At 69.3% G+C, this 115,343-nt stretch carries 102 protein-coding genes and 1 pseudogene (2 of these 103 running past the window's edge); 57 read left to right on the top strand and 46 right to left on the bottom strand.

The genetic code is table 11. The annotated features are described in order from the left end of the window. The 4 genes from NVU01S_RS00970 to NVU01S_RS00955 all read left to right on the top strand — a co-directional run. Positions 1-576 carry the end of a hypothetical protein gene (locus tag NVU01S_RS00970; RefSeq protein WP_043681697.1) on the top strand. Its footprint begins 948 nt before the window's first position, so the window shows 576 of its 1,524 coding nt (coding positions 949-1,524); its start codon lies beyond the left edge, outside the window; it ends in the stop codon at positions 574-576. Positions 577-621: 45 nt separating this feature from the next. Further along, positions 622-1,425 (top strand): hypothetical protein, encoded by an 804-nt coding sequence (locus tag NVU01S_RS00965; protein ID WP_052281381.1) that lies wholly within the window; start codon positions 622-624, stop codon positions 1,423-1,425. A gap of 97 nt (positions 1,426-1,522) precedes the next feature. Further along, positions 1,523-2,953 carry an SDR family NAD(P)-dependent oxidoreductase gene (locus tag NVU01S_RS00960; RefSeq protein WP_043681755.1) on the top strand — a complete coding sequence of 477 codons (1,431 nt, stop codon included), beginning with the start codon at positions 1,523-1,525 and terminating at the stop codon, positions 2,951-2,953. Between the two features lie 23 nt (positions 2,954-2,976). After that, complete coding sequence (locus tag NVU01S_RS00955) at positions 2,977-3,366, top strand: DUF2784 domain-containing protein (RefSeq protein ID WP_043681694.1); 390 nt, start codon at positions 2,977-2,979, stop codon at positions 3,364-3,366. Between the two features lie 42 nt (positions 3,367-3,408). Here NVU01S_RS00955 and NVU01S_RS00950 read toward each other — a convergent pair whose 3' ends face one another. Continuing rightward, positions 3,409-4,161 carry a thioesterase II family protein gene (locus NVU01S_RS00950; RefSeq protein ID WP_043681752.1) on the bottom strand — a complete coding sequence of 251 codons (753 nt, stop codon included), beginning with the start codon at positions 4,159-4,161 and terminating at the stop codon, positions 3,409-3,411. A gap of 46 nt (positions 4,162-4,207) precedes the next feature. Between NVU01S_RS00950 and NVU01S_RS00945 the strand changes: the two genes are divergently transcribed. Next, on the top strand, positions 4,208-5,554 hold the full coding sequence (locus NVU01S_RS00945) for a CoA transferase (RefSeq protein ID WP_082032447.1): 1,347 nt from the start codon (positions 4,208-4,210) through the stop codon (positions 5,552-5,554). Between the two features lie 148 nt (positions 5,555-5,702). Continuing rightward, positions 5,703-7,259, top strand: coding sequence for an MFS transporter (locus NVU01S_RS00940; RefSeq protein ID WP_043681691.1), 1,557 nt, complete (start codon positions 5,703-5,705; stop codon positions 7,257-7,259). Positions 7,260-7,279: 20 nt separating this feature from the next. Here the strand turns inward: NVU01S_RS00940 and NVU01S_RS00935 are convergent, their stop codons facing one another. Continuing rightward, complete coding sequence (locus NVU01S_RS00935) at positions 7,280-7,864, bottom strand: TetR/AcrR family transcriptional regulator (RefSeq protein ID WP_043681688.1); 585 nt, start codon at positions 7,862-7,864, stop codon at positions 7,280-7,282. Between the two features lie 99 nt (positions 7,865-7,963). Between NVU01S_RS00935 and NVU01S_RS00930 the strand changes: the two genes are divergently transcribed. The 4 genes from NVU01S_RS00930 (at position 7,964) to NVU01S_RS00915 (ending at position 10,819) form a co-directional block, all read left to right on the top strand. Then, on the top strand, positions 7,964-9,019 hold the full coding sequence (locus NVU01S_RS00930; RefSeq protein ID WP_280140893.1) for a nucleoside hydrolase: 1,056 nt from the start codon (positions 7,964-7,966) through the stop codon (positions 9,017-9,019). 2 nt (positions 9,020-9,021) lie between these two features. Beyond that, a complete protein-coding gene (locus NVU01S_RS00925) occupies positions 9,022-9,909 on the top strand; it encodes an amidohydrolase family protein (RefSeq protein WP_043681742.1) in 888 nt (295 codons plus the stop codon). 114 nt (positions 9,910-10,023) lie between these two features. Then, complete coding sequence (locus NVU01S_RS00920) at positions 10,024-10,359, top strand: type II toxin-antitoxin system Phd/YefM family antitoxin (RefSeq protein ID WP_244467540.1); 336 nt, start codon at positions 10,024-10,026, stop codon at positions 10,357-10,359. A gap of 16 nt (positions 10,360-10,375) precedes the next feature. Next, entirely contained in the window at positions 10,376-10,819 is a 444-nt protein-coding gene (locus tag NVU01S_RS00915) for a type II toxin-antitoxin system VapC family toxin (protein ID WP_209444899.1), read from the top strand. Here NVU01S_RS00915 and meaB read toward each other — a convergent pair. The 3 genes from meaB to NVU01S_RS00900 are packed head-to-tail and all read right to left on the bottom strand — an operon-like array spanning position 10,778 to position 15,989. Continuing rightward, the gene (gene meaB / locus NVU01S_RS00910; protein WP_244467539.1) at positions 10,778-11,857 is read right to left on the bottom strand and encodes a methylmalonyl Co-A mutase-associated GTPase MeaB; all 1,080 of its coding nucleotides are present in this window, start codon (positions 11,855-11,857) and stop codon (positions 10,778-10,780) included. The genes NVU01S_RS00915 and meaB overlap by 42 nt on opposite strands. Beyond that, complete coding sequence (gene scpA / locus NVU01S_RS00905; RefSeq protein ID WP_043681685.1) at positions 11,854-14,133, bottom strand: methylmalonyl-CoA mutase; 2,280 nt, start codon at positions 14,131-14,133, stop codon at positions 11,854-11,856. The genes meaB and scpA overlap by 4 nt, the downstream gene beginning before the upstream one ends. Further along, on the bottom strand, positions 14,133-15,989 hold the full coding sequence (locus tag NVU01S_RS00900) for a methylmalonyl-CoA mutase family protein (protein WP_043681682.1): 1,857 nt from the start codon (positions 15,987-15,989) through the stop codon (positions 14,133-14,135). Before NVU01S_RS00900 ends, scpA begins: the two co-directional genes overlap by 1 nt. 183 nt (positions 15,990-16,172) lie before the next feature. On the opposite strand from NVU01S_RS00900, the gene NVU01S_RS00895 reads away from it, so the two are divergent. Continuing rightward, the gene (locus NVU01S_RS00895) at positions 16,173-16,853 is read left to right on the top strand and encodes a TVP38/TMEM64 family protein (protein ID WP_175068856.1); all 681 of its coding nucleotides are present in this window, start codon (positions 16,173-16,175) and stop codon (positions 16,851-16,853) included. Positions 16,854-16,923: 70 nt separating this feature from the next. Here NVU01S_RS00895 and NVU01S_RS00890 read toward each other — a convergent pair whose 3' ends face one another. Both NVU01S_RS00890 and NVU01S_RS00885 read right to left on the bottom strand, forming a co-directional pair. Then, positions 16,924-17,826 (bottom strand): S1C family serine protease, encoded by a 903-nt coding sequence (locus NVU01S_RS00890; protein ID WP_043681730.1) that lies wholly within the window; start codon positions 17,824-17,826, stop codon positions 16,924-16,926. Between the two features lie 104 nt (positions 17,827-17,930). Next, complete coding sequence (locus NVU01S_RS00885) at positions 17,931-18,218, bottom strand: hypothetical protein (RefSeq protein WP_244467538.1); 288 nt, start codon at positions 18,216-18,218, stop codon at positions 17,931-17,933. Positions 18,219-18,508: 290 nt separating this feature from the next. On the opposite strand from NVU01S_RS00885, the gene NVU01S_RS00880 reads away from it, so the two are divergent. The 3 genes from NVU01S_RS00880 to NVU01S_RS00870 are packed head-to-tail and all read left to right on the top strand — an operon-like array spanning position 18,509 to position 21,863. Further along, complete coding sequence (locus NVU01S_RS00880) at positions 18,509-19,387, top strand: metal-dependent hydrolase (protein WP_052281379.1); 879 nt, start codon at positions 18,509-18,511, stop codon at positions 19,385-19,387. Then, on the top strand, positions 19,384-20,922 hold the full coding sequence (locus NVU01S_RS00875; RefSeq protein WP_043681676.1) for a flavin-containing monooxygenase: 1,539 nt from the start codon (positions 19,384-19,386) through the stop codon (positions 20,920-20,922). Before NVU01S_RS00880 ends, NVU01S_RS00875 begins: the two co-directional genes overlap by 4 nt. After that, entirely contained in the window at positions 20,919-21,863 is a 945-nt protein-coding gene (locus tag NVU01S_RS00870; RefSeq protein WP_043681673.1) for an SDR family NAD(P)-dependent oxidoreductase, read from the top strand. The genes NVU01S_RS00875 and NVU01S_RS00870 overlap by 4 nt, the downstream gene beginning before the upstream one ends. 1 nt (position 21,864) lies before the next feature. On the opposite strand, the gene NVU01S_RS00865 is transcribed toward NVU01S_RS00870, so the two are convergent. From NVU01S_RS00865 to NVU01S_RS00855, 3 genes are read right to left on the bottom strand one after another with little or no spacing between them, the layout of a single operon-like run. Continuing rightward, positions 21,865-22,584: a TetR/AcrR family transcriptional regulator gene (locus tag NVU01S_RS00865; RefSeq protein WP_043681670.1), complete on the bottom strand. Its 720-nt coding sequence runs from the start codon at positions 22,582-22,584 to the stop codon at positions 21,865-21,867. Between the two features lie 57 nt (positions 22,585-22,641). Then, positions 22,642-23,586 carry a CorA family divalent cation transporter gene (locus NVU01S_RS42180; RefSeq protein WP_082032444.1) on the bottom strand — a complete coding sequence of 315 codons (945 nt, stop codon included), beginning with the start codon at positions 23,584-23,586 and terminating at the stop codon, positions 22,642-22,644. 3 nt (positions 23,587-23,589) lie between these two features. Further along, a complete protein-coding gene (locus NVU01S_RS00855; protein ID WP_043681668.1) occupies positions 23,590-23,778 on the bottom strand; it encodes a hypothetical protein in 189 nt (62 codons plus the stop codon). A 449-nt stretch (positions 23,779-24,227) separates the two neighbouring features. Here NVU01S_RS00855 and NVU01S_RS00850 point away from each other — a divergent pair, with 449 nt between their 5' ends. Then, positions 24,228-24,572 carry an ArsR/SmtB family transcription factor gene (locus NVU01S_RS00850; RefSeq protein ID WP_244467537.1) on the top strand — a complete coding sequence of 115 codons (345 nt, stop codon included), beginning with the start codon at positions 24,228-24,230 and terminating at the stop codon, positions 24,570-24,572. Positions 24,573-24,676: 104 nt separating this feature from the next. Then, positions 24,677-25,198 (top strand): DUF3558 family protein, encoded by a 522-nt coding sequence (locus NVU01S_RS00845; protein WP_043681662.1) that lies wholly within the window; start codon positions 24,677-24,679, stop codon positions 25,196-25,198. A 15-nt stretch (positions 25,199-25,213) separates the two neighbouring features. Here NVU01S_RS00845 and NVU01S_RS00840 read toward each other — a convergent pair whose 3' ends face one another. The 7 genes from NVU01S_RS00840 to NVU01S_RS00810 all read right to left on the bottom strand — a co-directional run bounded on the left by NVU01S_RS00840 (position 25,214) and on the right by NVU01S_RS00810 (position 30,702). Further along, positions 25,214-25,807 carry a DUF4291 domain-containing protein gene (locus NVU01S_RS00840; protein ID WP_063048030.1) on the bottom strand — a complete coding sequence of 198 codons (594 nt, stop codon included), beginning with the start codon at positions 25,805-25,807 and terminating at the stop codon, positions 25,214-25,216. A 55-nt stretch (positions 25,808-25,862) separates the two neighbouring features. Beyond that, the gene (locus tag NVU01S_RS00835) at positions 25,863-27,584 is read right to left on the bottom strand and encodes an urease subunit alpha (protein WP_014984741.1); all 1,722 of its coding nucleotides are present in this window, start codon (positions 27,582-27,584) and stop codon (positions 25,863-25,865) included. Between the two features lie 73 nt (positions 27,585-27,657). Further along, positions 27,658-27,972 (bottom strand): urease subunit beta, encoded by a 315-nt coding sequence (locus tag NVU01S_RS00830; protein WP_043683394.1) that lies wholly within the window; start codon positions 27,970-27,972, stop codon positions 27,658-27,660. Positions 27,973-27,985: 13 nt separating this feature from the next. After that, positions 27,986-28,288: an urease subunit gamma gene (locus tag NVU01S_RS00825; RefSeq protein WP_014984739.1), complete on the bottom strand. Its 303-nt coding sequence runs from the start codon at positions 28,286-28,288 to the stop codon at positions 27,986-27,988. An 81-nt stretch (positions 28,289-28,369) separates the two neighbouring features. After that, positions 28,370-28,816: a PaaI family thioesterase gene (locus NVU01S_RS00820; protein ID WP_043683397.1), complete on the bottom strand. Its 447-nt coding sequence runs from the start codon at positions 28,814-28,816 to the stop codon at positions 28,370-28,372. 43 nt (positions 28,817-28,859) lie between these two features. Further along, positions 28,860-29,681, bottom strand: a complete 822-nt coding sequence (locus NVU01S_RS00815) for a carbonic anhydrase (RefSeq protein WP_052281471.1) — start codon at positions 29,679-29,681, stop codon at positions 28,860-28,862. Positions 29,682-29,991: 310 nt separating this feature from the next. After that, positions 29,992-30,702: a hypothetical protein gene (locus NVU01S_RS00810; RefSeq protein WP_043678577.1), complete on the bottom strand. Its 711-nt coding sequence runs from the start codon at positions 30,700-30,702 to the stop codon at positions 29,992-29,994. 109 nt (positions 30,703-30,811) lie between these two features. Here NVU01S_RS00810 and NVU01S_RS00805 point away from each other — a divergent pair, with 109 nt between their 5' ends. The 13 genes and pseudogenes from NVU01S_RS00805 (at position 30,812) to NVU01S_RS00745 (ending at position 45,699) form a co-directional block, all read left to right on the top strand. Further along, positions 30,812-31,858: a FecCD family ABC transporter permease gene (locus NVU01S_RS00805; protein ID WP_043678579.1), complete on the top strand. Its 1,047-nt coding sequence runs from the start codon at positions 30,812-30,814 to the stop codon at positions 31,856-31,858. Continuing rightward, the gene (locus NVU01S_RS00800; RefSeq protein WP_043678581.1) at positions 31,855-32,940 is read left to right on the top strand and encodes a FecCD family ABC transporter permease; all 1,086 of its coding nucleotides are present in this window, start codon (positions 31,855-31,857) and stop codon (positions 32,938-32,940) included. The genes NVU01S_RS00805 and NVU01S_RS00800 overlap by 4 nt, the downstream gene beginning before the upstream one ends. Continuing rightward, complete coding sequence (locus NVU01S_RS00795) at positions 32,937-33,812, top strand: ABC transporter ATP-binding protein (protein WP_043678583.1); 876 nt, start codon at positions 32,937-32,939, stop codon at positions 33,810-33,812. The genes NVU01S_RS00800 and NVU01S_RS00795 overlap by 4 nt, the downstream gene beginning before the upstream one ends. 71 nt (positions 33,813-33,883) lie before the next feature. Continuing rightward, on the top strand, positions 33,884-34,273 hold the full coding sequence (locus NVU01S_RS00790; protein ID WP_029899854.1) for a BlaI/MecI/CopY family transcriptional regulator: 390 nt from the start codon (positions 33,884-33,886) through the stop codon (positions 34,271-34,273). A gap of 40 nt (positions 34,274-34,313) precedes the next feature. Beyond that, on the top strand, positions 34,314-35,252 hold the full coding sequence (locus NVU01S_RS00785; protein ID WP_041562723.1) for a M56 family metallopeptidase: 939 nt from the start codon (positions 34,314-34,316) through the stop codon (positions 35,250-35,252). Between the two features lie 220 nt (positions 35,253-35,472). After that, positions 35,473-36,807 (top strand): annotated as a pseudogene (locus tag NVU01S_RS00780) (DEAD/DEAH box helicase); the annotation flags it as partial. 362 nt (positions 36,808-37,169) lie between these two features. After that, positions 37,170-38,015: a DMT family transporter gene (locus tag NVU01S_RS00775; RefSeq protein ID WP_043678587.1), complete on the top strand. Its 846-nt coding sequence runs from the start codon at positions 37,170-37,172 to the stop codon at positions 38,013-38,015. A 123-nt stretch (positions 38,016-38,138) separates the two neighbouring features. Next, the gene (locus NVU01S_RS00770; protein WP_043678590.1) at positions 38,139-39,575 is read left to right on the top strand and encodes a GuaB1 family IMP dehydrogenase-related protein; all 1,437 of its coding nucleotides are present in this window, start codon (positions 38,139-38,141) and stop codon (positions 39,573-39,575) included. 296 nt (positions 39,576-39,871) lie between these two features. Then, positions 39,872-41,314: a hemolysin family protein gene (locus NVU01S_RS00765; protein ID WP_043678649.1), complete on the top strand. Its 1,443-nt coding sequence runs from the start codon at positions 39,872-39,874 to the stop codon at positions 41,312-41,314. After that, positions 41,307-42,371: a hemolysin family protein gene (locus NVU01S_RS00760; RefSeq protein ID WP_043678592.1), complete on the top strand. Its 1,065-nt coding sequence runs from the start codon at positions 41,307-41,309 to the stop codon at positions 42,369-42,371. The genes NVU01S_RS00765 and NVU01S_RS00760 overlap by 8 nt, the downstream gene beginning before the upstream one ends. 31 nt (positions 42,372-42,402) lie before the next feature. Further along, positions 42,403-43,290, top strand: coding sequence for a hypothetical protein (locus NVU01S_RS00755; protein ID WP_043678594.1), 888 nt, complete (start codon positions 42,403-42,405; stop codon positions 43,288-43,290). Between the two features lie 172 nt (positions 43,291-43,462). After that, the gene (locus NVU01S_RS00750; protein ID WP_043678596.1) at positions 43,463-45,037 is read left to right on the top strand and encodes an LVIVD repeat-containing protein; all 1,575 of its coding nucleotides are present in this window, start codon (positions 43,463-43,465) and stop codon (positions 45,035-45,037) included. 2 nt (positions 45,038-45,039) lie between these two features. Continuing rightward, positions 45,040-45,699, top strand: a complete 660-nt coding sequence (locus NVU01S_RS00745; RefSeq protein ID WP_043678598.1) for a DUF305 domain-containing protein — start codon at positions 45,040-45,042, stop codon at positions 45,697-45,699. 53 nt (positions 45,700-45,752) lie between these two features. Here the strand turns inward: NVU01S_RS00745 and NVU01S_RS00740 are convergent, their stop codons facing one another. Beyond that, positions 45,753-46,511: an NAD(P)H-dependent oxidoreductase gene (locus NVU01S_RS00740; RefSeq protein WP_043678600.1), complete on the bottom strand. Its 759-nt coding sequence runs from the start codon at positions 46,509-46,511 to the stop codon at positions 45,753-45,755. 150 nt (positions 46,512-46,661) lie between these two features. Between NVU01S_RS00740 and NVU01S_RS00735 the strand changes: the two genes are divergently transcribed. Next, positions 46,662-47,396, top strand: coding sequence for a PaaI family thioesterase (locus NVU01S_RS00735; RefSeq protein ID WP_043678602.1), 735 nt, complete (start codon positions 46,662-46,664; stop codon positions 47,394-47,396). An 8-nt stretch (positions 47,397-47,404) separates the two neighbouring features. On the opposite strand, the gene NVU01S_RS00730 is transcribed toward NVU01S_RS00735, so the two are convergent. After that, positions 47,405-48,439, bottom strand: a complete 1,035-nt coding sequence (locus tag NVU01S_RS00730; RefSeq protein WP_244896301.1) for a chitinase — start codon at positions 48,437-48,439, stop codon at positions 47,405-47,407. Positions 48,440-48,807: 368 nt separating this feature from the next. On the opposite strand from NVU01S_RS00730, the gene NVU01S_RS00725 reads away from it, so the two are divergent. Continuing rightward, entirely contained in the window at positions 48,808-49,722 is a 915-nt protein-coding gene (locus tag NVU01S_RS00725; RefSeq protein ID WP_043678606.1) for an RpnC/YadD family protein, read from the top strand. Positions 49,723-49,784: 62 nt separating this feature from the next. On the opposite strand, the gene NVU01S_RS00720 is transcribed toward NVU01S_RS00725, so the two are convergent. Together NVU01S_RS00720 and sigJ are read right to left on the bottom strand one after the other, a co-directional pair. After that, positions 49,785-51,875 carry a phosphocholine-specific phospholipase C gene (locus NVU01S_RS00720; protein WP_209444869.1) on the bottom strand — a complete coding sequence of 697 codons (2,091 nt, stop codon included), beginning with the start codon at positions 51,873-51,875 and terminating at the stop codon, positions 49,785-49,787. A gap of 75 nt (positions 51,876-51,950) precedes the next feature. Further along, positions 51,951-52,838: an RNA polymerase sigma factor SigJ gene (gene sigJ, locus NVU01S_RS00715; protein WP_043678608.1), complete on the bottom strand. Its 888-nt coding sequence runs from the start codon at positions 52,836-52,838 to the stop codon at positions 51,951-51,953. A 106-nt stretch (positions 52,839-52,944) separates the two neighbouring features. Here sigJ and NVU01S_RS00710 point away from each other — a divergent pair, with 106 nt between their 5' ends. Both NVU01S_RS00710 and NVU01S_RS00705 read left to right on the top strand, forming a co-directional pair. Beyond that, on the top strand, positions 52,945-53,523 hold the full coding sequence (locus NVU01S_RS00710; RefSeq protein ID WP_043678610.1) for an NADPH-dependent FMN reductase: 579 nt from the start codon (positions 52,945-52,947) through the stop codon (positions 53,521-53,523). 10 nt (positions 53,524-53,533) lie between these two features. Continuing rightward, positions 53,534-54,025, top strand: coding sequence for a nuclear transport factor 2 family protein (locus NVU01S_RS00705; protein WP_043678611.1), 492 nt, complete (start codon positions 53,534-53,536; stop codon positions 54,023-54,025). A 129-nt stretch (positions 54,026-54,154) separates the two neighbouring features. Here NVU01S_RS00705 and hrpB read toward each other — a convergent pair whose 3' ends face one another. From hrpB to NVU01S_RS00690, 3 genes are all read right to left on the bottom strand, one after another. Continuing rightward, entirely contained in the window at positions 54,155-56,596 is a 2,442-nt protein-coding gene (hrpB, locus tag NVU01S_RS00700) for an ATP-dependent helicase HrpB (protein ID WP_175068855.1), read from the bottom strand. Between the two features lie 72 nt (positions 56,597-56,668). Then, entirely contained in the window at positions 56,669-57,328 is a 660-nt protein-coding gene (locus tag NVU01S_RS00695; RefSeq protein ID WP_014984713.1) for a response regulator, read from the bottom strand. Continuing rightward, positions 57,325-58,338, bottom strand: a complete 1,014-nt coding sequence (locus NVU01S_RS00690) for a sensor histidine kinase (RefSeq protein ID WP_052281163.1) — start codon at positions 58,336-58,338, stop codon at positions 57,325-57,327. Before NVU01S_RS00690 ends, NVU01S_RS00695 begins: the two co-directional genes overlap by 4 nt. A 177-nt stretch (positions 58,339-58,515) precedes the next feature. On the opposite strand from NVU01S_RS00690, the gene NVU01S_RS00685 reads away from it, so the two are divergent. From NVU01S_RS00685 to NVU01S_RS43065, 5 genes are all read left to right on the top strand, one after another. After that, the gene (locus NVU01S_RS00685; RefSeq protein WP_043678614.1) at positions 58,516-58,788 is read left to right on the top strand and encodes a cation:proton antiporter regulatory subunit; all 273 of its coding nucleotides are present in this window, start codon (positions 58,516-58,518) and stop codon (positions 58,786-58,788) included. Positions 58,789-58,826: 38 nt separating this feature from the next. After that, on the top strand, positions 58,827-59,285 hold the full coding sequence (locus NVU01S_RS00680) for a CBS domain-containing protein (protein WP_043678653.1): 459 nt from the start codon (positions 58,827-58,829) through the stop codon (positions 59,283-59,285). Between the two features lie 29 nt (positions 59,286-59,314). After that, positions 59,315-60,598: an ArsB/NhaD family transporter gene (locus NVU01S_RS00675; protein WP_043678654.1), complete on the top strand. Its 1,284-nt coding sequence runs from the start codon at positions 59,315-59,317 to the stop codon at positions 60,596-60,598. A gap of 290 nt (positions 60,599-60,888) precedes the next feature. After that, the gene (locus NVU01S_RS00670) at positions 60,889-62,037 is read left to right on the top strand and encodes a zinc metalloprotease (RefSeq protein ID WP_043678616.1); all 1,149 of its coding nucleotides are present in this window, start codon (positions 60,889-60,891) and stop codon (positions 62,035-62,037) included. A gap of 98 nt (positions 62,038-62,135) precedes the next feature. Beyond that, entirely contained in the window at positions 62,136-62,273 is a 138-nt protein-coding gene (locus NVU01S_RS43065) for a hypothetical protein (protein WP_156161863.1), read from the top strand. A gap of 18 nt (positions 62,274-62,291) precedes the next feature. Here NVU01S_RS43065 and NVU01S_RS00665 read toward each other — a convergent pair whose 3' ends face one another. Then, positions 62,292-63,884, bottom strand: coding sequence for a flavin-containing monooxygenase (locus tag NVU01S_RS00665; protein WP_244467454.1), 1,593 nt, complete (start codon positions 63,882-63,884; stop codon positions 62,292-62,294). Beyond that, positions 63,881-65,419, bottom strand: a complete 1,539-nt coding sequence (locus NVU01S_RS00660) for a flavin-containing monooxygenase (protein WP_043678618.1) — start codon at positions 65,417-65,419, stop codon at positions 63,881-63,883. Before NVU01S_RS00660 ends, NVU01S_RS00665 begins: the two co-directional genes overlap by 4 nt. Before the next feature lie 352 nt (positions 65,420-65,771). Here NVU01S_RS00660 and NVU01S_RS00655 point away from each other — a divergent pair, with 352 nt between their 5' ends. Further along, positions 65,772-66,062: a hypothetical protein gene (locus NVU01S_RS00655; protein WP_043678620.1), complete on the top strand. Its 291-nt coding sequence runs from the start codon at positions 65,772-65,774 to the stop codon at positions 66,060-66,062. Between the two features lie 218 nt (positions 66,063-66,280). Next, on the top strand, positions 66,281-66,814 hold the full coding sequence (locus NVU01S_RS00650; RefSeq protein WP_156161864.1) for a hypothetical protein: 534 nt from the start codon (positions 66,281-66,283) through the stop codon (positions 66,812-66,814). 17 nt (positions 66,815-66,831) lie between these two features. Here the strand turns inward: NVU01S_RS00650 and NVU01S_RS00645 are convergent, their stop codons facing one another. The 5 genes from NVU01S_RS00645 to NVU01S_RS00625 form a co-directional block, all read right to left on the bottom strand. Continuing rightward, entirely contained in the window at positions 66,832-68,316 is a 1,485-nt protein-coding gene (locus NVU01S_RS00645; RefSeq protein ID WP_043678624.1) for an amidase, read from the bottom strand. Between the two features lie 59 nt (positions 68,317-68,375). After that, on the bottom strand, positions 68,376-69,017 hold the full coding sequence (locus NVU01S_RS00640) for a TetR/AcrR family transcriptional regulator (RefSeq protein WP_043678626.1): 642 nt from the start codon (positions 69,015-69,017) through the stop codon (positions 68,376-68,378). Positions 69,018-69,153: 136 nt separating this feature from the next. After that, positions 69,154-70,137, bottom strand: coding sequence for an NADP-dependent oxidoreductase (locus NVU01S_RS00635; protein ID WP_052281164.1), 984 nt, complete (start codon positions 70,135-70,137; stop codon positions 69,154-69,156). A gap of 86 nt (positions 70,138-70,223) precedes the next feature. After that, entirely contained in the window at positions 70,224-70,586 is a 363-nt protein-coding gene (locus NVU01S_RS00630) for an STAS domain-containing protein (protein WP_043678657.1), read from the bottom strand. A 148-nt stretch (positions 70,587-70,734) separates the two neighbouring features. Then, positions 70,735-71,154 carry an Hsp20/alpha crystallin family protein gene (locus NVU01S_RS00625; RefSeq protein ID WP_063048038.1) on the bottom strand — a complete coding sequence of 140 codons (420 nt, stop codon included), beginning with the start codon at positions 71,152-71,154 and terminating at the stop codon, positions 70,735-70,737. Positions 71,155-71,300: 146 nt separating this feature from the next. Here NVU01S_RS00625 and NVU01S_RS00620 point away from each other — a divergent pair, with 146 nt between their 5' ends. Both NVU01S_RS00620 and NVU01S_RS00615 read left to right on the top strand, forming a co-directional pair. Further along, a complete protein-coding gene (locus tag NVU01S_RS00620; RefSeq protein ID WP_042258216.1) occupies positions 71,301-71,660 on the top strand; it encodes a MerR family transcriptional regulator in 360 nt (119 codons plus the stop codon). 118 nt (positions 71,661-71,778) lie between these two features. Then, entirely contained in the window at positions 71,779-72,555 is a 777-nt protein-coding gene (locus tag NVU01S_RS00615) for a TIGR03084 family metal-binding protein (RefSeq protein ID WP_244467455.1), read from the top strand. 1 nt (position 72,556) lies between these two features. Here NVU01S_RS00615 and NVU01S_RS00610 read toward each other — a convergent pair whose 3' ends face one another. The 4 genes from NVU01S_RS00610 to NVU01S_RS00595 all read right to left on the bottom strand — a co-directional run bounded on the left by NVU01S_RS00610 (position 72,557) and on the right by NVU01S_RS00595 (position 77,224). After that, on the bottom strand, positions 72,557-73,783 hold the full coding sequence (locus NVU01S_RS00610; RefSeq protein WP_043678631.1) for a vWA domain-containing protein: 1,227 nt from the start codon (positions 73,781-73,783) through the stop codon (positions 72,557-72,559). Continuing rightward, a complete protein-coding gene (locus NVU01S_RS00605; RefSeq protein WP_043678633.1) occupies positions 73,780-74,985 on the bottom strand; it encodes an AAA family ATPase in 1,206 nt (401 codons plus the stop codon). The genes NVU01S_RS00610 and NVU01S_RS00605 overlap by 4 nt, the downstream gene beginning before the upstream one ends. 48 nt (positions 74,986-75,033) lie before the next feature. Continuing rightward, on the bottom strand, positions 75,034-76,422 hold the full coding sequence (locus NVU01S_RS00600; protein ID WP_043678636.1) for a hypothetical protein: 1,389 nt from the start codon (positions 76,420-76,422) through the stop codon (positions 75,034-75,036). A 160-nt stretch (positions 76,423-76,582) separates the two neighbouring features. Next, positions 76,583-77,224, bottom strand: a complete 642-nt coding sequence (locus NVU01S_RS00595; protein ID WP_043678638.1) for a TetR/AcrR family transcriptional regulator — start codon at positions 77,222-77,224, stop codon at positions 76,583-76,585. Between the two features lie 108 nt (positions 77,225-77,332). On the opposite strand from NVU01S_RS00595, the gene NVU01S_RS00590 reads away from it, so the two are divergent. The 4 genes from NVU01S_RS00590 (at position 77,333) to NVU01S_RS00575 (ending at position 80,775) form a co-directional block, all read left to right on the top strand. Further along, complete coding sequence (locus NVU01S_RS00590; protein WP_043678640.1) at positions 77,333-78,379, top strand: medium chain dehydrogenase/reductase family protein; 1,047 nt, start codon at positions 77,333-77,335, stop codon at positions 78,377-78,379. Positions 78,380-78,433: 54 nt separating this feature from the next. Next, entirely contained in the window at positions 78,434-79,036 is a 603-nt protein-coding gene (locus tag NVU01S_RS00585) for a hypothetical protein (RefSeq protein WP_043678643.1), read from the top strand. Between the two features lie 240 nt (positions 79,037-79,276). Continuing rightward, entirely contained in the window at positions 79,277-80,173 is an 897-nt protein-coding gene (locus NVU01S_RS00580) for an NAD(P)H-binding protein (RefSeq protein WP_043678646.1), read from the top strand. Then, positions 80,170-80,775, top strand: a complete 606-nt coding sequence (locus NVU01S_RS00575; protein WP_052281165.1) for a CPBP family intramembrane glutamic endopeptidase — start codon at positions 80,170-80,172, stop codon at positions 80,773-80,775. The genes NVU01S_RS00580 and NVU01S_RS00575 overlap by 4 nt, the downstream gene beginning before the upstream one ends. 42 nt (positions 80,776-80,817) lie before the next feature. Here NVU01S_RS00575 and NVU01S_RS00570 read toward each other — a convergent pair whose 3' ends face one another. From NVU01S_RS00570 to NVU01S_RS00555, 4 genes are all read right to left on the bottom strand, one after another. Then, positions 80,818-82,197: a cytochrome P450 gene (locus NVU01S_RS00570; RefSeq protein ID WP_043678647.1), complete on the bottom strand. Its 1,380-nt coding sequence runs from the start codon at positions 82,195-82,197 to the stop codon at positions 80,818-80,820. Positions 82,198-82,313: 116 nt separating this feature from the next. Then, the gene (locus NVU01S_RS00565; RefSeq protein ID WP_052281166.1) at positions 82,314-83,711 is read right to left on the bottom strand and encodes a pyridoxal phosphate-dependent decarboxylase family protein; all 1,398 of its coding nucleotides are present in this window, start codon (positions 83,709-83,711) and stop codon (positions 82,314-82,316) included. Between the two features lie 23 nt (positions 83,712-83,734). After that, the gene (asnB, locus tag NVU01S_RS00560) at positions 83,735-85,723 is read right to left on the bottom strand and encodes an asparagine synthase (glutamine-hydrolyzing) (protein ID WP_043678648.1); all 1,989 of its coding nucleotides are present in this window, start codon (positions 85,721-85,723) and stop codon (positions 83,735-83,737) included. Between the two features lie 57 nt (positions 85,724-85,780). Then, positions 85,781-87,091: a glutamine synthetase family protein gene (locus NVU01S_RS00555; protein WP_063048028.1), complete on the bottom strand. Its 1,311-nt coding sequence runs from the start codon at positions 87,089-87,091 to the stop codon at positions 85,781-85,783. Positions 87,092-87,324: 233 nt separating this feature from the next. Between NVU01S_RS00555 and NVU01S_RS00550 the strand changes: the two genes are divergently transcribed. Next, entirely contained in the window at positions 87,325-88,812 is a 1,488-nt protein-coding gene (locus tag NVU01S_RS00550; protein ID WP_052281361.1) for a cytochrome P450, read from the top strand. Between the two features lie 5 nt (positions 88,813-88,817). Then, positions 88,818-90,158 (top strand): glutamate-1-semialdehyde 2,1-aminomutase, encoded by a 1,341-nt coding sequence (locus NVU01S_RS00545; protein ID WP_043681389.1) that lies wholly within the window; start codon positions 88,818-88,820, stop codon positions 90,156-90,158. A gap of 25 nt (positions 90,159-90,183) precedes the next feature. Here NVU01S_RS00545 and NVU01S_RS00540 read toward each other — a convergent pair whose 3' ends face one another. Beyond that, positions 90,184-91,182 carry a GlxA family transcriptional regulator gene (locus NVU01S_RS00540; RefSeq protein WP_043681386.1) on the bottom strand — a complete coding sequence of 333 codons (999 nt, stop codon included), beginning with the start codon at positions 91,180-91,182 and terminating at the stop codon, positions 90,184-90,186. Positions 91,183-91,254: 72 nt separating this feature from the next. On the opposite strand from NVU01S_RS00540, the gene NVU01S_RS00535 reads away from it, so the two are divergent. Next, positions 91,255-92,652 carry an MFS transporter gene (locus NVU01S_RS00535; RefSeq protein WP_043681383.1) on the top strand — a complete coding sequence of 466 codons (1,398 nt, stop codon included), beginning with the start codon at positions 91,255-91,257 and terminating at the stop codon, positions 92,650-92,652. A gap of 10 nt (positions 92,653-92,662) precedes the next feature. Here NVU01S_RS00535 and NVU01S_RS00530 read toward each other — a convergent pair whose 3' ends face one another. Then, positions 92,663-93,793, bottom strand: coding sequence for an epoxide hydrolase family protein (locus NVU01S_RS00530; RefSeq protein ID WP_209444897.1), 1,131 nt, complete (start codon positions 93,791-93,793; stop codon positions 92,663-92,665). 351 nt (positions 93,794-94,144) lie between these two features. On the opposite strand from NVU01S_RS00530, the gene NVU01S_RS00525 reads away from it, so the two are divergent. The 6 genes from NVU01S_RS00525 to NVU01S_RS00500 all read left to right on the top strand — a co-directional run bounded on the left by NVU01S_RS00525 (position 94,145) and on the right by NVU01S_RS00500 (position 107,140). Next, complete coding sequence (locus NVU01S_RS00525) at positions 94,145-95,101, top strand: zinc-dependent alcohol dehydrogenase (RefSeq protein WP_209444896.1); 957 nt, start codon at positions 94,145-94,147, stop codon at positions 95,099-95,101. A gap of 78 nt (positions 95,102-95,179) precedes the next feature. Beyond that, the gene (locus tag NVU01S_RS00520) at positions 95,180-98,266 is read left to right on the top strand and encodes a type I polyketide synthase (RefSeq protein WP_043681374.1); all 3,087 of its coding nucleotides are present in this window, start codon (positions 95,180-95,182) and stop codon (positions 98,264-98,266) included. Next, positions 98,263-104,718, top strand: a complete 6,456-nt coding sequence (locus NVU01S_RS00515; protein WP_052281360.1) for a type I polyketide synthase — start codon at positions 98,263-98,265, stop codon at positions 104,716-104,718. Before NVU01S_RS00520 ends, NVU01S_RS00515 begins: the two co-directional genes overlap by 4 nt. Next, the gene (locus NVU01S_RS00510) at positions 104,715-105,158 is read left to right on the top strand and encodes a DUF3291 domain-containing protein (protein WP_042258236.1); all 444 of its coding nucleotides are present in this window, start codon (positions 104,715-104,717) and stop codon (positions 105,156-105,158) included. The genes NVU01S_RS00515 and NVU01S_RS00510 overlap by 4 nt, the downstream gene beginning before the upstream one ends. A gap of 3 nt (positions 105,159-105,161) precedes the next feature. After that, entirely contained in the window at positions 105,162-106,349 is a 1,188-nt protein-coding gene (locus NVU01S_RS00505) for an acyl-CoA dehydrogenase family protein (RefSeq protein WP_052281359.1), read from the top strand. Positions 106,350-106,360: 11 nt separating this feature from the next. Further along, positions 106,361-107,140 carry a thioesterase II family protein gene (locus tag NVU01S_RS00500; protein WP_052281358.1) on the top strand — a complete coding sequence of 260 codons (780 nt, stop codon included), beginning with the start codon at positions 106,361-106,363 and terminating at the stop codon, positions 107,138-107,140. Positions 107,141-107,273: 133 nt separating this feature from the next. Here the strand turns inward: NVU01S_RS00500 and NVU01S_RS00495 are convergent, their stop codons facing one another. The 3 genes from NVU01S_RS00495 to NVU01S_RS00485 form a co-directional block, all read right to left on the bottom strand. After that, positions 107,274-108,515 carry an MFS transporter gene (locus tag NVU01S_RS00495; protein ID WP_043681371.1) on the bottom strand — a complete coding sequence of 414 codons (1,242 nt, stop codon included), beginning with the start codon at positions 108,513-108,515 and terminating at the stop codon, positions 107,274-107,276. Beyond that, entirely contained in the window at positions 108,512-109,102 is a 591-nt protein-coding gene (locus tag NVU01S_RS00490; RefSeq protein ID WP_043681368.1) for an ArsR/SmtB family transcription factor, read from the bottom strand. Before NVU01S_RS00490 ends, NVU01S_RS00495 begins: the two co-directional genes overlap by 4 nt. Positions 109,103-109,234: 132 nt before the next feature. Next, positions 109,235-110,164 carry a LysR family transcriptional regulator gene (locus NVU01S_RS00485; RefSeq protein WP_043681364.1) on the bottom strand — a complete coding sequence of 310 codons (930 nt, stop codon included), beginning with the start codon at positions 110,162-110,164 and terminating at the stop codon, positions 109,235-109,237. Between the two features lie 120 nt (positions 110,165-110,284). On the opposite strand from NVU01S_RS00485, the gene NVU01S_RS00480 reads away from it, so the two are divergent. Then, the gene (locus tag NVU01S_RS00480; protein ID WP_043681361.1) at positions 110,285-111,565 is read left to right on the top strand and encodes an MFS transporter; all 1,281 of its coding nucleotides are present in this window, start codon (positions 110,285-110,287) and stop codon (positions 111,563-111,565) included. On the opposite strand, the gene NVU01S_RS00475 is transcribed toward NVU01S_RS00480, so the two are convergent. Then, positions 111,481-113,088: a YfcC family protein gene (locus tag NVU01S_RS00475; protein WP_244467528.1), complete on the bottom strand. Its 1,608-nt coding sequence runs from the start codon at positions 113,086-113,088 to the stop codon at positions 111,481-111,483. The two genes, NVU01S_RS00480 and NVU01S_RS00475, sit on opposite strands and share 85 nt — an antisense overlap. Positions 113,089-113,237: 149 nt before the next feature. Here NVU01S_RS00475 and NVU01S_RS00470 point away from each other — a divergent pair, with 149 nt between their 5' ends. After that, positions 113,238-114,827 (top strand): ABC-F family ATP-binding cassette domain-containing protein, encoded by a 1,590-nt coding sequence (locus NVU01S_RS00470; RefSeq protein ID WP_043681356.1) that lies wholly within the window; start codon positions 113,238-113,240, stop codon positions 114,825-114,827. Between the two features lie 48 nt (positions 114,828-114,875). Here the strand turns inward: NVU01S_RS00470 and NVU01S_RS00465 are convergent, their stop codons facing one another. Then, positions 114,876-115,343, bottom strand: partial view of an alpha/beta fold hydrolase gene (locus NVU01S_RS00465; protein ID WP_043681353.1) — the final stretch only. 585 nt of this gene lie beyond the right edge of the window; the window shows 468 of its 1,053 coding nt (coding positions 586-1,053); its start codon lies off the right edge, out of view — the gene reads right to left on this strand; it ends in the stop codon at positions 114,876-114,878.

Below are 115,343 nucleotides of genomic sequence, written 5' to 3'. Positions count from 1 at the left end.
CTGGCCGACAAGCCGGACGACGAACTCGGCGAGCTGGTCACCCAGGCCGATGCGGCGGGTCTGTGGAGCGCGATGCTGCCCATCGCCCTGGCGATGACCGATACCGACCGCAGACGCATGGCGGGCCTGCCGATCATGCAGGACCCGGACGTGCTGCGCGCGGTGATCGGCACCACCGCCGAACACGAACTCTGGTCCCAGGCTTTGCCTTTGGTCGACGCGCTGCCGGCGACCGCGACCCCGATCCTGGCGTCCTGCATCGGCGATCTGAGCCGCGCACAGCTCTTGGCCGCCGTGCTCGTCGCGGCGCGCAGCGACAACATCGACACGCTCGTCCAGATCGCGCTCGCGCAGGAGGCCGACGGCCGGGCCAGGGTGCTCGAACTCATCGACGGTATGGACGATCTCGACGAGTTCCTCGCCGCGCTCACCGCGGATACCCCGAAAGTGGTGTGGGACGGGCTGATCGAGGTCCGTGCGGAGATCCCGGCACCGTTGCTCGCGCGCCTCGCCGAACGCGCGGACCAGCTCGGCCGCACCGCCGCTGCGGAAGAACTGCGCGCCGGCCGACCCTGATCGGAACCCCCGCGGGACGTCGGATGAGGTGATATTTTCGGGGCGATGACGGGATCGGGGGGTTCGGGGCCCTCGCGCCCCGACTACACGGGCTGGCTGGACCAGCCGCTGACTCCGGCGGCACCTCCGCGGCCCTATCCGGACGGCACGGTGCCGCCGCGACGCGCGCTGACCTGGAGCGGGTCCACGCACGGCAAGAGTTGGCCGTGGGCGCTGGGCGCAGCAGCCGCGGTGTCGGCGCTCTGGGTCGTCGGCTCGCTCACCACCTCCGCCACCGACCGAGCCGCCGCCGCGCCCGACCTGCGGGGCTATCACCACGTGGACAACCTCTGCGCGATCACCGACACCGCGCCCTATCTGCGCGCCGGGTTCGCCCTCGCGCCCACGAGTGCGGCGGGCCCGAAATACCCCCTGCACCAAAGCCTGCTGCACCCGGCCGTCGACACGATGACGTGCACGATTCGGCTCAGCACGCCCGGCGCGCTCGATCGTGGCGACGACAGCACCGTGAAGGTGCGGGCCGTGGTGCACAAGCAGACCGACCCCGGTCCCGAATTCACCGCCCGGTTCCAGACCTGGACCCAGGCCCCGCTGTCGGAGAACGACGAGATCACCGCGCTGCCCGGCCTCGGCGACGAGGCGTATCTCGTCCAACGCAAGAGCCCGGGCGGCACCCGGCCCACCAGCATCACCCTCGCCGTCCGCCACGGCTGGACCACCTACGAGATCAGCTGGCTGCGCCTGTCCTCGGTCACCGCCACCCCCACCAGCAGGCCGCCGACCACCGCCGAAGCGATCGAGCTGCTGCGCGGGACCGCGGACACGACGCTGCGGCTGCTGCGCGCGTAACCGCCCGAGCAGGCAACCGGGCGGCAACCCGGTTCGCGCGTTTGCGACAATGAGCGGGTCGATTTCCCAGCTCAGCAAAAGGATGCCTGTACCACCGATGGCCGAAAGCATGATTGATCCGGACGAGCTCGCGACCTGTCTGCGCGTACTGGACGAGGCCGGGCGACTGGAAAAGGACCATCCCGACTCGGTGGCGGTGCAGCGCGCGGTCGGCCACATGTTCAAGAAGCTCAAGCAGCGGCGGCGCACCGAGGCCAGGGCGGCGGTGTCGGCCGCCGATCGCGAGGTCGTCGCCGCGACCGCGACCGGCTCGCCGCAGCGGATCGACGACGAGACCGCGGGCATCCCGCTGGCCTCGAGCGCGGCGGGCGCCAGCGCGGGCACGCTGATCCGGCCGCGGCCCTGCTATATCTGCAAGCAGAAGTACACGCAGGTCGACGCGTTCTATCACCAGCTGTGCCCGGAATGCGCCGCGCGCAGCCACGGCAAGCGGGACGCGCGGGCCGATCTGACCGGTCGCCGCGCCCTGCTCACCGGCGGCCGGGCCAAGATCGGCATGTACATCGCGCTGCGGTTGCTGCGCGACGGCGCGCACACCACGATCACCACCCGGTTCCCCAACGACGCGGTCCGCCGCTTCGCCGCGATGGAGGACAGCGCCGACTGGCTGCACCGGTTGCGCGTGGTCGGCATCGACCTGCGTGATCCCGCCCAGGTCGTCGCGCTCGCCGACGACGTGGCGGCGCAAGGCCCGCTGGACATCCTGATCAACAACGCCGCCCAGACCGTGCGCCGCTCCCCCGGCGCCTACAGCGCGCTGGTCGACGCCGAATCCGGACCGCTGCCTGCGGGCCTGCTGCCCGAACTGGTCACCTTCGGCAAGACGATGCAGGCGCACCCCACCGCGCTCACCGCCTCGCTCACTCCGACGCTGTCCGCCGCCGACATCGCCGAACTCGCGCTGGTCGCGGGATCGGCCACCCCCGAACGTATTTCGCGGGGCGTCGCGATCGACGCGGGCGGTCTGGTGCCCGACCTCGCGCACACCAACAGCTGGGTGCAGACCGTCGCCGAGGTCGATCCCACCGAGCTGCTCGAGGTACAGCTGTGCAATTCGGTCGCGCCGTTCATCCTGGTGTCGCGGCTGCGGCCGGCCATGGCCGCGGCCGCCGCGCGGCGCAAGTACATCGTCAACGTGTCGGCGATGGAAGGCCAGTTCGCCCGGGCCTACAAGGGCCCCGGCCATCCGCACACCAATATGGCCAAGGCGGCGCTGAACATGTTGACCCGCACCAGCGCTCGCGAAATGCTCGAGGCCGACGGCATCCTGATGACCGCGGTCGACACCGGGTGGATCACCGACGAGCGCCCGCACTACACGAAGATGCGCCTGGCCGAAGAGGGCTTCCACGCTCCGCTGGACCTGGTCGACGGCGCCGCCCGGGTCTACGACCCGATCGTGCAGGGCGAGCAGGGCACCGACCTCTACGGCTGCTTCCTGAAGGACTTCCAGCCTTCGCCGTGGTGAGGCGGAATCGCTAAGCTGGTCGTGTGCTGTATCGGCTACTCGCCGATGCCACCGCCGCCGCGCATTTCGCGTTCGTGGCGTACGTGGTGGTCGGTGGATACCTGGCGTGGCGCCTGCCGCGCACCCTCTGGCCGCACCTGCTCGCGGTCGGCTGGGGATTCAGCACGGTGCTGTTCGGCATCGACTGCCCGCTCACGCATCTGGAGAATTGGGCGCGCCATCGAGCGGGCGAGGCCGGACTGCCGCCGAGCGGTTTCATCGACCACTACATCACCGGGGTGATCTATCCGGAAAGCGCGCTCGGCGCGGTCCGGGTGCTCGTCGCGGTGGTCGTCGTGCTCTCCTGGGTGGGCTACGCCGTACTGCGGCGACGGGCGGCCGGACCGGCCACCCGCCTCCCGGCGGCCCGTTAGTTCCGTTCGCGGCAATACTTCTCGGCTATCACGCGGTGCACGCTACTGGCCCAGCCGGGCCGCGACGACTTTCGCCACCGCCGCGGGATCTTCGTCCACGAAGAAGTGCCCGCCGGGAAAGGTTGTGCGCTCGAAGGTTCCGCTGGTGAACTCGCGCCACTCGTCGGCCTGCTCCGGTCGCATGGTGGGATCGCCGGTGCTGACGAGCGCGGCGATATCGACGGCCAGTGGGTCACCCGGCGGGTACCGATAGGTTTCCACGGCCTGGTAGTCGCCGCGCACGGCGGGCAGCACCAGTTCCGCGAGACTCGGTTCGTCCCGCAGCATCTGGATCGGCGCCGGGTCGGCGGCCAGGCGTTCGAGATCCTTGATCAGGTCCTCGTCCGACCCGAGGTGCAACCGCTGCGTCTCCACGAAACCCGGTGCGGGACGGCCGGACACGAACAGCGCCGTGAGCGCCTGGCCGCCGCGCTCGAGCCGCCGCGCCGTCTCGAACGCGACCGTCGCGCCCATGCTGTGACCGAACAGCGCGAGCCCGTCGAGGTTTCCGTGCCGCAGCACCTCTCGAGCTATCTGGTCCGCGAGCGCACACAGATCGGTGATCGGCGCCTCGCCGAGCCGGTCCTGCCTACCCGGATACTGCACCGCCAGCACCGCGGTGCCCGCGCCGAAACATTGTGCGAATTCACGATATGCGGTGGCGGGACCGCCGCCCGGCGGCAAACACAGCAGGTAGCGGCGGGGAGCCGGGTCGGCCCGCAGCACCCGCAGCCACTCGCCCGACTCGATCTTCATGCCCACGGAGATCTCCTTCTCAGCTGGAACTATTACGCTCGTTCGCGTGAACGCGCACACACGGCTGGTCCACGACTACGAAGCCGGAATCGGTGTCACCCCCTCCGCCATTACGCCTGCCCCCGACCCCGGCAGCAATCTCGCTGCGACACTACCGGTCTGGGCACTGGCCGCCGGATCGGTCGCCGCGCTCACCGCCGCGGCCAATCGCCTGCGCACGATCCGCGGCCTCGACCCGGTGGCGCACCGCATCGACCCCGTCCGGATCACCGCCGCGTTCTCCAGCGAACGGCTGCTGCGCTTCCACGGTGCGCCCGCGACCATGTTCGCCGACCTCTCCGGGTTCTTCCCCACCTATGACGGATGGGTCCGCACGCACGCCAACTATCCGCACCACCGCGACCGGTTGCTCACCGCGCTCGGGCTGCCGATCGACGCGCCCGTGGACCTCGCGGTCGCGCAGATGGCGATGAGCCGGGCCGCCGATATCGAAGACCACGCCGCCGCGCACGGCGCGATCGCGGTGCGGGTGCGCACCGAACAAGAGTGGGCGCAGAGCCCCGCGGGCCGCTCCGCCGCCGCCGGGCCGATCGTCGCCATCGAACGCCGCCCCGACCGTGGCGAACCCGGATTGCCCCTGGGCGCAGCACCTTTCCAGCCACTGCGCGGCCTGCGCGTGCTCGACCTGACCCGGGTGATCGCCGGACCCGTCGCGACCAGGACCCTCGCATTGCTGGGCGCGGAGGTGCTGCGGGTCGATCCGCCGCACCTGCCCGAGATCCCGTGGCAGTACGCCGATACCGGGCAGGGCAAGCGGTCCACGCTGCTGGATCTGCGCGATCGGTTGCCCCAGTTCAACGACCTGCTCACCGCCGCGGACGTGCTGGTCACCGGCTATCGGCCCGGCGCGCTCGCGCACGCGGGAGTCACCGCCGCCAGGCGCCCCGGGCTCATCCACGGGCGGGTCTCGGCGTGGGGCGAATTCGGGCCATGGGGTGGTCGACGCGGCTTCGACAGCATCGTGCAGGCGGCCTCCGGCATAGCGATCGCCGAAGGCGCGCCCGCGGTGCCCGGCACGCTGCCCGCCCAGGCGCTCGATCACGCGTCCGGCTACCTGCTCGCGGCGGGCGTGATCGACGCGCTCACCGCGCGCGCCACCGACGGGATCGGACGCGACGTGCGAGTCTCGCTGGCGCGCACCGCTTCCTGGCTGCTCAACGCCCCGGATCGGACGCCACGCCACCCGCAGGCGGCGGCGCCCGATCCCGCGACGGCGGTGTATCACGGGGAGGCGTGCACCGCCGCACCGGCGATCGCGGAGTACCCCGCGTATACGTGGCCTGCCCCGGCCTATGGCAACGATCGGCCGGCCTGGCCGTTGCGGACGCATTAGCCGCTGCGGGCTGCGGGCTGCGGGCTGCGGGCTGCGGGCTGCGGAAAATCGTTTGCGGTTTCCGGGCGGTGACCGATGAGATGGAACTGCCCGTTTCGTCAGTACGGGCATGACTCTCCTGGACATCGCAGCAGAAGGACCCGGCCCCGTGGACAGCACCCTCGACCGCACCCCGGGCGCGGCGCCGCCCCGCGCCGGGCGACGCGAGTGGATCGGGCTCGGCGTGCTCGCCCTCGCCTGTCTCGTCTACGCGATGGACCTCACGGTGCTGCACCTGGCCGTGCCGATGATCAGCGCCGACCTGCACCCCACCAGCTCGCAGCTGCTGTGGATCATCGACATCTACGGCTTCATGGTGGCCGGGCTGCTGATCACGATGGGTACGCTCGGCGACCGCATCGGACGCCGCCGGTTGCTGCTCGCCGGCGCCGCGGCCTTCGCGGTGGTCTCGGTGATCGCCGCCTTCGCGCCTACCGCCGAGACCCTGATTCTGTGCCGGGCGCTGCTCGGCGTCGCGGGCGCGACCCTGGCGCCGTCCACGTTGTCGTTGATTTTCAACATGTTTCGCGATATGCGGCAGCGTTCGGTCGCGGTCGGTGTGTGGATCGGCGCGTTCTCCGCGGGCGGCGCGGTGGGCCCGCTGTTCGGCGGCGTGCTGCTCGAATACTTCTGGTGGGGTTCGGTTTTCCTGCTCGCGGTGCCGGTGATGGCCCTGCTGCTGGTGATCGGGCCGAAGGTGCTGCCGGAGTTCCGTGACGATGCCGCCGCCACACTCGATCCGGTGAGCGCGGCGCTGTGTGTCGCGACCATGATCGCGCTGGTGTTCGGCATGAAGAAGATCGCGCAGGACGGCATCGGCGGCACCGCGCTGCTCGCGCTGGCAGCAGGCGTCGCGGCGGGAATCGTGTTCGTGCGCAGGCAGTTGCACCGGCCCGACCCGATGCTCGACCTGCGGCTGTTCCGGCTCGGCACGTTCCGGATCGCGTTACTGATCAACGTGGTCGGCATCTTCGTCGCCTTCGGCTACTTCCTGTTCGTCGCGCAGTACTTCCAACTGGTGCTCGGGCTTTCCCCGCTCGGCACCGGCATCGCGATGGCGCCCTCGGGCCTGGGCTTCATCGTCGGCTCCCAGCTCGCGCCGCGCATCGTGCGAGTGGTGCGGCCCGCGTACGTGATCGGCGTCGGCATGGCCGCGACCGCGGTCGGCATGGTGATGATGACGCAGCTCGCCGTCACGGGCGGCCTCGCGCTCGCGGTCGCCGCGTCGATCGTCAGTTCGCTCGGGATGGCGCCGGTGTTCGGCATCACCACCGAGCTGATCGTCGGCTCCGCACCGCCGCAGCAGGCCGGAGCGGCCTCGGGCGTATCCGAGACCGGCGCGGAACTCGGCGGCGCACTGGGCATTTCGATCCTCGGCAGCATCAGCATCGCGCTGTACCGCAGCGACCTGGCCGAGACCTTGCCCGCCGGATTGCCCGCCGAGGCCGGCCGTTCGGTGCGCGACACCCTGGGTGCCGCGGTGGAAACGAGCGCGGGGCTGCCCGGCGAACTCGGCGAGGCGGTACTGCTGGCGGCACGGGCGGCGTTCCTGCACGGCGTGCACGTCACGGCGGCGATCACCGCGGTCGCGGCCGTCGCCCTCGCGGTGATCGCGGTACTGCGGCTACGGCACGTCCCGGCGGGCGTGCTGAACGAAGAGCTCTGAGCGGCAACGGTTCCGGCCGGTCATTCGCCTCCGGCGCGGTCGCCCGCGATCGCCGTCAGGGCCTCCGCCAGCCGGTTCCCGTCCGGCAGTGCGCCGTTCGGTGCGATGACCCAGAGCACACCGAGTCCTTGCGCCAGCACGAAATACAGCTGGGCGATCGACTCGGCCTGCTCCTCGGTGAGGTTCGGGTGGGCGGTCCGCAGCGCCGCGCCCATCTCGCGGTAGATCGTCGGCAGGCTCTCGGCGTAGAAGTCCTTCGCCTCGCTCGACCGCGCGACCCGCACGATGTTCTCCATGCTGGCGACCATGCTGTCCCGGTTCTGCGCGAACACCTCCGGCATACCGTTCCACAGCTGCGCGAATCCGGCGAGCAGCGCGACGCCGCTGGTCTCGCGGATCATCGACTCCATGTTGTCGCCGATCGCCGTGCCGAGCGCGTCGGCGAGCGCCTCGGTGATCAACTGTTCCTTGGACCCGAAGTGGTAACCGATCGCGGCCAGGCTCACGCCCGCGGCGGCCGCGATATCCCTGGCCGTGGTCTTGGCGACGCCGCGCTCGACGATGGCTTTGCGCGCACCCGCCAGCAGATCTTCCCGGTTTCCCATCCGGCCAGGTTACAACGTGATCAGACATTTGTGCCAGACGCCCGTGCCACACCGGTCCCGGGCGGCGAGCGCGCGGCGCACCGCGGCTAGTCTCGTGGAGTGCGGCAGAAGATCATCATGGACGTCGATACCGGGGTCGACGATTCCCTCGCGCTGCTCTACCTGCTCGCCTCCCCCGAGGCGCAGCTCATCGGCATCGCGTCGACCGCGGGCAACGTGCCCGCGCCGCAGGTCGCGGCCAACAACCTCGCCTGGCTGGACGTGTGCGGCGCACCCGAGATCGAGGTCGCCCTCGGCGCGCTGACACCGCTCGCGATCCCGCTGCGCACCACCGAGGACACCCACGGCCCGCACGGTGTCGGCTATGCCGAACTGCCCGCGTCGGATCGCCCACTGTCACCGCGCAGCGCCGCGCAGATGTGGGTCGATCTGGTGCGCGCCCACCCCGGCGAGATCGTCGGGCTGTGCACCGGGCCGCTCACCAACCTGGCGCTCGCGCTGCGGCTGGAGCCCGACCTGCCGATCTTGCTGCACCGCCTGGTGATCATGGGCGGCGCGTTCAATCACCCCGGCAACACCACGCCCACCAACGAATGGAACGTGCACGTCGACCCCGAGGCCGCCAAGGAGGTGTTCGACGCGTTCTCCGCCGCCCCGCCCGCCCGCAGGCCGATCGTGTGCGCGCTGGACATCACCGAAACCATCGAGATGCGCCCGAAGCATCTGGCGTTGCTCGCCGAACGCGCGGGCAGCCTTCCGGTCGAAACGGTGTCGCCGGCCGACCCGGTCGAGGCCAGGTCGGCGGCGAGCAATCCGATCATCCGGCACGTCACGGACGCGGTGCGGTTCTACTTCGACTTCCACCAGCTCTACGACCTCGGCTATCTCGCGCACATGCACGACCCGTTCGCGGCGGCGGTCGCGCTCGACCCGGCCTCGGCGGTCACCCGGCCCGCGACCGTCGACGTCGAATTGGCCGGAACGCTGACCCGCGCGACGACGGTGGCCGACTGGGCGGGCATGTGGGGCCGCGAACCCAACGCGGACATCGTGATCGGCACCGACCAGGACTTGTTCTTCGATCGCCTGATCAGCCGGATCGGCGATTTCGCGCGGGCCGTCCACCCGCCCGCGCCCGATCAGCGACAGGAGTGACCGTGAGCGGCGACCAGGACGACACCGCGTATCTCGCCGAGTTCCGCGCCCGGCTCGCCCTGCCCGGAATCATCGACGTGCACACCCATTTCATGCCCGAACCGGTGATGCAGAAGGTGTGGGCCTACTTCGACGCCGCCGGTCCGCTCACCGCCCGCGCCTGGCCCATCGCCTACCGAGACGACGAGCAGGTGCGGTTGAAGACGTTGCGCGGCTTCGGCGTTCGCGCGTTCAGCGCGCTGGTCTACCCGCACAAACCGGAGATGGCGGCCTGGCTCAACGAGTGGACCGCCGAATTCGCCGAGCGCACACCGGATTGCCTGCACACCGCGACGTTCTATCCGGAGCCCGGCGCCGAGGTCTACGTGCGCACGGCACTGGAGCGGGGGGCGCGACTGTTCAAGGTGCACATCCAGGTCGGCCGCTTCCATCCCGGCGATCCGTTGCTCGATCCCGTGTGGGCGTTGCTGCAGGAGTCCGCGACACCGGTGCTGATCCATTGCGGATCCGGGCCCGTCCCCGGCGAATTCACCGGGCCCGCGCCCATTGCCGCACTGCTGCGCCGCTTTCCGCGACTGCGGCTCATCATCGCGCACATGGGCGCGCCGGAGTACACCGAATTCTTCGATCTGGCCGAGGAATACCCGCAGCTCCGGCTGGACACGACCATGACGTTCACCGATTTCTTCGAAGAGGTAGATCCGTTTCCCGACGCCGAACGCGGCCGGATGCAAGCCCTCGGCGACCGCATTCTTTTCGGCAGCGATTTCCCGAACATTCCCTACACCTACGACCACGCCGTGTACGCGCTGGAACGACTGAATATGGGCGATGCTTGGCTGCGCCGAGTCTGCTACCGCAACGCCGCCGAACTGTTCGATCTCGAATAGCGGTCACACGACCGAGACGATGAACCGGGCGCATCCGACGCACCACGGTATCCACCCGCCCCCGGGGTCGATGCAAGGTCGACAGCGGCTCGAAATTCTGTCTAGACTGTCTAGATGCAGCTACTGACGATGGAAGCGGGAGACACCACCATGCAATGGCAAGTTCAGGAGGCGAAGCAGCGGTTCTCCGAGGTGCTACGCGCCGCGGAGACCGAGCCGCAGACCATTACGCGGCACGGGGACGCGGTGGCCGTGGTCGTCGACATCAACGAGTACCGCAGGCTCACCCGGCCCGACATCAGCTTCGTCGACCATTTGCTGGTCACCTTCGCAGGCCTCGGCGACGAGGTCGCCGATGTACTCGACGAGGTCGCAGCCGACCGGCAGCACAGCAAGCCCCGCGAGGTGGACCTGTTCGACCCACCCTCCCCCGACTCCGCGGCCGGGTGATCGCCGCATGACCTACTTGCTCGACACCAACGTGCTGTCCGAATTGATGCGCCCGAAACCCGCTCCCGCAGTACTCGACTGGTTCCGTGCGACGCGACAAGCCGACCAGTGGCTCAGCGTGATCACCCTCGGCGAACTACGCCGCGGCGCCGCCCTCTTGCGCCGTCGCGGCGACAATGCGCGCGCAGACAAATTCGACGCCGCCATCTCCGATATCGAATCCCGCTACAGCGACCGCATCCTCCCCGTCACCGCCGACATCGCCCGCACCTGGTCCCGCCTCAGCGCCCCCTCGATCGACATGGCCGATGGCCTCATCGCCGCCACCGCCCTGACCCACGGCCTCACCGTGGTAACCCGCAACGTCAAAGATTTCGAAGACACTGCGGCAATCATTGTCAACCCGTTCGCAATACGGTCAGCGGGTGTCGAAGGCGCGCAGGAGCTGTTCGGCGGCTAGGGCGGCGGTGAGGGTGCCTTCGCGGACTTGGGATTCTATGTCGGTGCGGATGGCTTTTACGTGGGGGTTGTCGGCCAGGCGGCGCAGGAGTTGGTCGTGGACCATGGTCCAGGTCCAGTCGATCTGCTGGCGGCGGCGTTTCTCGTCGAATTCGCCCGCGTCGGTGAGGACGCGGCGGTGCTGCAGGACGGTGTCCCAGAACTTGTCCAGGCCAACGCCTTCCAGGCCGCTCATGGTGAGTACCGGTGGGCGCCAGAGCGCGTCGTGCGGGTGGATGAGGCGCAGGGCACCGGTCAGTTCGCGGGCGGCGGCTTTCGCCTCCATCTCGTGTTTGCCGTCGGCCTTGTTCACCGCCACCAGATCGGCCAGCTCCAGCACACCCTTCTTGATGCCCTGCAACTGATCTCCGGTGCGGGCCAGGGTGAGGAAGCAGAACACGTCGACCATGTTGGCGACGGTCACCTCGGACTGGCCGACGCCGACCGTCTCGACCAGGATGACGTCGTAACCGGCGGCCTCGAGCAGCACGATGGTTTCGCGGGTCGCCTTCGCCACCCCACCGAGCGTGCCCGCGGTGGGCGAGGGCCGGATATAGGCGTTGCGCTCCACCGACAATCGGGCCATCCGGGTCTTGTCGCCGAGGATGGAGCCGCCGGTGCGGGTGGAGGACGGATCGACCGCGAGCACCGCGACGCGGTGCCCCTTGCCGATCAGGTCCATGCCGAGCGCGTCGATGAAGGTCGACTTGCCGACCCCCGGAACACCGGTGATACCAACCCGATTCGACACGTTCGCGGTCGCCGAACTGTGCGCGTCCGGCGTCAGCCGCAGCAGCAGCTGCTGGGCCAGGTCGCGGTGATCCGAGCGGGTCGACTCGACCAGGGTGATCGCCCGCGCCAGCGCGGCCCGCTCGCCGGCCTGGATCGACTTCGCCAACGCGTCGACGTCGATCGCCCGGCCGCGCGCCGGGCGGCGACCTTCGGGGGGCGAATCCGCCCGAAGGTCGCCAGCGGTCGCGGGAGTGTCCCGACCGGTCATTCGGTGGCGGCGGATTCGCCGGCGCCGCTGCCGATTTCGTGGCCGAGCTCGTGCGCGAGCTTCTTCAGCAGATCGATCGCGGCATCGGCGATGACGGTGCCCGGCGGGAAGATCGCCGCCGCGCCCGCCTCGTACAGCGCGGCGAAATCGTCCGGCGGGATCACGCCGCCGACGATCACCATGATGTCGGGTCGCCCCGCCTCGGCCAGTGCCTGCCGCAAAGCGGGCACCAGCGTGAGGTGGCCGGCCGCCAGCGACGACACACCGACGACGTGCACGTCGTTGTCGGCCGCCTGCTGCGCCACCTCTTCGGGGGTCTGGAACAGCGGGCCCACGTCGACGTCGAAGCCGAGGTCGGCGAAGGCGGTGGCGATCACCTTCTGTCCGCGGTCGTGGCCGTCCTGTCCCATTTTCGCGACCAGGATGCGCGGGCGACGCCCCTCCGCCTCGGCGAACTCCTCGACCAGACCGCTCGCGGTGGTGATGTTGGTGACCTTGCCGGCCTCGTCGCGGTACACACCGGACAGCGTACGGATCTCCGCCTGGTGCCTGCCGTACACCTGCTCCAGCGCGTCGGAGATCTCACCGACCGTGGCCTTGGCGCGGGCGGCATCAATGGCCAGGGCGAGCAGGTTGTTCGCCATGCCGCCTTCGGAAGACGCCGCGGCCCTGGTCAATTCGGCGAGCGCCCGTTCGACCTCGCCCGAATCCCGTTCGGCGCGCAGCCGGCGCAGCTTCTCGATCTGCTCGGCGCGCACCCGCGAGTTCTCCACCTTGAGGACCTCGACCTGCTGGTCCTCTTCGGCCTGATACTTGTTGACCCCGATCACCGGCTGCTGACCGGTGTCGATCCGGGCCTGGGTGCGGGCCGCGGCCTCTTCGATGCGCAGCTTCGGGATGCCCTCGCCGATCGCCTGGGCCATGCCGCCGTGCGCTTCCACCTCTTCGATGTGCGCGCGGGCCCGGTTGGCCAGCTGATGGGTCAGCCATTCGACGTAATACGAACCGCCCCACGGGTCCACCGGACGGGTGGTGTTGGACTCCTGCTGGATCAGCAGCTGGGTGTTGCGCGCGATGCGGGCGGAGAAGTCCGTCGGCAGGGCCAGCGCCTCGTCCAGCGCGTTGGTGTGCAGCGACTGGGTGTGTCCCTGGGTCGCGGCCATCGCCTCGATGCAGGTGCGGGCCACGTTGTTGTAGGCGTCCTGCGCGGTGAGCGACCAGCCCGAGGTCTGCGAATGCGTGCGCAGCGACAGCGATTTCGCGCTCTTCGGCTCGAATTTCGCGACGAGTTCGCTCCACAGCAGCCGTCCGGCGCGCAGCTTGGCGACCTCCATGAAGAAGTTCATGCCGATCGCCCAGAAGAACGAGAGCCGCGGCGCGAACTTGTCCACCGCCATGCCCGCGTCGATCCCCGCCCGGATGTACTCCACACCGTCGGCGAGGGTGTAGGCCAGCTCCAGATCGGCGGTCGCGCCCGCTTCCTGAATGTGGTAGCCGGAGATGGAGATCGAGTTGAACTTCGGCATCTTGGCGCTGGTGTAGGCGAAGATGTCGGAGATGATCCGCATCGAGGGTTTGGGCGGATAGATGTAGGTGTTGCGGACCATGAACTCTTTCAGAATGTCGTTCTGAATGGTTCCGGCCAGCTGCTCGGGCGCGACGCCTTGCTCTTCTGCCGCAACGACATACAGCGCGAGGATGGGCAGCACCGCGCCGTTCATCGTCATCGACACGCTGACCTGATCGAGCGGGATGTGGTCGAAGAGCTGACGCATGTCGAGAATCGAGTCGATGGCGACACCGGCCATGCCGACGTCACCCTGCACGCGCGGGTGATCGGAGTCGTAACCGCGGTGCGTCGCCAGGTCGAACGCGACCGAGAGGCCCTTCTGCCCGGCCTGCAGGTTGCGGCGGTAGAAGGCATTCGAGTCCGCGGCGGTGGAGAAGCCGGCGTACTGGCGGATGGTCCACGGCTGATTGACGTACATCGTCGGGTACGGCCCGCGCACGAACGGCGCGACGCCCGGCACGGTGTCGAGCGGATACCCCTCGGCCACAACGGCATCCCGGTCGGCCCTGGTGAACACCGGTGGCACGTCGATACCTTCGGGCGTCGACCAGGTCAACTGCTCGGGCGCATAGTGGTTCGCCGTGGCGGCCTCGCGCACGTAGGCGTCGACCTGCGCGGCGTCGACCGCCGCGGGTGCGGCGGCCGGGTCCGTCAACGGGACCTCGGCGAAACTGCCTACCACGTGTTTGATTTCCCTGGTCGTCATCAGGCTCCCACCTTCTCCAACAGGCCGGACAGCGCCGCGACCGCATCGATCTTTGCCGCGAGGAATCCGTCAGGTCGTTGCGCGTCGCTCAACTCGGCGACCGCTTTCGCAGCACCGGCCAGCAACACCGTTTCCACCCCGGCGGCGCGCAATTGCGCCACCGCCGCACCGGCTTCGGTGCCGTAGCGCTTGTCGGCACCGCAGAGCACCGCGATCGGCGCACCGGCTTCGGTTGCGGCGGCGGCGATTCCGTCGATCGCCAGCGGGCCCGGATTGATCGATTCGATCCCGCCGGAGGCCAGCAGGTTCGCGATGAAGGTCACCCGCACGTTGTGCTCGGCGACCGAGCCCAGCGGCACCAGTAACGCTTTCGGCCGGGCGCCGTGCGCAGCCAGGTAGGCGTCGGAGCGATTGCGCAACTCCTCGAACGCCGCGCCGTAGCGAGCGACGCGACCGGCCTGCCGGGCGGCTTCGGACAGTGGCTTTTCGGCCAGGTTCGGAAATTCGTTGACGCCGGTGACGGCCGTTTTCCGGTGTGCGACATCCCCGGCGCGGGCCGCCTTGGTGGCGGCGATGCGCTCGGCCAGCAGACCGGAGTCCAGCGCGGCGAGATAGCCGCCGGCGGCCTCGATCTCCTGCAGGAACTCCCACGCCTTCGCGGCGAGTTCGCTCGTGTAGTCCTCGACGTACCAGGAGCCCGCCCCCGGGTCCTGCACGAAACCGAGCCGCGACTCCTCGAGCAGCAGCAGCTGGGTATTGCGCGCCATGCGGTCCGCGAACGACTTCGAGACGCCGAGTTCCCCGGCGGGCAACGCCGAATCGAACGGCAGCACGGTCACCGAGTCCGCGCCGCCGACTCCGGCACCGAAGGCCGCCAGGGTGGTGCGCAGCAGGTTCACCCACGGGTCGCGCTGGGTCATCATGGCCGCGGAGGTCACCGCGTGCTGCGGCGCGCCACCGAAATCGGGCGCACCGCACACGTGCGCGACCCGGGCCCAGAGTTGCCGCGCGGCACGGAACTTCACGATCGTGGCGAACTGGTCGTCGGTGGCCGCGAACCGGAAGGCCAACTGCTCCAGCGCATCCGCGATGTCCAGGCGCTCGGTGAGCGCACGCAGATACGCCAGGCCCGCAGCGACGGCGGCACCCAGTTCCTGCGCGTCCGAAGCGCCCGCGTCGTGGAAGGCGGTGCCGTCCACGGTGATCGCGCGCACCGTCTCCGCACGGCCGGCCGCGGTCTCGGCCAGCGTGATCGTCTCGGTCAGGCCGAGATCGCCGCGCTCGGCGAAGCGACTGGTCAGCGGTGCGGCGCCGAGCGAGACGCTGATGTCCGCGCGGTCGGTCGCGTCGTAGCCGTCCAGTGCCGCGAACACCTGCGCGGCCGCCTCGGCCGTGACCTCGCCCGCGTCCAGGGTGAGCGGCGCGAGATCGAACAGCACGCCGGCGAGGGCGGCGGGCAGGTCCGCGACCGCGACGCCGCGTTCGCCCACGCCGAGCCACAGCGCGCTGATCCCGCTCTCCAACCCGGCCATGATCTCGCGATTGACCGCTGCCGCGTCGGCGCCGCCGAAGTAGGCGCTCACATGCCAGCCGCGGTGCACGTCGCGGGTGGCGTCGCCGCCCCGCACGAACGGGAACGTGCCCGGCAGCGGCTGCTCCGGCCGTTCGTTCCGGCGCGTGTACAACGGCGCTATCGTCAGCCCGTCATAGGTGGTTTCGTCGAGGAGCTGTTCGGGCTCCTCGGGCAGATCGGCGATGTCGACGCGCCGGACCTTCGCCAGCACCCCCGCCACACCCTTGCGCCACGCGGCATACTCGGGCACCGGTTCCGTCCCGGGCTCTGAAGCAATCGGCATAGCTTGCTGTTCCTCTTCCACTCGACTGCAGGCGCACCCGTGGTTTGTGCCGAAAACCTCCGCATTCGCCCTGTTCAGCGACCACTTTGGTTAACGAGCATTCGTCCCGTTTCTTCTGATGCTAGCGGCACCCGCCGCACGCGTTGCTCCCTAGTACCACTACCACCCGGTAATCTGGCCCCGGTGACCAGGCTGATCCGTGACCCGCGAGTGCTCGCGCTGCTCGTCGGCGTGGCGGCGATTTTCGTGGCGGCGCTGCTGGTTCCGCTGCCGAGTCCGCAGCAGATCCAGGACTGGGCAGGCTCGGTCGGACCGGTCTTTGCGCTGCTGTTCTTCGTGGTGCACGCGCTGGTGACGGTCGCGCCGATTCCGCGCACCGTGTTCACGGTCAGCGCCGGGCTGCTGTTCGGTCCGGTGCTCGGCATCGCGCTCGCGGTCGGCGCGACCACGGTCAGTGCCGCACTGGCCATCCTGCTGGTGCGGGCGCTGGACCGCGAACAGGTCGCGTCCCGGCTCACCCATCCGGCGGTCCGTGCCGTCGACGAGCGGCTGCGGCGGCGGGGCTGGCTGGCGGTCGGCTCGCTGCGGCTCATCGCGGCCGTGCCGTTCTCGGTGATCAACTACTGCGCCGGATTGTCCTCGATCCGCTTCTGGCCGTACATGATCGCCACCCTGCTCGGCGTGCTGCCCGGTACGGTCGGCACGGTGATCCTCGGCGACGCGCTCACCGGCAATACCCACCCGGCGATGATCGTGTTCTCCTGCGTCCTGATCGCGATCGGTATCGCGGGCCTGATCGTCGACGCCCGGCTGACCACCGAGCCCACGCCGGAACCGGAACCGGTCGCTGCCGCCGCCGACTGACGCACCCCTTCTGCGTTCCCGCACCCGCTCCGGCAGGCCGGCAGGCGTGCGGGAAGACAGAATCGGTGCGTCAGTCGACGGTGAGTTCGATGGGGACCGCGATCACGTCGACCATCGCGCCGTTGCGCAGCACCGTGACGGGGAGCTTGGTGCCGATCGCGTCGGCGAACAACTGACGTTGAATGCCTTGCGCGTCACGGACTTCCGCGCGCGCCACACTGAGCACCAGATCGCCGCGGCGCAGGCCCGCGGCGTCGGCGGGGCCACCGCGCACCACCTCCATGATGCGCACCCCGGCGGCCTGGCCGGTCCGTTCCGCCACCGGCGCGGGCAGCGGTGCAGGCATGCCGACGAGCCCGAGATAGGCGCGGCGCACCCGGCCTTCGGTGTGCAGAGTGCCGATGATGCGGCGGGTGGTCGCGTTGATCGGAATGGCAAGGCCCAGACCGATACCGGCGACCGCGGTGTTGATGCCGACCACGCGCCCCGCCGAATCGGACAGCGCCCCACCGGAATTGCCGGGATTGAGCGCGGCGTCGGTCTGGATGACGTCTTCGATCACCCGTCCGGCGCGCCGGGACGCCACCGGTACGGCCCGTCCGAGCGCGCTCACCACACCCGCGGTGACCGACCCCGCCAGGCCGAGCGGGCTGCCCACGGCGACCACCAGCTGCCCGACGACGAGTTCGTCCGCGTCACCGAGTTGCACCGCGCCCGGCGCGCCGCTGCGCGAGCGCAGCACAGCGAGGTCCGAGAGCGGATCGATGCCGACCACCTCGAATTTCGCCTCCACACCGTCGGCGAAGACCACATCACCACCGGCGGCCGAACCGATCACGTGCGCGTTGGTCAGCATGAAGCCGTCGTCGGTGAACACCACCGCCGATCCACTCCCCCGACGCGTCCGCACGCTCGCCACATGGGGCGTGACCGACGCGGCCACCGAGATCACTGTGCGTGAATAGGCATCCATCGCGGCATCGTCGTCCACGGCAGCCACCACCCCTGTTCAGGTCTGCATCAACCCTTACAGGATGCCCGCAGATCGCCGCGGCCGCACCGACTTCGGGCGCGATCCTAGGCGCGCGGAGCTACCGTCGCGCCTTCGAAGAACTCGGCCTGGCTGATGGCGAGGCGGTTGGTCACCAGCTCGAGCGCCAGCTCCAGGACCTCATGGGCGGTGGGCGCGACCACCTGGGACTGTTCGAGGCGGCTCGTTCCGCATTCGACCCGGACCCGGCAGCGCCAGCCCGCCCCGGCGGGATAGGGCTGCGGCCGGCCGATCGTCACGCCGAAGCGCACGCCGTCGCGTAGGAATTCATTCGTGGCCAGCAGGTCGTCCTGCGGCGTGATCATCATGGTCATGCGGTTCACGCCCTGCCATGGAGCAATGTTGCAGCTAAAAGTCGGTTCCTCATCAGATGCTCCCGGGACTTCTCGAAAAGCTAGGGCACTTACGACTATCCGTCCTGGACGAACGTAACCCGTTTTCCAGAAGTCTGCAACCTCTCAGCAAACATTCACCCGCGGCCGCACCGCTCGGCGATTCCGGGCGGCGGACAGCCGTTCCCGAACGCCTCTTGCCCAAACCGTCTGAGACGGTATCGTACTAGTAGTACCGCATACTGACGGTACCGAGCTCAATGAGGTGCGAAATGACCGAGCAACGGGTGCGCACAGCGCAGCGCACAGGCAGCGGCTATCCGAAAGCGCGGCGGATCAGATTCCGCTTCGGCGAGCCGGTACCGATGGCCAAGTACTACGCGGGCGGCGACATGGTGTTCAGCCATTTCATCGCCGGGCTCTCCGCGGGCTTCCCGCCCGGCGAGGAGTCGTTCATCCGCTCGGTCCGGCGGTTCGCCGACCAGATCACCGATCCGGTGCTCAAGGAGCGGGTGTCCGGATTCATCGGACAGGAGGCGACCCACGGCCGCGAACATCGCCGGCTCAACGACCGGCTCGTCGAAATGGGTTATCCCATCGAATGGCTCGACGCCCCGAGCGTCGTCGAACGGCAGAAGCGCTTCGAACAGCGCATCCCCGCGCACCTGCACCTGGCCGCCACCGCGGCGGCCGAGCACTACACCGCGGTGCTTGCCGAACGGGTGCTGTCCAGCCCGGAGATCCAGGCCCTGGCCGGGGACGAAGAAGTGCGAAACCTGTTGAACTGGCACGCCTTCGAAGAACTGGAGCACAAGTCGGTCGCCTTCGACGTCTACCGCGCGGTGGGCGGCACCGAGACCATGCGCATCCTCACCATGGCCACCCTGGTCGCGCTCACCGTCCCGTTCACCGCGGTCAGCCTGACCATGTCGCTCAGTCGCGACCCGGACGCCCGGCGGTATCCGCTGAGCCTGGTCAAAGAGGCCTTCACGCTGTTCCGCGGCCCGGTGTTCCGTGGCCTCGGCCGGGAACTGGTGCTGTACCTGCGGCCCGGTTTCCACCCCGACGACATCGACTCGCGCGAGCTCTTGCAGCGCTGGCAGCAGGAACTGTTCGGCGCCGAAGGCTCCCTCGTCGGGCACCTCCGATGAGCGCGGGCGGTCCCGACCACGAGGTGATCGTGGTCGGCGCGGGATTCGGCGGCATCGGCGCCGGTATCGCTCTGCAGCGCAAGGGCATTCACGACTTCGTCATCGTGGACAAGTGGGATCGGGTCGGTGGCACCTGGCACGCCAACACCTATCCGGGTGTCGCGGTGGACATCCCCTCGTTCATCTACAGCTTCTCCTATGAGCAGCGCGGCGACTGGTCGCGAATCTTCGCGCCCGGCAGCGAGTTACGCGACTACGCCGACGGCATGGTGGACAAGTACGGGCTGCGGCCCAAGTTGCGGCTGAACACCACCGTCGTGTCCGCGGTGTACGACGAGGGCGAGCGCCTGTGGTTGCTCGGCACCGACAGCGGGCGCACGCTCACCGCCCGCCACGTGGTGATGGCGATCGGCGGGCTGGAACGCCCGAAGCTGCCGGATATCCCGGGCCTGCACGAGTTCGGCGGCACGCTGATGCACACCGCGCTGTGGGACGACGACGTGGCGTTGGCGGGCAAGCGGGTGGCCGTGATCGGCACCGGCGCGACCGCCCTGCAACTGGTGCCCGCGATCGCCGACGAGGTAGCCCATTTGAGCGTGTTCCAGCGCACGCCGATCTGGGTCTTCCCGAAAACCGATGCGGCGGTGGGCCCACTCGGTCGTGCGATCCTCGGGCGGCCGTGGCTGCGCTCGGGCATCCGCCTGCTCGGCACGGTCGCCACCGAGGTGGGCATGGGCGGGATGGTCGTCGGCCCCACCTGGCTCTCGGACGCGGGACGCCGGCTGGCCGAGATTCCGGCCCGCCGCTGGATGCGCGCCCAGGTGCACGATCCGATAGTCCGGGAGAAGCTGATTCCGGCCTACGGCCTGGGCTGCAAACGCCCATCCATGTCGAACGAGTACCTCGCCACGTTCAACCGCCCCGACGTCAGCCTGATCACCGAGCCGATCGGCTTCATCGGCGAGCGCGGCATCACCACCGTCGACGGCAACGAGCACGCGATCGATGTGCTGATCTGCGCCACGGGATTCAAACTGTGGGAAAAGGATTCGGTCCCGCCCTTCCCGGTGACCGGCCGCGACGGGCGTGATCTCGGCGAATTCTGGGACCGGCACCGGTTCCAGGCCTACCAGGGCGTGTCGGTACCCGGGTTCCCGAACATGTTCACCATCACCGGCCCCTACGGTTTCGTGCTCGGTTCCTACATCTGGATGATCGAGGCCACCGCGGCGCACCTGAGCCGCGCCATCGCCGAGACCAAACGGCGCGGCGCGACCGAGTGCGAGATCAGTCAGCAGGCCCACGACGCGTACTTCGCCAAATGCCTGCAACGACAGGAGAAGAACTTCCTGTTCACCTCGGCGTGCGCAGGGTCGAACACCTATTACATCAACAGTCACGGCGATTCGCCGTTCCGTCCGTCCACGCACGGCGAGATGTACTGGCACAACCGGCATTTCGATCTCGACAACTACCACTACCGGCGACCCGCCCCGGCCCGTCGCACGGGCGTGATCCTCGAGGAATCTGCATGAGACGCACCAATATCCGGCCCGAACTGGTCGTGGTGACCGGCGCGGGCAGCGGCATCGGCCGGGCGATCGCGCTTCGTTTCGCCGAGGCGGGCGCCCACGTCGTGGTCTGCGACCTCGATCCCGATTCGGCGCACGCCACCGCGGCCATGATCCACGCGCGGGGCAGGCGAGCCAGTGCGGCCGAACTGGACGTGACCGATCCGGACGCGTGGGAAATCTTCGCCCGCAACGTTCTGGCCGATCACGGCGTGCCCGATGTGCTGGTCAACAATGCGGGCATGCTGGTCAGCGGCGCGTTCGTGGACCTGTCCCCCGCCGACTGGGAGCGCCAGCTGAGCGTGAACCTGTTCGGCGTGGTGTACGGCTGCCGGGTGTTCGGCAAGCAGATGATCGACAACGGCACCCGCGGCCACATCGTGAACATCGCCTCGGCGGCCGCGTTCACGCCGACACCGGTGATGTCGGCCTACTCGGTGTCCAAGGCCGGGGTGAAGATGCTCACCGAATGCCTGCGACTCGAGTTCGGGCCCAAGGGCATCGGCGTGAGTGCGATCTGCCCCGGGGTGATCAACACCAATATCGGCGAACACGCCGTGACGGTCGGCGTCGATCAGGAACTCGTCACGCGCGGAAAGGAACTGGCCAGGCAGGTCCAGGAGGTGGTCGCGAAACTACCCTTCTCGCCGCTGAGTCCGGATCTGGTGGCGCGGGCGGCGCAGCGGGCGGTGCGCTACGACCTCGCGGTCGTACCGGTCCGGGCCGAGGCGTGGCTGGGTTACTTCCTGCTGCGCATCGCACCGGGCGTGAATCGGCGGATCGCCCAGCCGCTGGATCTCGCGCGGATGGAACGGCTCGGCCGGCGGGCATTGCGCTTGCTCGACCCGGGGCGCCCGATTCCGACTGCCCCGCAGCAGGTTTCGGCACAGGTCGAGGTGTCGTGACTCACTCCGTCCGGAACGCGAGGTGTACCGGCTGATCGACGTCGATCGGCAGGTTGTTCAACCGGGCGACGCCGTCGAGCATGCCCTCGGCGATGATGCTGACATGCTCGGCGAACCGCTCGGTGGACATCACCTCGGTACGGGCCCGGTTCGCGCCGAGCCACCAGTCGGTGGCCGAGCCGACCGCGCCGAAGATGGCGTACGCGGTCAGCTCCAGGCTGCCGGTGTCGACGTCCTGCCCGGCCAGGCGCTCCTCGATCAGCTGAGCGGCCAGCAGGGCCGAGCGCTGCGCCACCTCGATCGCGCGCTCGGGCTGCTCGGCCTGCTGAGCCATCCTGCTGTGCACCAGGAAACGGAACACGTCGGGCTGTTCCTCGACCACCGCGACGTACTCGGCGATAGCGGTGTGCAGCAGATGGGCGAGGGTATCGGTGGTCAGGCTGATCCGGGCCAGCACGCGCTCCCACAGCGTGCTCTGCACCCGTTCGAGGATCGCCAGGTACAGATCCGTCTTGTCCGCGAAATGCCGGTACAGCTTGGGTTTGGCACAGCCGGCCGCCCGCGCGATGTCGTCCATGCTCACATCGGGCCCGTGCTCGGCGAGCGCCCGGAACGCGGCATCGACGAACTCGCCGCGCACCTGCTCCCGGTGCGCACGCCAGCGTTCGGTCCGGGCGTCCCGGCGCGGTGCCGCGGGCGAGCTGCTACCGGCGGCCGTCATGCTTGTTATGATATGGAACGACGCGCCGGACCACGGCATTCAGACCGGGAGCCGCGCTCAGCGCAGCCAGCCTTTGCGTTTGATGTAGGCCAGCGGGATCACGGCCGCCACCAAGGTCATCAGCGTGGTCGCGAGGAAGCCGTGCTGCCACTCCAGCTCCGGCATCCAGGTGAAATTCATGCCGTAGAAGGTGGCGATCAGCGTCGGCGGCAGGAAGACCGCGGTGATGATGGTGAACACCTTCACGATCTGGTTCTGTTTGACGTCGAGCCAGGTCAGCACCGACTGCTGTAGATAACGCACCTTGTCGTGTTCGAAGCCGGCATGCTGCTTCACGCCGTCGATATCGGCGATCAGGATGGCGATCAGGCTCTCCAGCTCTGCGCTGTGCACGGCGATATCGGCCATCAGATGCCGTGCCGCACGGGCCAATTGGAGTTGAGTCTCCTGCGTGCGCGAGACGATCTCCTCGGCGGCGTTCATCCGGGACATGGTGCCGCGCATGTCGGCGACGCCGATCTCGCGGCCGCGCTGATCGTAACCGTTGGTGGCCATTTCGATCTCGTCGTTCATCGCCTCCAACGCGTCGCTGGCGTAGTAGATGACCCGCTCGGACGCCTCGTTGAGCGCCCACAGCAACGCATACATGACACCGTGCGCGGAACCGGTGAGCGCCGGATTGCGCCGCATCTTCGCGATGGCCTTGTCGAACGGCACGAAATGCTCGTCCGGTTGCAGGGTCACCAGGAACTCGGCGCCGAGCGCGAACACGATCGTCTCGCGTTCGATCGCATCGCCGCGTTTGTAGTTGGCCACCACCGGCAGATAGAGGAAGTTGTCGGTTTCCCAGACCCGCTGGCGCGCGGCGGCGAAATCTACGCCGAGCCGCTCGCGCAGCACCGCGGCGGTCTCCGCATCGGCGGCCGCCAGCGGAATCCAATGTTGTTGCAGAACTTCGGTATCGAAACGGTCGGCGGCCGCGACGCCGCTGGTGGGCCGCATCGGTCAGCGTCCGTAGGAGGAGTGGGCGGGCGAGACCGACGACGAACCGACCGGCCCCTGCGGGTGCGCGTAGTGCATGGTCAGCAGTCCGACGCTGATCAGCAGATAGAGCCCGATCGTGAACCAGATCGCCTGACGCTCCAGATTCGGTGCGCGGTGCGGTGTTTCGGCCCTCTTGAACATGATCGCCATGGCGAACTCCAATACTTCGTGACGTCTGGTGAGGCTGCGGCCCGCTGCACGCGAGTCCGGCGCCCGCGCGCACGCGGCATCGAGTCGCGCCCGGGCCTCGGCGCGACCGCCGGAGACGGACGCGCCTACTGCACAGGCCCGCGCCTCGTGCGCCGACCTGTCGGTCGAAGAATGTCGAAATCCGGTGCCGCGTCGGGCGATCGGCGGGCCGCTACCGGACCGGATCGCGCGGGCAGATCAACGACGAACCGGCACAACCCGTTTCGCCGAGGCGGACCGGCTGGAGACGTCGATACTGTCAACCGGCATCAGCCGCTCACCCCGCTTCGTTGGTTGCTCATCCACGCAGAATTGCGCACCCATAATTAGAAACCCGGTGACCGGTGTTCGTCAATCAGTTGCGCAAGTATTCGACTCCGTGCCACGCTACGGTCAGGTTGGAGGCGGACGTGACCGAACACGGCGAGCCGGACCTCATCCCGGCGGCGGAACTACAGGACGCGGCAGCGGTTTTCGGCATGCTCGCGGCTACCGCCCGGCTGCAGATCCTGTGGCTGCTGAGCCAGGGCGACCGCGATGTCGGCACCCTCGCCACCGAGATCGGTCAAACCGTACCCGCGGTCAGTCAGCATCTCGCAAAACTCCGACTGGCCGGTTTGGTGAATATGCGTAAAGCGGGCAGACGCAATGTCTATTCGATCGCCGATTCCGGTATCGCCGATATCGTGCGCCTCGCGTTCCGGCACCACCGGCTGCGCGGTGGTGCGCTGCCGGGCCCCGCGACCGAAGGCTGACCGCCTGGAGTGAGCAAGATCGCCCCTGCTCAGGTGGCCTCGTTCGGCGTGTCTCGGTACCGTCACCTGGTCTGACCCGAGATCGATCCAGAAAAGGGGCGGTGATGAAGCCGTTCGCTGCCCGCATCGCCGGATTCGCCGCGTTCGCCGGCCTCCTGGCCGCATGCGGAACTCCCCCGCCCGACGCCGCCCCTGCCGTCGCCGCCCACCCTTACGCCGACTGTGCCCCGGTGACCACGGATCAGATCCGCGACGCCGTGCGGGCCACCGCGCTGCTCGCGCACCACACGCCGCAGGCCTGCCTCTGGGACGCCCAGATCGGCGACGGCGACGCCGGGGTCAGCTTCACCTTCTCGACCCGCGACTCGCTTCAGCAGATCTGGGACCGCGCCCGCGCCGACGGCTTCGAGACCGAGCACATGGTGATCACCAAGCACGTGCTCGGTACGGTGACCGCCACCGCCTTCTACATCCGCAATCCGCACGACCCCGGTGACTGCGCCGTCGCCGCAGCGGCCAACGGCTCGATCGTCTGGCGCATCCAGAACCGCACCCAGGCCACGCAACTGAACCCCTGCGCCGCCGCCCTCCAACTCGCCACCCTCATGGTCGACCTCTCCCCCTAGCCGAACGATCGGTCGTCACGGACGAAGGTGGCTCAGCAGTTCGTCCGTCGCCGGGTAGGGCCGCTCCTGCGGCAACAGCCGGGCGGCAGAGTCGAATTCGCCTGCGCTGACCAGCGTGTGGATCTCGTGGGCGAGCGGCGTCACATCATCGATGGCGACCGTCCACTCGTCCGCGTAGCGCCGTGCGGCCTCCCCGCTGAGCCCGAGTTGCAGCGACCGATGCGGAAGGGGCCGCAGGGAGAGATCCCGCTCAGGATCCCACTGGACCCGGGCAGGAGCGCGTTTCAGCCGACTTCGCCAGGTATCGAGGTCGGGATATCGGCCGGGCTGATAGCTCGACAGGCACGCGTGCCGTAACGCCCATTCGAAGCCGCTGCGCGAGATCTCCACGGCGAGCACGGTTTCCTGATCCGGTTTGGTGCCCCAGCCGCAGCGGTACATCATCCACAGAAACGACGGCTTGATCCATGTCATCCGATCCCGCTGCCACGCTGCGGGGAAGCGCCCGTCGCGGGCGGCTGGACCACCGATCACCGGCGAGTACGCCTGATAGACGGTGATGGTGGATTCCGTATGCAGAGCGCGGATCTCGCGCTGTGGTACTTCCATCCGTAGAGCGTGCCGCTGGACGACTCGCACCGCGAGCGATTTTCGGCGGGTGCGCTCAGAACAGGAAATAGCGTTGGGCCATGGGAAGTTCGGTGGCGGGTTGTTCGGTCCAGACTTCGCCGTCGATGCGGACGGTGAAGGTGTCGGGGTCCACCTCGATGCGGGGCATGGCGTCGTTGTGCGGCATGTCGGCCTTGGTGCGGGCGCGAACATTCTTGACGGGGGCCAGTTTTCGGTGCACGCGCAGGCGGTCGGCGAGGCCGTCCTCGATCGCCTGCTCGGAAACGAAATGCAGGGAGGTGGCGGCGGCGGCCAGCGGGGCGGCGCCGAACATGGGGCGCGGCAGCACCGGTTGCGGGGTCGGGATGGACGCGTTCGCGTCACCCATCGCGGCCCAGGCGATCGCCCCGCCCTTGAGCACGGCGTGCGGGCGCACCCCGAAGAAGGCGGGCTCCCACAGCACCAGATCGGCCAGCTTGCCGACCTCGACCGAACCGATCTCGTGGTCCAGGCCGTGCGCGACGGCCGGGCAGATGGTGTATTTCGCGATGTAGCGCTGTACCCGGGCATTGTCGGCGGCGCCGTCGCCGGGCAGCGCGCCGCGGCGGCGTTTCATCACGTGCGCGGTCTGCCAGGTACGCAGCACCACCTCGCCGATGCGGCCCATCGCCTGGGAATCACTGCCGATCATGGAGATCGCGCCGAGATCGTGCAGCAGGTCTTCGGCGGCGATGGTGGACGGCCGGATCCGGCTCTCCGCGAACGCCAGATCCTCGGGGATGGACGCGCTGAGATGGTGGCACACCATGAGCATGTCGAGATGCTCGTCGAGGGTGTTGACCGTGTGCGGGCGGGTCGGATTGGTCGAGCTGGGCAGCACGTTGAGATGCGCTGCGACCGTGATGATGTCGGGTGCGTGCCCGCCGCCCGCGCCCTCGGTGTGATAGGCGTGGATGCCGCGGCCGGCGATCGCGCCGAGGGTGTCCTCGACAAAACCCGCCTCGTTCAACGTGTCCGAGTGCAGCGCCACCTGCACCCCCGTGGCGTCGGCGACCCGCAGGCAGGCATCGATCGCGGCCGGGGTGGAGCCCCAGTCCTCGTGCAGCTTGAAACCTGCCGCGCCGGCGCGCAATTGCTCCCACATGGCGTCGGCGCTGACCGTGTTTCCCTTGCCGAGCAGCACGATGTTCAGCGGCCAGCCGTCGGTGGCCTCCAGCATGCGGGCCAGATGCCACGCGCCGGGCGTCACGGTGGTCGCCTTGCTGCCTTCGGCCGGGCCGGTGCCGCCGCCGATCAGGGTGGTGATGCCGCCGCCGAGCGCCTCGTCCATCAGCTGCGGGCAGATGAAATGCACATGGCAGTCGATCGCGCCCGCGGTGAGGATGCGGCCGTTACCGGAGATGATCTCGGTGGACGGGCCGACGACGAGGTCGGGATGCACACCGCTCATCGTGTCGGGATTGCCCGCCTTGCCGATGCCGCAGATGCGTCCGTCGCGAATGCCGATGTCGGCCTTGATGATGCCCCAGTGGTCGATGATCACCGCACCGGTGATCACGGTGTCCGGCGCGCCGTCGGCGCGGGTGGCGCGCGACTGCCCCATCGACTCGCGCAGCACCTTGCCACCGCCGAACACGGCCTCCTCACCCGCGAGACCCGGTCCGCCGCTGCGGTCTTCGGTGATCTCGATCAGCAGATCGGTGTCGGCCAACCGGATTCGGTCGCCGGTGGTCGGCCCGAAGAGCTCCGCGTAGCGGGCCCGGCTCAATTCGGTCACGATGCCTCCCCGGTCCGGCGCGCACGCGAGTCGACAGGCGAATCCCGGTGCGGCACAGCTTCGATGTCGTTGCTCACTGGGCGTCCAACCGGCCCGGCGGATTCGCGCTGATGCCGTGCACCTCGCGGGTGCCGCCCAGCGGCACCAGCGAAACACGCTGCCCGAGACCGGGTTCGAAGCGCACCGCGGTACCCGCCGGGATATCGAGGCGGTGGCCGTGCGCCGCCGTCCGGTCGAAGCGCAGCGCGGCGTTCGCCTGCGGGAAATGCACGTGGCTACCGACCTGCACCGGCCGGTCGCCGGTGTTGACCACGTCGAGTTCGATCCGCGCCGCACCCGCGTTCAACGCGATAGTCCCCGCCGCGCAGAGGTATTCACCGGGAATCATGCTGCGCGTCCTTCTAGGCGATCGGGTGGTGAACGGTGACGAGCTTGGTGCCGTCCGGGAAGGTGGCCTCGACCTGGACGTCGTGGATCATCTCCGGCACACCGTCCATCACGTCGGCGCGCGCGAGCACCGTGCGCCCGGAGGACATCAGTTCGGCGACCGAGCGACCGTCGCGCGCGCCCTCGAGCACATGATCGGTGATCAGCGCGACGGCTTCGGGATGGTTGAGCTTGAGTCCACGCGCCTGCCTGCGCCGGGCCAGTTCGGCCGCGTAGCTCAGCAGCAGCCGTTCCTGCTCGTGCGGGGACAGGCGCATCCGGGCTCCTCACCGGGTCGGGTTGTTAGGGTGACGGTCATTCTGGCACGCCCGTTCCGGCGGCGCGGCGCGAGCGCCCGCTCAGCGCTCGGCGGGCAGGTTCTGCAATCGCACCTGGCCCCGGGCCACCACCCGCTGCTGATCGTCGGTGATCACCACGACCCAGAGCTGTTGCAGCCGGCCGCGATGGATCGGCGTCGCCTCGCCGTAGAGGACGCCCTCGCGCACCGCACGCAGGAAGTCGGTGTTGTTGTTCACGCCGACGACGGTGCCGCGCCCGCCGTACCAGATGCCGCCGCCGACGCTGGCGAGCGTTTCGATGACCGTGCAGTACACGCCGCCGTTCTGGATGCCGGCGGGCTGGAAGAGCCGCGGCGCGACGGACCATTCGCCACGCACCCGATCCGGGGTGGTCTCGGTGTAGCGCAGGCCGATCAGGTCGGTGAAGGTCCCCTCGCTCACCTTCGTCATCAGCTCGGGGGTGATGTCCGCCATGAACTCGCCCATGGTGGTCTGCTGCTCTGTCATGACGTCCACTTTTGCACAGCGGTTGCCGAGGATCTCCGCTGGCTCAATTGCCTGCCAGCGTGATCGCCCGGCCGTACCGCGGCTGTGTCGGACGGTTGCTGTGCGCGAACAACGTCCGATAGCGATCGACACCGGCGGACCCCACCGCGACCGGATGCTCGAGCACGGTCCAGGAGACCCCTTCGCTACAGGGCGGCGTGGTGAGCGAGCCGCGATACCGGAACTGGTCCAGGTCGACGGGCAGCAGGGCACGCAGGTCGAGACCGGCGGCCGCGGCCGGGACGCCCGGCGCCGCCGGTGCGGCCGCGAGGATCGGATCGAGGGGCGACGGTACGGCCGCGGCCTGCAACAGCACGCCGAGCACCGCCAGGGCGCCCGCACCGTTCTTGTGCACGAGGTGCAACTCCATCGCGGTGCCCGCGCCGTCGACGGTGTGCTCGCTCGGCAGGTGGAAGTGGAACTGGGCCAGTTCGAATTCGGCGCCCCCGATGACGAGCCGATTCCCGTTGCCCGCGGGGAGATTCGCCTGCACGGTGTGCCCGTTGTTGACCAGTTCGAGCGCGGGCACCGTCGCGTAGTCGATGTCGATGGGCTCGTCCGGTTCGAGCCGGGTGTGGCTCGGCAGGTCGATCGGCGACTGTTCGTGGCCGTTCTGACAGGTCAGGTAGGCGTGGTCGAGGTCGGCCCAGTGGTCGGGGCCTTCGGCGTCGTAATCCCAGTGCGGGGCGCCGGCCGCGCCGCTCGGTGCCGCCACGTGACTGCGCAGTTGCGGATCGTGGCCACCGCACGCGGATACGAGCAGTAGCGCCGCCGTGGCGGTGAGGCCCGCGAGGCAACGACGATGCGAGAATTTTCGGACGAGCACCCGGCACACTCCTCGGCACGCGATGAGTAGCCGAGAAGGTTTGCGGGACAGCGCAAACGGACGGTCGGCGACTCGAAATCGGACGAATCCCCCAGGGGTTCAGGAGAATTCACGTCCGCGACGGCGTCCGACATTAGACCCGAGAATTCGCGCCACGCCAGAGGCGAACCGAGCGACATGGGTCACAGCAGACAGAGCTGAGGGCCCCACCCGGAGGTGAGGCCCTCAGCGGCAATGGATCGGGGGTCACCGCAGCCCTCGGGACTCTCGCTCAATCCTTACGCCGGTTATGAGTATAGGTCAGGCTTACCTAAGTAAGCAAGCCCGTCGTGCGACGCACCGGCAATCCCCGGCGCTCCAGCGCCGCCAACAGGCCCTGACCACGCCGGGTGCCGACCACCGCGTCGGTCCGCGCCAGGTCCGGCACGTAAGTCGAAGCGCCCGCGATGGATTCGCCGACGAGCTGCCAGAAGCGCCGCGGGCTCAGACCCGAGTACCGCGCCATGCTCGACTGGATGAGCGTCAGCGAGGGTTCGCACCGATGCGCGAGCCAGACGTACATCGCACCCTCACACGGCAGCGCCACCACACCCGGCTCACGCGCCAGCGCATCGCCGTCGACCACGCGAATCGTGGTGTCGCCCAGACCCGCCCAATCGATGCCGCCGTCGTTGTCGGTGTGGATCCACAGGTTCTCCAACCCCGGATCCCAGGCCCGCCCCTCCGACACCAGCAGTGCGGTCACCCGGCCGACCACCGCGTGGATGAGCGCGGTGGCCACCACCTCCGCCGCCACGTCGGCGCGGATCATCTCGGCCGCGTGCCGCCGGTACATCAACTCGATGCGCCCCTCCCGCACACCGTCGGCCAGTCGCCACCAGCGCCGCTTGCCCTGCTCAGCCATCGCCGCCACCGCGTACACGCGCGGATGTTCAGGTTGCAACGCGCGCAACCTGGCACAGGCGTGATCGAACGCCATGGTCGTATGGCGTGGCGGGCAGGTGGTCATGAGCTCGGGCATTGCGCGAACCTCCTGAGGGGTTGGCCGTCGCGGTGGGTACAGCAAGATAGGTTAGGCTTACCAGACCAATCAGTACTGTGCCAGACCGAATCAGGAGTAGTTCGTCACCGTGACCACGCTTGGGACCGCACGGCGGCGGCGACTGACCGGGCTTCTCGTCCTGACCGCGCTGCTCCTGCTCACCATGATCGCGAGCGTCGCGATCGGGACCAGGTCGCTCTCGCCCGGCACCGTCTACGACGCCGTGCAGCACGCCCTCACCTGCGCGGGTGGCCCGTTCACCTGCCCCGCCGGATCCACCGCCGAGGAAATCGTCCGGGGACTCCGGTTGCCACGCACCGCACTGGCCCTCGCCACCGGCGTGGCGCTCGGCATGGCGGGCGCGCTCATCCAGGGCTACACCCGCAACCCGCTCGCCGACGCCGGCCTGCTCGGATTGAACGCGGGCGCAGGCTTTTTCGCCGCCCTCAGCATCTATCTCTTCGGCTTCACCACGCCCAACCAGTACATCTGGTTCGCGTTCGTCGGGGCGCTGCTCGCGGGGGTCGTCGTGTTCGGCGCCTCCGCCGTCGGCGGCGGCAAGGCCAGCCCGCTGAGCCTGGTCCTGGCCGGCGCGGCCGTCACCGCCTTCCTGCAAGCCATGACCCAGGCCGTGGTGCTGCTCGACGCCACCGCGCTGGACACCTACCGCTTCTGGGTGGTCGGCACCATCGCGGGCCGCGACGCCACGGTGCTGTGGCAGGTGCTGCCGTTCCTCGCGTTCGGCGTCCTGCTCGCCGTGATCGCCTCGCCCGGCTTGAACCTGCTGAGCCTCGGCGACGAGGTGGCGCGCGGGCTAGGCGTGAACATCGGCCGCAGCCGCGCCCTCGGGCTGGCCGCGGTGGTGCTGCTGTCCGGCGCGGCCACCGCGGCGGTCGGGCCGATCGCCTTTCTCGGTTTGATCGTGCCGCATATCGCGCGCGTCGTGACCGGACCCGATTTCCGCTGGATGATTCCCTATTCCGGCTTGATCGGCGCGATCCTGCTGATGCTCGCCGATATCGTCGGGCGGGTGGTCGCCCGGCCCGGTGAACTCCAGGTCGGCGTCATGCTCGCCGTGATCGGCGCGCCCTGCTTCATCGCGTTCGTGCGCCGTCGAAAGCTGGTGAGCCTGTGACCGTCTCGTTGAAAACCCGCGGCGCGCGCCCGGCCCTGCGCGTCGGTCCGGTCTCGCTCGTGCTGCGCCCGGCCATGGTGCTGATCGTCGTCGCGCTGGCCGCGGCGATGCTGCTGCTGTTCTGCCTCGACATCGCCACCGGCGACTCGCACATCCCGCTCGGCCGGGTGCTCGACGTGCTGTCCGGCGGCGGCACCCGGTCGCAGCGCTTCATCGTCCTGGATTCACGCCTGCCCCGGGCGCTGACCGCCCTGGTCGTCGGTGCGGCCCTTGGTCTTTCGGGCGCGATCACGCAGTCGATCCTGCACAATCCGCTGGCCGCGCCGGACATGCTCGGTATCACCACGGGCGCCAGCCTCGGCGCGGTGACGGTGATCGTCGGCGCGGGCGGCACCGGCCTGGCCGCGACCATCGGCGCGCCACTGGCCGCGCTCACCGGTGGCCTGCTCACCGCCGCGGCCATCTACCTGCTGGCCTGGGGACGCAGCCCGACCGGCGATCAAGGCGTCACCGGCCTGCGGCTCGTCCTGGTCGGCGTCGGCATCAACGCCGTGCTGCTGGCGGGCATCAGCTGGTTGATCACCCGGGCCACGCTGCAGGACGCCCAGCTGGTGCAGTTGTGGCTCAACGGATCTCTCAACAACGCCGATCGATCTCGTTTGCTCCCAGCGGCATTGGCGCTCGCCGTGGTGGTGCTGGTCGCGCTCGGCTCGGCCCGCACGCTGGCGGCGCTGCGGCTCGGCACCGACACGACCCGCTCGCTCGGCGTGCGCATCCAGACCCAGCAGGCGATCCTGATCGGCGCGGCGGTGGTCAGCTCCTCGGTGGCGACCGCGGCGGTCGGGCCGGTGGCCTTCGTCGCGCTGGCCGCCCCGCAGATCGCCCGCCGACTGCTGCGCACCCCCGGCGAACCGCTGATCGGGTCGGCGCTCGTCGGTGCCATCCTGGTGGTCGGCGCGGATATCGCGTCCCGCTCGGTGTTCCCCGCCGACCTCCCGGTCGGCATCGTCACCGCCGGGCTGGGCGGCCCGTTCCTGCTCTACCTGCTCGTGCGAATGAATCGGAAGGCGACGCTGTCATGACCACAGATGCCGCGGACGGCAGGCAGCCGGCGCCGACTCGGCTCGCCGCCGTCGACGTCAGCCTCGGCTACGGCGACCGGGTGATCGTCGACGGCCTCACCCTCGACATCGCCCCCGGCGTGATCACCACCGTGATCGGCCCGAACGGGTGCGGCAAGTCGACCCTGCTGCGTTCGCTCGGCCGGCTGCTGCGCCCGCAGCAGGGCCGAGTGCTGTTGGACGGCAAGGCCATTTCGACGATGAAGACCAAGGACGTGGCCCGGGTGATCGGCATGCTGCCGCAGTCGCCGGTCGCGCCGGAGGGCCTCACCGTCGCCGATCTCGTCGCGCGCGGCCGGCATCCGCACCAGTCCTGGTTCCGGCAGTGGTCGGTGGACGACGAGGCCGAGGTGCTGACCGCGCTGGAGCAGACCGGCATCGCCGATCTCGCCGATCGCGCGCTCGACGAGTTGTCCGGCGGCCAGCGCCAGCGCGCCTGGATCTCGATGGCGCTCGCGCAGGGCACCGACATCCTGCTGCTCGACGAGCCGACCACCTACCTCGACCTCGCACACGCGGTGGACGTGCTCGACCTGGTCGACCGGCTGCACGCCGAGCTGGGCCGCACGGTGGTGATGGTGCTGCACGATCTGAACCTGGCGATCCGCTACAGCGACGAGCTGATCGTCATGCGCGACGGCCGGATCGTCGCGCAGGGCCGTCCCGCCGACATCATCGACGTGCAGTTGCTGCGCGAGGTCTTCGATCTGGATGCCTCGGTGCTGCAGGATCCGGTGTCCGGGCGACCCATGATCGTGCCGATCGGCACCCGGCACGTGGTGGGTAAAGCAGGTGGCCCTGCTATGTCCAAATCCGCCGCATATGACAAATGACACACCAGCTATTCCATAGTTACGACACCGTGTAGTACGCATCGGCGTCGTTGAGTCCCTAAAATTGTGGGATGGCAGGACTTGGTGAACTCGAGAAAGCGGTCATGGACCAATTGTGGTCAACCGACGAACCGCAGACCGTCCGGCAGGTGCACGAGGCATTGGCCGCACGCCGCGAGCTCGCGTACACCACGGTGATGACAGTGCTGCAGCGACTCGCGAAGAAGAACCTCGTGGTCCAGCAGCGCGACGACCGCGCGCACCGGTACGCGCCGGTGCACACCCGCGACGAGCTCGTGGCCAGTTTGATGGTCGACGCGCTCCAGCAGGCCGACGCCGCGGGCAGCCGCGCCGCGGCCCTGGTGCACTTCGTCGAACAGGTCGGCAAGGATGAGGCTGCCGCGCTGCGGGAGGCACTCGCTAAGCTCGAAGCATCCGAGGACACACCGCCACCGCAGTAGACTCCTCGCGACCTTGCCCCCAACGCAGTGAGCTGAGTCGATGAACGCAACCGCGCCGGTATTCGCCGGTCTCGCATTGCTTCTCGCGGGGCCTGCCCCGGCCCTGCTCAGCCGGGCGACCTGGACATACCGGACGCCCCGCGCAGCAGTCGTGCTCTGGCAGGCGATCGCGCTGGCCGCCGTGCTCAGCGCGTTCGGCTCCGGACTGGCCATTGCGGCCGAACTGCTCGTGCCGGGTTCGGACGGCCGGCCCACCACCTCCCCCACCCGGGAGATCGACGCGCTCGGTCTACCGCTGTGGCTCGCCTACGTTTTCGTGTTCATGCTCACACTGCTGGTCGGCGCGCGGCTCATCTACGCGATCGTCCGGGTCGGCGTGCACACGCGTCGGCGTCGCGCGCGGCATCGGATGCTCGTCGACCTGCTCGACCAGAGCGGCCCGCACCGGCGCGCCGCCGATATCCGCGTGCTGGCCGCCACCGAGCCGATCGCCTACTGCCTGCCCGGCCTGCGTCAGCGCGTGGTGATCAGCGAGGGCACGCTGACCAACCTGGACGACGCCGAGATCACCGCGATCGTCAGCCACGAGCGTTCGCACCTGCGCGCCCGGCACGACCTGGTGCTCGAGGCGTTCACCGCGGTACACGAGGCGTTTCCGCGGGTGGTCCGGAGCAAAGCCGCGCTCGGTTCGGTGAAACTGCTGATCGAACTGCTCGCCGACGATTCCGCGGTGAAAGTGACCGGCCCCAAACCGCTGGCCCGCGCCCTCGTCGCCTGTTCCAAGTCGACCGCGCCGCAGGGCGCGCTCGCCGCGGGCGGACCCACCACACTCATCCGCATCCAGCGGCTCACCGGGCGGATCGGGGACGTGCGCGTCGCCAGCGCCGCCTACCTCGGTTCCGCGGCCATTCTGGTCGTGCCCACCATGGCCGTCGCGGTACCTTGGCTGGTCGAATTGAGTCGGCTGTTCCGCGGCTGAACTCATAGGACGTATCCTGGACACTTGGCCTACCGAACGGTCGGCCGCATCGCCCCTTCGCGCTGCACCCCGAAACCCTCTGTCCGCAGCGCGCGCTGCACCGTAGCGTGCACCGCCACGACCCACTCTGCACAGCGTGTTCTGCCCTGCGAACACGCCGTCTTACGAAAGGCACACACCACTCGTGACCCCCTCGACCACCGTCGCCGCGGCGCCCACCGTGTCATTTACGGATCTGGGCCTGCCCGCCGTGCTCGTACAGGCACTGCGGCGCGACGGCATCGAGGCACCGTTCCCCATTCAGGCCGCAACGGTGCCGGACGCCCTGGCGGGCAAGGATGTGCTCGGCCGCGGCCCGACCGGATCCGGCAAGACCCTCGCCTTCGGACTGCCCATGCTGGCCCGCCTCGCCGGCGCCGCGTCCCAGCCGGGCCGCCCGCGCGGTCTGGTGCTGGTGCCCACCCGGGAGCTCGCCGCACAGATCGAACGTTCGCTGGACGCACCGGCGCTAGCGCTCGGCCTGCGGGTCGCCTCGGTTGTCGGCGGCGCGCCGATCAAGCGGCAGGCCGACCGCCTCGCCCGCGGCGTCGATCTGCTGATCGCCACCCCGGGCCGGCTCGCCGATCTGGTGATGCAGCGCTCCGCCTCGCTCGCCGACGTGCGGATCACCGCGCTCGACGAGGCCGATCACATGGCCGACATGGGCTTCCTGCCGCAGGTCACCAAGCTGCTCGACCAGACCCCGAAAGACGGTCAGCGCCTGCTGTTCTCGGCGACGCTGGACGGCGAGGTGGACAAGCTCGTCAAGCGCTACCTGCGTTCTCCCGTCACGCATTCGACCGCGCCGCCCGCCGCGTCGGTCGCGACGATGACCCACCATCTGCTCTTCGTGCGCGACAAGCTCGTCAAGCGCGCCGTCGCGTCCGAGATCGCCGCCCGCGAGGGTCTGACCATCATGTTCGTCCGCACCAAGCACGGCGCGGACCGGCTGGCCAAGCAACTGCGCGGGGTCGGCATCCCGGCCGGTGCGCTGCACGGCGGCAAGGCACAGAACAACCGGACCCGCACGCTCGCGGCCTTCGCCGACGGCTCGGTGCCGGTGCTGGTCACCACCGACGTCGCCGCGCGCGGCATCCACGTCGACGGCATTTCCCTTGTGGTGCATGTCGATCCGCCCGCCGAGTCGAAGGCCTACCTGCATCGCGCGGGCCGGACCGCGCGGGCCGGTGAGGACGGCGTGGTCGTCACGCTGGTGATGGACGAGGAGCGGCGCGACGTCGAATCGATGACCCGCAAAGCCGGCGTCGACGTCAAGGGCATCGCGGTGCGCCCCGGCGACCGCACCCTGATCGAGATCACCGGCGCGCGCCAGCCCTCCGGCGTTCCGGTCGCCGCGCCCACGCCGCCGAAGCAGGCGGCGGCCGAAGGTGGTTCGGCCACCGGACGACGCCGTTCCGGCGCCACAGGCCGCCGTTCCGGCGCCGGCGACCCCGCAGGCCGTCCGGCGCGTGCCGGGCGCTCTGGCGCCGGCGCAGGACGCAGCACGGGCGGTCGGAGTGCCGGTGCCGCCAAGGGTTTCGGCGACGACGCGGCATCCGGACGGACGAACAACAGCCGGGGCGAAGGCTCCGGCAAGGGCTTCGCGCGACGTGACGACGGCCCGGCCCGCTCCGGCGCGGGTGCCACCGGGCGGGGCGGGTCCACCGGTCGTGGCGCGGCCTCGACCAAGATCGGCGCAGGCCGCGGTGCCGCACCGGCGAGCGCGGGCCGCACTACCGCGGGCGCGGCCGGATTCGCGGGTACCGGTGCCCGGTCCGGCGGGAACAGCGCTGGCGACACGCCCGGCAGGGCACGGCGACGCGCCGTGCGCCCGGAGCGTGCGCCGAGCACCCGCAACCGCGGGGCAAACTAGCGGTCGTGACCGGCCATCCGGTGGGCGCCGTCGCCTGCGCACTGCTCGCCGCGCTGTTCTTCGCCGTGGCAGCGGTGGCGCAGCAGCGGGCGGCCGCGGCGGTGCCCGACGAGGTGCCGCTCGTCCGTGCGCTGCTGAGCAATCCGCGATGGTGGGCCGGTGTGGTCGGCGACCTCGGCGGCTACGCGATGCAGGTGGCCGCGCTCGCGCTGGGCGCGGTCCTGCTCGTACAACCGATCCTGGTGAGCGCCTTGGTCTTCGCGCTACCACTGGCCGCGCGGCTGAACGAGCGCCGAATCTCGGCCCGCACCTGGGCGATTGCGCTCGCACTGGTGGCCGCGCTGGTCGTCTTCCTGCTCGTCGGCAACCCGTCCGAGGGGAATACCACTGCGCCGCTGCGTGATTGGCTGATCCCGCTGATCGCTCTGGTGGCCCTGACCGGTATCGCGGTCGCGGTCGGCCTCCGCTCCGCCGACACCGGCCGGCGCGCACTGTTGCTCGGCGCCGCGAGTGGTGCGCTCTACGGCTTGGCCGCCGCGCTCACCTCGTACGTCACGGACCTGTTCGAGCACGGCCTGCTCGAGGTGCTGACCAGCTGGCAGACCTGGGCGCTGGTCGCCGCCGGGATCGCCGGGGTCTATTTGCAGCAGAGGGCATTCCAGGCCGGTTCGCTCGCGGCGTCGCTGCCCGCGGTCACCATCGCCGAGCCGCTCGCGGCGGCCTTCGTCGGCGTCACCGTGCTCGACGAACGCTTCCGCACCAATGGTTTCGGGTTGCTGGTCACCGCGCTGGCCGTGCTCGTCATGTGCGCCGCGACGATCAGCCTGTCGCGCTCGCAGGCCGCGACCTGACTCCGCACAGCTCACGCCGCCCGGGCGCACCGCGACACGCCCGAGCCGCAGGCTGTGAGGTTCGTCTCCGCCGAATGCCGGCGGATTGCGCACCACCGCCCGGACTTGGTTATCATCGGTTAAGTGCAGTTTCTCCCTGGCCATCAGCCGCCGTATGACCTGACCTACGACGACATCTTCCTCGTCCCCAATCGGACGGATGTCGCCTCCAGGTTCGATGTCGACCTCTCCACCGTCGACGGCACCGGCACCACCATTCCCATCGTCGTGGCCAATATGACCGCGGTCGCGGGACGCCGCATGGCCGAGACCGTCGCCCGTCGCGGCGGCATCGTCGTGTTGCCGCAGGATCTGCCGATCAGTGCGGCCGCCGACACCATCGCCTTCGTCAAGAGCCGCTCGCTCACCGCCGACACCCCGGTCACCCTCGACCCGGAACGCTCGGTGTCCGAGGCCGTCGCCCTGATGCACAAGCGCGCCCACGGCGCCGTCGTCGTGGTCGACGCGGGCCGCCCGGTCGGCGTCGTCACCGAGGCCTCGTGCACCGATGTCGACCGCTTCGCCCGGCTGCGCGACGTCGCGATCACCGATTTCGTCCAGGCCCCGGTCAGCACCTCGCCGCGCGACATCTTCGAACTGCTCGAGGCGAAGCACGCCCAGCTCGCGGTGCTCACCGCCGCGGACGGCACCCTGGCCGGCGTGATGACCCGCACCGGTTCCGTACGCGCCGGGATCTATCAGCCCGCCGTCGACGACCGCAACCAGCTGCGCGTCGCCGCCGCGGTCGGCATCAACGGCGACGTGGTCGCCAAGGCCAAGGCCCTCGTCGACGCCGGCGCCGACGTGCTGGTGATGGACACCGCGCACGGCCACCAGGCCAAGATGCTCGAATCCCTCAGCGCCGTGCGCGATCTCGCCCTCGGCGTGCCGCTGGTGGCGGGCAACGTGGTCTCCGCGCAGGGCACCCGCGACCTGGCCGCCGCGGGCGCCGACATCATCAAGGTCGGCGTCGGCCCCGGCGCCATGTGCACCACCCGCATGATGACCGGCGTCGGTCGCCCGCAGTTCTCCGCGGTGGCCGAATGCGCCGCCGCCGCACAGGAACTCGGCGTACACATCTGGGCCGACGGCGGCGTGCGGCACCCGCGCGACGTCGCCCTCGCGCTGGCCGCGGGCGCGTCCAACGTGATGATCGGCTCCTGGTTCGCCGGCACCTACGAGTCCCCGGGCGACCTGCGCGTCGACCGCGACGGCAACGCGTACAAGGAGAGCTTCGGCATGGCCTCCAAGCGCGCCGTCGCCGCGCGTACCGCCTCCGACAGCGGCTTCGATCGGGCCCGTAAGGCGCTGTTCGAGGAGGGCATCTCCAGCTCGCGCATGCGACTGGACCCCGAACGCCCTGGCGTCGAGGACCTCATCGACCACATCTGCTCCGGCGTGCGCAGCGCGTGCACCTACGCGGGTGCCCGCAGTCTCGCGGAACTGCACGACAAGGCGGTACTCGGTGTGCAGTCGGCCGCCGGATTCGCCGAGGGCCGGCCGCTGCCCAGCGGTTGGTGAGCACCGTTCCCTGAAACACCCGCCCGGCACGGCGCGTCCGACACGCCCGTGCCGGGACACCGACCGGCCCACGCGTTCCACGACGTGGGCCGGTAACATGGGGGTTGCCGGCCTCCGGCCGCACATCACCGGCTTCGCGAAAGGATCCAGTTGTCACCCGCGTCCAAGGGCGCAGCACAGGAGGGCTCCTCTACCGAGCCGGGTGACAAACCCGGCGTCCTCCTACTCCCCCGCGTCCTCCGAGTCCGAGCTCCATTCCCGATCGGCGGGTCTCCGGCCATCAGGTGGTGCCGACGATGACCGTCGCGCTCACCGTGCTCAGTTTGCTCGGATTCATCGCTCTCACGGCAGGCACCGCGCTTTTCGTCGCCGCCGAATTCTCCCTCACCGCCCTGGAACGCAGCACCGTCGAGGCGCACGCGCGCGAGGGTGACGTCCGGGCCCGCATGGTCCGCCAAGCCCATCGCACGCTCTCGTTCCAGTTGTCCGGCGCCCAGCTCGGCATCACGATCACCACGCTGATCACCGGTTATATCGCCGAACCGGTACTCGCCCGGCTGCTCGATCCGCTGTTCAGCGGCCTCGGGCTCAGCGACGGCGCGGCCCGCGGCCTCTCGCTCGCGCTGGCGCTCGTGCTGGCCACCTCGCTGTCGATGATCTACGGCGAGCTGGTGCCCAAGAACATCGCCATCTCCAAACCGCTGGCCACCGCGCGCGTCACCGCCGCGCCGATGGTCGCGTTCTCGGTGGTGTTCAAATGGCTGATCCACTTCCTCAACAACACCGCCAACTGGGTGGTACGCCGCTTCGGTGTCGAACCCGCCGAGGAATTGCGTTCCGCGCGTTCCCCGCAGGAGCTCGGTTCGCTGGTCCGCACGTCCGCGTTGCGCGGCGCGCTGGACTCCCGCACCGCGCAGGTCATCGACCGCTCACTGCAATTCGGTGAGCGCAGCGCGGAGGAACTGATGACGCCGCGGGTGAAGATCGAATCGCTGGACAAGCTCGACACCATCGCCGATCTCATCGAGGCGGCCGGCCGCACGGGCTACTCGCGGTTCCCGGTGATCGACGGCGATCTGGACAACACCCTCGGCGTGGTGCACGTCAAACAGGCGTTCACCCATCCGGCGGCGGTCCGGCGGACCGTCCCGCTGCAGATGCTGGCCCATCCCGTGCCGATCGTGCCCGCGAGCCTGGACGGCGACGAGGTGCTCGAACGCATCCGCGCCGACGGTATGCAGGTCGCGCTGGTGGTCGACGAATACGGCGGCACCGCGGGCATCGTCACCATGGAGGACATCATCGAGGAGATCCTCGGCGACGTCCGCGACGAGCACGACGAGGAAGAACTCGACGTGCGCCGCGTCTCCGACGGGTGGGACTGCTCGGGTCTGCTGCGCATCGACGAGGTGTCCCGGGCCACCGGATACGACGCGCCCGAAGGCGAATACGAAACACTCGGCGGCCTGGTGCTCACCCGCCTCGGCCGCATCCCGGAGCCGGGCGACGAGGTGCTGTTGCCCAATCCCCGTTCCCAGCAATGGTCTTCGGAGGATTCCCCGGCTTCCGGTGGCTGGATCGCCCGGGTCGAACGCATGGACGGCCGCCGCATCGACCGGGTCCGGTTGATCCCGGTCGCCCCGGACGAACTCGCGCTGCGGCGCTTCCAGCACGAGGAGACCGCGCCGGCCGAGTCCGGCACGGCGGCCGATCGCGAACAGGAGCACAGTCATGGGTGACCTGTTCGGCGTGCTGCTCACCGTGGTGCTGCTCGCCAGTAACGCCTTCTTCGTCGCCGCCGAATTCGCCTTGATCTCGGCCCGCCGGGATCGCCTCGAGGCATTGGCGGCGCAGGGAAAGCGCAACGCCAACACGGTGATTCGGGCAGGCGAGAACCTGTCGATGATGCTCGCCGCGGCACAGCTCGGCATCACCATCTGCTCGATCCTGCTCGGCCGGGTCGGCGAACCGGCGGTGGCGCACCTGCTGGAGGGTCCGTTCGAGTTCCTCGGCTTGCCCGAACAGCTGTTGCACCCGGTGGCTTTCGCGATCGCGCTCGCCATCGTGGTGATCCTGCACATCCTGTTCGGCGAGATGATTCCGAAGAACATCGCGCTGGCGGGCCCGGAACGCAGTGCGCTGCTGCTGGTTCCGGTGCACCTGATGTGGTTGCGTTTGGCGCGTCCGCTCATCGCGGTCTACAACCTGGCCGCGAACCTGACGCTGCGCATGTTCCGCATCGAGCCCAAGGACGAGCTGGAGGCGACCGTCTCCTCCGTCGAACTCGCCGAGATGATCGGCGAATCCCGCTCGGAGGGCCTGCTCGACGAGGAGGAGCACCGCCGGCTCACCCAGGCGCTCGGCACCAGTGACCGCGTGGTCGCCGATGTGATGGTGTCGCTGGCGACCACCCGCACGGTGCCGTTGCGGGGCAGCGGAACCACGCTCGGCGATATCGAATCCGCCGTCGCCGAAACCGGTTTCTCCCGCTATCCGGTCCAGGCGAGCGACGGTTCGCTGGTCGGCTACCTGCACGTCAAGGACGTGCTGGACAAGGTCGCCGACGAGACGGCGGGGCCGGACACGCCGATTCCCCGCACCGATATCCGGCCGTTGCCGACCGTCAGCATGCACACGCCGCTGTACGAGGCGCTGGCCCGGTTGCGGCGCACCAACAGTCACCTGGGGCGCGTCGTGGACACCCGCGGCAACACCACCGGCATCGTGGCGTTGGAGGATCTGGTGGAGGAGTTCGTCGGCACGGTCCGCGACGGGACGCACCGGATCATCGAATGAGTTCGCGGTACCGCATTTTCGGGGTTCGGCGATGAGCACGGGCGCGACGACGGTGCGCACCGAGCACGAGTGGCGCGCGGCGGCGGCCGCGCACCTCGACCGGCTCGATGCGCTCGTCGGCCCGTATCTCGAACGGCGCGCATCGGGTTCGACGCATCCGGTGATCGATTTCCTGTTCACCTACTACGGGCACAAACCCGCGCAGTTGCGACGCTGGCATCCCGGCTTCGGCGTCGCGCTGGCGGGTGCCCGCGAGTACGACGGCGCCCGCGGCTACCACCGGGCCGGCGCGGCGTACACCGCCGACCCGGCGTACCTCACGCGCCGCCGCGACACCCTCGAGTTCGTCGCGACGTTGTTGCGCGCCACCGCGGCTCGTCCCGCGCAGCTGTCCTGCTTCGGGCTGCACGAGTGGGCGATGGTCTACCGCACCGACGACATCCGGCACCAGCAGGTGCCGCTGCGGCTCGGCCGCGCGGGCACCGATGCCGTCGTGGAGTCGATGTCGTTGCGCTGCACCCATTTCGACGCGTTCCGCTTCTTCACCCCGGCGGCGGTGGGACGCAACGCCGAACCGCTCACCCGCGCCGATCAGCTGCACCGGGAGCAGCCCGGCTGCCTGCACGCGAACATGGACCTCTACAAGTGGAGTTTCAAACTGGCTCCGCTGGTCTCCTCCCAGCTGATGCTGGACTGCTTCGAGCTGGCCTGCGCCGCGCGCGAACTCGATATGCGGGCCAGCCCCTACGATCTGTCTGAGTACGGCTACACGCCGGTGCGGATCGAGACGCCGGCCGGGCGCGCGGAGTACGCCAGGGCACAGTCGGCGCTGGCCGAGCGTTCGGCCGAGTTACGCGGCATTCTGCTCGACGTCTGCGATGCGCTGCTGACCCAGGAAACCCAGCTCACCAGCAGTTGAACGCCCGTACCAGATCCCACGTTTCGAGATGGCACGCCGCGCGCCCTGCCAATTTCCGCGAAACCCTTCCCATAAGTTAACGGTAGTTACTACCATTCAGTCAGTTCGGTCGGCTGTCCCAGTCAGTTTGGGCGACCACGTATCAACTTGCTGAAGGTTGGGGAGTTCGACGATGCGCTCACTGACACGCCTGCGCGGCACCAAACCGCTGGTCCTCGTCATGGTCGGGCTCGCGGCCGCACTCATGGTGCCGAGCAGTGCGTCCGCAGATCTGCAGTCCGATATCCAGACCGCCGTGCAGGAGTTCCTCGACGTCGGCCGCACCGCGGTCCCGCGCGCCGACTGCGGCGCGGGCTCGGCGCCGGAGAACGGCATGCAGGGCGACGTGACCGCGGCCGACCGGGACAGCGGACGCAGCACGCAGGGCTATCGCTGCAATATGTCGTTCGTCGGCGGTTTCGCGGGCCGCGGCGCGGGCATCACCTCGACCAGCTTCGAGCACTGCGCCTATATGGGCTCGTTCTTCCCCGGCGACCTGATCAGCGAGGGGCGCGGTGTCCAGGTGCTCGACGTGTCCGACCCGGCGCACCCGCGCCCGACCGTCACCCTCACCGAACCGGCCATGCTCGCGGGCACCTGGGAGAGCCTGAAGGTCAACACCGCCCGAAAGCTGCTGGTGGGCACCGGCGTTCCGGTGGGCACCGGCGTCGGCTACCTCTCGGTCTACGATATCTCCGACTGCGCGCATCCGCGCCTGCTCAACCCGGGCGCCGGCACGAATATGCTGATGCCGCTGCCGATCACCACGCACGAGGGCGGCTTCTCCCCGGACGGCAACACCTATTGGGCCTCGGGCATCGTCCCCGGTTTCGTCAGCGCGGTCGACCTCACCGATCCGGCGAATCCGCGCGTCGTCTGGCAGGGGCTCACCGGTATCGAAGCGCACGGCTTCGGGATCAGCGCCGACGGTAACCGGATGTATCTGTCCGCGCTCGGCGGCTTCACCGTGCTCGATATCAGCGCGGTGCAGCGCCGCGATCCGAACCCGCAGGTGCACCACATCGGCCGGGTGTTCTGGACCGACGGCTGGGCCACCCAGCACAGCATTCCGGTGACCTATGGCGGCAAGCCGTATCTGTACACGGTCGACGAAGGCGGTTCCGGCGGTGTGAAACTCATCGATATCGCCGACGACACCGCGCCCAAGGTCGCCGCGAAGATCAAACTGGAGATCAACCTGCCGCAAAACATCGATGCCAATATCGGGTCGTCCATGGGCGGTTCGGCGTTCGCCTACGAATCGCACTACTGCACCGCCGATCGCCGCGACGATCCGACGGCGCTGGCGTGCGGGTGGATCTCCTCGGGCATCAGGGTTTTCGATATCCGGAATCCGCGCGACATCCGCGAGATCGCCTACTACAACCCGCCCGCCCGCACCGGGCAGAACCTCAGCCTGTGGAACTCGCCGCACGCGCTGGCGTCGATCATCGGTGTGCCGCTGATGAGTACCCCGCCCGCCCTGCGCGCCGTGCTGGAGGGCCAATTCAATCCGCTCGACGCGCTCACCCCGCGCACCGGCAGGCTGGCCTTCGGCGACGTGTCCACCGACTGGTGCCTCTCGCCGCCGGAATGGCGTGGCTCGCAACTGTATGTGACCTGCTCCGACAACGGGTTCATGGTGTTGCAGCTCGACAACGACGTGTATTCGCCACCGGCGGACCAAGAGTCGATCGTCGGGTCCTAGCCGTGCCGCGCTGGATCCGGGGTGCCGCGTTCGTCTCCGCCGCTTTCGCCCTGCTCGTGCTCGGTGCCGCGTTGCGGCCCCTGGTGCTGCCGGAGCAGCACACGGCGACACCGATTCTCAGCGCGGTGGAGATCGGCTTCGCCCAGGACATGACCGCCCACCACCAGCAGGCGCTCATCATGGTGCAGCGGCTCGACCCCGGCGTCGATTCGACTGTCCTGCGCCTGGCCCAGCAGCTCGACAGCACCCAGCGACTCGAGATCGGCACGATGCTCGGCTGGCTGCGGCTGGCGAACGCCGCACCCATGTCGGCCCGTCCGATGGCGTGGATGCACGCGGACGAGGCTGCTGCACAGCACCATTCGCAGCCGGTGGCACAGACCGAACCGAAAGCGCCGCCAGGCACCGGGATGCCGGGAATGGCGACCACCACCGAATTGGACGCGCTCGCCGGGGCGCGCGGGCGCGACGCCGAAATCCTGTTCCTGCAGTTGATGTATCGCCATCACCGCGGCGGCATCGCGATGGCGCAGGCAGCCGACCAGCTGCTCACCGGCGGCCCGGTGAAAGAAACCGCGCGCTCGATGATCCACGGACAGGCGCAGGAGACCGGACTGATGGGCATGCTGCTCGCCGCGCGTGGAGCCGCTCCCCTGCCCTGAGCGGTGCATCACGGCAGAGTCAGGCCACGGCGTGAACCAGCCGGCGGCGCAGGTCATTGCGCGGTGTGCAGCTCGAATCCGCTGGCCCCGTTCGGCTCCCGCCCCGGCTCGAGCCGCAGACTGCGGTCGTAGTCCCCGCCGCCCTGCGGCCGAAAGCAGATCGGCTCGATCGTCGGCAACTCCGACATACGGGCGCGCAGATCCGCGGCGACAGCGTCGAAACGCGCCGAATCGAGCCGAATAGTGCCGTGCACCAAGAACGGTGGGAGCACATCCATCCCCGGGTAGTAGAGAATGCCGTGCTGGATCGGGAACAACAGATCCTCGACGGGGCCGTTGATGCCGCGATCGGAGTACGACGGCTCCTTGCCGCCGATCGACACCACGAGCATCGCGCGGCGTCCCGCAAGCACGCCCGCACCGTACCGCGGTAGCGCCGTGCCTCCGGCCCCATAGGCGAAGCCGCAGGTGAAGACCCGATCCACCCACCCTTTCAGGATCGCGGGCATGCTGAACCACCACAGCGGAAAGTGCAGCACAACGGCGTCGGCCCAGAGCAGTTTCTGCTGCTCGGCCTGGATATCGGCACTCAATGTGCCCTGCTGATACGCCGCACCCGAGGCGAGCATGAAATTGGTTTCGGACACCGCGCCGAAATCCTCGGTGTCGGCGTGTGCTTTCCAGCCCATCGCGTAGAGATCGCTGATCCGGACCTCGTGCCCGTCCGCCCGTAACTGGTCGACGGCCACGTCTTTCAGCGCGCCCGTCAGTGAGTCCGGCTTCGGGTGCGCGTACACGACGAGTACGTTCATTCCTGCTTTCGTCACGTTCCGTGGCAACACATCGGCATCCGGGGTAATTCCGGTGCACCACTGCGGCGCAGCTCACGACGGGTACGCGAGGTGAATCGACGCGACGCCGGTATCGTTTACCCGGCAGCGCGACCGAGGGGTGGAGATCGCATGATTCGAACGGACACGATCGTCGTGCCGGAGCACGTGCACGGGTATCCCGGCGTCGCGTTCGGCGGATATGTCGCCGGTTTGCTCGCGGCGCAGTCCGGCGCGCCCGCGGTACGGGTCGACTTCCGCCGCCGCGTCCCGGTCGAGACGCCGGTGACCATGCGACGCAACGACTCCGACGGATTGGTCTTGACCGATCTCGAAGGCCTGCCCCTCGTCGAAGCCGTGCCCGCCACCCTGACACTCACCGCGCCGCCCGCACCGACCTGGGACGAGGCGCTCGCCGTCACCGAGTCCTCCGCCCCGCTGCGGCACGAATCCGACTGCTACGGCTGCGGTTCGCTGTGCGGGCCGGGACAGGGCCTGCGCCTGTTCCCGTGGCCGGAACGCGAGCGCAATCGCGTCGTCGCCGCCTGGACACCGGACGAAAGCCTCGCCGCCGACACCGGCGACCTACCGACCGAACAGGTTTGGGCCGCCCTGGACTGCCCCGGCGGGTGGGTGGCGATGGCGCTGCACACGCTGCGCCACGGCACCGTCACCGCCGCGCTCACCGCCACCCAGCTCGCGCCGGTGCGCGCGGGCGAAGACTACGTCTCCTACGCCTGGCCGATCGCCGAGGCGGGCCGCAAATCCACGGTGGGCGTGGCTCTCGCCACCCGCGAGGGCGCGGTCTGCGCCCTCGCCGAAGCCCTGTGGATCCATCCGAAACCCGCACCCGGCCACCGCGATTGACGTTCGGCTCAGCGACCCTGTAGCGATTTGACGTTGTCGCCGAAGGTCCAGCCGCGCGATCCGTCCCAGTTGAGAGACCACGTCATCAAGCCCTTCAAGCTGTTCGCCGCACCGGTGCCGTAGTGCTTCCACGCCTGGGACACCAGGCTCGGTGACATGTACCCGCCACCGGCACCGGGCTGCGCGGGCAGGCCGGGCACCTGCTTGTCGTAGGGCACGGTGATCGTGGTGCCCTGGATGGTCAAACCCTTTGCCAAGCAATCGGTTTGCGCGGTGAAGCCCTGCACGGTCCCGGCCTGGTACGAGTCGCCGGCGCAGCCGTACATGCTGCCGTTGTAGTACTGCATGTTCAGCCACCACAGGCGGCCGTTGTCCGCGTACTTCTTGATGATCGGCAGGTAAGCGCCCCAGATGGAGCCGTACGTGACGCTGCCACCAGTGACGTAGGCGGTCTCGGGCGCCATGGTCAAGCCGAAACCGGCCGGCATCTGCGCGAGTACACCGTCGATGATCCGGATCAGGTTGGACTGCGAGGCGGACAGGGTCTTGATGTTGCCCGAGCCGGTGAGTCCGGTCTCCAGGTCGATGTCGATGCCGTCGAAGTTGTACTGCTTCAGGATCGGCACGATGGTCGCGACGAAACGGTCGGCGACCGCGCTCGAACTCAGATCGATACCCGCCGCCGCGCCGCCGATCGACATCAAGATGGTCGCCCCCGCGGCCTTGGCCTGGCACATCTCGGCCGGGGTGGCGACCTTCACGGTCCGATCCATGCCGTCCTCCCAGCGGGCGGTACCGTTCGACTCGATCACCGGGAACGCCGCGTTGATCACGTTGTGGCCGTGCGCCGCGATGCGCGGATCGGTGATCGGGATCCACCCCATCCCCGGATGCACCCCGTTCGACGCGCCGTCCCAGTTCTCCCAATACCCTTGCAGCACTTTGCCGGTCGGCTTCGGCTTGGTCGCACACGTGTCCGCCGCGGGGGCGGCGTGCGCCGCCGGGCCGACCCCCACCGCCAGCGCGCCCACCACCCCCACCACAGCCAGCAAACTCCCCACCACTACCGACCGACGCCCCCCACCTGAGCCATTTGTCCATTTCATAACCAAGTAGAACCACACCTACGAGATCGAACTCGACCACCGACAACTGGGGACGCAACCCGCCCACCTTGAACAGCCCCACCCCACACCGATGGGGAGATCGACCGCACCCGAAACCACGGCACACCACAGCAACACCGCTCATCTTTCACGGCGACACTCCGGCGCGAAAACGCCGCCCACCCCGCTCCCGGTTACCCATTGGAACCCTCCGGTCAGCACCTTCTGGAACCTGCCCGATTTTCCCACCACTTTCCATAGCCGTTCCATATGAATCCCCCTCCGACATCGGTAACGTCGCGCCCATGCCCTCCTCGGAGCACGAAGCACTCATCGAATTGTTAAGGCGCAGACCTGAATTCGTCACAGAACTACTCATCGACGTGATCGACACCCCACTCCCGGAGTTCGATGAAGCACGCCTGGATTCCGGCGACCTACCCGATATCCAACCCACCGAATACCGAGCCGATCTCGTGGTCACACTGACTGCCGCGACCGCCCCGGTCCTCGGCATCGTTATCGAGGTACAACTCCGGCACGACCGAGACAAACACTGGAGTTGGCCCGTCTATCTGACGACATTGCGCGCCCGACTCCGATGCACGGTTCTCTTGGTCGTGCTATGCCCGAACGAGCGCGCCTCGAACCGTTGCCGCATGCCGATCACCGTCTCCCCTGGATTCGTCCTCGTACCCCTTGTGCTCAGCCCAGCCAACGTTCCCGTGGTCACCGATGTCCACACCGCCGAAACCAACCCCGATTTGGCCATCCTGTCCGCCATCGCCCACCGCGGGCATCCCGACCACGCCTCGATCCTCAACACCGTCGCCGAGACGATGCATCTGCTTCCTGCCACCGGCGAGTACATTGACCTCATCACGTCCGCACTCCCCAAGAGTGCGACCCGGCACTTCTTGGAGATGCTGAAAATGACGAAAACCGGCCCCTACATGAGCGACTACTTCAACGACATGCACTTCAAGGCCGAGGCTGAGGGCCGTGCCAAAGGCGAGGCGGAGGGCCGCGCCAAAGGCGAAGCCGAGGGCAAAGCCGAGGGCAAAGCCGAAGCGCTGCTCACAGTGCTGGGCGCCAAGCGCCTAGCAGTGACTCCCGCGCTCGAGGCAAGAGTCGTCAACTGCACGGACGTGGATCAATTGGATACCTGGATCGTTCGCGCCGCGAAGTACGACTCGATCGAGGAGGTTTTCGCGGACTGAGCTGCGGCGCGCCACACCGAGGCCTGCCCGGTCCAGCAGGCGTGGTCGGGCCTCGGTGGTAATCAGTCGACCTCGATGGCGGGGGGTTCGATGCGGCCGGTCAGCCGGCGGCTGAAGGTTGGGTCTTCGGCGCATGTGACGGTGAGGTCGTACCACCCGTCGTCGGTCGGCCAATCGACGGATTTCGTGGTGCCGGGCAGCAGGGTCGCTTCGTGCCGGGTCGTGGTGAAGCGGCGGGACGAGAGAGTCACCGTAACCTCGCCTCCCCCGCCGTTGGCCAGGTCGACCGATAAGCTACCGCGGCGGATCAGTTGGCGGACAACGATATCGGCGGCTGCGCCCGAGGTGTTCCCGCGCAGTTCGTGCCAGAAACGGTTCGGCCCTTGTACGGCGATATCGTATTCCCCTGCGACAGTCACGATTTCGGTGGCCTCGTACGCGACATCGAGGTGGACCGGGAAGCTGGGCTCGCCCGCATAGCTGTAGACGGTGAAGTGCGCGGGTCGCGCACCACTGTTGCGCAGGGTCACGGCGAGCCGGGTAGGCGAACGCAGCACTGCTGACACCGTCGGCTGATAGGGCAACGCCCGGGCCGGCCGGCGGCCGGGTTCTTGTTCCGGAACCGATTGCGCGGGTGGCGGATTCGGCATCCACCGGGTGACGGGCGCGGGCACCGGTCCGGGACGGTGCAGCGTCGGCGGCCTGCCGGGATCCGTGAAGTCGAAGGCTGAGGTCAGGTCGCCGCAGGCGGTGCGCCGCCACGTACTGATGTTCGGTTCGGCGACCCCGGTCCAGGTTTCCAGGAAACGCAGCACCGAGGTGTGGTCGAACACCTCGGAGTCGACGAAACCGCCGATGGTCCACGGCGAGACCACCACCATCGGCACCCGCGGTCCGAGCCCGATCGCCTGTCCCTGATACCAGTCGTCGCCCTCGCCGTCCGCGGGTCGCGGAGGCACGGGCGGCGGCACGTGGTCGAAGAAGCCGTCGTTCTCGTCGAAGTTGAGGAACAGCGCGGTCTTCGACCAGGTTCCGGGGTCCGATGCGAGGATGTCGAGCAGGTCGTAGATCAGGTTCGCGCTGGCCACCGGCGTCGAACCGGACGGATGTTCGCTCAGCGCCTGGGGCGGCACCAGCCAGGTCACCGCGGGCAGGGTTCCTGCCGTGACGTCGGCGCGGAAGCGTTGCAGCAGCGTTCCCGGCGCGCTGCGGTACATGGCACGGTCGAACAGGCTGCGCTGCTGCGCCGTCAGTCCGCCGAGTGCCGCGTCGAGCTGACCGAGCAGCCGCTGCCGGTCGGCTTCGGGCAGGGTCAGCAGCGCGGTGTACAACTGTTCGGTGGTCCGGTATCCCCCGTCGACTTCGGCCAGCAGTCGGGTGCCGATGCGTTTGAACGGCAGGAAGTACTCGACCGGGTTGTCGGTGAAGTTGTCCCACTCCTGATAGATCTGCCAGGACACGCCCGCCGCTTCCAGCCGCTCCGGATACGTCGTCCACGCATAGCCGGGATGATCGATCTCGTAGGCATCGTTGGCGACGGCCCGTTTCCGGGTGCCGGGCTCGAATCCGGTGGTGCCGGTGAAGAAGTAGTTCCGGTTCGGGTTGGTCCCGCCGAACAGGGAGCAGTGGTAGGCGTCGCAGAGGGTGAACGTCTCGGCCAGCTCGTACTGCAGCGGAATGTCGCGGCGCTCGTAATAGGTCATCGTGGCAGGTGTTTTGGCCGGAATCCAGCCGTCGTACCACCCCTGCGCCCACGCCGCGGTACTGCCGTACCACTCGTGGTTCAGCGCGTCGAGATACTGGATGTCGCTGTCCGGGCGACCGGCCCTGGCCGCCGCGGCACGCAGCGAGAACGGCAGCACCTCCGCGGCCGGTGCGGGGAGCTGTCCGGGCGGGGCCGGCTGCGGTTGATGGAACACCGAACGCCCGGTGCGCAGCCGCAACGGGGACTCGTCGCCGAATCCACGCACCCCGCGCAGCGTCCCGTAGTAGTGGTCGAACGAACGGTTCTCCTGCATCAACAGCACCACGTGCTCGATTTCCGCGAGCCCGCCGCGGCGCATGGGCGCGGCCATGGCGCGGTGCAGCGAAAGCGGCAGCAGCGACGCCGCCGCAGCCGTCGCCAGGGAACCGAACAGGTGTCGACGGGACATCGGGACCATCTCGGGGATGCTAGTGACCGCGGTTTGCCGGAGCATGAACAGAGCAAACGCTACCGCGACGCCGGGTCACTCGGTCCAGGGCCGCAGCTTGTCCGGATTCCGGATCACCCAGATCCGGGTGATCCGCCGATCCGCAATGTCGAAGGCGTACACCGAAACGATGGTGCCGGCGACGAGCGCCACCAGCCCGGGCTGCCCGTTCACCGTGCGTTCGATCAGCGTCACCTCGGGCGCCCGGGCGGCGATCTCGAGCCACGCGGCGGCGATCCGCGCACCGCCGGCGATCGGCCGCCGGAAGGCCGGGGCCAGGCCGCCGCTGTCGGCGGTCGCGATCGCCTGGGGGTCCAGCAGGCCGATCAACGCCTCGATATCGCTAGTTTCCCAAGCCTTTTTGAAATCCTTCACGACCTCGGCACGTTCGGTGAGGGTGACGTCGCGGGAGGTCCGGATCCGGCGACGTGCGGAGGACGCCAGCTGCCGGCAGGCCGCCGGGGTGCGCCCGACCACGTCGGCGACCTCGGCGAAGGAGTAGCGGAACACGTCGTGCAGGACGAACGCCACCCGCTCGGCCGGGGTCATGGATTCCAGGACCACGAGAAACGCCATGCTGATCGACTCGTCCAGGGTGATCCGGTCGGCGGGATCCGCGGGCATCGGCCCGCCTAGCCATTCGGCGCGGCCCGGCACCGGTTCCGGAATCCATTCGCCCACATACCGTTCCCGCCGCGCACGGGCCGAACCGAGCAGATCCAGGCAGATGCGCCCGGCGACGGTAGTCAGCCAGGCACCCGGCTCGGCCACGGCCGCGCGTTGCGCGTCGGACATCGCGTACCAGCGCGCGTACGCCTCCTGCACCACGTCCTCGGCCTCGGCCAGCGAGCCGAGCAGCCGGTAGGCCAGGTTGATCAGCTGACGACGTTCGCTGAGCACCGGCCACGGTTGCGGGTCGGTCATAGTGGTCGGCTCCTTCGGTCGATACGTTCCTTACCCAGACTGACGAAACAGCGATCCGGAATGTGAGCCGGCCTGACATTTCGCCCGGGTGCGTCGTCGGTAGGGCATGACAATCAGAATCGGCATCATCCTCGGCAGCACCCGCCCGAACCGGAACGGCCTGCAGGTCGCGCAATGGGTGCTGGACACGGCGGCGGGTCGCGCCGACGCCGAGTTCGACCTGATCGACCTGCGCGCGCACCCGCTGCCCCACCTCGACGAGCCGGTGGCGCCCATGTTCGGCCCGTCGGTGCACGCGCACACCCGCGCCTGGGCCGAGCGGATCGCCCCGTTCGACGGCTTCGTCATCGTGACGCCCGAGTACAACCACGGCGCACCCGGTGTGCTGAAGAACGCCATCGACCACCTGTTCGCGCAGTGGACCGACAAGGCGGTCGGCTTCGTGTCCTACGGGGCCGGGGGCGGTGTGCTCGCGGTGGAGCAGCTGCGTCAGGTGTGCAGCGCGCTGGGCATGGCCGACGTGAGCCCGCAAGTCACCGTCTCGGTACTCGCCGATTTCGAGAACTACACCGCTTTCCGACCCACCGAACGGCACACCGCCGCCCTGGGCAAACTGCTGGACAAGGTCGTCGCATGGAGCACCGCGCTCGCCCCGCTGCGCCAGTCCGCCCTGGTCACCTCCTGAGGAGTCGAACATGCTGATACCGAACGACTTCCGGGCCCTCGCCGACCGCATCGAGATCGCGGCGCTCGGTGCGGCGTTCAGCGACGCCGTGATGATGCGCGACCCGGATCGCCTGCTCACGCTGTTCACCGACGACGCGGTGCTCCGCATCCCGGACGCACAGATCGAACTCACCGGTCGCGCCGAGTTGCAGCACGCGCTCCCGCGCATGCAGGCCGCCTGGGAATACTTCATCCAGCACACCCATACCGGTGTCATCGAGCTCGACGGCGACACCGCCGCCGGCCGTGCCCACATCCTCGAACTCGGCCGATTGGCAAGCGGCAGTTCGCATACCAACTACGCGATCTACCACGACCGCTACCGCCGCACGCCGGACGGGTGGAAGTTCACCGAAAGGGTCTACGAGATCCGCTATCTCGACAACTCGCCGCTGCCGGGTGCGCCGCCCGGCGAGCACGGGCTGGGTGTCGATGTCTCGGCGGCGCGCCTGCAGGGTTGAGGGAGCTGCGGCACTCTACCGCTGCCCGCGTTCGCCTCCCGGCGCGGCCGGTCGGGTCCCGGCGCGTGCCGCCGCTACCCGGGTGAGCCGACGGTTCGCCTGCTGAAACCGCAAGCACCCCAGCAGCACTCAGTTGCGTCCTGCGTTGCGCGCCGTCCCGCGATGGGCGGGCACGGTGGTGGGATCCTCCGGCCAAGCATGTTTGGGATAGCGCCCGCGCAAGTCCGCGCGCACCTGTAACCAACCGGCTCGCCAGAACGAGGCCAGGTCCGCGGTGACCGCCACCGGGCGCTGCGCGGGTGAGAGCAGGTGCAGGACGATCGGGACGCGCCCGCCGGCCAGGCGCGGCGCGTCCGCCCAACCGAAAACCTCCTGCACCTTGACCGCGAGCACGGGCGGGTCCGCCGAGTAGTCGAGGCGGGGACGACTACCCGACGGGACCGTCAGCCGTTCCGGTGCCAATTCGTCCAGCTGGGCGGCCTCCGGCCAAGGCAGTAGCCGACGCAATGCCGTTCCGGCATCGATGCGGGCGAGGTCCGCGCGAGTGCGGGCGACGGCGAGTTCCGGGCCGAGCCAGAGTTCGGCGTCGGCGAGCAACGCTGCGTCGTCGACCGCGGGCCACGGCGCGCCGAGGGTGCGGTGCAGGAAGTCGAGGCGGTGCCGCAGCGAGACCGCCTCGGCATCCCAGCGCAGCACTTCGAGGCCGCGCTCCTGCAGGCCGCGACGCACTGCGGCACTGAGCAATTCACGGTCGGGATCGCGAATCGGCCGCTCCGACAGCACGATCGCCCCCAGGCGTTCGACCCGACGGGCCACCACGTCGCCGTCCACCCAGTCGACCTCGTCCACGGTGCGCAGCAGGCTCGCCGCCGCGCGGCGCGCCAGCTGTTCGTCGGCGACTGCCGCCAGCCGGATCTGTCCATCGGAACGCCCTGGATCGCGCGTCGCCACCCCGACCGCCAACCACTCCGCATCGCCCATTCCGGAACCCGGCGGCAACGTGACCGCGGTGCCACCGGCCATGAGGTAGCTGGCCGAGCCCTGCGCACGTCGCCGCGCGAGCCGTTCCGGATAGGCCAGTGCCACCACGAAAGCCGGATCGTCGCGACCGTCCGGCGCAGCCACCGCGCGGGCCAGCCGGGCGACTTCACGCTGCCAGCGGCCGGGACGCGCACGCCGCAGCGCGCGCAGACCGGCCACGAGATCGACGCCGGAGAGCAGGGTGTCGTCGTCTAGCACGGTCACCACCTCCGCTGCCGCTCGCGCGCCCACCTCCGCCGCGCCGTCGAGCAACGCGCGCGCCATCCGGGGATGCAGACCGATCCCGGCGATGCGCCGCCCACGGTCGGTGACCGTACCGTCGTCGTGCACAGCGCCCAACGCGCGCAACACTTCCCGGCCCGCCGCCAGCCCGCCCGGCGGCGGTGCGTCCCACCAGGCCAAGCCATGGCCGTCGGCCGTGCCCCAGCATGCCAATTCCAATGCCAGCCGCGTGAGATCCGCCGTCCGGATCTCCGGCTCCGGATACGCGGGCAGGGTGGCGTGCTCGTATTCCGGCCAGCACCGCCACACGTGGCCGGGGGCCTCGCGCCCGGCGCGGCCCGCGCGCTGTTCGGCGACCGCCGCCGAAACCCGCACTGTCGCAAGCCCGGACAGACCGCGCCCCCGATCGATACGGGGCACCCGGGCCAGCCCCGAATCCACCACGGCCCGTACGCCGGGCACCGTCAGGCTCGATTCCGCCACGGCCGTGGCCAGCACGACGCGCCGCCGAACGCCGGGGCGCAGCGCCGTATCCTGATCTGCCGCGGAGAGCCTGCCGTGCAACGGAACGATATCGACCTCACTCAGATCGGCGAGAAGCGCTGTCGTCCGGCGGATCTCGGCGGCGCCGGGCAGAAAGACCAGGACATCGCCGTCGGTGCCGGCGAGCGCGGCCCGGGTCGCCCGCGCGACCTGAGCTTCCACCCGCTCCCGGGGCACCTGCGGCACATACGTCGTCCGCACCGGGTACGCCCGCCCCTCGACCTGCACCACCGGCGCACCGCCGTCGGCGTCGAGCAGTTCCGAAAGTCGTTCGGCCGCAACGGTTGCCGAGGTAGCGAGCACTCGCAGGTCCGGTCGCAGGCCCGCCCTGGCGTCGAGCAGCAAGGCCAGCAGCAGATCCGCGTCGAGGTGCCGCTCATGACACTCGTCGAGCATCACCACATCTACCCCCGCCAGTTCGGGGTCGCCTTGCAACCGTCGCACCAGCAGTCCGGAGGTGACCACCTCGATCCGGGTACCCGGCCCGACGCGCCGGTCTCCGCGCACCGAGTACCCGACGGTCTCCCCCACCGGCTCGCCGAGCAAGGCCGCCATCCGCGCCGCCGCGGCCCGCGCGGCCAGCCGCCGCGGCTCGGCCACCAGCACCCGCCCGGTGCTCGCCGCTGCCAAGGCCAGCGGCACCAGCGTCGTCTTCCCTGTCCCCGGCGGTGCGACCAGCACAGCGGTCGCCCGCTCGGCCACCGTCTCGACGAGACCATCGAGGGCGGGGCGGACCGGTAGCTCGGGCAGTTCGGGCAGTTTCATCGGCAACCAGTCTGCCGTCGCCGCGCCTCGGCGTGCGCAACCCCCCACCCGGCCGGGCCCGTGCGCGACGGTTCAGGGTTCGATCAGCCCGGCCCGGATGGCGTAGCGGGTCAACGCGAGCCGGTCCCGCAGACCCAGCTTCTGCATGACGTTGGCCCGGTGCCGGTCGACGGTCTTCACGCTGATGAACAGGTCCCCGGCGATCTCCCGCGAGGAGAACCCCTCGGCGACGAGTTTGACCACCTCCTCCTCACGCGGCGTGAGGATGCTGCGCGGCAACGCCTCGCCGTCGCGCGCGCGGTGCAGCCAGTCGCGGATCAGCGAATTGACCGCGCCCGGATACAGATACGACTCGCCGCGCAGGGTGGCCCGGCAGGCTTCCAGCAGGTCACGATCGGCCACGGATTTCAAGACATACCCGGAGGCGCCGACCCGCAGGGATTCGAAGAAGTACTGCTCGTTGTCGTACATCGAGAGCATGAGAATCCGCACCTGCGGGTTGCTGCCCGCGATCTCGCGGGCGGCCTGGATCCCGGTCAACCGCGGCATCGCGATATCGAGGATCGCCAGATCGACCGGTGTGGCCGCGATCTGCTGGATCGCGTCGTAGCCGTTGGCCGCCTCGGCGACCACGGTGAGATCGGGTTCGGCGTCGAGGATCAGCCGCAGACCCGATCGCACCAGGGCGTGGTCGTCGGCGAGCAGGATGCGGGCCGGTGCCGCGGTCGTCACGAGCTACCTCCTGAATGGTGCTGCGGGATGGTCACGCACACCTCGGTGCCGTGTCCGGGCGCCGACTCGATCACCAGCGTGGCGTCCACCAGCAAAGCCCGCTCGCGCATGCCACGGATACCCGCACCGTCCTCGACCACGCCGCCGCGTCCGTTGTCGCGCACCCGCAGCACCAACGTGTCGTCGCGCGCGGACAGGCTCAGGCGCACCGCGGTGGCCTGCGCGTGCCTGGCGATATTGGTCAAGCTCTCCTGCGCGATGCGATAGCAGACCAGCTCGACCTCTTCCGCGAGCCGCGGCAGATCGCGATCCACCGTGCGCGCCACCGTGATTCCCGCCGTGGTGGCGAATTCGCCGCACAGCGCGGCGAGCGCGCTCGCCAGCCCCAGATCGTCGAGCACGTCCGGGCGCAGCCGCCGGGCGATGTTGCGGACCTCGTCGAGACACCCGCGCACGGTCTCCTGCGCGCCGTGTAACACCTCGGCCACGTCGGCGGGCGAACGATCGGCGGCCCGTTTCATCGAAAGCAGTGCGACGGTGAGACTTTGGCCGATCTCGTCGTGCAGTTCACGGGCGATCCGGCGCCGTTCGCCCTCCTGCGCGGCCAGCGCCGACGCGCTCGCCGCGGTGCGTTCGGTCGCCAGCCGATCGACCATCGCGTTGAACGTATCGATCAGGCGGGACAGATCACCGTTGCCGCGGTCGTCGAACCGGCCGCTGCGGCGCAGCGGATCCACTCGATCCATCGAGGCGATCAATCCGTCCAGCGGCGCCAGGCTCGTCCGCAGCAGCAGCGCGTTCGCGGCCAGGATGACCGCGAGGCCGATCAGCAACACCGGGACCTCGGTCAGCCGCACCCGGGCCGACACCGTCGCCGGGGACAGCGCCAGCACCAAGGTGCCGAGCGTGAAGACCGCGCCGTTGATCAGGAAGATCCGCCGGTACAGGGCCTGCGCCGGCGTGCGCGGCCGCCGCCGGAACACGCTGGCGGCACTGTCCGGTCGGTCCATCCTCCCAGTCTGTCCGCCGGTGCACGCCGGTGTCCATGGGGTCTGACACCCATTCTGCGACCGCCCGACTACATAGCCGCCACCTGCGGAGATGAGTAACAGCACCGATGGTCGGCGGGCCCGGTCCGGACCGAGACTGAGATCGGAAACCACGGGACCGCAGGAGGAGTATCCGGCATGGATGTCGATCGCACGACGGTGCCGGGACGAGGCACCGTGCACCATTTCCTGGCCCGCGGCGGCGCGCGTTTCGCCCTGCTCACCGCCGCCGACGGCGACAAGCACGTGCTCGTCTACGACGACACCGGCGACGAACCGGTGCAGATCGTCGCGCTCGAACCCGACGAAGCCGACCAGTTCGCCGCACTCCTGCACAGCGCCCCGCTCCCCGATCGGGTGGCCCGCCTCGAACGGCTGCTCGACACTCTCGCCGACGATCGGAACCGGTGATGCCCACCTTTCCCCCGCACGCGCAACGGGACCTAGCCATGCAAGCACGTGAGATCGCGATCCAGTTGCCCACCGTCCGGGTGGCCGACCCCGTCGCCAAGGCCATGCGGCTGATGGTGGTCAATCGACTGCCCGGAATGATCGTCGTCGACGACGCGGACCGGCCGATCGCCGTGTTGCCCGGCACCCAGGTGCTGCGGCTGGCCATCCCGAGCTCGTATCAGAACGACCCGGCTCTGGTCCGCACGATCGACGAGCTGCACGCCGAACTCTTCTGGCAGGAACCCGGCCGTTGGACGGTCGGCGACTGCCTGCCCGAGACGATCGCCAAACCCGCCACCGTCCGCCCCGACGCCACCCTGCTCGAGGTCGCGGCGCTGATGGCGCAGAAGCACAGCCCGCTGGTCGCGGTCGTCGACCGGGATCGCACGCTGCTCGGCGCGGTGACGCTGGAGCGGCTGCTGCTGAGCCTGGCCATCGCCGGACCCGAGGACTGAGCCCGCCGGGGCCGCACGAGGTGATCGGCGTGACTCAGCTACTGGCCCTCACCATTTTCGTCGGCGCCTTCTGGTGCATCGCCACCGAGCGCGCCGACAAGGTCAAGATCGTGCTCGTCGCGGCGGGCCTGATGACGGTGCTCGGGTTGGTGCCGGGCGAGCAGGTGTTCTACTCCGCGCACAACGGCATCGACTGGAACGTCATCTTCCTGTTGCTCGGCATGATGATCATCGTCGGCGTCGTCAAACACACCGGACTGTTCGACTTCCTGGCGATCTGGGCGGCAAAACGCTCCCGCGGCAAGCCTTTCCGGCTCATGGTGATGCTGATGGTGATCACCGCCGTCGCCTCGCCGCTGCTCGACAACGTCACCATCATCATGCTCGTCGCGCCGGTGACGATCGTCGTGTGCGATCGGCTGCGGCTACCCGCGCAACCCTTTCTCATCGCCGAGATCCTCGCCGCCAACATCGGCGGTGCGGCGACCCTGGTCGGCGATCCGCCCAACATCATCATCGGCAGCCGGGCCGGGCTGAGCTTCAACGATTTCCTGGTGCACATGGCGCCGGCCGTCGCCGTCATCTTCGTGCTGTTCGTGCTGTTCACCCGCTGGTTGTTCCGCAGGCATCTGCGCCACGATTCCGCGCACATCGAAGTGGTGATGGCGCTGCACGAGCGCCGCGCCATCACCGACCCCAGGCTGCTCGCCCGCTCCATGCTGGTGCTCGCCGCCGTCGTCCTCGGTTTCGGGTTGCACTCGGTGTTCCATATCGCGCCCTCGATCATCGCGCTGCTCGGTGCCGGTGCGATGGTGCTGATCTCCGATCTCGACGTGGGCGATATTCTCCGCGAAGTCGAATGGGGCACACTGGTTTTCTTCATGGGACTGTTCGTCATGGTGGCCGGTCTGGTGCACACCGGCGTGATCGACCGCATCGGCGACGCCGCCGTCACCGCGTTCGGCGACAACCCGCTACTGGCCTCTGCCACACTGGTTTTCGGTTCCGCCGTGGTCGCCGCGTTCATCGACAACATCCCCTACACGACCACCATGGCGCCCGTCGTCGAAGGCTTGGTCGCCGAGACGCCGAACCCGGTGCACGGGCAAGCACTCTGGTGGTCGTTCGCGTTCGGCGCCGACTTCAGCGGCAACGGCACCGCGGTCGCCGCCAGCGCCAACGTCGTCGCCCTCGACATCGCCCGCCGCGCCGGCCACGCCATCAGCTTCTGGACCTTCACCAAATACGGCATCCTCGTCACCGCCCTCAGCACCACCCTCGCCTGGATCTACCTCTGGGCGCGCTATTTCTGAACGCCACCATAATCGCCCGGATCCGACCGCCGCGCGCATTTCCCGCGAACTAACGTCGTTGCAGACAGCGCTTAAATGCGTTGTGTCGAGACCATTTTCGCGTGTTTAGCTGCGGCTTATAGTTTGCGCATCGGCGCGTTTCTACCAGTACTGTCGACGCCGCCGGGCCGCGTGCTGGGGCCCGTTCGCCGATACTCGGAGGTTTTCTGGTCATGCCTGATTCGGGCAGTCGTCGTCATTATCGAGGGAAGCATCGGGTTGCGCAGACGCCGGGACCGGGGCGGCCGCGGTTGTTCGCCACATTGCTGGCCGGAGCGCTGCTCACACCCGCGGCGTTGAGTCTGAGCGCGACGACCGCCGGGGTTGCGCAGGCGGCGAGTTTCGACTTTCGAGCGAAGATTCAGGGGTACGACAAAGATGGCCGGGCGATCATTCACTACAACAACAAGATTCATGATCCCGGGATAGAGAACGCGGTCAAGCATCTGAACGCGACACCGGGTTTGAACATCGTGCTCGAACCGGGAACGGGTAATGGCGCGATCGATATCAGCAACGAACACTTCCAGGGCGACGTCGCGGGCCTGGGCGGCTGGGACAACGGTCCGTTCGTCAAGCTCGACCCCAAGAACAGCAGCTTCGACCCCGCCGACCGCACCGAGATCGCCGGACACGAACTGCTGCACGCCATCGGCCTCGATCACAACGACAGCGGGTGCAGCATCATGGCCAGCGTCGTCAACCGGTGCGGTGACGGACCCAGCCCACTGGGTAAAAGCGAAGTCGGCGAACTCAACAAGATGTATCAGCGCGGAAAGCCGAACAACTCGGCGTCGCCCTCCGACAGCACCCCGCAGAAGGGCGACCCCGACGATCGGCCGACCCGTCCCGGCGCACCCCGGCCGAAACCGGAGAAGCCGAGCGTCGACGATCAGCAAACCGCGCCCGGGAACGGGTCGGATCAGTTCGGCGACGACCAGAGCGGCGATACGGCACAGCCTGGTGATCCGTTCGGCGGCGATTTCTTCGGCGACGATTCCTTCGGCGACGATTCCTTCGACGGCGACGACCCGTTCAGCGGCGACTACACCGACCTCTTCGGCGACGGCAGCGATGCACCGAGCCCGGACGATGCGGGCGACGGATTCGACTGGCTCGGCGACGGTCGAGACGACGCCTCCGGTGACCCGTTCGGCGATCTGTTCGGCACCGATACCGGCGACCCGTTCAGCAGCGACAACAGCTTCGATTGGTTCGGCGACAGCGGCTGGGACAACGCCTCCGATGGCACCGACATCTTCGGCGGCGACAGCGGCCAGTCCTTCGATTGGTTCGGCGACAGCGGCACCCGCATGTTCGACATCGGCGACACGCTCGACACCGTCGATCGGTCCGGCGGCGACCAGTTCATCGACTTCGCCGGTGCCGATCTGTTCTGACACCGGCAGTGGACACAAGTCACATCCGTCGATGTTTGACCCTCGCGCAACAGGGAATCGCACCAATACACCACGCCCGATTACCGGAGGTCGATCTCATGGCAGTATCGCGCACCGATCGCAACGAACCGGCCCTCATCGACAATGTGCCCGGGATGCTGTTGGCGCTGCTGCTGATGGCGGTGATCGCCGCGATCGGGTTGAGTTACTCGCTCACCGCGGCGATCCCGGCATAACGCGCGCGGCTCGTCCGGCTACAGTAGTTCGGCCGCCGCCGACTCGACGTCCGCGGCCGCAGACACCGCCCGAGTCGTCGTGTACCGGTAGTGGTCGAGCGGGAAATGCCGGTTGCTCCAATACATTCCGAGCTGGGTGGTCGCCCGGAAGGCCGGTCCGTCACCCTGGTAGTTGATGTAGTACGTGCGGGACTCTGCACAGCCCTGCTTGAACAGGTAGGTGTTCTTGTTGCGGGCGGACATGCGGGCGAAGTATTCCTCGTGCGGCTCCCGGCGGATCTCGGCCCGGGTGGCACCGCGCCGCAACGCCTCGGCGATGACCCGGCTGCTGTGTGCGGCGGTGGCCTCGATGAGCGGGATCACCGAACCCGGCGCATAGCCGTAGGGCCCGAAGATGTGGAACATGTTGGGGAACCCGGGCACCGACACACCCTCGTAGGCCTGGAATCGGTGGGTGTCCCAGTACTCCCCCAATTCGGTGCCACCGCAACCGTATACGGGATACGGCGGCGTAGCGCCCTTGTCCATCACCTGGAATCCGGTGGCGGTCACCACCATGTCGAACGCCCGGTGGGTGCCGTCCACGGTAACGATGCCCTGTTCGGTGCAGCGGTCGATCGCCGTGGTGACCAGGTCGACGTGCGGCCGGGTGTAGGTCTTGAAATAGTTGTTGGAAATCGAGGGGCGTTTGCACCCCAGCCGATAGGTCGGTGTGAGGGCGCGGCGCAGGGCACTATCCCGCACCTGGGTGAACAGGTAGGCCTTCAGCGCCGCTTCACCCGCGCCGAGCACCGCCGAGGTCAGGCGCGGATAGTCCGACAGCGCCAAGCCGATCCCGAGGAACGCGTTCACGGCGACATTGCCGACCAGCCGGACCACCTGCTGGGCCGGCGGGAAGTCCAGTGCCCGATGACCGGCCCGGCCCAGTGCGAAGTCTGGTTTGGGTGCTACCCAGATGGCGGTCCGCTGGAACACCGTCAGCTGCTCGACCTGCTCGGCCAGTTGCGGAATCACCTGCAGCGCAGTCGCTCCGGTACCGATCACCGCGACGCGTTTGCCGCGGTAGTCGTAGGAGTGGTCCCAGCGCGCGGTGTGCATGAGCATGCCCGTGTATCGATCGAGTCCCGCAATGGCCGGCGGCTTCGGCTGTTCCAGGACGCCGACGGCGCTCACCAGGAAGCGGGCGGTGATCTCGTCCCCGTCGGTGGTCAGTACCCGCCACTGATCGGCGGACTCGTCGAACCGCGCCCGCACCGCCCCGCAACCGAGCCGCAGTTTGTCGCGCAGGCCCTGCCGATCCGCCACTTCCTCGGCGTAACGCTGGATCTCGGCGCCGGGCGCGAAGAACCGGGACCACCCCGAGCGCTGCTGGAACGAGAAGTTGTAGATCGGCGACGGAACGTCCACGGCCACACCGGGATAGGTGTTGGCGTTCCAGGTGCCGCCGACGCGCTGCCATTTGTCGATGATCAGGAAATTGTCGACGCCGGCTCGGCGCAGTGCCGCGCCGGTGCCGAGGCCGCCGAAACCCGCGCCGATGACCAGCACGTCGTAGTCGGGTGTGCTGATGGAACGCATGAGAACCTGCCCGTGGTCGTGCGGTCGTGTCATGCCGAAACTCCGGCCGGGATCTCGTACCGGTAGTCGTCGAGCGGGAACCGGCGGTTGCCACGCCGGGCCTCGAAGAACCCCGAGGGCCGGACATAGGTGGTGTCGCCCTGCGAATTCCGATAGTAGGTCGGCACATGGCCGTTGAGTTCGGCCAGGTAGTAGCGCAGCGACTCACCGCGCCGGTGCACCGTCCGGTGATACGCGTCCGCGGCCTCCTTACGCACCTCGCACCAGAGCGCACCCCGTCTGCGCGTCTCCGCGATCGCCCGCACGGCGTGGTCGGCGGTCATCTCCACGAACGCATGCCAGCCCGAACCGGTCCAGGAGTACGGGCCGACCAGCGTCCACCGGTTCGGCAGACCGTGCACCGACACGCTCTGATAGGCCTGCAAGCCTTCTGCACGGTAGAACTTGGCCAAGTCGAATCCGTTGCGGCCCAGTATGGTTCCCGGCCGATACGTCTCCGGGTCGGAGAAGACCTCGTAACCGGTGGCCAGAATGAGGGCGTCCAACCGATGCAGCGCCTTGTCGCCGGTACGAACTCCGGTCCGCGTGATCTTCTCGATCGGCGCCGTCACCAAGGTCACGTTGTCCCGGTTGTAGGCCCGCAGGTAGCTGTTCGACAGGGTGGGCCGCTTCGCCACCGGGCCGAAGTCCGGCGTCAACGCCGCGCGGGTCGGTGCGTCGGTCACCACGCGCGCCAGATAGCGCCGGTACAGCGCCAGACAGGCGGCGTCGAAACGGTCCATCGCCGGGTGCACCACTGCCCCAGGCAACCCGACCACCGCACGCAACGCGAGATCGACCACCACCAGCGCACCGCCGTGCAGCACGGGCTGGATTCCCGGAACTGCCAGGACCCGTTGCAGCGCAACCGGAATACGAAAATCCGGCTTCGGCAACGACCAGACCGGCGTGCGCTGGAAGACCGTCAGCTTGCCGACCCGCGGCGCGATGGACGGAATGATCTGCACCGCACTGGCACCGGTGCCGATGATGCCCACCGTCTTGCCCGACAGGTCGTAGTCGTGATCCCAGCTGCTCGGGCGCAGGACCTTCCCTTGGAAGGCGCGAACACCGGCAATGCCCACCTCGGTCTTCGGCCGGACGAACGCGCCCACCGCGCTGATCACGAATCGTGCGCTGACGGTGGACCCGTCGGTCAGGACCAACCTCCAGCAGCCTGCTTCCTCGTCCCACTCCTCCCGCTCGACCTCGGCGCCGAACCGCACTCGAGCCCGCACGCCGAAGCGCCGCGCCACGTCGATGTGATACTGCTCGACCTCCGAGCCACGCGGAAAGACCCTGCTCCAGTTCGCTTTTCGGGCGAAAGAATACTGGTAGGCCAGCGCCGGAATATCGACACCGAGCCCCGGGTAGTGGTTCTCGTGCCAGCTGCCGCCGACCTCGTCGGAGCGCTCCAGTACGAGAAAGTCCTCGATGCCCGCTTGGCGCAGTTTGACACCCGCAGCGATACCGCCAGGGCCCGCTCCGATCACGGCGACCTCGTACAGCGGCGCTGCTGTCTCGTTCATGTCTTGTCTCACTTCGCGATTCGGTGAAGCAGGGGCTGCCATCGGGACAGCAGCCGGTCGGCGAGCGCGTCGGCCGCCGCGGGCGGACGGCCGCCATCGACGTCGGCGACGAGCAAGTCACGCGACACTCAGCGAACCGCAAGCGACGTGCGCACCCTCAAGATAGACTGTCTCAGACACAGACGCAAGGTATGGCGCACCGACCACGCGGCCGCCGTCGAAAACCGAACCCTCCCGCGCCGGCCGCCACCCGGCTGTGTCATTCGATCGGACTACAGAATTCGCTTGTGCGCCAACATGTCCCATATTCAGCCGATACCGGAGCGGCGGTCCGGATGACACCGTGGTGCGCATGGACGCAACTCTCATCGGCATCATCCTCGGCCTCACCTACATCACCGCCGGGATCATCGTCTGCAAGATCTACTACCGCAAACGGCACGGGGTGCCGCTGAAGGTGATCAACGGCGGCCCCGCGCTGTTCTTCACGCCCGCTTACTATTTGGCGTGGGTCTGGCCGCTGGCCTTCGTGCTGCCCAATCTGAAAGACCCGACCCCGTGCACCCATGTCGCGCATATCGAGGCCCGTGCCCGGATCAATGCCGCGGCCGAGATGTACGAGGCACAACGACGCCGCCGGTGACCCGGCGCGGCCCGGAACCGCACAGCCCTACTTCAAACGCATAACTTTTCGGGTCTTGCCGGGTATACCCGGGTTGCCGATAGTGTCAGGACGCCGACACCAGAAGTGGTGTGGCACAGGGGGAGGATCCTCCCCGTCTCGCTGCGACGAACGATCTGATTCCGCGCGAAGACCATCCGGCACATATCGCCGCATTCGAAAACCTTGAAGGAGTTGTTGTGCAGAGAAGTAGACTCGTGCTCATCTTGGCCGCCATCGCGGCGTTGCTCGCGGTGTCGGCGCCGACCGGTTCGGCACAGGCACCCGCGGGACCGGACGCGCTGGGCGGCGGCATCCCACCCGAGTTCACCATGATCAGTCAGGGCGCACCCAATGGCCCGGCCTGCATCTATTACAACGAGGCGGCGGCCGGGCGCGGTGCCGCCGAGAGCGAAACGACCTGTCGCGCAGACCAACCACACATCTTCACCAGGCTCACGCAGTCCTCCGGCTGGGTGCGCTTCGAACTGCTCGACTTCTTCGCCAAGTGCCTCATCGGCGACACCTCGACCAGTCCCGGCGTCCTCATCGTCGGGTCCTGCGACGATCCGCGCGCCGATTGGGGTGGTGGCGGCACCATCGACCCGCCGGTATGGCACCTGTACCCGCGCTCGAACCCGAGCATGTACCTGCGCGACACCGGAATCGCGATCGTGCTGCAGAACACCCCGGAACCATGGAACACGCCCGGATACTCCTGGCGACTGCTGTAATCCGGTGACGGACCTCGTTACGCGGGTTCGGGCGGCTCGAGCTGCGCCCACGGCTGGGCCGTCTCGAGCTGCGCGGCCAGTTGCAGCAGCAAGAACTCACCGCCGAGAGCGCCGACGAACTGACTGCCGAGCGGTAGACCGTCGGCCGTGCGATGCAGCGGCACGCTCATCGCCGGCCGGCCGGTGACGTTGGCCAGCGGCGTGAACGGTACCGGGGTCAGGTTGGCCCGCACGATCTTGCGGTAGACCGGGCTGCGCGTGATTGCCGGGCCCGCACCGACTTCCAGCAGCGCCCCGAGGATCTTCGCCAGCGGCGCAGGCGGTTTGGTCTGGCCGATGCGCAGCGGCGGCGCGGCGATCGTCGGCGTGAGCCACAGGTCGTAGCTGTCGTGGAACGCGGCCAGGGCTCGCCCGTGGGTATTCCAGCCCTCGTGCGCTTCGAGCAGAGCCGTCACGGTCTGCGCGCGCCCGGCCGCCGCCGCGGCCCGGGTGGTGATATCGAACGCGGAGTCCGGCGCACCGCTGATCCGGCGAGCCTTCGCCAGTTTCGTCGCGAGATTGGCGGTCCACACGGCCATGAAATCGTGGGCCAACTGCTCGCCATCGATCCGCGGCGCGGCGGGCTCCACATGATGGCCCAGCTGCTCCAGCAGTGCTGCGGTGTGCTCTACTGCCCGCACGGCTTCGGCGTGCACCGTTGTGCCCAAAGGGGATTCGGAACTGAACCCGATGCGCAACCGTCGCGGTGAGGTGTGCACCGCCGTGGCGTAGGGCTGCTCGGCGCGCGCAGACAGGTAGGGACCGCCCGGATCGGGCGCACTGAGCACATCGAGCATGACCGCCGTGTCGCGGACACTGCGCGACAGCACGCCGCTGGTGGAGGCGCCGAAGATGTTCTCGGCCGCGTCCGGACCGGCCGGCACCATCCCGCGCCCCGGCTTCAGGCCGAACAATCCGGTACAGGCCGCGGGAACCCGGATCGAGCCGCCGCCGTCGCTGGCGCCGGCCATCGGCACGATCCCCGCCGCCACCGCGGCCGCCGCGCCACCGGACGACCCGCCCGGCGACCGGTCGAGGTCCCAGGGATTCCTGGTCGCGCCGAAGGTTCCGGTCTCGGTGACCGCTACGGCCCCGAACTCGGGCGTGGTGGTCTTGCCGAAAACGACCAGGCCGGCGTCGATCCACCGCTGCACCACAATGCTGTGGTGGGTGGCGTCGATCTTGCGCAACGGACCGGTGCCCGCGGAGGTCGGATACCCCGCGAAATCCTGGCCCAGATCCTTCAGCAGGAAAGGCACCCCGGCGAACGGCCCCGTCGACGGCGCGGCCGCTGCCGCCCGCCCGGCCTCGGCCATCAACAGGCTCACCGCGTTGATACCGGGATCGACCTGCGCGCAACGGTCCAACGCGACGTGCAACAGTTCGGCCGGTTGCACTTCGCCCTTGGCCACCAGTTCCGCCAGACCGACCGCGTCATATGTCCGATATTCGTTGTACCGCATGGGTTTTCCCTTCTGCCGTGCACTCCATCGGTGGCAGGACAATAACGCGCCCGGCTACCTCATGCCGCGTCGAGGTGAGCGAGCGCGGCAATGAGACGTTCGGCGATGTCCGCGGGCCACGGAAACGACGGCGCGACCACCCGCTGATGCGCGAGCCCGTGCAGTCCGAGCCACAACGCCACCGCGTCCGCGGCCGGATCGGTACTGCCGGACACTCCGGCGGTGACACAGTCGGCGAGCGCCGCGGCGAGCAGGTGCAGGCTCTCGTCCCCGAGCATCGCCATCTCGCTCTCCGACACCGAACTGTCGCCGAGATCGGGCACCCAGACCCCGCCGAACATGGTGCGATAAGGCCCGGGTCGCGCCTGCGCGAAGTCCAGATACCCCTGACAGACCGCCGCGAGCCGCGCCCTGGGCGACTCGCCCGCAGCGTCGAACGCGGCACGCAGCTGTCGCGCCATCTCGCCGAAGGCGTCCTGCACCACGGCCAGCATGATCGCCGGCTGGTCCGGGAAGTGCCGGTAGATCGAGGGCGCCGCGATGCCCGCGCGACGCGCCACCGAGCGCAGGGTGATGGCGCTCGCGTCACCGGTTTCGTCGAGCAGCGCGCCCGCCGCCGCCACGATCTCGTCCCGCAGTCGTGCGCCCGCACCGCGCGGGTTGCGGGCTCGGACCGGTGCCGAAGTCTCGTTCTTGCCCATACAGCTCACCTTACAACACAAAACTTACATGCGTTAGCCCTTGCCTTCGGTTAACTAACCACCGTAGCCTTACGATCGTTAACTAGAGGTTGTGGCAAAGGATGGATCGCATGAGCAAGGTGTGGTTGCCGATGCCCTACGGGATCAGCACCAGTTTGCCCGGCGCGTGTCCGGCGGGCCCGGCCTTGTGCGCCTGCGCCGCTTCCGCGAGGGGATAGACACGGTCGATCAGAATTTCCAAATCGACTGCGCGTGCGGCCAGTTCGGCCCGGGCGGCGTTGCGGAACTCGGTGCCCGCATCCTGGCCCGGTCCATAGCCGAGCACCTTGATTCCGGCGGCGACATGACGATCCCCGCCCGCGATCGAGACGATGCGCTGCCGATCGGCGACGACCGTCAGCGACGTGTCGAACGCCTCGTCGCTGCCCGCGCAGTCGATCGCCGCGGTGACGGCACCGGGCGCGGTGGCCCGCACCCGGTCGAGCAGTCCCGTGCCGTAGGTCACCGGAATCGCGCCGAGCCGTTGCAGCAGTGCGTGATTGCGGGCGCCGGCGGTGGCGATCACCGTCGCGCCCGCCGCCACGGCCAGCTGCACGACCAGCAGCCCGACCCCGCCCGAACCGCCGTGGACGAGCAGCGTGTCACCGTCGTGCACACCCGCGGCGTGCAACGCATGCGTCGCGGTCAGGCCGGCCAGCATCAAGGACCCGGCCGCCGGCCAGTCCAGTCCGGCGGGCTTCGGGATCAGCGAACTCACCGGCGCCGTAACGTAATCGGCGTAGGCGCCGGTGACCGGGTACACGATGACCTCCGCGCCGACCGCCACCTCCGTCACGGCCGAACCGACCGCGGTCACGACACCGGCGCATTCGAGGCCGAGCCGGGGCAGGTTCTCGGCGAGCCCGGCCGCGTCCTTCTCGTTGTCGTCGACCTCATGGAAGGAACCGCTGTAGACCTTCCAATCGATGGGGTTCACCCCGGCCGCCCGCACCCGCACCACGACACCGTCGGCATCCGGTTGCGGGACTTGCGTTTCGACGACCTCTAGGACCTCCGGTGATCCGTACTTGCTCGGCCGCACGATCCTGCCCACGGCCACCGATTCCTGATTGCAGTTCATGAACCCAGTCTCGAGGCCGCCCGGATTGATGTCTACTGCAATCTCCGCAATCAATACTTGCGCTCAGCGCACAGGAAAAGCTGGATTCACGCGACACTCGGGTCTTCGTCCGGCGACAGTGCGGCATCCAGGGTGTCGAACACCGTGAGGACCTGATCGAGTCCCGTCACCTCGATGGGTCGGCGCACCTGCGGCGACGCGACGACGCGCAGTTCACGCCGCGGCACGGAATCCAGTGCGAACAACAGTGCGCTGAGTCCCGCGGAACCGAAGAACCCGACGTCGGACAGGTCCACGACGAGCACGTCCGGCCCGGCGTCGAGCGCCTCCTCGATCCCGGCACGTAACAGCGGCACGGACGCGGCGTCGACTTCACCACCGACGGTCAGTACCGCCGTCGCCGCGTCCTGTTCCAGATGCGTTCGCAATACTCGCGATTCGGTACTCATCGAGTAACCGCCGGTGCGGCGCCACCGCACAACTCGGCAGTGCGCATGGTCATGAGAAACCTCCTCGCACAGAATGTTCTGACTATCGTCGGGGTGGGCGGACCCGGGCTGCCGGGCCCGCCCACGGGAAGGGTGTTGCGCCGGACGGTCAGGCGTCGATCGCCTGCCGCCGCTCGCCGTGGTCGATCTCGATCTTGCGCGGCTTGGCCTTCTCCGCGACCGGAATCGCCAGGCGCAGGACACCATCGGTGTAATCGGCCCGGATGTGGTCGGTATCGAGACCTTCGCCGAGGAACAGCTGACGGCTGAACACGCCGCGCGGACGTTCGGCGGCGATCATCGACCGCCCTGAATCCAGTTCCGGCCGTGCCGCTTTCACGGTCACCACATTGCGTTCGATGTCAAGATCCAGCGACTTCGGGTCGATCCCCGGCAGGTCGAACTCCACCAGGAACTCGTCACCGTCGCGCCAGGCGTCCATCGGCATCACCGCGGGTCGCGCCGCCGTGCCGAACACCTGCTGCGTGAATCGGTCCAGATCACGGAACGGATCGGTACGCATCAGCATGGTCGCCACCTCCAACACACTCCATTCTTCCTCGGCGTTTCAGATAACCTGTGTCATCTGACATAGATTTGTTTTAGCACTCTCTACAGATGAGTGCAAGTGGTTAGAATAGAAAACCTCGAGAGCACCAAGAGATCAGGAGCGCGATGCCACAGGAGCCCCAGCAGGAATTTCACCTACCCCCGTCGGGCCAGGCCGTATACGGAATCTCGGTGGCCGCCGACCTGGCCGGGATCGGGGTGCAGACACTGCGGCTCTACGAACGCCACGGTCTGCTGACGCCCGCCCGCAGCGAGGGCGGCACCCGCCGCTACAGCGGTGACGACATCGCCCGCCTGCAGCGCATCACCACCCTCGCTGCCGCGGGCGTGAATCTGGCGGGCATCGGCCGCATCCTCGACCTGGAAGACGCCAACGCCACCCTGCACACCGACAACGACCGTCTCCGCGACGACAACACCGCGTTGCGCGAGTCCGGTCGGCGTGACACCGAGGCCGCGGGCTAGCCATTCGGCGGGGTACCATCCGCCACTCGGCCGAATAGACCGGTCCCCCAACGCATATCACCGCAAGCACCCCTAGGCTGGGGTCCGGGCCTGGTTAGTCGACGCGTGGTGAGGATGCATGGTGCTGGATTACGGCTTCGACATGTCCGAGGTCGAGCTCGACCTCGCGCGGACCGACCTGATCGCCGAAGGCGAAACGCTCGACGCCCTGGTCTCGGCGGCACCCGACTGGTCCGCGCCCACCCCGGCGACCGGCTGGACGATCGCCCACCAGATCGCGCATCTCGCGGCCGCCGACGCGAACGTGCTCACCGCCCTTCGCACGCCGGAGTCGTTCGACGACGTACTCCGGCAGACCGAGGCGGCGGGCGGCCGACAAGCCGACCTCGACGCCGCCGCCGGTGCGGCCCAGCCCCGTTCGACCCTGCTGCGGCAATGGCGCACCGGCCGCCACGAACTCGCGACCGCGCTCGGTGACCTGCCGCCGGATCGCCCGTTCCCCTGGTTCGGGTCCGATGTGACCGCGGCCCTCATGGTGCCACTCCGACTGCTCGAAACGTGGGCGCACGGACAGGACGTCTTCGACGCCCTCGGTGTCGCCCATCCGCCGACGAACCGGCTCCGCTATGTGGCATTCCTCGGCGTGCTGGGACGCGAGCTGTCCTTCTATGCGGCCGGATCACCCACTCCCACCGACTCTTTCCGCGTCGAGCTGACCGGACCCGACGGCGACGAATGGGCATGGGGCCCGGCCGACGCCGCGCAGCGCATCCGCGGCACCGCCGTCGACTTCTGCCTGCGCGCCACTCAGCGCCGCCCCCTGGCCGAAACCGGCCTCACCGCAGTCGGTCCGGACGCGCAGCGGTGGTTGGAGATAGCGCGCGCTTTCCTCTGATTCAACCGATCTCGACCACGCGGGCCCAGTCCGGCGGGGTGTCCGGGACGTAGTCGGCATCGTGTTCGAGGTAGGACCTACCGTAGCCGCGACGGAACATCCCGACGACCGTCCGGCACGGCGGACGGCTTGCAGGCCACGGGGTTTGACCGTCGGTGAGCACTACGACGACATCGGGGCGCGGTCTGCTGCGCAAGGCGGTGGTGAAGCCGGTGCGCAGGTCGGTACCGCCGCCGCCGAGCAGCGGGATCTGTTCGGCGGCGCAGAGCGGATGCACGATGGTGGCGGCGGCATCGCAGGGCACCACACTGACCAGGTCGCGCCGGCCGCCCAAGGCGCGGCCGATGGCGGCGACTTCGAGTAGCGCACTGCCCAATTCGGTGTCGCTGACCGAAGCCGACGTGTCGATGAGCACCGCGACTCGCGGTGGGGTACGACGCAGGCTGGGCAGCACGATGCCGGGCAGCGCGGCGGCACGTCGCGCCGGTCGGCCGTAGGTGTAGTCCTCGCCGACGCCCGGCGCACGGACCGCGCTCCGCACCGCCGCGCCCAGCAGATCGCGCCAGGGCTGTGGCGGGTGCAACGCCTCCTCGGCCCAGCGCCGCCATGCTCTGGACACGTTGCCCGGCCGCCCGATGATGCCCTGGGCCACCTTGAATCGGATTGCGTCCCTTTCTTGTTCGCTCAGCCCGTCCGCACCGTCGGGTCCGAGGTCCCACGCGCGCTCCGCCCCGTCCGCGCCGCTGCCGCAGTCGAGCCACGCGATGCCGTCGGTGTGCGGCCCGAGCCGGAACTTGCCCAGATAGTCCTCCATGAGTTCGCCCGCGGGCAGCTCCAAAGTCGCGGGCAGTACCGCGCCTTCGGGCTGGATCAGACCGTCGCCGAACGCGTCGTCGTTGATCTCGCAGTCCGCGGCGATGTTCATCCGCAACCGTTCGCCCGGCCCGGTGAGTTCGTGCAGCCGGGCGTATCGGTCGCTGCGCCCGTGGTGATCGCGCAGCAGATGCGACACCTCGTGCACCCATACGGCGGCCAATTCCGCGGTGTGCGTCTGGTCCACGAAGCGTGGTGAAACGTAGCAACGCCAGTACCGATCGACCGCCATCGTCTGCACGTCGGCGGATTCCACTACGTGCAACGCGAACAACGCGGTGGCGAGGTAGGGCCGCGCCCGCGCGGCATGCAGTCGAGCGGCGAAGAGCTTCTCCCGGTCCAACGGTACGGTCATCGTCGCGCCGCCGCGGCATGATCCGCGCGCTGGGATACCGCGACCACGCCGGCCAGCTCCTCGATCGCGGCCGGCACCGTCCAGTCGCCCTGCCGCAGCGTGGCCAACGTGGTCGCGGGCACGACGACGAGATCGGGCGCACCGGTTTCCAAGGCGCGCACCAGGATTGCCCACGCGGCCGCCCACCGTGCCTGCTCGGGCCGCTTACGCACCGCCGCCACCACTGCGTCGAGCACCGCCTGCCGTAGATCGCCGCGTTCGGGCAGCACGGCACCCGCCGGGTCGGCGAGCAGCGTCTCCGGGTCCGGCAGGTCCATCCGGTCCAGACTCGCCAGCAGTTCGAAGCCCGGCCCGTCACCGACCGTGCCGCGCACGAGCTGGGAGAGCACATCGCGGGACGAACCCGCCGCGGTGGCAAAGGCGATGAGCCGCACCGTCATCTCCCAACTGCGCGGCGACGGCCACGGCCCGCCCCGGCGCGTTTCGCTGCTGGGCAGTTGATGCACCAGGGCGGGCCGCGCCGCCAGCAGCACGCACACCGCGCGGCGGGCGAAGGCGACGGCCTCGCTCAGCCGCTCCGGCGCCAAGCTGGGCAATACCGCGTGCGGCCAGACGCCGCCGAGACCGCGCACGACGACGTCGTGGTCGTGCGTCCATTGCAGGTGCACGAACCGATTCGCCAGGGGCGGACCGAGTTCCCAGCCATCGGCCGCGGAGGAACGAGGATTGGCCGCCGCGACGATCCGCACGCCGGGCGGCAACTGCAGGGCGCCGATGCGCCGCTCCAGCACCAACCGGAGCAACGCGGCCTGCACCGCCGGAGGCGCAGTGGACAATTCATCCAGGAACAGCAGCCCGCGCCCGGCCCGGACCAGCCGCACGGCCCAGTCCGGCGGCGCCATCGGCACGCCGTCCACCGCTGGGTCGGCGCCGATGACGGGCAGACCCGAGAAGTCCGACGGCTCGTGCACACTCGCGATCACCGTGGTCAGCGGGAGGTCCAGATCGGCGGCGAGCTGGGTCAGCGCCGCGGTCTTGCCGATCCCCGGCTCGCCCCAGAGCAGCACCGGTAGGTCGGCGGCCACCGCCAAAGCCAGTGCCGCCAACTGATTGTCGGCACGCGGTTCAGTGGTCGCTTCACGGAGCAGGGTCAGCAGATCCTCGGCGACGTCGAGTTGAGCGAGTGGGCGAGAAGTAAGCATGGGTGATCACCTCGGGGAATCGGTGTGGCCGGAAGGAAAGTTGTCGAATCAGTGCCGAGTCGCGTTGCGCGGATGCGCCCGACGGTCGCGGCGCCGGGCACGCCCGGTGGGGACGCGCTCCGATCCGGCTTCGGACAGGCCGGATCGGAAGAGCCCGTAGGTGATCCGCCGCCGCGCGGCGGCTTCGAGTTCGTCACGCAGCGCGCCGTCGCGCAGCAGCGCGCCGGGACCGAGCAGTCCCTCGACCAACGCCAGCGCGCCCGCGATATCGCCGTGGTGCAATCGTTCCCGGATGCCCGCCAGGCAGTCCGGTGCACGGTGTGCCACATCGATGGCCTGCAAGCAGGGCAACGGCGTTCCCGACAGCGCGGCCAGCAGTTCCTCCCGCCGGAGTTCCACGGGGTCGTGGTCGAGCGCGGACAGGACGCCGTCGACGAACCCGATGCGGTGCTGTTCGCCGCGGCAGGTCACAAGGCGCGATCCGGCCGTGGCGTAGGGCTGCTGCACCGCGGAAGCGCCGCCGGGTACCAATGCCGCCGCGACCAGCGGGTGCAACCGATCGGCCGTGATCACACCGGCACGCAGCAGCGCCAGGTCGGGCAGCGTCCAGGTCGCGGCGTCGGGCAGTACCGGCAACGCGGAGACGCGGCCCGCCGGATAGCCCGGCTCGATTCGCACGGTGGGCGGTCCCCCGCCGTCGTCGGCGACCCGCAGCACCAATCGTCGCCGACCACCCAGCCGTACTACGAACGCACTGCCGCAACACTTCTCGGCGTCCGATAGCAGCCGCGCCTCGACCGCCCAGGTCTCGACCGCACACCCACCGGACGAGGGCAACAATGCGAGGAGTTCGGGATCGGGCCGGGCAAGTGGTTCCCCGGCCCCGCAGCGTGTCCACAACTCGTCGGCGCTGCGCGCGTCCCAGAGGTGGCGGTGCAGATCCAGGCGATATCGGCGGTCCGGTCGAGGATGCGGATGCAGTCCTGGCGCAGCGGTTTTGGCAGACCCGTCGAATAACGCCAGACTGATCCGCTGGCCCGCGTCCGCCCAGGCGGGCGCGGTGCGAACCACGAGTTCGAGGCCCGGCGGGCTGCCGCGTTCTTGACCTGCGGGCGCGTAGCGCGCGAGGGTGCTGGTCGACCCGGGTCGCAGCAGTCCGTCCGGTGCGATCCGCGGCAGGTGCCAGCGCAGCAGGTCCGGTGCCAGATGCCGCAGGTCGGACCGGATCCGCGTGGCGAGTTCGCGTCCGTGGGTCCGCGCCGTCGAGCGCAGATCGAGATCGATATCGAAGCCTGCCGCGGCGCACGCGCCCGCCCAATCACCCTGCAGGCGACGAGCGGTGGCAGTCTCGATCATTCCTGGCGGCACGGCGAATTCACGTACGCGCGACCAGAAGGAGAGGCGGGAAAGGTCCCCATTCGCAGTGTCGGTGGGCATCAGCGCTCACCGTGCACGAATGGAACCCCCAATCTTTCGACAGAATGAGTAGTCATCTCGACGAGCATATCCCCCGGCGCCCACACCGGCCACCCGAGGGCTCGCTGTTCTCCGAACACCTTGCCTCACACTGCTTTTCACCTGGGTAAACGAACACCACTCACGGAGCGGTCAGGTGCGCGAGGGTGCTGACGAGGCGTTCGACGATCTCGGCGGGCCAGGGGAACGACGGCGCGACCGCACGCTGATGCGCGAGGCCGTGCAGCCCGAGCCACAGCGCTACCGCATCCACGGCCGGGTCCGCGCTCCGAGCCTGGCCCGCGGCAACACAATCGGCGAGGGCAGCCGCGAGCAGTCGCAGGCTCGACTGCCCCAGGACCGCCATGTCGCCCTCGGAAACAGCGCCGTCGTCGCGGTCGGGCACCCAGCCGCCGCCGAACATGGTGCGGTAGCGCCCCGGACGCGCACGGGCGAACTCCAGATAGCCGAAACACACTGCGGCCAAACGATCCCGGGGCGAGTCCCCCGCGGCCCGCTCGGCCGCCCGTAACTGCGCGTCCAACTGCGCGAAGGCGTCGTGCACGACCGCGGGCATGATCGCCGATCGGTGCGGAAAATGCCGATAGATCGAGGGCGCCGCGATCCCGGCCCGCCGCGCCACCGACCGCAGCGTCAGGGCACTGCCGTCGCCGGTTTCGTCGAGCAGCGCGACGGCCGCCGCCACGATCTCGTCCCGCAGCCGCGCGCCCGCGCCCCGCGGATTGCGCACGCGGGTGTGCGTCGCCCGCTCGTTCTCGTTCATGACCAAAACCTTACAGACCAAAACTTACAGCTGTTAGCCCTTGCGCAAACTCGACTAACACCCGTAGCCTTACGTCCGTTAGCTCAACCGGATCGGATCGGACACACCATGAACAACAGCACCGCCACCATCACGGCGATCGTCCTGCCGGACAGGGTCGAGCCCGATGGCCTGCAGGTCACCACGCGCGATCTGCCGACGCCCGCCGCCGGTCAGGTCGTCCTGGGCATGGAGGCGACCGGCGTCTCGTTCGCCGAACAGCAGATGCGCCGCGGCAAGTACTTCGACCAACCGCCGTTCCCCTTCGTGCCGGGCTACGACGTGGTCGGCACGGTCACCGCGACCGGCCCGGGTGTCGACACCGGCTTGATCGGCTGCCGCTTCGCCGCCGTCACCAAGGTCGGCGCCTGGTCGAGCGCCCTCGTCCTGGACGCCGCGGATCTGGTCCCCGTGCCGGACGGGGTGACCCCGGCCGCCGCCGAAACGGTGGTCGTCAACGGACTGACGGCCTGGCAGCTGCTGCACCGGACCGCCCAGGTCCGCACCGGCGCAACGATTGTCGTGCTCGGCGCGAACGGCGGCGTCGGCTCCACGCTCGTGCAGTTGGCCCGGCAGGCCGGGATCACCGTGATCGGCACCGCCGCCCCGCGCCACCACGCCGCGCTGCGCGAGCAGGGCGTGCACCCGGTCGACTACCGCGACCCGGACATGTACCGCCGGATCAGGGAGAGGGCGCCGGACGGCGTCGACGCGGTCTTCGATCACGTCGGCGGGGCCACCGTGGTCGATTCGTGGCGGCTGCTGCGCCGCGGCGGCACGCTCGTCTCCTACGGCACCGCGGCGACGAAGAACGACGGCGGGAACCCGAAACTGCCTGTGCTGAAGCTGTTTCCGCGGATACTGCTGTGGAACCTGTTGCCCAACGGCAAGAGCGCGCGCTTCTACAACCTCTGGGCGGGCCAGCGTCGCCTCGACATCTTCCGCAGGCAACTGCGCGAGGACCTCACCCAGGTGTTCCGCCTGCTGGCCGAAGGCGCGCTGACCCCGCAGATCGCCGCGGAGTTCCCGCTGTCCGAGGCGGCCGCGGCGCTGACCCTCGCCGAATCACACACCGTCGCAGGCAAAGTCGTCATCGTGCCGGATGCGCACCGCTGACCACCGCACTGCTCTCCTACCCCGTTCCACACCCTTATCTCGGAGGCTCCTGTCATGACCACCGCACAACTCGCCGCCCCGCTCGTCCCCGCGCCCGCCCTCTCCCGCAGCGGCGACGTCGACAATCGGTCCACCTACGTCAGTTTCGGACTCGCCTACATCCTGGGACACGGTGCCGCCGCGCTCTCCCGGGGCGACGACCCGCTGCTGGCCCTGCCCGCTTGGCTGCCACTCGCCCTGTTGGGCATGGGTTTCGCGGTCGGCACCGTCTGCGCCACCCGTGCCGCGCTACGCGCCCAGCGGGGCGCCGCCAAACCCGACGTACTGACCGGACAACTCCTCGGACTGTCCTGGGCGGTGGGCTTCGGGGCCTTGTTCGTGGCCATCACCGGTCTCACCACCACCGCGGGCCTGCCCGAGCTGCAATCGGTCCTGTGGCCGGCCGGTTCCGGGCTCGTCGTCGGCCTGCTGTACCTCGGCGAGGGCGCCGCACGCCGCAACGTGCTGCACTACGGCCTCGGCGCCTGGCTCGCCCTGGTCTCGACCGCCGCGCTCTTCGTCGGCATGCCGGGCTTCTTCGCCATCCTCGCGCTCGCCGGGGGCGGCGGTTACGCGGTGGCCACTCTCCTCGAGTACCGCCGCCTCGGCCTGCGCTGAACGACGAAAGCCGCTCGCCCGCTACCGAATACGATCGGTGGCGGGCGTTGTCGTGCGCCACCGGCTCAGGTCCACGGGCACGAGGCCCGCGCGTTCCGCGATCAGCGCGGCCCGCACCCGGGTGCGCACCTGACGACCTCGATATCGTCCGTGGCGCCGAGGATCCCACGGGCTCGAGTAGCCTGGCGGGGAACGGCTCACCACCCCGGCACCACCCACCGCGACGGAGAGGATGCGCCCATGACCGTGCTCGTCGCCGGATCGACCGGCTTCGTCGGGCAGCGACTGTGCCCCGAACTGGCGGCGACCGGACGGTCCGTCCGCGCCATGACCCGGCATCCGGAGTCCTACCGCGGCAGCGGCACACCGATCGGCGGCGATGTCGCCGACCCCGATTCCTTACGCGCGGCGCTGCGCGACTGTGACGCCGCGTACTACCTGGTCCACTCGCTGGCCGAAGCCGACTTCCGCCGCCGCGATGCCGCGGCCGCCCGCAACTTCGGTCGCGCCGCCGCCGACGCCGGGGTGCGCCGGATCATCTATCTCGGCGGCCTCGGCGACGATACCGACGACTTGTCCGCGCATCTGCGCAGCCGCCGCGAGGTCGAGGGACTGCTCGGCGCGGCGGGCGTGCCGGTGACCACGCTGCGCGCGGGAATCATTGTCGGACACGGCGGTATCTCCTGGGAGATCACCCGGCAACTGGTCGAGCACCTGCCCGCGATGGTCACGCCGCGCTGGGTACGCACCCGGACGCAGCCGATCGCCGTCGACGACGTGGTGCGCTACCTGGTCGGGGTCTTGGACAACCCCGAGACGACCGGACGCACCTTCGATATCGGCGGCCCCGACGTCCTCGAATATCTCGACATGCTGCGCCGGGTCGCCAAGATCGAAGGCCGGCCCCTGCTCGTGGTGCCGGTGCCGCTGCTCTCGCCGCGGATGTCCTCGCTGTGGCTGTCGCTGGTCACCGATGTCGACACCACCACGGGCCGCGCCCTGGTCGACTCGATGACCAACGAGGTGGTGGTGCGGGACAACAGCATTCGCGCACTGGTGCCGTTCGACCCGCTCGACTACGACGCCGCCGTCCTGCGCGCGCTCGGGGAACGCGCGAAAGCGGCACGCGCCGCATGAGTTCCGCCGGTCTGCTCGCCCGCCGTCGCCGGGTCGCGGTCGTCGCCCTCGCGGGCACCGGCCTGCTCGGCGCCTCGTTCGCCGCCGAGCCCGATTCCGCGCGGTTCTACCGGCTCACCCTCGCCACCGCGGCGACCTGGACACTGGGCGGTCGCCCACCACGCGAAGGCGAGCCGCCCGCGCCCGTACTCGTCCCCATCGCGCTCGGGGCCGCCACGTTCGCCGTCTTCTACGGCTGCGGCTTGGTCGCCCGGCGAATTCCCTTCCTGCGCAAGGCGATCACCGGCGTGCTGCGCTACGCCGAACGCGGGCCCACGCCGCGGGTGCTGCTGATCACGCTGGCCAACGGCGCCGCCGAGGAGATCTTCTTCCGCGGTGCCGTCTACTCCGTCGCCGGGCGCCATCCCGTCCTCGTCTCCACCGGCGTCTACGCCTGCACCACCGCCGCCACCCGCAATCCGGCCCTGGTGCTGGCCTCGGTCCTGATGGGCACGCTGTTCGGTCTGCAACGCCGCGCCACCGGCGGCATCCAGGCGCCCGTGCTCACCCATCTCACCTGGTCCACCCTCATGGTGCAGTACCTCCCGCGCCTGTTCCGGTGACGCGTCGCGCGAATCAGACACTGACGCAGCGGTTCCCGACCCTCAGACCAGTTGCCCCGGTTCCTCGGCGCGCGCGCTGCGCGGCGAGCGAGCGGTGGCGCGCATCCGCAGTCGCCGCGGTTCGGGGACCACGGCGAGCGTCGGCCGGATATCGGTGCCGCGCAGGCTGCGCAATCGCCAGCGGGTGGCGATGGTGGCCAGCGCCAGGGTGGCCTCGGTCAGCGCGTACCGATCCCCGATGCATTTGCGCGCGCCCGCCGCGAAGGCCAACTGCGCGTCGCGCGGCGGCTCGGGCCGAGCCGGATCGAAACGATCGGGATCGAATCGCTCGGGGTCCGGATAGAGGTCGGGGCGGTGCTGGATCAGGTACGAGCTGAAGATCACCGTGCTGCCCGCGGGCAGCGGGTGACCGCCGAGCTCGGTGTCCTCGGTCACCGTGCGGGTCGACAACCAGGCCGGCGGCCGTAAGCGCAGGGTTTCGGCGATGACCTGACCGGTGAACGGCAGCCGTGGCAGATCCCCGTGCCGCGCGGCGGCCCCCGCCAGGACGGCGTCGACCTCGGCGTGCAGCCGGGCGGCGACCTCCGGGTGCCGGTCGAGCTGGATCAACGCCCAGGCCAGCGCCGTCGCGGTGGTGTCGGTGCCCGCGAAGAAGAAGGTGAGCACCTGATCGACGATCTCGGCGTCGCTCAACTGCCCGCCGTCGTTGTCGCGGGCCATGACCAGTGCCGAACAGAGATCGCCGTGGTCGACCCCTTCGGCGCGCCGGGCGGCGACCAGCTCACCGAGGATGGCGCGCGCCTCCTCGGCGGCGCGCAGGCAGGCGCGATTGCCCAGCACCGGCCAGCGGCGCACCCACTCCGGCATCATCGCCTGCCGGATCACGCCGGCGAAGACCACTTCCACGTCGTGCAACAGCCGCTGCTGGTCCGATTCCGGCATCGCCTGCCCGAACAGCGTCGCCGCGGTCACCTTGGCGGCGAGGGTGTGCAGTTGCGCTTTGACGTCGATCACCTCGCCGTCGTGCCAGGAATCGACCATCTCGGTGATCTGATAGGTCATCATCGGCGCGTATCCGGTGATCCGATCGGCGTGGAAGGCGGGCTGCAACAGCCGCCGTTGCCGCCGGTGCATCGCGTACGGACAGGTGGCCAGTCCGTGGCCCACCAGTTCCCGGCCGCGGTCGAACTGCGGGCCGCCCTTGTCGAAGATGCGGTCCTGCCGCAGCATCTGCTGGGTCAGGTCGGGGTCGCACACGACCACGGCGGTGACCGGCCCGAGACCGATCCGGACCAGATCACCGTGCGCGGGCAGCGACGCCATGAAGCCCAGCGGATCCCGCCGCAGCGACAGCAGGTGCCCCAGCACCGGCAATCGATGCGGCGCCGTCGCGACCCGCACGGTCGCGCCCTGCTCACCCATGACGTGTCTCCCTCCCGTACGAGAACGACATGTCTACAGTGTCCGCCAACCCGGAGGCGGCCACAGCCACTTCGGCCAGACCGGGAGCACGAGATGCCATGTCCCACAGCGGAACATCACACGGCAGCCACCTTCGTGATCACCTCCAAGAGCTCGTGCAGCGTCTGCCGGTCGGTGGTCGGGGACATGAGCGAGGCCCGCAGGTACGGACGACCGCCCAGTTGGAAGGACGACAGGTAGAACCGGCCGTCCTGGATCAGCCGCGCCCGCAGCTCGAGCTGCCGGTCGCCACACGGTTCGTAGCGGAAGCAGAGGATGTTGCTCTGCGGCTGATACGGCGCTGTGAAATCGGACCGTTCCTGAATGAGCTCCCACAGCTCGGTGGCCAGACCGTACTGCCGCTCGACGTAGGAGCGCAACGACGCCTCACCGCGATAGGCCAGGGTGAGCAGGATCTTCAGACCGAGCGGCGCCTTGGAGGTCTCGAAGGTGTACTGGCCCGGATCGACGTCTTCGGCTTCGGGTCGGTAGAGATAGCTCGCGTCCTGTTTGAACATCGTGTCGAGATAACGCTTTTCGCGGAACAGCACCCCGGTGCACAGGGCCGAGGTGCGCAGCATCTTGTGCCCGTCCCACACCGTGGAGTCCGCGCGTTCGAGGCCGGCGAGCAGGCCGCGCAGCCGCGGCGAGAGCAGCGCGGCCGCACCGTGCGCGCCGTCCATGTGCAGCCACAGTCCGTTGGCCTCGCAGAACTGTGCCACCTCCGCGATCGGGTCGTACAGGCCCGTCCCGGTGGCACAGCCGTTGGCCACCACCGCGACGGGCCGCAGGCCCTGGGCCCGCACGTCGGCCAGCGCCGGGGCCAGGCCCGCCGGATCGATGCGGCCCAGCGCGTCGGTGCGCAGCGGGTAGACGCCGTTCACCCCCAACCCCATGACAGCGGCCGCTTTTCGCACGGAGTAGTGACTCGTGGCGGGCGCCATGATGACCAGATCGCCCGGCGTTCCGCGCTGCCACGCGGTCGCGTCGGCATGCGAGCGCGCCGCGAGCAGCGCGGTCAGATTGCCCAGCGTGCCGCCGTTGGTGATGGCGCCGAGGCCGGTCTCGCCCCAGCCGACGTGGTCGAGCATCCAGCGGCACACCGATCGATCCACCGCCGCGGCGGCCGGTGCCAGCTCGTACACCAGAGGAATGTTGTTGGTCACCGCTTGTAGCAGGTCGGCGACCACCCCCGGGGTATCCGAGGGCGCGATCTGGTGCCCCATGTATCCCGGATGGTGATGGCTGGCCGAGATATCGCTGTAGGTGGTGACGAAGGAGAGCAGTTCGGGCAGGGTCATTCCCCCCTCCTCGACCCACCGGCGCAGCTCGAGCCGCTTGGACACCGTGTCGATATCGGCCGCCGAGACGACCTCACCCGATCCGGCCCGGACGGATTCGACATGCGCGACAAGGGCTTCCAGGACCGCCGTCCCGACCTCTCGTACATCGTCGACCAGGTCGACATGGGACATGATGGATCCTCTCTTGGCTGGCGTCAGCGCGCGGCCGTGCCCACCGGGTCGTGGTCCCCGTCGATGTCGCGCATCATGATGCGGTCGATGTCGACCTCGGGCACCTGGAAGTCGTGGATCAGGAACTCCTCCATCAGCAGCACGCTGAGCAGGTGCACATAGGCGTCGCCGAACGGATACGGCACCCGGGGCGACCGCGATCCGGTCACCCGGTCGACGAGCCGGTCCACCGCCTCGGGTACCAGGAATCCGACCCGCTTGATCGTGGCCGGGCTCAGCACCGCGGCCACCCAGTCGTCGCCGTCGGGCAGCAGCGCCTCCGCGCCGGGCAGTCGCATCCCGAACTTCGGCCGATTGACGATGCCGTGCGGCAACCGATCGGAATAGGCTTCGCGCAGAATATGTTTCGCCCGCGCACCGTTCAGTTTCCACTCGACCGGCAGCGCCGCCGCGTACTCCACCACGTGCGAGTCCATGAACGGATAGCGGCCCTCGACGCCGTAACCCGTACCGGCCCGGTCGCCCAGGCAGGTCATCCCGTAGCCGATCAGGAACGTGTGCATGTCCACGAGCATCGATCGGTCGATCGCGGGTCGCTGATCGAAGTCGGGGAACTCGGAGCGCAACCGGCGCAGCAGCACGGCGTGGTCGTCGTAGACATCCCCGGTCGCGGCGATCAGCTGGTCGACCGGTTCGGTTTCGAAGCGGCGCAGGTGGGCGCCGAGGGTGAAGTCACGGTCCGCGCGGTCGGCGTAGAAGCGAAGGATCGCGGCGGCATTGGTGGCATCGCTGTAGCGCATATCGTTCAGCGCCAGCTCCAGTTCCTCCGCCGCGCCCGCGAAAGACCCACCGCGCAAACACCGTTCGAGGATCGTCGCCTCTTTGGCCACGTCGTAACCGGCGAACAGTTCGTCGGCGCCCTCGCCGCCGAGAATGATGCGCACCCCGGCCAGCCCTACGTGCTCGGCCATCACGCCGTAGGCCACCGGCGCGGTGAAATGCAACGGTTGCTCGCACTGCCGCACGACATGCGGGAACCGTTCCCGGACCTGTGCGCGCGACACCGGTATCCGGGTGTGCTTGCTGCCCAGCCGGTCCACCATGGCCTGCTGGTACGGCGACTCGTCCACCGGACTGTCGGCCGCGTCGATGGAGAAGGTGGTGAGCGGCTCCCCGATCAGTTCGCTCATCACCGTGGAGATGACGGCCGAGTCGATGCCGCCGCTGATGTAGGTGCCCAGCGGATAGTCGCCGCGCAGCCGCAGCCGCACCGAGTCCCGGATCACCTCGCGCAGCCCGCTTTTCGCCTCCTCGAAGGACTTCGGCGGCGCCACGGCATCCTGGCGCGCGATGCCGTGATAGTACTTCGACAGCTCCGCCTGCCCGTCCCGGACGGTGAGGATGTGTCCCGGCGGGATCGCGTCGATGCCGGTGAAACAGGTCTCCCCCGGGACCGGGCTCCAGTACCGCATCGCGCGCCGCACCTTGTCCGCGGCCAGCTCGCGCGGCACCCGCGGAAACGCGAACAGCCCCTTGATCTCGGACGCGAAATAGAAGGTGCCGTCCTGCTCGGTGTAGAACATCGGACGCTCACCGAAGCGGTCCCGGCCCAGGATCAAGGTCCGTTCCCACTTGTCGTAGAACACGAAGCCGTATTGGCCGTTCAATCGGGAAAGCGCGTCGAGGCCCCAATAGGCGAAGGAATGCAGCAGCACCTCGGTATCGGAGTTCGTCCGGAAACGAACGCCGTAATCCTCCAGTTCGCTGCGCAGTTCGAGATAGTTGAACACCTCGCCGTTGAATCCGGCGATGTATCGCCGGTCCGGCGTGACCATGGGCTGCTGGCCGAGCCTGGGGTCGATGACCGAGAGCCGGACGGTGCCGAGGGTGAAATCGGCGCTGTCGTAGAGGCCCACTTCGTCCGGACCGCGATGGGCGATCGCACGGATCCCCCGCCGCACCAGGTCCAGCCGCTGGTCTTTCCGTAATCCGCTGTCAATGAATCCGACCACACCACACACGGGTATCTCCTACTTCCTGACGATCGAAAAGTTCGCCAGCGCCGTCGCCTATACCGAGTCCAGATACCGCGCGCGCTCCCATTCGGTCACTTCTCGCTGGCCCGCCGTGGCCTCGCTGCGCGCTACCTGGCACAAGTTCTGCACGGTCCCCGCGCCGAGGGCCCGCCGGGCGAATTCGCTCTCGCCGAAAAGCGTTGCCGCCGCCCAGATATTCGTCGGCAGCGGCGGGTATTCGGCCGACACATAGGAGTTCGCGGCGGGCGCGGCCGGTGTCAGCCCTGCGGTGACGCCGGCCGCGCCCGCCGCGAGCTGGGCTGCGGCGAGGAGATAGGGATTGGCGTCGGCGGCGGCGATCCGCGTCTCCACCCGGGTGCCCTTGGCGTCGCGGATCAGCACCCGCACGGCGGCGCAGCGGTTGTCGAAGCCCCAGGACAGGTTCGTCGGTGCGAACGAATGGTCCGTCACGCGCTTGTAGCCGTTGGGCGTCGGCACCGCGACGAGTTGCAGCTCGGCCGCGTACTTCAGCAGTCCCGCAACATAATTGCCGCCGACCGTGCTCAACCCGCCGGTCCGCGCGTCCCAGAACGCGTTGCTCTTGTCCTTGCCCCACATGCTCTGATGGATGTGCAACCCGCTGCCGGAGAGATCGCCGAACGGCTTCGCCATGAACGTGGCGCGATACCCGTGCCGCGGTGCGAGTTGCTTGACGGCATAACGGAAGAACAGCAGGCTGTCGGCCGCGGTGACGGGATCGGAGGGGGTCAGGTTGATCTCGACCTGACCCGGCGCGTACTCGGCGCCACACGCCTCGACCTCGACGTCGGCGCTCAGCAGCATGGCGCAGATCTCGTCGAGAAACGGCTCCAGGTAGTGGTTGTCGTGCAGGCTGTAGACCGGGTTGCGATCTCCGTGCGCGCGCAGCGACTCGCCGTCGAGCGCGTAGAACTCGGACTCCATCGCGATATACGGTGCGAGACCGGCATTTTCGAGATCGGCGACCACGCGGCGCAGCACGTCGCGCGGCGCGATCGCGGCGAGCTCGCCGGCGGCGTCCACCACGTCACAGAAGACCAGCGCCGTCTTCGGCTTCCACGGCACCAGCCGCAACGTCGCCACGTCGGGCCGCAGGAAGATATCGGGATATCCGTTCGACCAGCTGTAGTCGGCGGTCTCGATGACCTCCATCCGGTAATCCCAGGCCAATACCGCCGACGAAAGCCCGACCCCGTCCGACATTCCGTTGGCCAGAAAGGATTCGACCGGGATTCTCTTTCCGCGAAGGGCGCCGGTCATATCCGGGGTGGCGAGCTCGACCATCGTGATCGAATTCTCTTTCAGGAATTGCTCTACCGCTTCCATCTGGATCCTCTCACTCCCCCACGGACCGTCTCACTGCGCCGCCCATGCGGGTGCGCGACCTGTTCCGAAAGGCAGGCTTCGACAGTCGTTGTCGCCCATCGGGCCAGTCTGGCAGAGCAACTCGTGGTCCGGGATGCCCCGGATGGGGGGTTGAAATTCGGGCGAACACCCCTGATCTTGGACGAACAACACCGAGGCAAATCTCCCCAAAAGCATTACGGGAAGCGACGACCGTGACCGAAGCCCCACCGCTCATCGATACCGCGGCCGAACCGGCCCGCGCGCCCGGGCCGACGGGCCTGGACGCGTTCCGGGTAATGACCGAAATCCGCCGAGATCCGTGCTCGGCATTCCAGGAACTCGTCGAGCGTTACGGCAACGTCGTCCGAATAGACGCGTCCGGGCAGCAGTTCTTCCTCGTGAACGATCCCGATCTCGTCGAAGCCGTCTTCGTCGCGCGGCAGAGCAACTACGGCAAGACGCTCAATGCCAAGGTCGCGGCGATGGCGCTGGGCAACGGGCTGCTGACCAACGAGGGCGAGTCCTGGACCAGGCAGCGCCGGATCATGCAGCCGCTGTTCGCCCGCAGGCAGCTGGACCGGTTCGCCGAGGCCATGATCGACGCCGCAGAACGCACCCTGGCCCGCTGGGAGACCCGTCCCGACGGCGACCGGCTCGATGTCTCCGTCGCGATGAACGCGTTGACCCTCGACGTCACCGGCCCCGCGCTGTTCGGCGGCGACCTGTCCGACGACGCGGCCCGCGTCCACGAGGCGCTCGTCGAGATCCTGCGCTGCGTCGGCAAGGCGATGACCTCGCTGCTGACCTGGCTGCCGCTGCGTATCCCGGGCGTCACACCCGATTCGGCATTGCGGTTGCAGGCGCCGCGCTGGCGCAAGCTGGACGCGGCGGTCGGGGTGCTCGACGACGTGGTCACCCGGCTGATCCGGGAACGACAGGACAACCGTCACGACGATCGGCACGATCTGCTCGGTCTGCTGCTCGACGCACGGGACGAGGCAGGGGCGGCGGCGATGAGCCCGCGCCAGGTCCGCGACGAACTGAAGACCTTCCTGCTGGTCGGGCACGACACCACGGCCTACTCGCTGGCCTGGACCCTGCTGCTGCTGTCGAATCACCCCGAGGCGCGCGAGCGCCTGATCGCCGAGGTCGACACCGTGCTCGGCGGCCGCCGCCCCACGCCCGCCGACCTCGACCAGCTGCCGTGGACCTCGGCCGTGCTCGAGGAGGCGATGCGCTTGTATCCGCCGTCCTGGTTGATCGAGCGGCAGGCCGTCGCCGACGATGTGCTCGGCGGCTACCACGTACCGGCGGGCGCGACCGTGTACGTGGCACCGTATCTCCTGCACCACGATCCGCGGTCCTGGCCCAATCCCGAAGGTTTCGATCCGCGCCGATTCCTGCCCGAGCACCGGCAGTTCGTCTTCCCCGCGACCGGGGCCACCGCGAATCCTCTTGCCCGCCCTCGCTTTTCGTATCTCCCCTTCGGCGCGGGCCACCGCCAGTGCATCGGCTTGGGGTTCGCCCGCGTCCAGGCCAGACTCATCCTCGCCATGCTCACCCAGCGCTACACCTTCGACCTCGCCGCCGGCGCCCGCGTCCTCCCCGAACACACCCTGACCCTGCGCCCCCGCGACGGTCTTCCCATGGTCCTGCGCCGCCGAGCCGCGACCGACGACGCGGCGGCTCCCCTAGGCTGAGGGGTATGGCTGCTTCTACGAGCAACGAGATCCAGTTCGATCGTGCGCGGCAGGTTATTCCGGGCGGGGTGAATTCGCCGGTGCGCGCTTTCCGGTCGGTCGGAGGCGCGCCCCGGTTCATCGTGGCTGCGGCAGGGCCGTATGTCACCGATGTGACGGGGCGCGAGTACGTCGACCTCGTGGCGTCCTGGGGGCCCGCCGTTCTCGGTCACGCGCATCCGGAAGTCGTTGCGGCCGTGCAGGATGCGGCGGCGCGCGGCTTGTCGTTCGGTGCCAGCACACCGGCCGAGACCGAGCTGGCCGAACTCGTCGTGGCCCGCCTCGGCGGCCCACGCGCCGAGGGCGGGCTGATCGACGAACTCCGGCTCGTGTCCACCGGCACCGAGGCGACGATGACCGCGATCCGGCTGGCCCGCGGGTTCACCGGAAAACCGTTGGTGGTCAAGTTCGCCGGCCACTATCACGGTCATTCCGACGGCCTGCTGGCCGCCGCGGGCTCCGGCGTGGCCACCTTCGGACTGCCCGCCTCGGCCGGGGTGCCCGAGCCGATCGCGGCGCAGACGATCGTGTTGCCGTACAACGACATCGCCGCGGTCCGGGCCGCTTTCGCCGCACATCCGGGCCGGATCGCGGCCGTCATCGTCGAAGCCGCCGCCGCGAACATGGGTGTCCTCGCCCCTGACGACGGCTACAACGCCGCACTGGCCGCGCTCGCGCACGAGCACGACGCGCTGCTGATCCTGGACGAGGTGCTCACCGGGTTCCGGGTCGCGTCCGACGGCTACTGGGGCCTCGAAAGGTCGCGCTCGACCGCGCAGTACGACGCCGACCTGGTGGCGTTCGGCAAGGTGATCGGCGGCGGCATGCCGCTGGCGGCGGTCGGTGGCCGCCACGACGTCATGGCGTGCCTCGCGCCGGACGGACCGGTGTATCAGGCGGGCACGCTGTCCGGGAATCCGCTCGCCGTCGCCGCGGGCCTGGCCACGCTGCGCCTCGCGGACCAGAAGACCTACGACCTGCTGGATCAGACCAGCACGACGATTCAGGACGCCACCACCGCCGCCCTCACCGAAGCCGGTGTCGCGCATACCATTCAGTCGGCGGGCAACCTGTTCTCGGTACTGTTCGCCCCCACCCCGGCCCGCGACTACGCGGACGTGCAGGCGCAGGACACCTTCCGGTTCCCGCCGTTCTTCCACACCATGCTCGAACACGGTGTGGCGCTGCCGCCGAGTGTCTACGAGGCCTGGTTCGTCACGGCCGCGCACGACGATCGCGCGCTCAGCACGATCCTCGACGCGCTCCCGCACGCCGCCCGGGCGGCCGCGGCGGCGCGCCCCGAATGATGCTCCGGCACAATCGAAGAGCGCACTACCGGCCGGGGTTGTAGTCGCGTCGATACTTCGTCGGCGACAGACCGAGTTCGCGGGCGAAGTGGGCGCGCAGGTTGGGCGCGGTGCCCAGGCCGCTGTGCGCGGCGACGAGATCGACCGGCAGGCCGGTGCGTTCGAGCAGTTCGCGGGCGCGGGCGAGGCGCTGCCCGAGCAGCCAGCGGCTCGGCGTGGTGCCGAGTTCGGCATGAAACCGGCGGATCAGGGTGCGCACGGACACACCCGCCGCGGCCGCGAGGTCGCCTACCCCGGTCGGCTGATCCAGCCGCGCCATCGCCCACTCCAGCACCTCGCCGAGACCGGAGCCACCGTCCGGGGCGGGCACGGGTGACGCCATGTACTGCGCCTGACCGCCCGCGCGATGCGGCGGGACGATCATCCGGCGCGCCACCGCGTTGGCGGCGCGGGTGCCCAGATCCGCGCGAATCACGTGCAGGCACAGGTCGATTCCGGCCATCAGCCCGGCACTCGTGAGCACGTCCGGTTCGTCGGTGTAGAGAATGTTCGGATCCACCCGCACGGCCGGGAACCGGCTCGCCAGCAGTGCGGCGTGCGCCCAGTGGCTGGTGGCCGTTCTGCCGTCGAGCACCCCGGCCGCGGCCAGCACGAACGCGCCGGAGCACAGCGAGACCATCCTGGCGCCGCGCGCCCGCGCCGCCCGGATCGCGGCCAGCGCCGCCGCGGGCGGATCCGTGTGCACGTCACCGGTTCCGGGGACGAGCACCGTATCCGCGGTCACCAGATCGTCGAGCCCGTGGGTAGCGCACATGCCGAACGACCCGGCAGGACCCGCGTGACCGAACCAGGCCCGCAGGCCGACGTGCGCACCCGCGCCGTCGACCCCGCACAACCGCAGGTCGTACCAGTCGCCCGCGTGGTCGTGCGGCGGCGTACCGAAGGCCTGACACGCGAGCGCGACCTCGATGGCGGCCTGCTGCGGGAGCAGCAGCACCGCGAGAGTGCCTGGGACACTGGGCATGTCACAAAGCTATCGAATGATGGCAAACACGGCACTCGTGGCCGCCGCAACGGCTCTGTACGGTGACCTGACGTGACAGCCCACACCCCGGACAACCCTGCCGTTTTACCGGTCGACAGCCGGCGGTGGCCGATTCTGGCGGTCGCCTCCGCCGCCCAATTCCTCGCCATCCTCGACCTGTTCGCGGTCAATGTCGCGTTCCCCGCGCTGGAGCAAACGTTCCACGGCAGCACCCTGGCTCAGGTGTCGTGGGTGCTCAACGCGTACACCATCGTGCTCGCCGCCATGCTGGTGCCCGCGGGGCGGATGGCCGACGACATCGGCCGCAAGGCCGCGTTCCTGGTGGGTATGACGTTGTTCGGGGTGGCGTCGCTGGGCTGCGCCCTCGCTCCGACGCTCGGCGTGCTGGTGGCGGCGCGGGTGGTGCAGGCCGTCGCGGGCGCGATCCTGATCCCGACCTCGCTCGGCCTCGCCCTGCCCGCCTTCCCGCCGCGCGAACACGCCAAGGTGATGGGCATCTGGACCGCCGTCGCCGCGGCCGGCGCAGGCAGCGGTCCGGTGGCAGGCGGTCTGCTGCTGGCCGCCGGCTGGCGGTGGATCTTCCTGATCAACATTCCGGTCGTCGCGGTGGCGGTGCTGGCCGGGCGCCGGGTGCTGCCCGCCTCGGTGCGCGGTCCCCGCAAACGCCTGGATCTGCTCGGCGCCACCTTGGTGTTGCTCACCGCGGCCGGGTTGACGACCGTCTTCGTGCAGGCCCCGGAATGGGGCTACGCCTCCAAGGCGATTCTCGGCTGCACGCTGGCGACCGTGCTGCTCGCGGCGCTGACCGTGCGTCATCTGCGCCGGGCGCCCGACCCGGTGGTCAGCTTCGCGCTCTTCCGGCACCGGCTGTTCACGGTCGCGGTCGGCGGGTTGTTCCTGTACTACCTGGCTTTCGCCGCGATGATCCTGGCGGCCACGCTGTTCCTCACCGGCCGCTGGCACTATTCGGTCGTGACCGCGGCGCTCAGCATCGCGCCCATGCCGCTGAGCACCATGACGACGGCGCTGCTGTACGGCCGGATCGTAGCCCGGGTCGGCGCGCGGATCGCCACCATGCTCGGCGGTGTGGCGCTCGCGGCCGGCTGCGGCTGGTGGGCGCTCACCGCGACGGACCGGCCGCAGTATCTCGCAGTGTTCCTGCCCGGCGCCATCCTGGCAGGCATCAGCACCGCGCTGTTGCAGCCCGCGCTGTTCGGGTCGGCGGCCACCCTGCCGTCGGAGCAGACCTCCCTGGCCAGCGCGGTGCTCATGATGTCGCGCCAGCTCTCCTCCGCGCTCGGGGTCGCGATCCTCACCGCGCTCCTCGGCCAGCAAGCGTTGCGCGAGTTCCGCATCGCCTGGTTCGCGATGGCCGCCGCCGCACTGGCCGCCGCCGTCGTCGGCCTGCGCTTCCGCGACAATTACGCGGTGCGGGAACCGGTTCGGTGACCGGCGCGGCTCAGCGCAGTCCGCGGAACGTGGTCCTGACCTCGTCGACGAAGACGGCGGGCTGCTCGAGGGCGGCGAAATGCCCGCCCCGGTCGAGTTCGTTCCAGTGCCGCAGATCCGCGAACTGCGGCTCGGCCAGTCGGCGCGTCGGCCGGTAGATGTCGGCAGGAAACACCGAACACCCCGTGGGCACCGTGATGCGGCTGTCGTCGCCGGTCGCGGTGGCGAAACTTTCCCAGTACAGCCGTGCCGCCGAGGCGCCGGTGGCGGGCAGCCAGTACATCAGGAGGTTGTCGAGCAGTTCGTCCTCGGTGAAGACGGTGCCGGGATCGCCGGCGCAATCGCTCCAGGCCTGGAACTTGTCGATGATCCAACCGGCCAGCGCCGCAGGCGAATCCGTCAGGCCGTAACCGATGCTCTGCGGCCGAGTCGCCTGGATGGCCGCGTAGGCCGAGCCCTGGGCGCGATGTGTGGCGAGCGCGGACACTGCGCGACGGTCCGCCTCGGTGAGGTCCTCGGCGCCCACCGGCGCACGGAACGGCACCATGTTCAGGTGGATGCCGAGCACCTCTTGCGGATGCCGTCTGGCCAGCGCCATGGTGATCCGCGCACCCCAGTCGCCGCCCTGGGCGGCGTAGTGGGCGTAACCGAGCCGGCGCATCAGCTGGTCCCAGGCGTCGGCGATCCGTTCCGCGCCCCACCCGGTCCGCTCCGGCTTACCGCTGAAACCGAACCCCGGCAGCGACGGGCACACGACATGGAACGCGTCGGATGCGTTGCCGCCGAACGCGACCGGATCGGTCAGCGGTGCGACGACCTTGTGGAATTCGGTGACCGAACCGGGCCAGCCGTGCGTGATCAGCAGCGCGATCGCGCTGGGATACGGCGACCGGGCATGCACGAAATGCACTGGTAATCCGTCGATCTCGGTGGTGAACTGCGGAAATCGATTCAGCCGCCGCTGCGCGGCGCGCCAGTCGTACTCGTCCAGCCAGTACCGGCACAGCCCGCGCAGATAGGCCGCGGGTGTGCCCTGGGACCAATCGCCGACCGTCTCGGGCTCAGGCCATCTGGTGCGGCGCAGGCGCTCCCGCGCATCCGCCACCACGGATTCCGGGATCTCGACTTCGAACGGCACGATGGCCGCGGACTGTCCGGGCATGGGCACACTGCCTTCCGGTTATGGCTCGCATTGTCCGAGGCTCAAAATACTTGATGCACTTACCCTTTGCGAGTCGAAATCAAGCGGTTGAGTCAGGAATGTCCGAATTGTCCTGAGGCCCAATCGGAGATGACACATTCTTTCCGAACAGAAGTGACAAATCAGACTTCCGACAAACCGGAAGGACTTCGAATCAAGTTGTCTACCTGCTGTTTTCATCTCCCATTCACCGTTCCGTCAGGTCACTCGGAGCGTGGACATCGCGCGGAATATCCCCCTATAGTCGGGAAAATGCGGACAGCGAGACTTCATGGAATCGCGGACCTGCGGGTGGGGAACGAACCACCGCCGGCGCCGGCTGCGGGCGAAACCCTGGTACGGGTCACCGCGGTCGGCATCTGCGGATCGGATCTGCACTGGTATGAAGACGGCGCGATCGGCGACGCGAAACTCGGGCAGCCGTTGATACCCGGCCACGAGGGCGCGGGTGAGATCGCCACCGGGCCGCGGCGCGGCGAACGGGTCGCGATCGATCCGGCGATCCCGTGCGAGACCTGCCGCGCCTGCCGGGACGGGTTTCGAAATCTGTGCTACCACGTGCGATTCGCCGGACACGGCGTGACCGACGGGATGCTGCGGGAAACCCTGCCATGGCCGTCGCATCGATTACATCCGTTGCCGGACAACGTATCCGACGCAGCGGGCGCACTGCTCGAGCCGCTGGCGGTGGCCCTGTGGGCGCTGGATCTCGGCCAGGTACCGTTCGGCGGCACCGCGGCGGTCGTGGGCTGCGGACCGGTCGGACTGCTGCTGATCCAGGTGCTGCGTGCCGCCGGGATATCCCGCGTGCTCGCGGTCGAACCGCTGGCACACCGGCGCGACGCCGCCGCGAAATGGGGCGCCGACGAAATTCTCGATCCCTACCCCGCCGCCGACCCACCCGACTTCGCCGCGCACGGCGTCGATGTCGCCTTCGAAATGGCCGGAAACGACGACGCGGTGCACATCGCCATGGCGGCCACGCGACCGGGCGGACGGGTAGTGCTGGGCGGCATCCCTGGCTCGGACAGCACGACCTTCCGTGCCTCGCTCGCCCGCGGCAAAGAGCTGACGATCGCAATGGTGCGGCGCAGCAACGAAACTCACCCGCGCGCAATCGATCTGGCGGCGCGTGGGGTCATCGCCCTCGACCCGCTCGTCTCGTCGCGGGTCCCGCTCACCGAGGCACCCGCCGCGTTCGCCGACGCGCAGCGGCGCACCGGGCTGAAAGTCATCATCACGCCGTAACGGCACGGCACCGACTCGACGAATTCGACACCGCGATCTACCCGGCCGCCGCCGCGGCCACCTTTGGCGAGGGGGATTATGTCCGCGTTCAGGACACACGAAACGGCAGCGGAACCGATCGCCATCATCGGTATGGCCTGCCGGTATCCCGGCAATTCGAGTTCCCCGCAAGCATTCTGGGACTTCCTGTCCACCGGTGCGACGGCCGTCACCGATTTCCCGGCCGATCGCGGCTGGGATCTCGACCGCCTTCGCGCCGATCCCGCCCGCGCGGGGGCCAGTGCGGTGCATCGCGGCGGCTTCCTCGATGCCGCCGCGTTCGACGCCGCCTTCTTCGGCATCTCCCCGCGCGAGGCGGCCGCGATGCATCCCGAGCAGCGGCTCCTGCTCGAAGTCGCTTGGGAGGCTTGCGAACACGCCATGCTCGACCCGCACTCGCTGCGCGATACCGATACCGGCGTGTACGCGGCGCAGCTGTCCACCGCGTACGGACCGCCGCTGCACCTGGCGCCGGAGGGCGCGGCCGGGCTGATGTTGACCGGGAACATAGCCGCCGCGATCAGTGGCCGGATCGCCTACACGCTCGGGGTCACCGGTCCCGCGATCTCGATCGATACCGCCTCGTCCGGTTCACTCGTCGCCATTCACCTTGCGGTACAGGCACTTCGCGCCCGGGAGTGTGCCCGCGCGCTGGCCGGCGGCGTCTCTGTCATGCCGACACCGGGGTTCTTCACCGAATTCACCAGGCAGCAGGGACTCGCACCGGACGGCAGGGCGAAACCGTTCGCCGCCGACGCGGACGGCACGGTCTGGTCCGAAGGGGCGGGCATGATCCTGCTGGCGCGACTGTCGGACGCGCAGGCGAACGGGCACCGGGTGCTGGCGGTGATCCGCGGCTCCGCGGTCAATTCCGACGGCGCGAGCGCCGGTCTCACCGCGCCGAGCGCCACGGCCCAGCAGCAGTTGATCACGCGGGCGCTGGCCGACGCCGGACTGTCCGCGGCCGACGTGGCTGCCGTCGAGGCGCACGGCTCCGGCACCAGAGCCGGTGACCGGGCCGAGGCCACCGCCTTGGTCGCGACCTACGGTGTCGATCGGGCACGGGACCGGCCGTTGCGGGTCGGCAGCGTGAAATCCAATATCGGCCATGCGCAAGCCGCCGCAGGCGTGGCCGGGCTGATCAAGTCCGTCCTGGCACTGCAGCACGAAAAGCTGCCCGCCCTGGTACGTTTCGGCACCCCGTCGCCGGAGGTGGACTGGGCGGCGGCCGCGGTGCTGCCACTCGCCGAGACCGCGCCGTGGCCGCGCGGAGACCGCCCGCGACGCTGCGGGGTGTCCTCCTTCGGCGTGGCCGGCACCAACGCGCACGTGATCGTCGAGGAGGCACCGGAATTCGACGCGGCCGACCCCGTCGAGGCCGCACCGGCGGACGTGCTGGCGTGGGTGATCTCGGCCCGCAGCGCGACAGCCCTGCGCGCGCAGGCAGCGCGACTGCTGGCAACCGCGGAAACCGAGCGGCCCGCGGACATCGGGTACTCGCTGGCCGTCACGCGGTCCCGCTTCGATCATCGGGCAGTGATCGTCGGTACCGACCGGGCGGAGCTGGTGTCGGGCCTCGAAGCGGTGGTACACGGCGCGCCCGCGCCGCAGGTGGTGCGCGGCACGGCGTGGTCCGCACCACGACCGGTCTTCGTCTTTCCGGGGCAGGGTGGACAGTGGCCGGGAATGGCGACCGCACTGGCGAAATCGTCACCGGAGTTCGCCGGGCACCTGGCCGATTGCGCCGCGGCGCTGCGGCCCTATCTGCCTTGGTCGCTCTCGGATGTCCTCGACGGCGTCGCGGGCGCGCCGAGCCTCGAGCGCGTCGACGTCGTACAGCCGGTGCTGTGGGCGGTGATGGTCGCCCTGGCCCGGACGTGGCAGGGCTACGGTGTGGAACCCGCTGCGGTGGTGGGACATTCGCAAGGCGAGATCGCCGCTGCCTGCGTCGCGGGTGCGCTCTCCCTCGACGACGGGGCCCGGGTGGTCGCGCGCCGCAGTCAGGTGGTGCTGGCGCTGTCCGGGACCGGCGCGATGCTCTCGCTCGGGCTCGGGGCCGAGGCAGCACGAAAGCGGATGGCACGGTGGGGAACCCGGCTCGACATCGCCGCGATCAACGGTCCGGGCGCGGTGGTGGTGTGCGGTGAACCCGCGGCGATCGCGCAATTACAAGCCGAATGCGAACGCGACGACATCCGCGCCCGCCCGATCAACGCGGACTACGCCTCGCACAGCAGCCACGTCGACCCCGTCGAGCACGAACTGCGCGAAACACTCGCGCCGGTGCGGCCGCGCACGGGAGCGGTGCCCCTGTATTCGACGGTCACCGGCGCGCCGATCCGGCACGATGCGCTCGACGCCGGGTATTGGTGGCAAAACCTGCGCAGGCCGGTTCAGTTCGAGGCCGCCACCCGTAGTCTGCTCGACGCGGGGCACCACGTGTTCATCGAGATCAGCCCGCACCCGGTCCTCGCCTTCGGCCTCGAAGGCACCATCGAGGCCGCCGGAGCCGACGCCGCGGTGCTCGCGACGCTGCGCCGCGACGACGGCGGACCGGACCGCCTGACCATGTCGCTGGCCCAAGCCGAGGCCCACGGCGTCGCCGTCGACTGGCACACGTATTTCGCGCCGGTCCAGCCGCGCCGAATCCCTTTGCCCACCTATGCGTTCCAGCGTCGGCGCTATTGGCTCGACGCACCCGGAGTTCCGGCCGCCGACGCTGCGCCGGTAGCGCTCACCGATCCGGAGCCGGCCGCGCCGGCCACCACCCCGCACGATATCCGGGCGCTGGTGGCGCGCGAAATCGCCGCGGTGCTCGGCCTGGACACCGCCGCCGAGGTGAACACCGACTTGTCGTTCAAGGCGCTCGGCTTCGAGTCCATGACCAGCGTGGAGTTGCGCAACCGGCTGAGCGTCGCGCTGGGGCGACGCCTGCCGACCACCCTCATCTACGACTACCCCGCGCCGCGTGCGCTCGCCGACCACCTCGCCGGACTCGGCGACGACCCGAGCGCCGCCCCGGATCGCGACGTCGCCCCGGCGCCCACCACCCGCGGTCCGCGCGGATTCGACGATATGGACGGCGCCGAGCTGGTGCGGCTGGCGCTCGGTAAGGAGGCACGGTGAACACATCGGTTGACGAACTCGTCGAGGCGCTGCGCGAGTCGCTGAAGGAGAACGAGCGGCTGAAAGCGCGGATCAGCGAGCCGATCGCGATCATCGGCATGGCGTGCCGCTTTCCCGGCGGCGTGCGCTCGCCGGAGGATCTCTGGGATCTGCTCGCCGCCGACGGTGACGCGATCGCGCCCTTTCCCACGGACCGCGGTTGGGACACCGACACCCTTTACCACCCCGATCCGGAGCACCCCGGCACAACCTACGTGCGCGAGGGCGGATTCCTGCGGGACGCAGCACTTTTCGACGCCGGGTTCTTCGGGATCACACCGCGCGAGGCCGCCGCGATCAATCCGCAGCAGCGGCTGCTGCTCGAATGCGCCTGGGAATCCCTCGAACGCGCCGCCATCGATCCGGCCACGTTGACCGGCAGCCGCACCGGCGTCTTCGCCGGGGTGATCTACCAGGACTACAGCGTGCCGCTACAGGCACCGCCGAACGACACCGAAGGCTATCTGCTCACCGGCGAACTCGGCAGCGTCGCGTCCGGCCGGATCGCCTACACGCTGGGTTTACAGGGCCCCGCGGTCACCATCGACACGGCGTGCTCGTCGTCGCTGGTCGCGCTGCACGCGGCCGCCGCTTCGCTGCGTCGGGGCGAATGCTCGCTCGCGCTGGCGGGCGGCGCGACGGTGATGTGCCATCCACGGGTGATCACCGAGATGTCCCGGCAGGGCGGACTGGCTCCGGACGGACGTTCGAAACCGTTCTCCGACAACGCCGACGGGGCCGGCTGGGGCGAAGGCGTCGGCATGCTGGTGCTGGAGCGACTGTCCGACGCCCGCGCCAACGGGCACGAGATACTCGCGGTGCTGCGCGGCTCGGCGATCAACTCCGACGGCGCGAGCAACGGTCTCACCGCGCCGAACGGGCCCGCCCAGCAACGGGTGATCCGCGACGCGCTGCACGCCTGCGACCTCTCGCCGGCCGAGGTGGACGCCGTCGAGGCGCACGGGACGGGCACCTCGCTCGGCGACCCGATCGAGGCAGGCGCGCTCATCGCGGCCTACGGCACGGGCCGCCCGGCGCAGCACCCGCTGTGGGTCGGCAGTGTGAAGTCGAACATCGGTCATCCGCAGGCGGCCGCCGGCGTGGCCGGGGTGATCAAGATGGTGCTGGCAATGCGGCACGAAACATTGCCCGCGCTGGTGCATTTCACGACGCCGTCGCGGCATGTGGACTGGGCGGAGGCCGGTGTGCGGCCGCTCGCCGAAGCGGTGCCGTGGCCGCGTGGCGAGCGGGTACGGCGGTGCGGGGTGTCCTCGTTCGGCATCAGTGGCACGAACGCACACGTGATCCTCGAGGAAGCTCCGGTGCCGCCACTCGACACGGTGCCGAGTGGCCCACCGGCCGAGGTGACGCCGTGGGTGGTCACCGCCCGCAGTGCCGCGGCCCTGCCCGGGCAGGCCGCGGCGCTGCTCACCGCGGCGGCGACCGAACGCCCCGAGGACATCGGATTCTCCCTGGCGCTGCACCGCTCTCGGTTCGACCACCGGGCCGTAGTGGTCGGCGCCGACCGCGACGAACTGCTGACCGGTCTCACGGCGCTGTCGCGCGACGAGGCCGCGCCGCACGTGGTGCGCGGGACCGCCTGGCCGGACCCGCGTCCGGTCTTCGTGTTCCCCGGACAGGGCGGGCAGTGGCCGGAAATGGCGGCGGCGCTGCGGAAGTCGTCGCCGGTGTTCGCGCAGAGCTTGGCCGAGTGCGCTGACGCGCTGGCCCGGTACGTCCCGTGGTCGTTGCACGATGTACTCGACAATGCCGCGGGCGCACCGAGTCTCGATCGGGTCGATGTCGTGCAGCCGGTGCTGTGGGCCGTGATGGTCGCCCTGGCCCGGGTGTGGCAAGCCCACGGCGTCGAACCCGCTGCGGTAGTAGGACATTCCCAGGGCGAGATCGCCGCCGCCTGCGTCGCGGGTGCACTGTCGCTGGACGACGGCGCGCTCATCGTGACGCGACGCAGCCGGGCGGTCTTACCGTTGTCGGGGACCGGCGCGATGCTCTCGCTCGGCCTGGGCGCGGCCGCGGCACGAGAACGCATGGCACGGTTCGGCACTCGGTTGTCCGTCGCCGCGGCGAACGGGCCCGAGTCGACGGTGGTCTGCGGCGAACCGGACGCGATCGCGGAACTCCAGGCCGAATGTGCGGCCGCGGGCGTGCACACCCGGACCATCAACGCGGACTACGCCTCGCACAGCAGTCACGTGGACCCGCTCGAACCCGAGCTGCTCGACGCGCTCGCCCGGGTGCGGCCGCGCGCCGGATCGGTGCCGATGATCTCCACGGTGACCGGCGCGCCGATCGAGCACACCGCGCTCGACGCGAACTACTGGTGGCAGAATCTGCGCAGGCCGGTCGAATTCGAGAACGCCACGCGCCGGCTGCTGACCGCCGGACATCACGTCTTCCTCGAGATCAGCCCGCACCCGGTGCTCGCCTTCGGTATCGAAAGCACCATCGAGGCGACCGGGGCCGACGCGGCCGTCGTCGCCACCCTGCGCCGCGACGACGGCGGTCTCGATCGCATGACCGCCGCCCTCGCGCAAGCGCACGCGTACGGCGTGCCCGTCGACTGGGACGCCTATTTCGCGCCGACTCGAGCGCGCCGAATCCCGCTGCCCACCTATGCTTTCCAGCGTCAGCGCTACTGGCTCACCGAAGCGCCGCGCACCGGTCCGGCCGACCTCACCGCGGCCGGGCTCGAACGGCCGGCCCACCCGTTGATCGGTGCGGGCGTGCAACTCGCCGACACCGCGGGGCACCTGTTCACCGCGAGCCTGTCCCTGGACAGCCAGCCCTGGCTGGCGGACCACACGGTCGGCGGCGCGGCGATCCTGCCGGGTACCGCGATGGTCGAACTCGCGTTGCGGGCAGGCGAACAGGTGGGCGCCGAATGGGTCGACGAGCTGGTGCTCGAGGCTCCGCTGGAGCTGCCCGGCGACGACACGGTCCAGGTCCAGCTCGCCGTCGGCGCGGTGGACGACACCGGCGGACGGCAGGTCAGCCTGTACTCCCGGCGCGGCGGCCTCGGCGCGTGGACCCGGCACGCGCACGGCACGGTGTCCCCCACGTGGGAGCCACCGGCCGACGGGTTCGCCGAGTGGCCGCCCACCGACGCCGCACCGATGGACGTGGACGCCGTCTACGACCGTGCGGCACAGGCGGGAATGGCGTACGGGCCCGCCTTCCGCGGCCTGGACCGACTGTGGCGGCGCGGCGACGAGTACTACCTCGAATCGCGCCTGCCGGACGAAATAACCTCGGACGCCGGGCAATACGGTCTGCACCCCGCCTTGACCGACGCGGTGCTACACGGCTGCCTCGCCGCCATGGCCGACCGGAACGCGCTCACGCACGCGGCGGTCCTGCCGTTCACGTGGACGGGGGTCGGCCTGTACACGCTCGGCGCGGCAGCGGTCCGAGCCCGCATCACTCCCCTCGGCGACACCGAGTTCCGCGTCGACCTCGCCGACGACGCGGGCGAGGCCGTCGGCCAGATCGCGACGCTGAGTTTCCGGCCCGCCGGTTCCCTGCTTCAAAGTGCGACCCAGGCGCTGTCCACGGTCCGCTGGACCTCGCTGGCCGCACCCGCCGATACCGGAACAAGTGACGAGCTGTGGGTGCTGGGCGACGCCCTCGGCGACCAACTCGCCGACGCCGGAATCGCATTCGGCCGCTGTGCCGATGTCACCGCCGCGGGTGAGTCGGGCCCGGTGCTGCTCGACGTCGCACCCGCCGCCACCCCCGACGGCGTGGCCCGCGCGGCGCTCGACAGCGTGCGGCAGGTGCTGTCCGATATCCGGGCGTGGCTCGCGGCCACCGGCGGCACGGCGGCACGGCTCGCGGTGATCACCCATCGTGCGGTTGCGACCACCCCCGACGAAGACGTCACCGATCTGGCGAGCGCCGCGGTCTGGGGACTGATCCGCACGGCGCAGGCCGAATACCCCGGCCGGTTCGTCCTGGTGGATCTAGATGACGAACCTGCCTCCGCGCGTGTGCTGCCCTCGGCGTTGCGCACCGCCGAGGAGCAGATCGCGATTCGCGACGGTCACCTGAGCACACCCCGGATCGGCCCGTTGCGCACCGAAGCCACCGCGCCACCCTTGGCGGATCCGGACCAGACCGTGCTGATCACCGGCGGCACCGGTGGACTCGGCGGACTGCTCGCGCGCCACCTCGTGACCGCGCATCACGTCCGGCACCTGCTCCTGGTCAGCCGGCGCGGCGAAACATCGCCCGGCGCAGCCGAACTCGTCGCGGAACTGAACGCACTCGGTGCCGCGGTCCGGGTGGCGGCATGCGATATCGCCGACTACGCGGCCACCGCCGACCTGCTGCGTTCACTGCCCGCCGATCGGCCGCTCGGGGCGGTGATCCACGCGGCCGGGGTGCTCGACGACGGTACCATCGAGACGCTCACCGACGCCCAGATCGAGCGCGTCCTGCGCGCCAAGGTGGACGGCGCGGTGAACCTGCATCTGCTCACCGAGGACCTCGGGCTGTCCGGCTTCCTGACCTACTCCTCGGTGGCGGGCGTGCTCGGCACGCCGGGGCAGGCCAATTACGCGGCGGGCAACGCCTTCCTGGACGCGCTCGTGCAGCACCGCCGCGCGCACGGACTGCCGGGTATCTCGCTGGCGTGGGGTCCGTGGGCGAGCGACGCGGGCATGACCGAGGGCCTGTCCGAGGTGGACCACGCCCGCCTGAGCCGGTGGGGGCTGCTGCCGCTGGACGCCGCGGACGGCTGCGCGCTCTTCGACGCGGCCCGCGCCGCGGATCGGCCGCTCGCCATTCCCTGCCGCATCCAGTTGACCAGATCCGGTGACGCCCAGCTCATTCCGGCGATGCTGCGCGATATGCTCCGGGCCGCGCCCCGGCCCCGCCAGGCCACGAGCGCACCCAAGGCGGATGACACCGCACGCGAACGCGAGCGGCTGCGTGACCATCTGATCGGCTTGCCCGCGGCACAACGCCGAGAAGAGCTGGTCCGGATCGTCACCCGGCACGCCGCCGAGGTCGCGAACCTGGCCTCGGCCGACGAGGTCGCCGCCGATCTGCCGCTGATGTCGCTGGGTTTCGATTCGCTCGCCTCGCTCGAATTGCGAAATCGACTGGTGCATCAGCTCGGGCTGACCGGGCACCTGTCCGCGAACGCCGTCTTCCAGACGCCGACGCCGACCGGGCTCGCCGCGCGGATCGCCACGATCCTGACCGGTGACGACGAGTCCATCGCGGTCGAACCACCGGCACCGGACCAGGTACGGCTGCCCGCCGATATCGTGCCCGCAGCAACCTCCGGCCCGCTCGCCCTGGCTGCCGCCGCACACCTCTTCGTCACGGGCGCAAGCGGATTCGTCGGCAGCTTCCTGGTCCGTGAACTGCTCGACCGGACCTCGGCGACCGTGCACTGCCTCGTCGAGTCGCCGAACGCGGCGCAGGGCCTGGCCCAGCTGCGGGACACGATGCGCGGGTACCGGCTGTGGGACGACGCGCCGGCCGCACGCCTGATCGCGGTGCCCGGCAAGCTCACCGATGCCCATCTCGGCTTGACCGAGGCGGAGTTCGACACGCTGGCCCGCACCGTGGACGGCGTCTTCCATTGCGCCACAGTCGTGGACGAATCCGAGCCGACGGAAGGGGTGGCGGCCGTCCTGCGCCTGGCCGCCCGCCACCGGACGGTCCCGGTGCATCAGCTGTCCACGTTCGCCGTCTTCGGACCGCAGGACACCGAGGGGGCCGCACTGACCGAGGACGCACCTACCGGCCCGTCGGACGCACTGAAGGGCGAGCACGCACAGTCCGGATGGATCGCGGAGGAAATGGTCTCGCGCGCACGCGAACGCGGGCTACCTGTCTCGATCTACCGGTTGCCCAGAGTGTTCGGTCACCAGCAGACCGGAGCGTGCTCGCCGACGGACCTGCTCTGGCGTGTCGTACAGGGTTGCGTCCAAGCGGGCGTCGCGCCCGCGACCGAACTCACGGGCGACATCATCCCGGTCGACTACGCGGCGAAAGCCGTTGCCGCCCTGGCCTGCGACGGCAGAGCAGCCGGTGCGATCTTCCACCTGTCCAATCCGGAACCGGTGCCGTTCGCATCGATCATCGCCGCTCTCGTCGCCCGCGGATATCCGCTGGCCGAACTCCCCGCCGGACTGTGGGCGGACATGATCGGCAGCGATCCCGACAATGCCGCCCATCCGGTGCTGCAAGCCTTCTCGGAGATCGCCTTCGAGCAGCCCGGCCCCGGCCGGTCGTCGTTCGAGTCCACCGCGACCCGGGCGGCGCTCACAGCGGTCGGCGTATCCGATCCACCCGCGAGCGCCGCGACACTTGCCGCGACCATCGACTATTTCATCGAGACGGGCCACCTGCCCGCCGCACAGGAGGCCTCGACACGATGAGTGGTGAATATCATCTCGCGCAGGCGAACATCCTTTACGCCGTCGACTCGCTGAAGTCCGAGACGCTCGCCGACTTCCACGAGCTCGCGTTGAAGATCGACGCGATGGCCCGCGCGGCACCGGGTTTCGTCTTCCGGCTCGAGTCGCTGTTCGATCTCCCCGAAGACCCCTACATGCTGAACATTTCGGTATGGGAGGACATGGCGACGTTGCGGGAGTTCACCTATCGGGGCGAGCACGCCGGTTCCCTGCGCATCCGCCGGAAGTGGTTCAAGCCGCCGCGCGGTGCTCCGTCGGTGCTGTGGTGGCTGCCCGTCGGCAGCCTGCCCGATGTCGGCGAAAGCATGGCCAGGCTGGACCTGCTGAACGCGAAAGGTCCGACGCAGGAGGCATTTACGTTCCGTCGCGCGTTCCCGCCACCCGTATCCGGAAAGGACTGATCGGTGCATCCTGACGACCCGCCGCCGTCACCGGCAGCAGCGCTGCAAGCCGTCCGCGAGTTCGCGCGGACCACGTTGCTCGGCCACGACGCCGAATTCGATTCCGGCGCGGAACCGCCCCTCGCACTGTACGAACCTCTGCACAAGAGGGGACTGCTGAACTGGTGGCTGCCCACCGAATACGGTGGCGCCGGCCTCGGCCTCGCCGACAGCATCGACCTCGTCTCCGAGCTCGCCTACGCCGACGCGGGCTCGGCCTTCACCCTGCTGATCTCCATCCTCAGCAGCTCGATGGTTTCGCTCTACGGCGCACCGGAACTCAAAGAGCGGTTCCTCACGGCGATGACCCGCGAGGGCGGGTACTCGGCCGCGCTGGGCAGCGAGCAGGCGGCGGGCAGCGAGCTGATCAATCTCGCCACCACGCTCACCCGGCGCGGCGACGACGTGGTGCTCAACGGCGAGAAGATGTTCTCCACCAATTCCGGCTTCGCCGATTACCTCGTCGTGTTCGCCAGGTCCGTCGGAGACAAGAAGGGCGCCGCCTATCACGCGGTGCTCGTGCCTCGGGACACGCCGGGTGCGCAGGTGGTCAAACGCTGGGACATGATCGGTCTCCGGTCGGCGGGCACCTATCAGGTGTCGTTCACCGACTGCGTCGTGCCGAGCGGCAACGTGCTGCACGGGCCGGGACTCAAGATCATCGAGGTCGGCCTGAACTCGAGCCGGATCCTGATCGGGACCATCGCGCTCGGCGTGGCCAGGCGGATCCGCGATATCTGCCTGGATTACGCGATGACCAAACCGCTGGGCGGGCGCACCCTCATCGAGAATGCGGTGTTCGCAAGCAAACTCGGGCAGATGGAAATGCAGATCGACGTCATGCGCAATCAATGCCTGGCCGCGGCAACCGAATACGACACCATCATGGCGACCGAGGACCCCGCCGCGGAATTCCTCCAGCGTGGTGCGCTGCGGTCGGCCCTGACCACCAAGATGTTCTGCGGCCAGACCGGCTGGCAGGTGGCCACGGTCGGCTCGGAGATGTTCGGCGGCCTCGGCTATACCACCGAACTGCCCATCGCCAAGTACCTGCGCGATATCCGGGCGGTGACCATCGTCGAAGCCGGCGACGACGTGCTTCGTGAACTCGTATTCCGGCGGTTCGTGCTGCCGGCCAATCGCAGGATCTGAGGTAACCGAGCATGAGTCAGCGCACACTGAAGCAGCCGTCGCCCTGGCTGCAGCATGTCGTGTCCGATGCCCGGCCGGGCACCGCCTGCCTGGTGTGCGTGCCGCCCGCCGGGGGCGCCGCCGGCGCGTATTGGACTTGGACACAATGGCTGCCACCGCAGATCGATCTGCTGCTGGTACAGCCGCCGGGGCGGGAAGACCGCTACGCGGACCCGCCCGAGTGGACCCTCGACGAGGTTCGCGAGCAGTTCACGCACGCGCTCGCCGCGCTGCCCGAGGTGCCGTATCACGTGCTCGGCCACAGCATGGGCAGCCTGATCGGCACGCACATCGCGACCTGGCTGGCCCCGCACCGCGAGGTGCGCCGGCTGATCGTCAGTTCGTACCGGCCGGACCCCAGCGAGAGTCGCTTCTCCCGGGTGTTCCCGAGCGGCCGGATCGACGACCTCGACCTCGCTCAGCTGGCCGCGCTCAGCGGTCTGGAAGTGGCCGATTGGCACGCACTCCCCGCAGAGTTCCGGGAGGGCCTGACCCGGCGCTGGTATGCGGATCTGGCATTGTCCGCGGAACTGCCCGTCCCCACCGAACCGGTGCTCGACTGCCCGATCACCGCGTGGCTCGGCGACCACGACCTCATGTCCGCGGGCGCGCTCACGGCCTGGTCGAAACTCACCACCCGCACCTGCACGGTCGAAACCTGGCCCGGCGGCCACGATTACCTCTTCGCCCGCCCCACCCCGGTCCGCGAGCGCCTGCTCGAACTCATGGAAACCGATCGGCCGCCGGCCTGATCGGCACAACCATGCGGGGTGGGACACGAGCGCCCACATGGGTCCGAATGCGCGACAGTGCGGGGCCGGTCCGCGGCAGTGCAGCGAAGACGTCACCGGCCGAACGGCGCGAGTCCGCAGAACGCGTTGCGGGTCAGGGTAGTTCGGCGCGGCGGAGGGCGGTGGCGCGGAAGCCGAGGACCGCGCCGAGGGCGACCACGGCGGCGCTGACGACGAATACCGGACGGGTGCCCCACGCCGCGATGGCCGCGCCGACCACCGGATAGATGAGGGGTGCGAGGCCGAGGGTGACCAGGCTGACCGCTGCGGTCACCCGGCCGAGATAGGCTGGGACGGTAGTTGTTTGGATGAGTGCCGCGCACAATGCGCCGCTGAGTCCCGCGGTGAGTCCGATGGCGATGCCGAGCCCCGCCGCCACCGGCAGGGCCGGTGCGTAGGCCAGCGCGCCGATCGCGACCGCGCCGAGCGCCAGGCACACCGGCTGCACCAGTCCGGCCCGCGGTACCCGGCCGCCGACGGCGAGCACCAGCGACGCGATGGCTGCGCCCACACCGAAGCCGCCGATGATCCAGCCGAGCCCCGTTGCCCCCCAACCCCGTTCATCGGCGAGCAGGGTGACGCCGATATTCAGCGGACCGGTGAAACCCAACTCACCCACAGCGACGACGACAACCAGCGGTGCCAGCACCGGGTCGCGGCGGATGTAGCGCACACCTTCGACCAGATCCGCCCACGCGGTGCCGTGCTGTCCGACCGCACCGTTATCGGGCAGCGGCGCGATCCGGACGGCGATCAGCAGCGGCACCGACACCGCGAACAACAGTGCGGCAGTGCCGAAAGCGAGCGACGGACCGCCGGTCGCCAGCGCCAGTCCACCGAGCGGAGAGCCGCCGATCAGCGCGGCGCGCGACGCCAGCCCGCGCAGGCCCTGCACCCGCGCCAGCTGGTCCGGCTTAGTGATGCGCGGCGGCAGCGCGCCGACCGCGGGCAGGAACAGCGCATCGATCACGCCGAACACCAGCGCGATCAAGGCGAGCAACCAGACTCCGGGTGTCGTCATTGCGAGCACGCCCGCTGCGCCCAGGATCACCAGGCAGCGCGTCAGGTCGCTGCCGATCAACACCTTTCGCGGCCCGAACCGGTCGGCGAGCACTCCCCCGCCGAGCATCAGCAGCACCCTGGGCACCGCCGCCACCGCCAGGATCAACCCGGCCTGCGTCGGCGTGCCGACCTGAATCGCCGCCCAGGACAGTGCGAGAAAATACACACTGTCCCCCAGCAGCGAACAGACGAACGCGCCGAGCCAGCGCAACACATTCGCATCGCGATACGCCGGCGGCACCTGCGCTTCCGCCCGAACGGCTCCGGTACTCACGGCCGGGACGGAAACCCGTACAGCTGCACCGCGACGTGCTCGCGGCCTTCGATCTCGCCCGCCGCGACCGCCGCCTCGCCGCGCTCCCGCCAGCGGCGGACCACGGTGGTGAGCTCCGCCTCCAGCTCGGCCAGTTCGGCCGAGGTCAGCCGCGGCGTGTACTCGGCGCTGAACGCCGCGTCGGTCCAGACCTTCGGCCATGCCGACTGCTGATCGAGGTAGGCGCGGTACCGTTCGCTGCGGTCGGCCAGCAGCTGCCGGGTGACCTGCCCGACGACCATCGCGCCCTCGGGATCCGCGAGAAAGTCCGAGCTACGGAAACTCCAGCCCTTGTCCGACACCGTTTTCCACCAGCGCTCGCGGCCGTCGGTCCCCAATTCCGGTGCCGCTACGACGAATCCGTGCGCCGCGAGCTTCCGCAGGTGGTAACTGACGAGCGAGACCGCCTCGTCCACCTGCTCGGCCAGCTGCGACGCGGTCGCGGACCCGGCGGTGTGCAGCGCGCGATACAGCGCGATCCGCAACGGATGCGTGAAGACCTTCAGCGCATCGAGATCGGTGATGGTCGGCGGCACGGCGTCGGGCATGCCACCCAGGCTAGATACGAAAGGAAATTTGCGCAATTATTCTTTCGTATCTCTGTCCCCCGGTCAGTCGTCGATCGTTGCGAGAAGCCGGGTTCCATGCGCCGTGACGCACCGGAAATCATCGGTGGTGTGTCACCGCACCGCCCAGGTCGGGCGCCAGGCGTCCGCGGGGGCCGGGGGCAGAGTGCCGACGTGGTCGATGACGCCGCGCAGTCCCGGATGCGGATTCGCGGCGGCGAAGATGAGCGACAGCGGGTAGGCGAGGGCCGGATTCGCGAGCGGGATGCGGCGCAGGTCGTAGTGCGCGGGCCAGAGGTAGCGGTCCCGCGCGCCGACGAGGGTCGCCACGTCCGCCGAATCCGCCAGAATGTCGAGCAGTACCTCGTTGCCGAAATTCGGCCCCGCGGCATCGATGCGCAGATCGAAGTGCGTGGCGAGCTGATCGTAGAAGTCCGCCCATTCGCTGCGCGCCGCGATGCCCGGCACCCAGATCCGGTGCTTGCGCAACTGGGCCGGGGTCAGCGTGCGTGCGGCGCCCAGCGGATGCCGCGGTCCCGCAAGCAGTTCCAGCGGCGAATCGAAGGCGTGGATCATCCGCACGTCGTCCGGCAGCGTCGCGGGATCGGTGACCGAACGGAACGCGGCATCGATCTCGCCCGCCCGCACGGCGGCCACCGCGACGCGCGGGTCGTCCACCTTGAGCGTCACCACGTCCAAGGCGATCTCGGGATGTGCGCGCCAATAGTCGTGCAGGACAACGGCTTGTGCCGAGCGCAGACCGAGCACGTCGATCCGCAGTGCGCGCGACCCCGGCTCGATCGCGGCCACCGCCCGGTCCACGCTCGTGACGATGGTGCGCGCGTGCGGGAGGAAGGCCTGACCGTCGAGGGTCAGCTCGACGCCGCGCGCGGTCCGGGTGAACAACCGGACGTCGAGTGCACGCTCCAGCGCGGCGATGCGCTTGGACACGGCCTGCTGCGTCACGCCGAGTTCCTCGGCCGCCTGCTGCAGTTGGCCCAGTTCGGCCGCGCGGACGAACGATCGGACCGCCTCGGTATCCATGGACCCACCCTAAGTGCACACAACTGTCGGTTGTGGCTCGCCGAAGCGCCGGTTGTTTGATCTGCCGCCGCCCCGGCTGCTGTGATCCCAGACCCGAGGGCCGGTTGTCGAGGGAGTGAGATGCACACACGGTTGGGACGCGATTTCGGTTGGCTGTGGTCGGCCTACGCGGTCAGCACCTACGGCACCTGGCTGGCGTTCGGCGCTTTTCCGCTGCTCGCGGTGCGGGTGCTGGACTCCTCGGCGTTCGCGGTTGCACTGCTGGAGGCGGCCGGGCTCGCCGTCGCGGCGATCGTCGCGTTCGGGCTCGGGCCCTGGGTCGAGCACCGGAACAAGCGGCCGGTGCTGATCGCGATGGACCTGGTCCGGTTCGGCGCGCTGGCCAGTGTGCCGGTCGCGTATGTCCTCGGCGCGCTGACCTATGGACAACTGCTGGTCGTATCGGTGGTCTCCGGCACCGCGGGCCTCGCCTTCGCCGCCGCCTCGGGGGCGTATCTGAAGCACCTGATGCGCAGCGAGGAATTACTCGTTGCCAGTGGCAGATTCGAAGGGACGAGCTGGGTGGCGACCGCGGTCGGGCCGCCGCTGGGTGGTGCGCTGATCGGCCTGTTCGGCCCGGTCGTCACGATCACCGCCGACGCCGTCAGTTTTCTGCTGTCCGCGGGCGCCGTGCGCCGGATCCGCGGCGACGATATCGCCACGCCGCGCGCCGAGCCCGCCGCGCCACCCGGAACCGGTCTGCTCGCCGGCTGGCGCTACATCCGACAGGACCGAGTCCTCGTACGCCTGTTCCTCAACTCGATCCTGGTCAGCGGCTTGATCATGGCGGGCGTGCCACTGCTGTCGGTCCTGTTGCTCGGCGAATACCGTTTCCCGGCTTGGCAATACGGTCTCGCCTTCGGGATTCCGGCGCTCGGCGGTTTCCTCGGCGCGCGCCTTTCGGCCCGCCTCGTGCTCCGCTACGGCGGGCACCGGGTGATGCTCGTCTCCGGCTGGTTGCGGTCGGTCTTTCCGCTCGGCCTGACCTTCGTCCAGCCGGGAATTCCCGGACTGCTCACCGTGATCGGCGTCGAGGCCCTCCTGATCGCGTGCATGGGTGTCTTCAATCCGGTCTACGCCACCGCCCGCCTGCGGCGCACCTCCCGGGACCACGCGGCCCGGGTGCTCAGCACCTGGAATGCCTGCGCGAAATTGCTGCAGGCAACCCTGATGGTGCTCTGGGGCGTGCTCGCCACCTGCACCGGCCCGCACACCGCGATCACGATCTCCGGTGTGCTGCTGCTCGCCACCCCCTTGCTGCTGCCTTGCGCCGCCGACTACCGGAGCAAGGCGCCGAGCGCGAGGAACCCACAGATCAGCACGCCCAAGAGCCCGAGCAGCGGGGCCACGAACCGCACATAGCGGTCGTAGCGCACCTTCGCCAGGGCGAGACCACCGGTCACCACCGCTGTCGTCGGGGTGACCAGATTGGCCCAGCCCGACGCCGACTGCCACGCCGTGACCACAAGGGAGCGTGGCACATTCGCGAAATCGGCGAGCGGCGCCATGATCGGCATGACCAGCGTGGCATGACCGGAGCTGGAGGGAATCAGGAAGCCCAGCGGGACATTCACCAGAAACACCGTGACCGCGAACGCCATCGATGAGGTGCCGGTTACCAGACCTTCCAGGGAATGCAATGCGGTGCTGGTGATTTCGGTGTTGTTCATGATGACGGTCACGCCGCGCGCCAGCACGATCACCAGCCCCGCGCCGACGAAATCGGCGAAACCCTTGCCGATGGCCTCGGACACCCTGTTCTCCCCCAGCCCGCCGACCAGTCCCACCACCACCGCGCCCAGCAGGAACAGCGCGGTGAGTTCCGGGAAGTACCAACCCAATTGCCAGCGGTAGCGCTCGGCGCCGGGCCCGTCGATCACCTCGGCCCACGGGATGATCGCGAAGATCATGAACGCGAAAGTCGCTGCCACCACCCAGAGCACCGCCTGCTGACGCCGGGTCATCGGGTCGGGGCGATGATCGTCGGCCGATATCTCGCGATCGCCGGGTTGCCAACCGGACCAGGACTTCGCCGGATCACGTTTCACCCGCTCCGCGTACCGGAGCACGTAGCCGACGGTGACGGCGGTGAGCACCACCAGCATCGCGAGCCGGAGCCCGATCCCCTCCCCGAGGGGCACGCCGGCCGCCGCGGACGCCGTACCGGTGGCGAACGGATTCACCGTCGAACACAGCATGCCGACGCCGGCCCCGCCGATGATCGCGCCCACCGCCGTCATCCGGTCGTAGCCGAGCGCCAGCAGCAACGGCACCAGCAGTGCGTAGCAGCCGAGCGTTTCCTCCGCGAAGCCCTCGACCGTGCCCGCGATCGCGAAGACGAGCATGACACCGGCGATCAGCAGCGCGGACCGGTCACGCAACCGATGGGCCAGTCGCCCGATCCCGCTGTCGAGGGCGCCGGTCGCGAAGGCGACCGTGATGAACGCACCGACCGCCAGCACGAACAGGAAGACCGCCGCCGCACCGTAGAGGTGACCGGTCAGGTCCGGACCGACCTGGCCCGACCTGTCGTCCTGCACCCCGTATAGACCGTTGACCGGCGCGAGGAACAGATCCCGCAACCGCTCGCCGAACCCTTTGGCATCGACGACGCGGTGATAGGTCCCCGCGATCGGACGCCCGCGCGCATCGGTGTCGTAGGCCCCCGGCGGAATCACGAACGCCGCGAGCCACACCAGCACCGCGACACCGGCGAGGATCGTGTAGGTCGAGGGAAAGAACCAGGTCTTCTGTGCCCGGTCGGCACGCACCGCTGGGTCCATGGCCGACATGGAACCACCCGCCACGCCTGCGCCGAGGAAGCCGCGCCGCAAGCGTCGCTCGGGCGGGCCGACCCGCGACTGATAGTGTGAGCACGTGCTCATCGAGGTCGACAGACGCTAGCCGCCCGGTCGAAGGCGGCGCCCTGATACACGTGCTCGTTTCGAGTACGGCCGCGCCCTTCGCCGGCAGCCACAGGAATCTGTTCTCACCTCGCTGCCGCTCGTTCGCGAGCAGGAAGAGCCACTGACGCATGTCCATCACCTCGACAATCGCCCTGCACCAACTGACCTTCGAATGGCCGGACGGCTCCGTCGCCCTGGCGGGCGTCGACGGCGCCTTCACCACCGGTCGCACCGGTGTGGTCGGCCGTAACGGCGCAGGCAAGTCGACCCTGCTGCGCCTGATCGCCGGACAACTCACCCCGACGTCCGGACGCATCGAAACCACCGGCGACGTCGGGTACCTACCGCAGACCCTCACCCTCGGACGCGACGCCACCATCGCCCAACTGCTCGGCATCGCGGACAAGCTGGCCGCACTGCGCGCCATCGAGTCGGGCGACAGCGACGCCGCGCATTTCGAGATCATCGGCGACGATTGGGACATCGAGGCCCGGGCTGACGAGGCACTACACGAAATAGGTTTCGGCGCAGCCGATCTCGATCGCACCGTCGGCGCGATCTCCGGCGGCCAGGCGGTCCTCGTCGCGATCACCGGCCTGCGCGTCCAGCGCAAGCCGATCACGCTGCTCGACGAGCCGACCAACAACCTCGATCGCGAAACCCGCGCCCAGCTCACCGCGTTCGTCGACACGTGGCCGGGCACGCTCGTGGTGGTCAGTCACGATCTCGAACTGCTCGAGCACATGGACGCCACCGCCGAATTGCACGGCGCGACACTGGAAGTGTTCGGCGGCCCCTACAGCGCGTGGCGCGCACACGTCGAGCAACAGCAGGCGGCCGCGACCCAGGCGGCCCGGACCGCCGAGCAGGCGCTGAAAGTCGAGAAACGCCAACGCATCGAGGCCGAGACCAAATTGGCCCGGCGCGAACGCACCGGCCGCGCGACGCAGCAGCACGGCGGTATCCCGCGCATCCTGGCGGGCAATCGCGCCAGCAAGGCGCAGGCCTCCGCCGGTGCCATGCGCACCACCCTGGACGCCAAAGTGCGTGCGGCCCAAGAGGTGCTGGACGCCGCGGCGGCGCGGGTCCGCTCCGACGAACACATCCACTTGGACCTGCCCGATCCCGACGTGCCCCGCAGCAGGCGCATCGCGGAGCTGCGCGACGGCGATCGCGGCGTCACGATCCAGGGGCCGGAGCGGGTCGCCGTGATCGGCCCCAACGGTGCGGGCAAATCCACGCTCATCGAGGATCTCGTGCACGGTCGCCGACCGGAGCGCGGCACCCTGTACACCGATCGCGTCGGATATCTCCCGCAACGCCTCGACGGCTTGGCCGAGCAGGCCAGCGCGGTCGAGAACGTGCACGCGGTGGCCGTCACCACCCCGCCGGGCACCATTCGCAATCAGCTGGCCCGGCTGCTGCTGCGCGGTGCCGCGGCCGAACGCCCGGTGTCGAGCCTGTCCGGCGGTGAACGGTTCCGAGTCTCGTTGGCGCGCTTGCTGCTCGCCGACCCGCCGGTCCAGTTGCTGATCCTCGACGAGCCGACCAACAACCTCGACATCGCCTCCGTCGACCAGCTCGTCGAGGCCCTGGCCGACTATCGCGGCGCGCTCTTGGTGGTCAGCCACGACTATCCGTTCCTGCGGCGGATCGGCATCGACACCGTCGTCGCACTCGACGCGGACGGCCGTTTCCAGCCGCACGCCGCGCTGTAACGTTCGGTGACCGGCGGTCTCGCGACCGAGCCCGCCGGTCCCGTGGACTCAGAGTCGGTCGGCGTCGATGATCGCCTGCGCGAAGGGCTGTGGCGCCTCCTGCGGGACGTTGTGCCCGATGCCGTCCAGCACCCGGTGTTCGTGCTTGCCGATGAACTTGTCGCGGTAGGGTTTTCCGTCCTTGGCGGCACCGTCGAAGTCGCTGCCGAGGGTGATGGCCGGGACCGTGATCATCGGGCCGGTCGCGAGTTGTTGTTCGTACTCGTCGTATCGGGCCTCGCCGGGGGCCAGGCTCAACCGCCAGCGGTAGTTGTGGATCACGATCTCGGCGTGGTCGGGATTGTCGAACGCGGCGGCGCTGCGGTCGAAGGTGGCGTCGTCGAAGTTCCACCGCGGGGAGGCCCGCCGCCAGATCAGCTTGTTGAACTCGTGGCGATTGCGGGTGTACCCGACGCGGCCGCGCTCGGTCGCGAAGTAGTACTGATACCACCAGCCCAGTTCGGCTTCCGGCGCCAG

The organism is Nocardia vulneris, from assembly GCF_001613425.1.
GTDB classification, from domain to species: domain Bacteria; phylum Actinomycetota; class Actinomycetes; order Mycobacteriales; family Mycobacteriaceae; genus Nocardia; species Nocardia vulneris.
This window is presented reverse-complemented; position numbering and strand designations above follow the sequence as displayed.

Coding starts and splice junctions, on each gene's coding strand:
- NVU01S_RS00785 (WP_041562723.1), top strand. CDS start 34,314: ATGAACGCAACCGCGCCGGTATTCGCCGGTCTCGCATTGCTTCTCGCG.
- meaB (WP_244467539.1), bottom strand. CDS start 11,857: ATGACCGGTCGGGACACTCCCGCGACCGCTGGCGACCTTCGGGCGGAT.
- NVU01S_RS00635 (WP_052281164.1), bottom strand. CDS start 70,137: ATGAACTGCAATCAGGAATCGGTGGCCGTGGGCAGGATCGTGCGGCCG.
- NVU01S_RS00545 (WP_043681389.1), top strand. CDS start 88,818: ATGGCTGCTTCTACGAGCAACGAGATCCAGTTCGATCGTGCGCGGCAG.
- NVU01S_RS00920 (WP_244467540.1), top strand. CDS start 10,024: ATGCAGCTACTGACGATGGAAGCGGGAGACACCACCATGCAATGGCAA.
- NVU01S_RS00620 (WP_042258216.1), top strand. CDS start 71,301: ATGCCACAGGAGCCCCAGCAGGAATTTCACCTACCCCCGTCGGGCCAG.
- NVU01S_RS00575 (WP_052281165.1), top strand. CDS start 80,170: ATGAGTTCCGCCGGTCTGCTCGCCCGCCGTCGCCGGGTCGCGGTCGTC.
- NVU01S_RS00645 (WP_043678624.1), bottom strand. CDS start 68,316: ATGCGGTACAACGAATATCGGACATATGACGCGGTCGGTCTGGCGGAA.
- NVU01S_RS00690 (WP_052281163.1), bottom strand. CDS start 58,338: ATGGACCGACCGGACAGTGCCGCCAGCGTGTTCCGGCGGCGGCCGCGC.
- NVU01S_RS00720 (WP_209444869.1), bottom strand. CDS start 51,875: ATGTCCCGTCGACACCTGTTCGGTTCCCTGGCGACGGCTGCGGCGGCG.
- NVU01S_RS00480 (WP_043681361.1), top strand. CDS start 110,285: ATGCACACACGGTTGGGACGCGATTTCGGTTGGCTGTGGTCGGCCTAC.
- NVU01S_RS00880 (WP_052281379.1), top strand. CDS start 18,509: ATGACCGAGCAACGGGTGCGCACAGCGCAGCGCACAGGCAGCGGCTAT.
- NVU01S_RS00520 (WP_043681374.1), top strand. CDS start 95,180: ATGTCCGCGTTCAGGACACACGAAACGGCAGCGGAACCGATCGCCATC.
- scpA (WP_043681685.1), bottom strand. CDS start 14,133: ATGACGACCAGGGAAATCAAACACGTGGTAGGCAGTTTCGCCGAGGTC.
- NVU01S_RS00705 (WP_043678611.1), top strand. CDS start 53,534: ATGCTGATACCGAACGACTTCCGGGCCCTCGCCGACCGCATCGAGATC.
- NVU01S_RS00655 (WP_043678620.1), top strand. CDS start 65,772: ATGGACGCAACTCTCATCGGCATCATCCTCGGCCTCACCTACATCACC.
- NVU01S_RS00510 (WP_042258236.1), top strand. CDS start 104,715: ATGAGTGGTGAATATCATCTCGCGCAGGCGAACATCCTTTACGCCGTC.
- NVU01S_RS00615 (WP_244467455.1), top strand. CDS start 71,779: ATGGTGCTGGATTACGGCTTCGACATGTCCGAGGTCGAGCTCGACCTC.
- NVU01S_RS00855 (WP_043681668.1), bottom strand. CDS start 23,778: ATGGCGATCATGTTCAAGAGGGCCGAAACACCGCACCGCGCACCGAAT.
- NVU01S_RS00565 (WP_052281166.1), bottom strand. CDS start 83,711: ATGTCCCATGTCGACCTGGTCGACGATGTACGAGAGGTCGGGACGGCG.
- NVU01S_RS00795 (WP_043678583.1), top strand. CDS start 32,937: ATGACCACAGATGCCGCGGACGGCAGGCAGCCGGCGCCGACTCGGCTC.
- NVU01S_RS00680 (WP_043678653.1), top strand. CDS start 58,827: ATGCAAGCACGTGAGATCGCGATCCAGTTGCCCACCGTCCGGGTGGCC.
- NVU01S_RS00900 (WP_043681682.1), bottom strand. CDS start 15,989: ATGCCGATTGCTTCAGAGCCCGGGACGGAACCGGTGCCCGAGTATGCC.
- NVU01S_RS00500 (WP_052281358.1), top strand. CDS start 106,361: ATGAGTCAGCGCACACTGAAGCAGCCGTCGCCCTGGCTGCAGCATGTC.
- NVU01S_RS00820 (WP_043683397.1), bottom strand. CDS start 28,816: ATGACAGAGCAGCAGACCACCATGGGCGAGTTCATGGCGGACATCACC.
- NVU01S_RS00625 (WP_063048038.1), bottom strand. CDS start 71,154: ATGCTGATGCGTACCGATCCGTTCCGTGATCTGGACCGATTCACGCAG.
- sigJ (WP_043678608.1), bottom strand. CDS start 52,838: ATGACCGACCCGCAACCGTGGCCGGTGCTCAGCGAACGTCGTCAGCTG.
- NVU01S_RS00555 (WP_063048028.1), bottom strand. CDS start 87,091: ATGGAAGCGGTAGAGCAATTCCTGAAAGAGAATTCGATCACGATGGTC.
- NVU01S_RS00755 (WP_043678594.1), top strand. CDS start 42,403: ATGAGCACGGGCGCGACGACGGTGCGCACCGAGCACGAGTGGCGCGCG.
- NVU01S_RS00870 (WP_043681673.1), top strand. CDS start 20,919: ATGAGACGCACCAATATCCGGCCCGAACTGGTCGTGGTGACCGGCGCG.
- NVU01S_RS00865 (WP_043681670.1), bottom strand. CDS start 22,584: ATGACGGCCGCCGGTAGCAGCTCGCCCGCGGCACCGCGCCGGGACGCC.
- NVU01S_RS00685 (WP_043678614.1), top strand. CDS start 58,516: ATGGATGTCGATCGCACGACGGTGCCGGGACGAGGCACCGTGCACCAT.
- NVU01S_RS00475 (WP_244467528.1), bottom strand. CDS start 113,088: ATGAGCACGTGCTCACACTATCAGTCGCGGGTCGGCCCGCCCGAGCGA.
- NVU01S_RS43065 (WP_156161863.1), top strand. CDS start 62,136: ATGGCAGTATCGCGCACCGATCGCAACGAACCGGCCCTCATCGACAAT.
- NVU01S_RS00490 (WP_043681368.1), bottom strand. CDS start 109,102: ATGCCCGACGCCGTGCCGCCGACCATCACCGATCTCGATGCGCTGAAG.
- NVU01S_RS00765 (WP_043678649.1), top strand. CDS start 39,872: ATGACCGTCGCGCTCACCGTGCTCAGTTTGCTCGGATTCATCGCTCTC.
- NVU01S_RS00725 (WP_043678606.1), top strand. CDS start 48,808: ATGCCCTCCTCGGAGCACGAAGCACTCATCGAATTGTTAAGGCGCAGA.
- NVU01S_RS00950 (WP_043681752.1), bottom strand. CDS start 4,161: ATGAAGATCGAGTCGGGCGAGTGGCTGCGGGTGCTGCGGGCCGACCCG.
- NVU01S_RS00665 (WP_244467454.1), bottom strand. CDS start 63,884: ATGACACGACCGCACGACCACGGGCAGGTTCTCATGCGTTCCATCAGC.
- NVU01S_RS00885 (WP_244467538.1), bottom strand. CDS start 18,218: ATGACCATGATGATCACGCCGCAGGACGACCTGCTGGCCACGAATGAA.
- NVU01S_RS00735 (WP_043678602.1), top strand. CDS start 46,662: ATGATTCGAACGGACACGATCGTCGTGCCGGAGCACGTGCACGGGTAT.
- NVU01S_RS00840 (WP_063048030.1), bottom strand. CDS start 25,807: ATGGAAGTACCACAGCGCGAGATCCGCGCTCTGCATACGGAATCCACC.
- hrpB (WP_175068855.1), bottom strand. CDS start 56,596: ATGAAACTGCCCGAACTGCCCGAGCTACCGGTCCGCCCCGCCCTCGAT.
- NVU01S_RS00640 (WP_043678626.1), bottom strand. CDS start 69,017: ATGGGCAAGAACGAGACTTCGGCACCGGTCCGAGCCCGCAACCCGCGC.
- NVU01S_RS00660 (WP_043678618.1), bottom strand. CDS start 65,419: ATGAACGAGACAGCAGCGCCGCTGTACGAGGTCGCCGTGATCGGAGCG.
- NVU01S_RS00830 (WP_043683394.1), bottom strand. CDS start 27,972: ATGATTCCCGGTGAATACCTCTGCGCGGCGGGGACTATCGCGTTGAAC.
- NVU01S_RS00600 (WP_043678636.1), bottom strand. CDS start 76,422: ATGCCCACCGACACTGCGAATGGGGACCTTTCCCGCCTCTCCTTCTGG.
- NVU01S_RS00590 (WP_043678640.1), top strand. CDS start 77,333: ATGAACAACAGCACCGCCACCATCACGGCGATCGTCCTGCCGGACAGG.
- NVU01S_RS00570 (WP_043678647.1), bottom strand. CDS start 82,197: ATGGGTGAGCAGGGCGCGACCGTGCGGGTCGCGACGGCGCCGCATCGA.
- NVU01S_RS00470 (WP_043681356.1), top strand. CDS start 113,238: ATGTCCATCACCTCGACAATCGCCCTGCACCAACTGACCTTCGAATGG.
- NVU01S_RS00595 (WP_043678638.1), bottom strand. CDS start 77,224: ATGAACGAGAACGAGCGGGCGACGCACACCCGCGTGCGCAATCCGCGG.
- NVU01S_RS00965 (WP_052281381.1), top strand. CDS start 622: ATGACGGGATCGGGGGGTTCGGGGCCCTCGCGCCCCGACTACACGGGC.
- NVU01S_RS00875 (WP_043681676.1), top strand. CDS start 19,384: ATGAGCGCGGGCGGTCCCGACCACGAGGTGATCGTGGTCGGCGCGGGA.
- NVU01S_RS00810 (WP_043678577.1), bottom strand. CDS start 30,702: ATGCCCGAGCTCATGACCACCTGCCCGCCACGCCATACGACCATGGCG.
- NVU01S_RS00825 (WP_014984739.1), bottom strand. CDS start 28,288: ATGCGCCTGTCCCCGCACGAGCAGGAACGGCTGCTGCTGAGCTACGCG.
- NVU01S_RS00605 (WP_043678633.1), bottom strand. CDS start 74,985: ATGCTTACTTCTCGCCCACTCGCTCAACTCGACGTCGCCGAGGATCTG.
- NVU01S_RS00580 (WP_043678646.1), top strand. CDS start 79,277: ATGACCGTGCTCGTCGCCGGATCGACCGGCTTCGTCGGGCAGCGACTG.
- NVU01S_RS42180 (WP_082032444.1), bottom strand. CDS start 23,586: ATGCGGCCCACCAGCGGCGTCGCGGCCGCCGACCGTTTCGATACCGAA.
- NVU01S_RS00485 (WP_043681364.1), bottom strand. CDS start 110,164: ATGGATACCGAGGCGGTCCGATCGTTCGTCCGCGCGGCCGAACTGGGC.
- NVU01S_RS00610 (WP_043678631.1), bottom strand. CDS start 73,783: ATGACCGTACCGTTGGACCGGGAGAAGCTCTTCGCCGCTCGACTGCAT.
- NVU01S_RS00585 (WP_043678643.1), top strand. CDS start 78,434: ATGACCACCGCACAACTCGCCGCCCCGCTCGTCCCCGCGCCCGCCCTC.
- NVU01S_RS00890 (WP_043681730.1), bottom strand. CDS start 17,826: ATGGATGCCTATTCACGCACAGTGATCTCGGTGGCCGCGTCGGTCACG.
- NVU01S_RS00760 (WP_043678592.1), top strand. CDS start 41,307: ATGGGTGACCTGTTCGGCGTGCTGCTCACCGTGGTGCTGCTCGCCAGT.
- NVU01S_RS00540 (WP_043681386.1), bottom strand. CDS start 91,182: ATGCCCAGTGTCCCAGGCACTCTCGCGGTGCTGCTGCTCCCGCAGCAG.
- NVU01S_RS00790 (WP_029899854.1), top strand. CDS start 33,884: ATGGCAGGACTTGGTGAACTCGAGAAAGCGGTCATGGACCAATTGTGG.
- NVU01S_RS00845 (WP_043681662.1), top strand. CDS start 24,677: ATGAAGCCGTTCGCTGCCCGCATCGCCGGATTCGCCGCGTTCGCCGGC.
- NVU01S_RS00750 (WP_043678596.1), top strand. CDS start 43,463: ATGCGCTCACTGACACGCCTGCGCGGCACCAAACCGCTGGTCCTCGTC.
- NVU01S_RS00935 (WP_043681688.1), bottom strand. CDS start 7,864: ATGGGAAACCGGGAAGATCTGCTGGCGGGTGCGCGCAAAGCCATCGTC.
- NVU01S_RS00630 (WP_043678657.1), bottom strand. CDS start 70,586: ATGAGTACCGAATCGCGAGTATTGCGAACGCATCTGGAACAGGACGCG.
- NVU01S_RS00710 (WP_043678610.1), top strand. CDS start 52,945: ATGACAATCAGAATCGGCATCATCCTCGGCAGCACCCGCCCGAACCGG.
- NVU01S_RS00740 (WP_043678600.1), bottom strand. CDS start 46,511: ATGAACGTACTCGTCGTGTACGCGCACCCGAAGCCGGACTCACTGACG.
- NVU01S_RS00960 (WP_043681755.1), top strand. CDS start 1,523: ATGGCCGAAAGCATGATTGATCCGGACGAGCTCGCGACCTGTCTGCGC.